This window comes from Paenarthrobacter sp. PPS72 (assembly GCF_048537125.1).
Lineage (GTDB): Bacteria > Actinomycetota > Actinomycetes > Actinomycetales > Micrococcaceae > Arthrobacter > Arthrobacter nitroguajacolicus_E.
On sequence record NZ_JBLYIE010000029.1, the window covers coordinates 1 to 89,944 of the forward strand.

Genomic DNA, 89,944 nt, shown 5'->3' on the forward strand with positions numbered 1-89,944 from the left:
TGAACCCGGGAGGGTGTGGGAGAGTAGGACACCGCCGGACAACCATTAAACCGGGGAGCCCCGACCACGAAGGTCGGGGCTCCCCGCATTTAACAACCAAAACCCGCCTGGCCCCTGAGAGCGGGACAGCCGCCGGCTACGGCGTGGGACTGCCACCATTAACGTTCAGCGTTTCCCCGATCACGTAGCTGGATTCCGGTGACGCAAGGAATACATACGCCGGAGCCAGTTCCGCAGGTTGGCCTGCGCGGCCCAGGGGAGTTGATTGCCCGAACTCCGGCAATTCTTCCTTGGGCTGGCCGCTGCTGACCTGCAGGGGCGTCCAGATAGGGCCGGGCGCTACAGCGTTAACGCGGATGCCCTTGGGCGCGAGCTGCTGTGCGAGCCCCTTGGTGAAGTTGTTGATGCTTGCCTTCGTGGTGGCATAGTCCACCAAGGTTGGCGACGGGTTGTAGGCCTGAATGGATGTGGTGTTGATGATCGTGGAGCCCGCAGGAAGATGGGGGAGGGCCGCTTTGGTCAGCCAGAACATTGCGTACACGTTGGTTTTCTGCGTGTGGTCGAATTGTTCATCGGTGATCTCGGTCAGTTCTTCCTGAGCCACCTGCTTGCCGGCGTTGTTGACCAGGATGTCCACTCCGCCCAGGACGGCTACGGCGGTGTCCACCACCTCCTGGCACATGGCGGAGTCCTTGAGGTCTCCGGGCACTTTGACCGCCTTTTGACCGGCGGCCTCGATGATGCCGGCAATCCGTGCTGCGTCTTCTTCCTCTTCGGGCAGGTAGGAAAGGACGACGTCTGCTCCCTCTCGGGCGAAGGCGATGGCTGTAGCGGCGCCGATGCCCGAGTCTGCGCCGGTAACGATTGCTTTGCGGCCTTCCAGCCGTCCCGTCCCCCGGTAGCTCTCCTCACCAAGGTCTGCCTTGGGAGTCAGCTCAGCATCGAGGCCGGGCTCGGGCTGGTGTTGTTTCGGCGGTGAGATCTGTTCGTAGGCAGTAACCGGGTTTCGGAACGTGTACTGATCAGTCATGGTGGTCCTCCTGTTGCCGAGGTCTGAAACACGGAAGGGCGCTGCCGGGATATGGCCCGGCCCACACCCGCCCCCTCAAAAGGTAAGGGGACTTAGTATTTACAGCGTAAAGGGCATGGCGACCATCTGCAAAGAACCATCTGCAAAGAGAGGTGCTGTGACTCCTAGCCCGAGAAAAACTCCGACAGCTCCGCGATCAGCTTGTCCGGTGCCTTGTTCGGCCCGTCATGCCCGAACCCGGGGAGGATGGTGTAGCTGGACCCGGACAGGACGCCGTGGATCTGGCCGCACGCAACACCGAAGTACGCCGGGCTCTTTTCGCCCACCACAATCAGGGTCTCCAAGGGCAACTCAAGGAATGGCTCGGGAGGCATGTCTGCGGCGATGACGGCTTTGATCTCGCGGACGCCGCAGGTCATCAGCTCGCGCATCTGCTTGCCCAATGGCGTGCCGGCGGCAAGCTTATTTGCCAGGGTCAACATGGATAGGGGCATTCGAGCGAAGGCGCCGCCGGTTTCCACTCCCTTGATGAGGATGGCGAGGGCGCGATCGTAGTCTCCCGCCGCCGTCGCCCGTTCGTAGTCCGGTGTCCAGTCGGCTTTAACGCTGTGGTTGACCGAGACGGCGGGATCGTAAACTGCGAGGCGCTCCACCGGCAGCGTCCGGGCGGCGTGCAGCGCGACCGCACCGCCGAAGCTGTGTCCGAACACGTCGGTGCTGGAGGTGTGCTTCATGACGGCGTCGAGGTCCCGAATGTCGGCTTCGAGCGTGTAATCCTCGGACTGCGGCGACGAATCACCGCGCCCGCGCCTGTTGAAAGTGTGGACGGGCCGGCCAAGGGCCTCACTGAGTTTCTGGGCGAAACGCATGTAGTCGGTGGCCGTCACCATGGAGGCAGGAACGACGACGACGCCGGAGCCTGCCGCTGCCAGCTCACCGCCCGTGGTGAGTAGTTCGAGGTGTCCGCCGTCGTGGGTCATGATGATGTCGCGCGTCATGACTTGAGCCTATCCGAGCCACCTGAATGCGGGCAGCATGCCGGCCCATATGTGGACAACTCAGAAGCGTGGACAAGTCAGTTGAGTGGAAAGTCAATTGAGTGGACTGTCAGCGGTGGAAGTAGTCCGTGACGTCGGAAACGAGTTCCTTGACCGCTGCCGGAACGGAACCATGGAAGCCTTTGGGGGAGACTTCCAACGTGCTGCCGGGGACGGCCCTGTTCAGGCGTGCGGCGGTGACCTTGTAGAAGCGGGGACTTTTCTTGCCCACCATGAAATGCGTGCCGGGAGGCAGGACCGAGAAGTCCTGAGGCGTGTCGGCGGCGTCGAAGGCCGCCTTCAGTTCACCGACGCCCGACGGCATGAGCTCACGGAAAAGCCTGTTGACTTTGGTCCCGGAGACCACTGCCATAAGCCCGGCCAATACCGGCTCCGGGACCCGGGCGAGGGCAGTTCCGGGGTGCATGCCACGCTTCATCCGGGCCAGCGCCCGCCCCACATCGCCCTGGTTGACGGACTCGGCGAAATCATCCAGCCAGGCAGTGTCCATGCTGCCGTCGATATTAACTGCTGCGTCGTACACCGCGAGCTTGTCCGGTTGGTGGCGCGTGCCTGCGAATGCTTGCGCTGCGTTGAGGGCAACGGCGCCGCCGAGGCTGTGGCCCATGATGTTGCGGGCACCCGTGGCGTCCATGATGGTGCGGACGTCGGCGATTTCGGTGGCCATGGAGTAGTTGTGGGGTTGCTCGCTGGATCTGCCCCGGCCACGGCGGTCGTACACGTCCACGGCCCAGCCTTCGCCGAGTCCCTTGGACAAAGCTATGGAGAAGGGTCGGTAAATCAGTGCTGTCAGGAATGCGCCACCGATAAGTACCACGCGGCGTTCACCGGGTGCGTCTTCGGTGCCGTAGCTGTACAAGGCGAGGTTGCCGCCGTCGTGCGTCTTGATGTCCTGTTCCTTCACCGGAACATCCTAGGTGGCACTGCCGGGTTCTTCCCCCACAGGGTTCCCCGACAGGAACCGGGCGATGCGCGAAGCGAGCCGTTTCCCGGGCCGAAGCGGACCTTCATGGAACTGCAGCGGCACGATCGCGAAGTCAATTGCGGGTACGGCCCCGGCCAGGATCCGGCCGGTTTCCGCGAAGTACGACGGACTCCACCCGCCGCTGAGCATGAGCGTGGGGGTGGAGAGTTTCATGAAGTCGTGAAGGTGGGCGTCGGCATCAAGGACAGCGCGCATTTCCGTCACTGCAGTTGGGAGTAGGGAGCGCATCTCCAGGCCCAGCCGTGTCCGGGCGGAGAGGACGCTGAGCGTGCGCAGGGCGCCCATGGGCAGGTAGGAAATCGGCCCCGCGGTTCCCAGCCCCTGCACCAGGTGGGCCCATGCATGATCGAGCTGGCCGGCAGTTACCGCTTCTTCCAGCTCGGGCCGCCACCGGCCGGTGAGGTTACCGGAAAGGGACACGGCGGCGTCGTAGGTGACCAACTTGTTGATCTTGGCCCGGCGGGCGGCCTGTAGGGCCACGAAGCCACCATAGCTGTGCGCCACAACGTCGTTGGAACCGCTCTTTTCCATGACCGCTTGAAGGTCCGCGATCTCGGTGTCCACTGAATAGCCGGGAGGCTGCGGTGCGGAATGGCCTCGCCCGCGCCGGTTGTAGCTGTGCACAGGGCGTCCCAGGATGACGCTCAGGGTTCGCGCGAACGGCCAGTAGAGCGAATCGGTCACCAGGGTGCCGTGAACAAGCACGACGCCGGCTGGTTCAGCAGGTGCCTTCGACCCTGGAATCGAAGCATTCGACGCAGGCCGGAAGGTGTGCACCTCAAGTTGCCCGCCGCCGTCGTTCGTTTCAACCGTCCACGTTTCCACAGCCCGAGTCTATGCGTTTACCGGATCTTGGGGCCCGGAAGTAAAGGCCCGTAATCACCGGTAAACTTAAGGACTGTGACTTCCGCAAACACCCCCGCCCCGAACACCTCCGCAGAGCCCATCGACGCCAGCGAGCAAATGCGCATCCGTATGGAGAAGCGCGCAAAGCTGATCGAACGCGGCACCGAGGCTTATCCGGTGGGTGTTGAACGGACCCATTCCCTCAGCGAGATCCGCGAAAAGTACGCGCACTTGGAAGCTGACGAAACCACCGGCGACGTGGTTGGCGTCACCGGCCGCGTCGTATTCGTCCGCAACACCGGAAAGCTGTGCTTCGCAACCCTTCAGGAGGGTGGCGTGGACGGCAAGGGCGTTCGCCTCCAGGCAATGCTGAGCCTTGCCAACGTGGGCGAAGAAGCGCTCGCAGATTGGAAGGCACTGGTTGACCTTGGGGACCTTGTCTTCATCAAAGGCGAGGTCATTTCTTCGCGCCGCGGTGAGTTGTCCGTCATGGCCGATTCCTGGTCCATGGCATCCAAGGCCCTGCGTCCACTGCCGGTCCTGCACGCGGAACTGAATGAGGAAACCCGCGTTCGCCAGCGCTACGTGGATCTCATGGTCCGCGACGAAGCCCGTGAAATGGTCTACAAGCGTGCTGCCATCACCCGCTCGGTCCGCGACACCCTTGACCGCCACGGCTACGTGGAGGTGGAAACCCCCATCCTGCAGCTGGTCCACGGCGGCGCTACGGCACGTCCGTTCGAGACGCACATGAACGCGTTCGACCAGAAGATGACCTTGCGCATTGCCACTGAGCTCTTCCTCAAGCGTGCCGTGGTTGGTGGCATTGACCGTGTGTACGATATGGGCCGGGTTTTCCGCAATGAAGGCGTGGACTCCACGCACAGCCCGGAATTTACCACCCTCGAATGCTACGAAGCCTGGGCGGACCAGTTCGTCATGGCCGAGCGCATGAAGGAAATCATCCTCAATGTGGCTGACGTGGTGGGCACCCGCACCATCCGGACAGACGCCGGCGAAATTAACCTCGACGGCGAATGGGCTTGGATTTCGGTGTACCCGGGTATTTCCGAAGCAGTGGGAATTGAAATTACCCCCGACACCACTGTGGATGAGTTGCTGGCAATTGCTGCCAAGCACGAGGTAAAGGTGGACCCCAAGTGGGACGCCGAGAAGATCGTGGTTGAACTGTTCGGCGAGATCGTGGAACCCACCCTGCTGAATCCCACGTTTGTCTACGACTACCCGCCCTCCGCCCAGCCGCTGGCGCGCCCGCACCGCGAGGACGGCCGCCTCATCGAGGCCTGGGACCTGATTATCGGCGGCATGGAACGCGGTACGGCATTCTCCGAGCTCATTGACCCGGTGATCCAGCGTGAACGCCTTACAGAGCAGTCCCGCCGCTTGGCTGCCGGTGATGAGGAAGCCATGCAGTTGGACGAGGACTTCCTTCGCGCCCTTGAATACGGCGCTCCGCCCATGGGCGGTATCGGCTTGGGCATTGACCGCTTGGTGATGCTGTTCACCGGTGCCGGAATCCGCGAAACCATTTTGTTCCCGTTGCTGAAGCCTGAAGGTCACTGATCATGGAGTACATCGCAGTCCTGGCGCCGTCCATTGTGGTCGGATTGATCTTCTGGTTTGCCATGAAGTCGATCTTCAATGCGGACAAATCAGAACGGCAGGCCGAAGCCGAAGCGCAGGCCGAAGCGAATTTGAAAAATTCAGGTCCTGCTTCCGAGGACCCCGCAGCTAAATAGCCGCCAATTGGGTTCCTCTTACTGAGGAGAATCCAATTACGCTTTGACGTGCGTGCTTGCCGTGAACGATAATCATCAAAGGAATCCGGGGAATTTCTGATTATCCAACCCTCCAAATGAGAGGCAACTCATGGCACAGAAAGTAAAAATCATCCTCGTCGATGACCTGGATGAGGGCGCTGCGGACGAAACTGTCCGCTTTGGCCTCGATGGCGTGAGCTACGAGATGGACCTGTCCACTGCCAATGCAGCCTCGCTGCGCAAGGCATTGGAGCCCTACGTCGCAAAGGCCAGGAAGACTTCTTCCGGCCGCGCGACCCGGGGCCGTGTTACAGCCGCACGTAACCAGGATTCCGCGCAAATCCGTCAGTGGGCCCGTGACAACGGTTACACCGTCAACAGCCGCGGACGTATTCAGGCTGAAATTCAGGAAGCGTACCAAAAGGCCAATTCCTGATTCACCGCTTCAATGCCCCGGCAGTCACTGCCGGGGCATTGGCGTTTAAGCGGGCAGTTTGTGGAGCCCCCTGGTCCCCGATACTTGGAATATCCTGTGAACCGCCGGGACCGGAAAGGTCCGAATGCGGGCTCTGGCGGGTTCAGACAATGCGGTGGACCATGGCGCCGGGAAAATATTCACGGGCCAGCTCTCAGGCAGCGCCCATGGGCCAGGCGGGAGGGTGCCACTCCGGGCTGGCGTCGGTCAAGGGCCGGAACCGGATTTATTCCGCAACCCCGTCATGTTTCCCCTGTGGCGAACACGCCCCAAAAGTGTTGCTCCGGCACGTAGCATCAAAGTACGTCGTAGCTAGGAGTGTGGCGAAATGTTTGAGAGATTTACGGACCGTGCCCGTCGCGTGGTCGTCCTTGCCCAAGAAGAGGCACGGATGCTCAACCACAATTACATCGGTACCGAGCACATCCTCTTGGGTCTGATCCACGAGGGTGAAGGCGTTGCTGCCAAGGCGCTCGAGTCCCTGAGCATTTCGCTCGATGGCGTTCGCGAACAGGTGCAGGAGATCATCGGCCAGGGCCAGCAAGCCCCGTCCGGTCACATCCCCTTCACCCCGCGCGCCAAGAAGGTGCTCGAGCTTTCCCTCCGCGAAGCTCTGCAGCTCGGCCATAACTACATCGGTACTGAGCACATCCTGCTCGGCCTCATTCGCGAAGGCGAAGGCGTAGCCGCCCAGGTGCTGGTCAAGCTTGGTGCGGACCTGAACAGGGTCCGTCAGCAGGTCATCCAGCTGCTCTCCGGCTACCAGGGCAAGGAGACCGCAGGCAGCGGCTCCGGCCAGGGCCAGCCGGAAGGTACTCCTGCCGGCTCGGTGGTGCTCGACCAGTTCGGACGCAACCTGACCCAGGCTGCCCGCGAGAACAAGCTTGATCCCGTGATCGGCCGCGAGCAGGAGATGGAACGCGTCATGCAGGTCCTCTCCCGCCGTACCAAGAACAACCCCGTCCTGATTGGTGAGCCCGGCGTTGGTAAGACTGCCGTCGTCGAAGGTCTCGCCCAGGCGATCGTCCGTGGCGATGTGCCGGAGACCATCAAGGACAAGCAGCTGTACACGCTTGACCTCGGTTCCTTGGTTGCTGGTTCCCGCTACCGCGGTGACTTCGAAGAGCGCCTGAAGAAGGTCCTCAAGGAAATCCGCACCCGCGGCGACATCATCCTCTTCATCGACGAGATCCACACCCTCGTTGGTGCCGGTGCTGCCGAAGGCGCCATCGATGCTGCGTCCATCCTCAAGCCGATGCTTGCCCGTGGTGAACTCCAGACCATCGGTGCCACCACGTTGGATGAGTACCGCAAGCACATTGAGAAGGACGCTGCCCTTGAGCGCCGCTTCCAGCCGATCCAGGTCAAGGAACCCTCCGTCGCTCACGCGATCGAGATCCTCAAGGGCCTGCGTGACCGTTACGAGGCACACCACCGCGTGACGATTACCGACGGCGCCCTCGCCTCAGCTGCGCAGCTGGCCGAACGCTACATCTCGGACCGGTTCCTGCCGGACAAGGCGATCGACCTCATCGATGAAGCCGGCGCACGGCTGCGCATCCGTCGCATGACGGCTCCGCCGGAGCTCAAGGCCATGGATGAGCGCATCGCCGACGTGAAGATGGAGAAGGAATCCGCCATCGACGCCCAGGACTTTGAGGGTGCTGCCTCGCTGCGTGACAAGGAGCAGAAGCTCATTGCCGAACGCGCGGAGAAGGAACGCACCTGGAAGTCCGGAGGAATGGACGATATCTCCGAGGTTGATGAAGACCTGATAGCTGAAGTCCTCGCGAACTCCACCGGTATCCCGGTCTTCAAGCTCACCGAGGAAGAGTCCTCGCGCCTGCTCAAGATGGAAGACGAGCTGCACAAGCGCGTCGTCGGCCAGAACGAGGCCATCAAGGCCTTGTCGCAGGCCATCCGCCGTACCCGTGCAGGCCTGAAGGATCCCAAGCGCCCCGGTGGCTCGTTCATCTTCGCCGGCCCCACGGGCGTCGGTAAGACCGAGCTTGCCAAGGCCCTTGCCGAGTTCCTGTTCGGTGAAGAGGACGCCCTCATCACACTGGACATGTCCGAGTACTCCGAGAAGCACACGGTTTCGCGTCTCTTCGGTGCACCTCCGGGCTACGTCGGCTACGAAGAAGGCGGCCAGCTGACCGAGAAGGTCCGCCGTCGTCCGTTCTCCGTGGTCCTGTTCGACGAAGTGGAAAAGGCCCACGCGGACCTCTTCAACTCGCTGCTGCAGATTCTGGAAGACGGCCGACTGACCGACTCCCAGGGCCGCGTAGTGGACTTCAAGAACACCGTGATCATCATGACCACCAACCTTGGTACCCGCGACATCTCGAAGAGCGTGGCCACGGGCTTCCAGTCCGGCACGGACACCCAGACCGGCTACAACCGTATGCGTGCCCGGGTCACGGAAGAGCTCAAGCAGCACTTCCGCCCCGAGTTCCTCAACCGTGTTGACGACGTCGTGGTGTTCCCGCAGCTGACGCAGGACGAGATCATCGAGATCGTGGACCTGTTCGTGACCCGCTTGGAGCGTCGCCTCAAGGACAAGGACATGGGCATCGAGCTCACCCCCGCTGCCAAGGTTCTCCTGGCGACGCGTGGTTACGATCCCGCCATGGGTGCCCGGCCGTTGCGCCGCACCATCCAGCGCGAGATCGAAGACCAGCTGTCCGAGAAGATCCTGTTCGGCGAACTCCACTCCGGCGACATCGTTGTGGTGGACGTTGACGGCGAAGGTGACGACGCCAAGTTCACGTTCGAAGGCAACGCCAAGCCGCGTATCCCGGAGATCGCTCCGACCGCGTAGGGCCCTGCAACACAAAGCCCCGCCCGCTCCAGCCAAGGAGCAGGCGGGGCTTTTGCTTTGCCCACCCCGGAGTTTTTGTACAGCTAAAGCCCTTAAGGTGGCTTCTAAAGGGCGTTAGCTGTACAAAAACTCCGAGGGAGAGGGAAGGGGAAGGGACTGCATGCGAGTACTCATGGTTGCTCCGGGGACGCGGGGAGACGTTGCGCCCATGGCGGGGTTGGGAAGCGCGTTGCAAGGCTTGGGCTACGAGGTAGCTGTCGCGGCCAACCCGGCCTACGCGTCTCTTGTTGTTGAATCAGGATGCGAGTTCAGGCCACTGCCCGGGGACCTGGAGGGACTGATCAGGCAACCGGCCCCCGGCGCGAAGGCGTCTTCCGGCTCCATGCTCACCTTCTGGCGGAAGCTCACCGAGTACATGGACAACGCTGCCACGGGCACACTGGCTGCAGCCCAGGCCGGTGCCGACGTGATTTTGGCGAATTCGGTGGCGCCCTATGCCTACGATATTGCGGAAGCTATGGGCATTCCGGCCATCGGCGCACATTTACAGCCCACGGAGCCCAGCGCAGCCTATCCGCCTGTTCTCATGAATTCGGCCCGAAGCCTTGGGGCTTGGGGAAACAAGTTCATTGGCCAGCGCGCAGCAGCGGGCCCGGCTCCCTACGATGCCCCCAGCGCACGCCTTCGCAAGGAGCTGGGGTTGGCCAAGCAGAGTCGCGCAACCGGTGAGCGCCGCCGTCGTAAAGCGTATGCCAGCATTCTTCACGGCATCAGCCCATCGGTCCTGCCACGGCCTGCTGATTGGCACGAGGGCCTGGTCATGGCTGGATATTGGTGGCCTGCGGTGAAGCCGGAGTGGCAGCCGCCAACGGACCTCGTGGACTTCCTCTCCGATGGCCCTCCGCCCGTATTCGTGGGCTTTGGAAGCAGCGCCCACATTGATGCAGCGTTCGTCCTTGAGGCCACGCGCCGCGCCGGAGTGCGGGCTGTAGTGCAGGGGGTAGAGGGAGTGCAGGGGGTGGAAGGAGCGCAGGGCGCCGAGGGTGTGCTGGGTGACGATGCAATCGGCGTTGGAAGCATTCCGCATGAGTGGCTGTTCCCGCAGATGGCTGCAGTGGTTCACCATGCGGGAGCGGGAACGACGGCGGCCGGCTTCCGGGCGGGCGTGCCAGCGATAGGGGTTCCCGTGTACACGGATCAACCGCTCTGGGCTTCCCGGATTGCGTCGCTCGGGGTGGGTCCTCAGCCGGTTCCCTACAAGAAGCTGACTCCGGAGCGCCTCGGTGACGCCATCGCGGAAACTGTTGGCACGGCGTCGTACGCGCAGAGGGCAGCGAAGATAGCGGCGGCCATCGCGACTGAAGACGGAACGGTGCCCGTGGTCGAAGCGCTGCGTAATCTCCCATCCAAGTATTAGCAGTGTTTGGGGCACTCAAAACGCGCACCAATGCGACCTAATTGGGTGAATATCTGAAAGTACTGTTTCACTCTGAGTGAACCGCTCTGTGATCGGCAGCACAATCCGTGTTGAATCGGACTATGGACTCTGCTGACACCCGGGCTAAGCAGCCCGAAACCCCGTTTCACGACATGGACCACTACCTCGCCATCCCGAGGGTTGGCGGCCTCAGCCTCAGCCCGGACGGCAAGCGCCTGGTCACCACCGTGACCACGCTGAACGGCAAGGGAACCGAGTTTGCCACGGCGCTGTGGGAACTCGACCCCAGCGGCCAAAAACATGCCCGCCGCATCACCCGCAGTTCCAAGGGGGAGGCAGGTGCTGTCTTCGCCGCCAACGGCGACCTCTACTTCACCTCGGCGCGTCCTGATCCGGACAGTCCTGACGCCGATCCCGTGAGCGCACTGTGGCTGCTGCCGGCCGACGGGGGAGAGGCCCGCGTAGTGCACTCACGTGCCGGCGGCATCGATTCGGTCATGGCGGCCAAAGATGCAGACGCCACCTTCGTCAACGCCGAGGTACTGGCCGGGTCCACCGACGAGGAGAACGACGACGAGCGCCGCAAGGCACGCAAGGACAACAAAGTTTCGGCCATCCTGCACAGCGGCTACCCCGTCCGCTATTGGGATGCCGACCTTGGCCCGGCCGAGCCGCGGATTTTCGCCGTGGAGAAGGGCGAAGCGGAAGAGCCCGGCAAGCCCTCCACTGTGGATGCATCAGCGCCGCTGCAACTCCGGAACCTGACGGCCGGCGTCGGCGGTTCGCTGCGTGAAGCCAAAACGGTGGTGAGCCCGGACGGCAGGACCATCTACACCAGCATGACCAAAGCGCTGGCGAAGGCTGACAGCCGCGAGGTGCTGGCCGCCGTCGACGTTGCCACCGGGACCATCAAGGTGCTGCTGGACCATGAAGGTATGAGCTACTTTCCCGGGCCCGTCAGCCCGGACGGCCGGACCCTCGTGGTCCAGAGCGAGAGCGACACTACGCCCACGCAGGCTCCCCTCGTGAAGTTGCACCTGTTAAATGTGGCCGACGGCGAAACCACAGACCTTGAGCCGCTCGCGCATCAGTGGGACCGTTGGGCTACGCCGCTTGTTTGGCTTCCGGACGGCACTGCGGTCCTGGCGACAGCGGACGACGACGGCGCCGCGCCGGTATTTCGGATCGGCGTCGCTGACGGTGCTGTCACCCGGGTGACGCAGGATGCCGCCGCCTATTCCGATGTCGTGGTTTCTCCTGAAGGGACCACGGCGTACGCGCTCCGAAGCTCTTACGAGTTCCCGGCCGAAGCCGTGCGGATTGACCTCGCCACCGGCGAGGTTCTCCGGTTGAAGGCGCCAGCGGAGCGTCCCGTATACAAGGGTCACCTTGAGCGCGTGGAAACCACGGCAGAAGACGGATCGCGTGTGCCCGCCTACCTTGCGCTTCCGGAGGGTGCCTCTGCGGACAAGCCGGCACCACTCTTGTTGTGGATTCATGGCGGGCCGCTGGGTTCGTGGAACGCGTGGACGTGGCGCTGGAATCCTTGGCTGATGGTGGCCAAGGGTTACGCCGTTCTCCTTCCGGATCCAGCTCTTTCCACCGGCTACGGCCAGGAGTTCATCCAGCGCGGTTGGGGCGAATGGGGGAAAAGGCCCTTTACTGACCTGATGGCCATCACCGACGCAGTGGTTGCCCGGCCGGACATCGACGAATCGCGGACCGCGGCCATGGGAGGCTCGTTCGGCGGCTACATGGCCAACTGGGTTGCCGGGCAAACGGATCGGTTCAAGGCAGTGGTCACCCACGCCAGCCTCTGGGCACTGGACCAATTCGGCCCCACCACCGACGCAGCGCAGTACTGGCTCAAGGAAATGACCGTGGAAATGGCGATGGAAAACTCGCCGCACCTGAACGTGGGCAACATCAAAACGCCCATGCTCGTCATCCATGGAGACAAGGACTACCGCGTGCCGATCGGCGAAGGACTGCGCCTCTGGTACGAACTCCTTTCCTCATCGCAGCTGCCCGCCGACGACAACGGCCAGAGCCCGCACCGCTTCCTGTACTTCCCGGATGAGAACCACTGGGTCCTGCAGCCGCAGCACGCGAAGGTTTGGTACGGAGTGGTGGAGCACTTCCTGGCAAAGCAAGTGCTGGGCGAGGACGTTTCGCTGCCTGAGGAGCTGGGGATTTAGCTGGGGCGGCGGCCCAGCAGGGACGGTGCACGTTACATAACGTACGCCAAGCCGCCCATAGCTAGGATGGGGGAGTGAATTCCACCTTTAGCCTTCGCCCTGCCCGCACCAGTGATGTGGCGGCGATTAAAAGGCTTGTGGCGCCCTTGGCTGAGGAGCGGATTCTCATGGCCAAGGAGACGGTGGCTTACTACGAGAGCCTGCAGGAATTCCGGATCGCCGAGTCTGATGACGGTGAAGTCATCGGCTGCGGGGCCCTCCACGTGATGTGGGAGGACCTGGCCGAGATCCGCACACTGGCAGCAGCTGACTCATGGCGTGGGCGGGGAGTGGGGCATGTCCTCGTGGAGAACCTGCTGGAGGAAGCCCGGGCGCTCGGCGTGAGCCGTGTGTTCTGCCTGACTTTTGAAGTGGACTTCTTCAAGCGCCATGGATTTGAAGTGATGGCTGACCAGTCGGCCGTGGATCCGCAGGTGTACTCCGAACTGCTGCGCTCGCATGACGAAGGCGTGGCAGAGTTCCTGGATCTTGCCCGCGTGAAGCCCAACACTTTGGGCAACACCCGTATGATCAAGCAGCTCTAGCGCCCCCCACGTAGCCCTTGCGCGCCGCCGATCCGCGTCCACCACGGCGCGGTAATCAACCCTGCCCGATTATGAGTGATTTATTAACTCTTCTCTTATATCCAGTTGATGGATAAACTGATCAAGGCTTGCTGGGGAAGCTTCCACCACATCGGTCAATTGAGAGAAGATCATGCAGTCCCACGCCTCCTTTCCAGATGTTTCAGAACTCCAACTCAGCGTGCGCGGTCCCGTGTTCACGCCTGCCGATCCGGGCTTCGCTCCCGAAGTAGCGGCCTTCAACCTCTCCACACAGCACCAACCTGATCTTGCCTTCGGCGCCCTCGACGCAGAGGACGTCTCCGCCGCTATCCGCTGGGCGGCCGAGCGGGGTATGCCCGTATCAGTGCAATCCACCGGACACGGTGCCACCAACGCCATTGAAGGCGGGCTGCTCATCAGCACCCGCCGGATGCTGGAGCTCAGTATCGACCCCGTGGAGAAGACGGCCCGCGTGGGTGCGGGCGTCCGCTGGAGGGCCGTGGTGGATCTCGCCGCGACCTTCGGCTTGATGGGGCTCTGCGGTTCCACCACCGACGTCGGCGTTGTGGGCTACACCTTGGGCGGTGGCCTGCCGATCCTGGGCCGCAAGTATGGCTTCGCTTCAGACCACGTCATCGCATTCGAACTCGTCACCGCCGATGGCACGCAGCGCCGGGTGACCAAGGACGAGAATTCGGAGCTGTTCTACCTTCTCCGCGGCGGCAAGGGGAACCTGGGCATCGTCACTGCCATGGAATTCCACCTCTTCCCTGGTTCGGACCTCTTTGCGGGCGGACTGTATTACGACGGCGAGCACGCGGCTACGGTTCTCCAGCAGTTCAGCCACTGGGTAACGTCGCTCCCGCAGGAGGCATCGGCGTCGTTGGCTTTCCTGAGGCTGCCGGATATGGACATCGTTCCCGAGCCGTTGCGCGGCAAGTTCGTGGTCCATCTGCGTTACGCCTACCAAGGTGACGCGGGGGTGGCCTCGCAACTATTGGAGCCCATGCGCCAAAGTGCGCCTTTCATGATGGACGGGACCGGTCCGCTGGACGCCACGCAGTTCGACATGATCCATCAGGACCCGGACCAGCCCGTTCCCGTACGCGAGCGGGGATTCCTGCTGGATCGCTTGGACAGCGGAGCGCAGGACGCCATCCTGCGGCACTTCGGCCCCGGCGTCGAAAGTCCCGTGTTGATGGCCGAGCTGCGGCTGCTCGGCGGTGCCCTGGCCAAGAGCGCCGAAGGCGATGACACTGTTGGCGCCCGCGACGCCGCGTTCAGTTTCTTCATGGCGGGCATGGCGGTCCCGCCGCTGGCGGAGTTGCTTCCGGTAGTGTTCGACGCCGTCCGTGAGGACCTGCGCGACGCCTCCAACGGCGGGACGTTCGTGAACCTGCACGGCCACTTTGTTGACGCTGAGGACCGGGAGCGGGCCTGGGGTCCGACAGTCCGCGAACGGCTCAGGAAGGCAAAAGCAGAGCTTGATCCGAAGAACATGTTCAGCTTCGGGCACGTTGTTGGGCTTCCGGTCATCGATCAGACCGTGCTGCTGGAGGATGTTGTTACTGCCGGCGGCGACGCCGTCCTGAACAGCTGAAGGGGATGCGGACCATGGACCAACGGGTCACATTCCCGGATTTCTCCGCTTTCCAGATCGACATTCCGCATGGGCCATGGCCGCACGAAGCAGCATGGCAGGACGCGGGACACTCGAATCCGGATCTGTACTCGGCCTTCTGGCCCGAGTACCACGCCGTAAGTGAGTCCGAGGCGGTGACGACACAGGCCGCCGAGGACTAGCGGATCCGGTGGAAGGGCGGAAGGGACAGTCATTGGGGGCTGTCCCTTCCGCTCTTAAGTCTTGTACCAAGGCGCCTAAGGCCTACCGTGGCCACAGCCGCCGGTAGTAGGGTCAGAGCACCAGCCACAGCACGCCCAGGAGCATCACATGAAAAAGCTCATCAATGATCCACGCGCCGTGGTGGACGAGTCCGTTGAAGGTTTCGGCATGGCCCATGCCGACATCGTGGACGTCCATCCCGAGCCAAAATACGTCATCCGAAAGGGCGCTCCGGTAGCGGGCAAGGTAGCCCTGGTCTCCGGTGGAGGCAGCGGACACGAGCCCCTGCACGCAGGTTTCGTCGGCCTCGGCATGTTGGACGCAGCGGTCCCCGGGGCAGTCTTCACCTCACCCACCCCCGACCAAATCATTCCGGCAACCGTGGCAGTGGACTCAGGCGCCGGCGTCGTCCATATCGTCAAGAACTACACCGGCGACGTCCTGAACTTTGAAACCGCAGCCGAGATGGCCCAAGCCGAAGGCGTGCACGTGCGTTCTGTGCTGGTGAACGATGACGTGGCGGTGGAGGACTCGCTGTACACGGCTGGCCGGCGAGGGGTTGGCGGAACTGTCCTCGTGGAAAAGATCGCAGGCGCATCCGCCCAGCGCGGTGACGATCTGGAGGCGGTCACAGCCATCGCCGAGCGTGTGGTGGCCAACGTGCGGACCATGGGCGTGGCCCTGTCCGGCTGCACCGTTCCCCATGCTGGGACACCGAGTTTTGAGCTCGCTGATGATGAGATCGAGATCGGCATCGGCATCCACGGTGAGCCCGGCCGCCACAAAATTGCCATGGAAAGTGCTGACGCCATCACAGACCGCCTCCTGGAGCCCGTGCTGGAGGATCTTGCCCTCGCATCCGGCGACAAGGTGCTCTTGTTCGTCAACGGCATGGGTGGCACCCCGCAGAGCGAGCTGTACATCGTGTATCGGCGCGCGGCCCAGGTTCTCGCCGAGCGCGGTGCCACCGTGGAGCGCTCGCTAGTGGGGAACTACGTGACGTCCTTGGAAATGCAGGGTTGCTCGGTGTCCGTGCTTCGCCTCGATGACGAAATGACCCGGCTATGGGACGCTCCTGTCCACACGGCGGCCCTGCGGTGGGGAGCCTGAGCATGGGGCTGGACGTCAATTGGGCGCTGGACTGGTTGAAGCTCGCCGCAAAAGCAATGGCCGAACACAGGGTGGAACTCATTGAGTTGGACCGGGCCATCGGCGACTCGGACCACGGCGAGAACATGGACCGCGGTTTCCAAGCCGTACTGCAGAAGCTTGACGAAACCCCGCCGGAGACCCCCGGAGCAGCATTGAAAGCGGCTGCGATGGCACTCATGTCCAAGGTGGGTGGCGCTGCCGGACCGCTCTATGGCACTGCGTATCTGCGGGCCGCAACGTCTTTGGGGGACACCGGCGATGTTGACGCAGTGGCGCTGGCTGCGGCCCTCGCAGCCGCCCGCGATGGGGTGGTAGCCCGGGGAAAAGCCGAGCTCGGTGACAAGACCATGATCGACGCATGGACGCCGGCGGTTGAAGCGGCCCAACAAGCCGCAGCGAGCGGATCGGACCCGGTTGGCGTGCTGGAAGCGGCTGCGGAAGCCGCCGAAACCGGCGCCATGGCCACCGATCCGTTGGTGGCACGAAAAGGCCGGGCCAGCTACTTGGGGGAGCGCAGCGCAGGGCATCGCGATCCTGGCGCCGCTTCAACAGCCCTTCTTCTGAGGGCGGCCGCAGCTGCTGCTGCCGGATCCACCGGTGACAAGGGAACCGACGCCGTATGACAGTGGGGATCGTGGTTGTATCGCACAGCAGCAAGATCGCTGAAGGGGCGGTGGAACTCGCCGCGCAGATGGCTCCCGACGTCGAACTCGTCGCTGCCGGGGGAACAGACGACGAGCGGATCGGAACCAGCCTGGAGAAGGTGCTGGCCGCCGTCGAGCAGTCCCTGGTTGATTCCGGTGGTGACGGCGTGGTGGTCCTGACGGATCTGGGTTCGGCCGTGATGACAGCCGAATCGGCGATGGAGTTCGCCAGCGATCCGGACGCTGTGCGGCTGGCCGATGCGCCGCTGGTTGAGGGCCTCGTGGCTGCGGCCGTAGCCGCCCAAGGAGGTGCCGGCGTCGAGGATGTCTGCAAGGCGGCAGAGGCTGTGGCGTTCGGCAACGTGCCCGCAGGAGTGGGGGGTCCGGAAATCCCTGACCTCAAGGATGAACCGGACGCAAGCGGCGATTTTGAGCTCATCAATCCCTTGGGCATGCATGCCCGGCCCGCGGCGAAGATCGCCGGGGGACTGTCCGGCCTGGACGCGGAAGTGACCGTCAATGGCGTGGATGGCATGTCCATCATGGCGCTCATGGCGCTCGCCGCGGGACAGGGTTCCACCCTTCACGTTGAGGCCCGGGGCAAGGATGCCTTGAAGGCCGTTGAGTACGTAGGGCGGCTCGTTGAGGAAGGGTTTGGGGAGCTCTAGCCCGACGATTTTCTCCCAAACATTGCTAAGTACACTGATTAGTGATGTTGTAGAGGTACAGGTTCACTACTAGGAAGAGGTGCGAAACATGGGTACTGACGACAAAATGGAGAACGCTGGCGAGAAGCTCGGTGGCAAGGCTAAGGAAGCTGCCGGAAAGCTGACTGACAACGAGCGCCTGGAAGCCGAAGGCAAGGGCGACCAGACGAAGGCCGACCTCAAGGGTGCCGGCGAGAAGCTGAAGGACGCTTTCAAGAAAGACTAAAAGTCCAGGCAGGGCCGCTGCAATGCAGCGGCCCTGCCTTGTCTTTGAGGCGATTGTTGTGTGAGGCGTCGCTGGACGGCGCGCTATCTGATGGAGGATGTTCGTGAACATACTGGTGAAACTTTTCGGCCTGGCAGTCAGCCTCGGAGCTGGCACGCTCGCAAACAAGACACTGGAAGGCCTCTGGGAGAAGAAGACCGGTAAGCCCGCCCCCAAGGACGGGACGGACCTCAACGACTCCCTGCCCGGCGTTCTTGTCTTCGCGGTTGTTTCCGCAGGTGTTGGCGCCATAGTTCACGTTCTTACCCAGCGGGGCACCAAGAGCGCCCTGGCCCGTATGAAGAAGACGGCTGACGAGGTTTAACAAATGGCTATTGCTAAGTTCCCGAGTGTTGTCATCGATTGTCCCGACGCAGCTGCATTGGCCGCCTTCTACGGCGAGCTTTTCGGCTGGGAGATCGAGGACAAAGGCGACTGGTTCGATATCCGTCCCAGCGACGGCAGCAACTGCATCTCCTTCCAGCAAGTAGAGGTGTACCAGCCGCCCAAGTGGCCCGGGCAGACCATCCCGCAGCAGATGCACCTGGACATGATCGTGGAGGACTTGGACAAGGGCGAAGAAGTTGCCCTCTCCCTTGGTGCCACCAAAGCCGATCACCAGCCAGGCGACACGTTCAGGGTGTTCCTTGACCCCGCCGGGCACCCGTTCTGCCTCTGCCTGAGCTAAAGCCCTCTTCTTAGCCCTGCTGTGCCGCCCACTCATCGACGCGGCGGTTGCTCTCTTCTTCGGAGAGGTCCTCCACCCGCGTCATGATGGACCAGCGAACACCAAACGGATCGCGGATGCTCGCGTAGCGGTCACCCGAGACGAACGTGGACAAAGGCTCACGGATGGTGGCTCCGGCTTGCTCTGCTTTCCTGACGAGTCCGTCCGCGTCCTGGCAGTAGAAGCCGAGGGAATAGCAGGCGTCCTCGCCGCTTGGGGCAGGGACCAGGTGGTATCCGGGGTTGGGCTCACCAAGCTGAAGGTGCCCGTTGCCGAAGTCGAGTTCGGCGTGGACCACCACCCCTCCCATCTCGGTCTCGCCTACCACCCGGGCTCCGAACACATCGCGATAAAAAGCGATTGCGTCCTTTGCATGGGGAATGGCGAGGAACGGCGTGAGGCTGGTCAAGCCGTTCGGGACGCCATGGGTGGTGTGTTCGCCGTGGGCTGCGGTGGTGGACCCGGTGCTTGTAGTATCTGTCATGGTTACGACGCTACGGGCCTTCTGCCGGGCAGCGCTTGGAGATTTGCGACAGCTTTGATCCGCTTCGGGAAAGGCTCCCCATGGAGGGTTCGTTCAAGGGCATCCTGTATCCGGCGCGGCTACCCACCTTCCACCGCTTCCCGGCCCCGGCATCAGTAGCCCACCTGGTGCAGTGGTTCTGGATTCCGGAATGGAACATCGGGCCCGGCCGGTCATCGCGGCAGCACGTGATTGCCTACCCAACCTCTAACCTGGTGGTGCAAGGCGGCGTGGTCGAGTTCTCCGGGCCCACAACCCGGGCCGCCTACCGTGACCTCACCGGCCAGGGCTGGGCAGTGGGCGCCCTCCTCCGCCCGGCGGCGGTGCCGCTCTTCACCGACAAACCGGGAGCCGTCCGCGACCAGGAAGTGGTGCTGGCGCTCGCAGACCTCCAGAGGACCGTATCAGCGGAGATGGCGACGCCTACCGCTGACAAGACGCCCTCCGCTGACAAGACGCACGACGGCGGCGCTCACCGCGAGCGGGCAGTGGAAGCCTTTGTGTCGTGGCTGGGTTCCCTGGAGTTCGTTGCTTCCGACGAGGCCTTGCTCGCCAACCGGATGATGGATGTCATTGCTTCCGAGCCGGACATTTCAAGGATTGAGGACGTGGCTGCTTCCTTGTCGGTCTCACCCAGAACCCTGCAGAGAATTGCCGGGAAGTACGTGGGGCTGAGTCCCTCAGCCCTGATCCGGCGTCGAAGGTTGCAGGATGCCGCCGAGCGTACCCGGTCCAACCCGACAGCGGACCTGGCCGTGATCGCCGTCGAACTTGGCTATGCAGACCATGCTCACCTGACGAACGACTTCCGGAAGTACCTGGGCTTTACGCCAAGTGGCTACCGGAAGTCGTTCGGTGAGGCGCCGTGATGGCCGGGGCGCCTGGTTAGGGATCCGTCAGCGGTCCTCTCCAGACTCCTCAGAGGTATTCAATAGTCCACGCTGTGCCAGGTCCGCCTCTTCGGAGGCCTCCGGAGGCAACGGCTCGGTGGCGTCGGGGACGTCGCTGGGAGCGTAATCGGCAAGGCCTGCGGCAACGCGTTCTTGCTCCGCGGCTTTCTCGTAAACGTCGTCATCGATGTCCTGGGGCATCTTGCCGTGGCCTGAACGGTCGGGATTGGGCAAGGCGTCGTCCTGCGGAACGATGACGTCCTCGACGGCTTCGCCAGCGGTGTTCTGTTCTTCATGGGGGTTCGACATGGCTACTCCTTCTGTTTTGGTTCCTACTTATCTTTTCCGGATCCCGGCTCACTCAATTTGCGGTTGAATGCAGCGCCCGCGGCGTCGGGCATGACGTTGCTGCCAAGGCCCATGGTGCGGGACTTCAGCGAGCCGCCCAGCACGTTGCCCTCACCTTCCATCAGGGCCTTGAATCCCTGCCTGGCAACCAACGCAGGGTCATCTTTCTCGTCTGCACCCACCTTGGTGTCCAGGAGATCGGCCCGCTCAAAGAAGTCCGTCTCTGTTGGTCCCGGGAGGAGGGTGGTGACGGTGACTCCGGTGTCCTTCAGTTCATTGCGCAGCGCTTGTCCAAAGGACTGCACAAAGGCTTTGGATGCCCCGTAGATGGCTTGGAAAGGTGCCGGCGCCCTGGAGATAACTGAGGAGGTGAACAGGATTTTGCCCTTGTTGCGCTGCACCATGTCCGAAGCGACCCATTTGGCGATGACCACCGTGGAGGTGACGTTCAGGTCGATCGTCTTGAGTTCGGCTTCGAGGTCGGTTTCCACGAAAGGCCCGCCCACTCCGATGCCTGCGTTGATGGCGGCGGCTTCCAGGGGCCGGCCTAAAGCGCTGACTGCCGTGTGCAAACGGGCCATGCCTTGCCTGCCGGTGAGGTCGATCTGTTCTGCATACACCTCACCGCCGAGGCCTTTCAGTTCCTCTGCGGCGGTATGGATCTTGTCGTTTTCAGCGACAATGACGGTGTCGAATCCATTGCTGAGGAACTGCCTCGCCAGCTCGAATCCGATGCCGCTTGAAGCGCCGGTGACCAAAGCAAGCCGCCGCTGATGAGTGGTCATGATCTTCCTTTCCTTAAAGGGGGTCGGTGGCCGGTCCGGAATCCAGCCGGGCCAAAAGCAGGGCCTCGGCAAGGATGGCATTCTGGAAGTCACCCAAATGGATGGATTCGTTGGTGCCGTGCGCGCGGGAATCAGGGTCCTCCGCCCCGGTGATAAGAATGGCTGCTTGCGGGCAAAGCTTGGACAAGGTGTCCACTACGGGGATGGATCCGCCCACGCCCATGCAGACAGCGGGTACACCCCAACTCTCGGTCATCGCATCCAGCATGGTCCGTGCGGCTGCCGATGATGCATCGCCGGCGAATCCCTCAGTCCGGCCCTCCGGGATGAGCCGCACGTCAGCACCGAAGGCGGCATGGTCTTCAATATGGCGCCTGACCGCCTCCATGGCTTCCACGGTGTTGGTGCCCGGCGCCAGGCTCAGGCTGAAACGCGCTCTCGCGATCGGCAACAAGGTGTCGGAGGACTCGGCAACCGCCGGTACATCCATCCCGATGATGGACAACGCAGGTTTGTTCCACAAGCGGGACGCCAAGCTGCCCTTACCTGCAAGCCGGGTCCGGGGCGGTACCCGGGCATCTGCGCGGAACAAGGCTTCGTCGAAATCCGGGACGCGCTCTGTGGAAGTTATGGGTTCATGGACGGGCAGGCCCCGCACGGCCACTGTGCCGTCGTCGTCGTGCAAGGTGGCGATCAGCCGCGACAGTACAGTCACCGCATCCAGCAGCGGACCGCCGTAAGTGCCCGAATGCAGGGCGTGTTCCAGGACCCGGACTTCGATTGTCCCCAAAATCAGTGCGCGGAGACTCGTGGTCAGGGCAGGAGTCCCCACTTGCCAGTTGCCGGAATCGGCCACCACCATGACATCGGCCTCCAGAAGCGTGGGGTGTTCCTGCAGCAGCAGGGGCAGGCTGGGTGACCCGGCTTCTTCCTCCCCGTCGATGAAAATGGTGATCCCCACGCCGAGCTCGTCGCCCAGCACGCGGAGCACGGATCGGAGGGCGGCCACATGCAGGAGCACGCCTGCCTTATTGTCCGCCACGCCCCTGCCCCATAAGCGTCCACCCCGCTCCACAGCTTGGAAAGGAGGGCTCTGCCAAAGTGCCAGGTCGCCCGCAGGCTGGACATCGTAGTGCGCGTACAACAGGATGGTGGGCTTGCCGGCCTTCGCCGGCCTGCGCCCCACCACCGCCGGGGATCCCGGCTTACCGTCCGGGCGCGGCGCCTGGAGACGCACGACGTCGGCCATCCCGGCTTTTCGGAGGAGACGGGCTACCTGCCCGGCAGCTTTGTCCAGCTGGTCGGGGTCATACGCGTCCCAGGCCAGTGCAGGTATCCGAACCAACTCCGAGAGCTGCTCAATGGTCTCCGGAAAGTCCCCCTTCACTGCCTGACGCAGCTCCTCCGTCACCGGCATCAGCCCGCACCATGGCTTTGGAGCCACATTTCCAGGAGCGCTACCTGCCACAGGACGTTGCTGTTCACCGGTGTCCGACGTTCGTTGGGGTTGGCCAACAGCCCCTCGATGAAGTCGGAGCGGAAAAGACCGCGCTGTTTGGCCTCGGGGGCGTGAAGGGGGTCGGCCACCATGGTGAGGAACGGTTCCTCCAAATGGGTCAGTGCGGGTACCGGGAAGTATCCCTTGGGACGGTCCACCACGTCGGTGGGGAGGAGCCGGCGCCCCAGGTCCTTGAGGATTCCCTTGCCGCCCTGCGACGCCTTTAGCTCCGGTGGGCAAGCGGCGGCCAACTCCACCAGGTTCTGGTCGAGGAAGGGAACGCGGGCCTCAATGCCCCAAGCCATGGACATGTTATCGAGCCGTTTGACGGGGTCATCCACCATCAAAAGGTGGGTGTCCAATCGCAGGACGGCATCCAAGGCGGTGTCGGCGCCGGGCTCTGCCAAGTGCGCAGCCAGGACATTGCGGCTGACATCCCTGCCCGTCAACCATTCCGGCTCCACCATGTGGGCAAGTTCCTGGTTGCTGTGGTCTACGAACGCTGCAGTGAAGGCATCCAGTGCTTGATGCCGTGCCACTGAAGCCAGCGGCTGGTGGTAGGCATAACCTGCAAAGACCTCGTCAGCCCCTTGGCCGCATTGGACCACTTTCAGGTGCCGGGACACGGCCTCGGACAGCAGGTGGAACGCAGTCACGTCATGGCTGGCCATGGGTTCGGACATTGCAGCGACGGCGGCCGGGATCGCTGGGGCGAAGTCTGCAGTGCTGATATGGAGCCGCTCATGTCTGGTCCCGAAGGTCCCGGCAATCCGGTCCGAGTAGGCGAACTCGTTGCCCGAATCCCCGCCGGCTCCGTCAAAACCAATGCTGAAGGTGGATAGCCCGTGCTGACCCTGCTCGGCGAGCAACGCCACGAGCAGGCTCGAATCAAGTCCTCCGGACAAAAGGACACCTACGGGCACGTCGGCCACCATCCGGCGTCGTACTGCTGTCCGAAGAGCCTCCGCAATGGCATCCTGCCAGTCGTCGGGGGACCAGCCTGCGTGCTGTTCCTGCCGCGTGTACTCGGGCTTCCAGTACTCCTGGTCCCGCCACGTGCCGTCCGCGCTGATGGTCCGGATAGTGGCGGCGGGAATCTTGGCCACACCATTGAGGATGGTCCGTGGGGCGGGGACAATCGAGTGCCAGCTCAAGTAGTGATGCAGAGCGATCTCGTCCAGGGACGTGTCCACACCGCCGGAGGCCAGGATCGCGGGCAATGTGGAGGCGAACCGCATTCGCCCCTGCAAGTGGGTCACATAGAGCGGCTTGATACCCAGCCGGTCGCGGACCAGCAGGACCTCATTGCGCCGCATATCGGCAACAGCGATCGCAAACATGCCCGTCAGGTGATGCACAAAGTCACGGCCCCACTTTTGGTAGGCCTTCAGGATCACCTCGGTGTCCGAGGTTGACCGGAACGTGAAGTCAGGCTCCAGTTCGCGGCGCAGCTCCTTGTAGTTATAGATGCAGCCATTGAAGGTGATGGCCAAGTGGTGGTCTTCCACCATGGGCTGCGCGCCGGCTTGGGAGAGGTCGATGATGCTGAGGCGCTGATGACCCAGTGCCACCCAACCCGCGTCCCAGGTTCCGTGCCCATCCGGCCCCCGGGAGGTCATGGCTCCCATCATGTCCAGGACTGAATCCGTGGACGCCCGTCTACCGCTAAAAGCTATTTCCCCTGCAATTCCGCACATGGTTGTTCCTTGGCAGAGCTGTGGGCTAACTGCTTAACCTCTGAAGTAACCCCAATAGTAAGCATGCTTACTTATTGAGGGCAAGGAAAATTACAGGGATGCAATGCGTTCCATCAGAGCGTGGGAAGATCCTCCGACGCCAGGGACGGGGTTCCGTCCAAGGCCTCACTGAGTTCAGCCGTAGAAGACGTCACGGGGACCAGGCGGGACAGGTACTTCCCGCGCGCAGCTTCAATGAAACCCCGGAACAGGCCGAACTCCTCCGGAAGCTCCTCAGGGTGCCACTGGACGCCCACGGTGAAGGTGTTTGCCGGGTACTCAATGGCTTCCACAATCTGGTCCTCGCTCCATGCTGCGGCCACTAGTCCCTCACCAAGCTTGTCCACCGCTTGGTGGTGCGAGACCGGGACAGCGTCCATGCTCAAGCCGGTCAGCCTGGCCAGCGTGGATTCCGGCCGCACCATAACGGGAATCAGGTTGAACTGATATCCGCCCAGCTGATACTTGCCGTCTCCCACCACTTCGGGGAGGTGCTGATGCAAAGTGCCGCCCAAGGTCACGTTCAGCAGCTGCTCGCCGCGGCAGATGCACAGCAAGGGGATATCCTGTCGGATGGCTTCACGGATAAGGGCCTGCTCCCAGGCATCCCGCTCCGGCCGAGGCTCGTCCGTCTTTTCGTGGCGCTCCTGCCCATATAGAGCAGGGTCAACGTCCCAACCGCCGGGAATGACCAAGCCGTCCAAACGGCTGATCAGGAGTTCCACCACACCTGCAGCAACTGGCTGCGGTGGCAGCAGGATGGGCACTCCTCCGGCCGCCGTAATGGGCGCAAGGTATGTTTCCGGAAGGAAAGCCGCATTGACTGTGCCGCAGCCGTCAGTACCTGCCTGTTCAAGGTAGGTGGTGAGTCCAATGACGGGTTTCATGGCGGTGTCTGTGGTTTCCATGGGGTCCTTCCGGGGCAAATCTTCCCTTAAATTCTAGGACGTGGGACGCAGCGGAATGTTTCGTTGCTGTCAAAATCACGTGTCAGTCCGATCACGCCAGGCCTGGTTCTCAAAGCTCCCTGGGGACCACCCTGAAGCGACGGTTCAGCAGGGAAGGAACCCGCACACGAACCTCCGCGATTCGCTCGGCAGCCAACTCGCAGAAAATGACGCCGGGGGATTCGCCGGCGTTTGCCACTACCACTCCAAACGGGTCCACCATGATGGAGTATGCGGTGGCAAGAGGCCCAGTTTGGTTGGCTGTAACCACATAAGCTGTGTTCTCGATTGCCCGTGCCCGGACCAGCGTGTTCCAGTGGTCCTCCTTGCCCGGCCCCACAATCCACATGGCCGGCAGAAGCAGGACGTCCGCGCCGGCGTCGAGCAGTAATCGGGAGCTCTCAGGGAACCTGAGGTCGTAGCAGGTGAGCATTCCGAAGTGCAGGCCCCCGACCATCAGCAACTCGGGCGGATCGACTGCGCCGGGAGAGATTCCAGAGCTTTCCCTGTAACCGAAAGCATCATACAAATGCACTTTCCGGTACGTAGCCTGCACGGCGCCGGACCCGTCAATAGCCACGAGGGTGTTGAATGGCAGGCCATCAGGATTTGCCTCGGTGGTCCCCACAACCACCGGCAACTGCAGGTCCCTGGCTGATGCTGCCACAGCGCTGATGAACGGGCCGTCCAATGGCTGGGCGACGCCGGGAAGGACGGACGCGGGCTCGTTGCTGGCGTAGAGGCTGGACTCAGGAAGTACCAGAAGCTCAGCATCACCGCGGGCGGCCGTCGTCATCAATTGCCTGACGTCCTGGAGATTACGTTGCGGATCGGTGCCCGCACTGAATTGCCCGGAAGCGATTCTCATAAGACAAGAGTGCCGCTTTGCTGCCGGTCAGTGAAGCCTTGCCGGTCAGTGAAAGGCTTGGGGCGTGATCATGCCCCAGACGTGATCAGACCCAGACATGATCAGACGGGCGCGTGATCGGTATAAAACGCGCACTGCCACTGCTGGGTCCGTAGAGCTTGTGGGTTGCTCACGTCCGACCATGGAGGATAGACGCGGAAGCCACGCTTTCCACCGGCGCCTTTTACGGACACGATCCCATGCTTGAGCAGCGCCGATACGGGAAAGGCGAAGTGGCCAGCCTTGGTCCCCTCCCGGACTGTCACTACCAGCAGGTCAGTACCGTCGTCGGAAGGAAAGGGCTCGGTGGACCCGCCCTGAGCACGCCGCCAGACGGCAACGAACAAGCCCACCTTTGTGGGGGTGAGCTTCCCGACGCGGAACCGGATCCGTTCCTGGCCGAGTCCGGCGACGGCGGCCCCGTACTCATGGTTATCGGCCTCCGGAACCGGCAGCGAGTAGTGCCCCGCGAATTGAGGCAGGGCTTTCAGTGCCTCGGTCACGTCGGGATGGATCTTGGGATCAGGCACGCTCCCATCCTACGGCGCAGCCCCAGCTCCAAAGGCTCAGTCCTACCGCTGCCGCAACCCTTCGTCGTCCAGCGTCAGGGCGGCCGAAATTACCCGTCCGCACTGCTCGCCGTACGGATAGTCGCCTTTCGGCGTGAAGGTCAGTGTCCGCACGGGCAGCGCCGTACCAGCGGGGGAAGTGCCGCTAACGGTCGCCTCGAGGGGGCTTTCGCTAAGCGCCGGGAGTTCGACGAAGCCCTGGAGAGTCCCGTCCGGCGACGACGTCGCGGAGCAAACACCATCCGGCGTGCAGCCCTGGTCCACGGCCGTCGTGCCGGGGTTCAGCATGAGATCCTTTTCGGTGCAGATACCGTCCTGGCACGCCTTCATCCGAAGTGAGGCAACGTCGTCTGCGTAGTTGGCAGCGACGGTCAGGGAAACTCCGGCTACATGTCCGATCGCCGGGCAGGCCACTGGTTCGGCGAAGCAGCCGGGAAGCAGCGCTGCGGTCCCGGCCAGGGTCAAGGCCAAACCGATTCTGCCCATGCTTCAGGGTAGGACCGCGCCCACGCCTTGTCGCGGGAATGCCGCCGCAGCAGGGCAAACGAACCCGCATCGTTACGGTGAGAACGTGCCCGTGGCCTAACCGTCACCGCGCCTGACGAGCGCTACGCCGGAAGCCGCAAGCCGCCGTCGTGCATTTCCGCCAAACCGTCCATCAGCAGGCCCTCAAGTGCCCGCTCCAGCTGCTCGGGCGCGGAGTTGAGCCGGTGCAGTGCGGCGAGCGGGATTCCGACGCCGGACGGCGCGAACCCCAGGTCCGCTGGCGCCTGCTCAAACATCTCGCGGGGGACGGGCGTGGCTGCTTCACGGAGGACAGCCATCACGGCACCGCGTACTTGGCGGTCCGTTCCGTGCCAGGACTGGCCCTTGGGGGTGTACGACGGCGGCGGCTCACCGGCCGCAAGCCAGGCGCAACTGGAGCGAACGGGACAGTCAGCGCACTTGGGACTGCGGGCGGTGCAGACCATGGCGCCGAGTTCCATGACGGACGCGTTCCATCGAACGGACAACTCCTGGTCCTTGGGCAGGAGGGAATCCGCCAGCCGCATCTCCCCGGCTGTCAGTGCGGGAGCGGGGAGTGCGCTTCCGGAAAACAGCCGTGCGTGGACGCGCCGGATGTTGGTGTCCACCACGGTTTCGCGGCGGCCGAAGGCAAAAGCTGCCACGGCGGCCGCTGTGTAGTTGCCGACACCCGGCAACCCCAGGAGCTCGGCGTAATTCTCAGGAACCCGGCCGTGGTGCTGATCGCGGATTGCGACGGCGGCCGCGTGCAGTCGCAGGGCCCGGCGCGGGTAGCCGAGGCGCCCCCAGTGGCGGACGGCTGCGCCCGACGATTCATCGGCAAGGTGGGCGGGGGTGGGCCAGCGTTCCATCCAGTCGAGCCATACCGGAAGCACGCGGACTACGGGTGTTTGCTGAAGCATCACTTCGCTCACCAGGATTCCCCAGGGGCTGCAATCGGCCTCACGCCATGGAAGGTCGCGGGCTGCCTCGGAGAACCACTGATCAAGGGCTCGGTGGAGGCTTGCCAGCTGGCCTGAATCGGGAAGTGTCATGCTGCCATCCACTGTAGTGGAATCCCGGGGGCGGCCGCCCCCTGCCGTGCTCATGGCCGACGTCACACAGGCCGGTATTGGGCCCCTGCGGCGTGGAGGTTAGGCGCCCGTGCGGCCGCGAGCCTAGCCTAGAACCATGGCCAACAAGGGTAAGCAGCAGTCGACCGGGCGCACATCAGCGCCGGCCGGGGGTGCTGCCCCCGTAAACAAGCGACGGCCGAGCCCTGCCGTGTACCGCCGTCGTCGGCAAGTGGTGTTTGGTGCGCTGCTGTTGGTCATCGCCCTGATCGTCGGCGGCGCCGTGGCGCTCACCGGTGCGCTGGCCGGGAACCCGGAACCGCAGACTGTCAGCACGCCGGACGCATCAACGGCACCCACGGCGGGGACTGCGCCGACAGGAACCGCGGCGCCTTCGCCGTCGGCCTCACCCACGCCTGTGTGCGATTTCAACCTGATGACCGTCGCAGCCAAGACCGATAAGCCCGCCTACGGCCCGGAGGAAAAACCACTGCTGACCATGACCATCACCAACGGCGGCACGGCCCCGTGCGAGGTCAACGTGGGCACCTCCCAAATGGAGTATCTGCTGATGAGCGGCTCGGACCGTATCTTCTCGTCAAAGGACTGCCAGGCGGGTGGCGAGGACCTGATCAAGACCATCCAACCCGGCAAGAGCGAGACCGCGAACTTCCCGTGGCAGCGCAACCGCACCCTGGAAGGCTGCGCAGCGATCACTGCGAAGCCGGGCGCCGGCGGTGCTTACTACACATTTGAAGCGCGCCTCGGGAACAAGTCGAGCCCCAAGGTTGCTTTCCAGCTGAATTAGCCCTTGTCCGGATTAACTTTTGTCCGAATTAACCTTTGTCCGGTCCCTTACCAGCGCCGCGGATACTCGCCACAACACGGCGTCCTTCCAGAACGATGCGTTTGACCCGGTAAAAGAGCTCCGGTGACAGTGAAACGAGTCCCTGCTTGACCGTTCTCTCCGCCGTGGTTTTCAGGCGATTGATCAGTGGCGGTGTGCCGTGGCTTTCGATGATCTGGACGTGGGTGGCGAACTCCCATTTGTAGGTCTCGGCGCCCTGCAGGAAATCGAAACTCTTATGTCCTGCATCAAAGCTGTGCTTCATTACACGCAAGAGCATTTCCTTGCCGATTCCGTGCTTTGCGAAGGCCGGGCTGTAGGCAGGAATGAGTGCCAGGTATTCGTCGTGCCAGATAAAGCCGGCGTGGAAGCCGACGTATTCATCAGCCACTTTCATGGTGGACAGGATCAGGTGGCGGTCCTCGAAGAGCCGCCGGAGCATGGCCACGGCTTCAGCGCTTTCCAGCGTTTCGTGTCCGCCCTTGTACTGCTGGATCTTCCATTCGATGCAGGTGTTGAAAGCGGTGATGTCCGTATTGTCGAAAACAAATTCAGGCTCGCCAAACTGTTCAGTTACCTTCCGGAGCCGCTGCCGTTGGGTTCTCAGCAAGCTCCTGCTGCGTTTCCGGATGAGGGCCTGATACGCCTCCCATGTTTCAAATTTTCCCCACATGACCAGCGGCGCCGGGTCCAAGGGGGTCTGGGGAACCACCGAGGTGGGATCCTCATCCGGCAGTTCGATGACTGACGTGACCAGTTTGGGCAGGTACTTTAGAGTTCCGTCCGGTGCGGTGGCAGGTCCGCCGTTGCCCAAGGGCTTCACGTAGTCATAGAAGGGTCCGGTATGGATCACTCTTTTTCCGTTGATCTCAGCAAGCCGGACGTGCGCGGTGCTCCCTTGGAGTGCGTACGTTTTTAGTTCGGTGCTTTTGGCTCGGTAGAAGTCGCGGGCCAGACCCGTGAGGAAAGCGTCGGAAGCGTAGAAGTCCATACTGATTTACCCCTGAAACTGCCCCGGAGGGCATGGCATGTGGGCCCAAACGAGTTTGGGCAGAGCTGTGTTCTGGGGATAAAACAAGTGAATCGGCTGAGTCCGACTCAGCCCATTCTAGAGGAAGCGGTCCAGCAGGCTTGCCTCGGCCATGCGGCTCAGGCCCTCGCGAACCGTGCGTGCACGTTGATCGCCGATGCCGTCCACAGTCATGAGATCGTCGATGGTGGCTGCCATGAGGTTTTGGAGCCCGCCGAAGTAGTCCACCAAACGGTCTGCCACGGCCTTCGGCACGGACTTCAAGCCGGACAGAAGCCGGTAGCCCCGCGGCTGTACCACTGCGTCCAACTGCTCCACTCCGCCGGCGAAGCCGATGATGTGAGCAATGCGGCTAAGGTCGATCAGTTCCGTGGGGCCAAGGTTGAGGAGGGCCTGGACGGCTTCCTCGATCTCCTCGGGCGTAGCGTTGGGGTCGGAGTAGTCGCGGATGATGACATCGCTGCCCGGGCCACGCCCCACGGTGAGCTCTTCAACCTGGAGGGACAGCAGCCGGCCATCTTCGCCGAGTTCCAGGACGTATTGGGCAATTTCCTCGGAGATGCGGCGGACCATTTCCTGGCGCTGGAGCGTTACTGCGACGTCCCGGACGGTGACAAGTGCCTCGATTTCGAGGGCCGAAAGCGAGCTGGTGACCTGGTCCAGGCGGGCGCTATACCGTTCCAAGGTTGCCAAGGCCTGGTTTGCGCGGGCGAGGACCTTCTCGGAGCCTTCAAGGACATGGCGGAGGCCGTTCACGTAAAGCGCGATGATTTGCATGGACTGGCTGACGGAAATCACGGGAACGCCGGTCTGGATTGCCACGCGCTCGGCGGTGCGGTGCCTGGTGCCGGATTCCTGGGTTTCAATGCTGGAATCGGGTACCAGTTGAACGGCCGCCCGGACAATATTGCTGGCGTCCTTGTCGCAAATGATGGCGCCGTCCATCTTGGCCAATTCACGCAGGCGCGTGGGGGAGAAATCGATGCCGATATCGAATCCGCCGGAACAGATGGAGTCGATGGTGCGGTCATAGCCCAGCACGATCAATGCGCCGGTGCGTCCACGGAGGATGCGTTCCAGGCCATCACGCAATGGAGTTCCGGGTGCAACTCTGGCCAAGGTCGCCTTGAGCGACTCTTCCGGACTCCGGGCCATAGGGTTTCCCTTCGAAGGTGCAAGCCACGGCTCACAGACAAGCTGAATCGGGCGTCAGTGCGCTCCAGCAAAAATGCCCACATGACGACAAGCACAATGATAGGGCTTCCGGGCAGCGTTAACCGCACCAGCAAGCCCCAAAGTGGGTCACTTCGTTATGTTCGGCGGTGCCTGGAAGGCGCAATCGCGGACCTGTTCTAAAGGTGCACTTTAGGAAAGTTTGCTGCTGACATTGGCGAATATAGCCAGTTGATGTAGTTACCGTACGCTCACTTTGCTGCCTGGTTGCTCCATGTGATGTTGCCGAGATCGGGAATGAAAAATGGAGATGTGGTTGCTTCTTCCGCCGCAGGCTCGCCGAGGCGATCTCGTGGTCGCGCTCCGCAGTAAATGGAGTGCTTCTATCCACTTCGGCTCGCTTCGTCAGCGTGCGCTTTACCCGACGGGGCGCGAATCCGCGCCTATCTTGGGAAAATCCCAATTTAGCGCTAAGGTGGGAGATCGGACTAGGCTAAATTATTAGCGTCAGCACCGAAAAATCGGAGGGGACATGGGGCCCGAAATTCAGCAATCCAGCGCGGGATCCCGCGCACTGCAGCGCATAGAAGCGTTACAAATGAAGCACTCAGAGGTGGCCACAAGCGTCGGCATGACTCCGGACGCCTTGTCCCGTTCTCTTAGCGGCCAACGGAACTTCAAGTTGGTGGAGATGGCAGCAATCGCTGACCTCCTGAACACGTCCATTCATTGGCTGGTCACCGGGGAGCGCGATCCATACGAGGTAAAACTTTCGGCCCGCCATGCGTGGGATCCGCAAGGAAGGACTGATCAGCCGCACGACTGGCGGACAGCCAAGCGCGTAAGCAACGACATTGCGGGTATCTACCATCAGGTTGGCCTCGGTGCGGCGGGTCAGCATGCCACTATTCCCGCAGCCGCGTCCCCCGTAGAGGCAGCCCGCTGGGCTCGCGGGCATCTTGAAGCCGCAATGGCGGAGGGCCAAGTCTTGGCCGATCACTTGGTGACATTGATCGAACGCGTTTTTGCCATCGATGTGTTTGTCATCGATTACGATGCAGTCTTTGACGCTTACTCAGCCGAAGCAAACGGTGCGAAGTTCATCGTGCAGAGAACGACTGGGGCATGGTGGCGCGCCACATTCAACGTCGCCCATGAGCTTGGACATATTCTTCACAATGATTTGGCCTATAGCGATGAGGAGCGCGCTGTTAGGTCGGATGAATGGTGGGCCAATAACTTCGCAGCAGAGCTTCTGCTTCCAGAGGCTGACATGGGTAGCTTTGATTGGCTGACCGAGGATGTTAAAGAAGTCGCCCAGTTTGCCGTGAGCCACGGTGTGTCTACTGCGGCGCTGGCTAATCGTGTCAACACCCTCGGAATTTGGCCCTCACGTGAGATTGTAAAAGCCTTGGCATGGAAGACGCCGCGATTGCTCCAGAACGCATACTCGCCATTTTGGGTAGCCCCGATTGAAGACGTTTATCGCGCACCCCGGTTCCCGGGGCGAGTCATTGCTGAGCATCAAAAGGCAGTTGCGGAAGGACGGATCAGCGGGCAGACTCTAGCCTGGATGTTGGGAGTCCCTACAGAAGACGTTGACCCCAACTGGGGCGCTGGCGCAACTATGACGGCCAAGCGCCTTCACGCCACGCTGTGAACAACGAGAACGGCCCCGTGGAATTTATCTTTCCGGATACGAGCCTTCTGACGAATTTTCGCGGCGGTGGATCGGATTGACTTGGTGCGACAGATCGTCGAAGACCGAGGTTCCTGGACCGAGGCAATTCATGATGAAGTCCAACGGTGGTGCCAGACGACTGAATACCAGCCTTTGACGGAAGTGTTTGACTTCATGCCCCAGGACCCCCATGTTGCCCGGGCTGAGGAGATGACAACTGGGGAGGCAATCCGCCGCCGACTTGCGAAGCCGGGCGATTCGCGGAGTCAGCATTGGGGGGGAGTGCGAGACTCTAGCTGTCATTCAGCACAGGTATGGGGGCAAGATGGTTCTGGTCCTCTCCGAGGACGCGGGAGTTCTCACGGAATGTCGAAAACTTGGCATTGAAACCGCCACAACCCGAATTCTTCTGGAGTTTGCCGCTATGCGTGGTTTGGTTACTTGGCTAGAAGCGGATGATATAGCACGCTTTCTCAAGGACATGGGAGAACCTGTACTAAACTATCCACCCACGCTGCGGCCGCTCATGCCGCAGGCGCTGAGGCCAGTGCCTAACGAGAATGTTCAGGTGCAACCCGCCCGAGCAGAGTAGGAAGCCAGTGCGATCTTTGGTGCGGTGAGCAAGCTGACTCCGCTGGAGTGCACGAGTCGCTGGTTTGCAAAGAAGACCGCCTAGTAATCCACCTGCCGCTTGAGCTTGTTCCCCAGCCACAGCATGGCCAGGCTCACCAGGAGGAATCCGACGGAAATGGCCACGGCAAACACCACTACGCCACCCCATCCACCTGCCCGGGCGGGATCGATGAACCAGTACGGGTACCAGTTCACGAAAGCTCCGCGGATGAGGCTGTAGACCAGGTAGCCAACCGGGTAGAGCAGCCAATACCAAATGTGCTTGGGGCGCAGGGTGGCCCTGGGCGGTTGGAACAGCCAGTCAGCCACCATCACCACGGGGATCAGATAGTGCACCACAAAGTTGACCCACGGGAGCAGCGAACCAAGGTCTTCACCGGCCAGCAGCGCACCAAACACCAGCCCCACCACGGCCATGGCAATGGTGGCAGTGCCTCGAGTGACGTCATCGATCTCGCTGGGGCGCTTCCGGATCAGCACCCGGTAGCCACTGATCAGCAGCACCAGTGCGGCGAAGATGTTGGACAGGTTGGTGAAGTAGCTGAAGAAGTTCCATAGGTCATAGCCCATGCCCAGATGAACCGTCAGCTGTGTTCCCACTGCCACCAAGGTCAGAAGACCAAAGAAAAAGCGTCCCCCGATAAGCACATTCCGTTTGGTCATGCCTCTTATCCTTGCCGACCACCCGGCGGAGGAGCCCGCGACACCCCGGAAGGGCTACGTGATCAGCAGTTCCAGTGCCTCTGCGAGGTGGCCAACTTCGCGCACTGAGAAGCCCTCCGGGATAACACCCGCCCCTGCCGGGCTTGCCGGGACAATAGCGTGCGTGAAGCCGAGCCGATGGGCCTCCTGGATGCGCTGGTTGATCCCGGGCACGGGACGTACTTCGCCCGCCAAGCCAACCTCGCCGAACGCAATGAGCCGCTGAGGGAGCGCCTTGCGGGACTTGGCCGATGCGACAGCCAGGGCAACAGCCAGGTCCGTTGCGGGTTCCGTCAGCTTCACGCCGCCCACGGTTGCCACGTACGAATCGTCCTTGTGGAGCATGCAGCCGGCACGCTGCTGAAGTACTGCGAGCAACATGGCAACCCTGGAACTTTCCAGCCCGCTGGTCGCCCGGCGTGGCTGGGAGTTCGCGCTCTCGGCAAGAAGGGACTGAACTTCGGCAAGGAGTGGCCTGCGACCCTCCATGGTCACCGTGATGCACGTTCCCGAGACAGGCTCGCGGGTCCGCGAAACAAACAGCCCGCTGGGATCCGCCAAGCCCTCGATCCCGGTCTCATTCAGATCAAAGCATCCGACGTCGTCAGTGGCACCGTAGCGGTTTTTCACGGCCCTCAACAGCCTCAGACGGGAATGGCGCTCGCCTTCAAACTGGCACACGACGTCCACCAGGTGTTCCAGTAAACGCGGTCCGGCGATGGTTCCTTCCTTGGTCACATGGCCCACCAGCAGGGTGGTCATGTTGCGTCGCTTGGCTGCGGAAATGATCGACGCCGCAACCTCGCGAACCTGGGACACGCCACCCGCGCTGCCTTCCACATCCGCACTGCTCAGGGTTTGCACGGAGTCAACGATCAGCAATTTGGGCTCAAGCTTCTCCACCTGGCCCAGCGCCTGGCCGAGGTCGGTTTCGGCGGACAGATAAAGAGTATGGGCGACGGCGTCGATTCGCTCTGCCCGCAGCTTCACCTGTGCGGCGGACTCCTCGCCCGTGATGTACAGGACGTCCTGCCCGGTGCGCGCGAACTTCGCCGCTACATCCAAGAGCAGTGTGGACTTTCCGACGCCGGGCTCCCCGGCCAGCAGGATGACGGCACCTGGGACGAGCCCTCCTCCGAGGACGCGGTCCAGTTCGTCCACGCCGGTGGGCAGGAAGGCCGCGGTGGTCCCATCCACCTCAGCGATCCGGCGGGCAGGCTCCAAAACTGTTGCCGCCGCCGTCGTACGCGCTACCGTGGCGCCGTACTCCTCAACGGTTCCCCAGGCCTGGCACTCACCGCAACGTCCCACCCACTTGATGGCGGTCCAGCCACATTCGGCGCACTTGTAAGCGGGTGTTTTGGATGCGCGGGAAGTCTTGGAAGCCATGGGTTCAAGCGTAGTGGCGGGGACTGACAGTATTAGCCGGCCCGCTTCACGGCCATATCGATGGGTTGCTGCGCATTCGACGGTAGGAACCATCTAATGCGCAGCGAGCCATCGAATTGGTGAATGCACCTACAGCGCAGCCCACCTACAGCGCAGGCAGCACCGCGCGGGCCTCGTCCGGTTCCATCCCGCTCGCTTCCAGCAGGTCCACCATGAGCGGCCGGAACAGCATCACCACGGTTTCGCCCTCGAGCCTCTGGACATCGAGCATCTTGGGGTGCAGCCGGGCGGCGATATCGGACAGCTCATTGCGGGCCCGGCGGAGGTGGACGCGCCGCGTGCCTTCACTTTGCTCGGATAAGCCAATGGTCATCTCGTCGATCGCATCAGCCGCTTCCTGAAGGACCTCGGAGATGCTCTCGATCGCTTCGTCGGATAACGCCGCATGGTTGATCGCGCTGGTGAGCCGCCGCGCGAACACACGGCTGTTACGCAACGCGAGGTCGATGTACTCCAGCGAATGCTCCAAGCTGGCGAGCTCGTCGCGGTGCCGTCGATGGGCTGGCGCAAGGGTGGCAACTTCACCGGAAGCGCGCAATGTCTGCCGCATTCGATCCACCAGCGGCTGGCAGTTCCGGCCCCGGATCAGGGCGTGCCAGGCGATAGTGGAGTCGCTTTCGGTCAGTGCTTTGCCACATTCACGCAGCACTTCCGCCAGCTCATGCAGGATCTTTTGGACATCCTTCCGCGGCTCCCGGCGCGGATCCTTGGGCACCAGGATGGTCACCAGCAAGGCAAACACGCCGCCCACCACAGCATCAAGGCTGCGCGTAAACGGTCCGCCGGCCGGTGCCGGCAGCAGCACCACCAGCAACGACTGCAGCCCCAACTGGGTGGTGAAGATGGTGCCGCTGTCCAGGAACCTGGCCAGGAGGATGGAGAAAAGAAGCACGACGGCGGCCTGCCAGATCCCGGCACCCAGAAAGTGAAGCAGCAGATCGCCAACCACGATGCCCAGCGTGCAGCCCAGGCCCACCTCGATCACGCGGCGCAACCGTGGATCACGGGAGAAGCCGAGGGCTATCAAGGAAGAAGTGGCGGCAAACAGCGGTCCTTGGTGGCCCAGCACGTATTCGGCGAAAGCGTAGGCCCCAACCGCGCACACCGTCATCTGGATGGCCGGAGTCAGGGAATTGCGGCTGCGGACCAGGCCCGTCCGGACTCTGGCGCGCAGGAACCTCTTGCTTGCAGAAAATCCCTTCGCGGCAGCCATGCCTTCCAGTCTATTTGCCCAACCCCTCCCAACTACCGCAAGCCAGGTGACGCTCAAGGTGGCACGCGCCACATAACCCAATGGTCCGCCGTCGTTCACCTTCCGTTCACCTTTCGCGGCAGATCCCGTTACCTGCACTCCTTACCTTCAGTAAAGGAACAAATTGGTCCACAGCTCGCGCACGCCGAAATCTCCGTTCGGCCCGCATCGAAGAATCCCTGGAAGGGGCACATCCAAGTGAAGGCAACTCACTTCGGCCGCAACGCGGCAATCGCGGTCATCGCAGCCGGCGCTCTCGCGCTCACTGCTTGCGGTTCAGACAACGCAACGGGCACCACCGCCGGCACCCAGTCGGCTGCCTCCGGCCCCAAGGTCACCGGCACCCTGACCGGCATTGGCGCCTCCTCCACCGGCGCAGCCATGGACGCCTGGAAGGCCGGCTTCTCCGCCGCGAACTCCGGCGCAACTGTTCAGTACTCCCCGGACGGTTCCGGCGCAGGCCGCAAGGCCATCATCGACGGCTCGGCACAGTTCGCCGGCTCCGACGCCTACCTGAAGGACGAAGAGCTCGAGAGCTCCAAGGCCACCTGCGGCCCCGAAGGCGCCATCAACATCCCGGTGTACATCTCCCCGATCGCTGTGGCCTTCAACGTTCCCGGCGTCACGGACCTGAAGCTCGACGCCGCCACCGTCGCCAAGATCTTCCGCGGCGAAATCGCCAACTGGAACGACCCCGCAATCGCCGCCCTCAACGAAGGCGTCACCCTGCCGGACCTCAAGGTCACACCGGTGAACCGCTCCGACGACTCCGGAACCACCACCAACTTCACCGACTACCTCGCAGCTGCTGCACCCGAGGTTTGGACTGACAAGGCTGCAGGCATCTGGCCCGCAACCCTTGCCGGCGAGAACGCCAAGGGCACCTCCGGCGTCGTCAAGACCGTCACCGACACCCCGGGTGCCGTGACCTACGCTGATGACTCCGCAGTTTCCGGCAAGCTGGGCACCGCCTCCATCAAGGTGGGCGAAGAGTTCGTCAAGATCTCCGCCGAAGCTGCTGCCAAGGCTGTCGAAGCCGGCAAGCCCGTTGACGGCCGCGCCGCCAACGATGTCGCCATCAAGCTGGACCGCAAGACCACCGAATCGGGCGCCTACCCCGTAGTCCTCGTCTCGTACCACGTTGTGTGCACAACGTACGAAACCAAGGAAGTTGCTGACCTGGTCAAGGGCTTCGAAAGCTACGTCGTTTCCGACGAAGGACAGAAGACCGCAGCTGACGCCGCCAAGTCCGCGCCGCTCTCCAAGACGCTGCAGGACAAGGCCAAGGCCGCTATCGAAACCATCAAGGCCAAGGCCTAAGGGTTTCCCGCGGGTTTACTGAACCCGGCTGAACATTGAAGTTCCCTGTCCCGCTCTCCGGTGGCCACCGCGGCACCGGACCGGGGCAGGGAACTTAGCCATGTAAGACCAGTTCACTCCAGACTGAAGGAACGTGAAGTGACCACCAACTCCCTGACAACCTCCCAAGGCGCAGGACGCGCCGGGGACAAGGTTTTCTCCGGGGCCGCCATGGCCGCAGGGTGCCTGATTCTCGCGGTCCTCTTCGGAGTCGCGCTGTTCCTTGTAGTGCAGGCAATTCCTGCCCTGACCGCCCCGGCTGAGGACATCCAGGGTGGAAACGGCTTCTTCGCCTACATCGCCCCGATCGTGGTGGGCACCTTGATTGCCGCCGTGATCGCCCTCGTCATTGCCACTCCCGTAGCAATCGGTGTGGCACTGTTCATTTCGCACTACGCCCCGCGCCGGCTCGCTTCGGGCCTCGGCTACGTGGTGGACCTGCTCGCAGCTATCCCCTCCGTTGTGTACGGCGCTTGGGGTGCGGCTTTCCTGGCCAAGGAAATCTCCCCGGCCTACGACTGGCTGGCCACCTACCTCGGCTGGATCCCCATCTTCGAAGGACCGGCATCCGCTACCGGCAAGACCATCCTCACCGCAGGCATCGTCCTGTCCGTCATGGTCCTTCCCATCATCACCTCCCTGTCCCGCGAAATCTTCCTGCAGACCCCCAAGCTGCACGAAGAAGCAGCGCTCGCACTTGGAGCTACCCGCTGGGAAATGATCAAGATGGCCGTGCTTCCCTTCGGCCGCCCGGGCATCATCAGCGCCATCATGCTGGGCCTCGGCCGGGCACTTGGCGAGACCATGGCCGTTGCCCTGGTGCTGTCCTCCGGTGTCCTGACTGCCAGCCTCATCCAGTCCGGCAACCAGACCATTGCCGCGGAAATCGCCCTGAACTTCCCCGAAGCCAGCGGTATCAAGGTCAACACCTTGATCGCAGCCGGCCTGGTGTTGTTCGTCATCACGCTGGGCGTGAACATGATCGCCCGCTGGATCATCACCCGGCACAAAGAATTCTCGGGAGCCAACTAAATGTCCGCCACAGTAGTCCGCAAGCGCTCAGCGCTCACCAAGGGCCAACTGCCCAAGTTCGCGCCCTACATTGTCCTGGCAGTCGCGCTTGTTGTAGGCGCGGCCATCCTGGCGCTCATCGGCTTCAACGCTTTCGGTTGGGGCATCGTCTCGGCCATCCTCTTCGCCGTCGGCCTGGTTTCCTGGAGCGGCGCTGTTGAAGGCGCCCGCAAAGCCAAGGACAAGCTCGCCACGTGCTTGGTGGTGGGCGCATTCCTGATTGCCTTGCTGCCGCTGATCTCGGTCATCGTCACAGTGTTGGTCAACGGCATCCCCGGGCTCATCACCCCCGGCTTCCTGGGTACGTCCATGAACGGTGTCACCGGCGCCTTCGATAACAAGGCAGCAGAGGAAGGCGCCCCGGTCCTGGGCGGTATCTACCACGCACTGCTGGGCACCATCCAGATCACGCTGCTCGCCACGGTCATCTCCGTCCCCGTGGGCCTCCTTACCTCCATCTACCTGGTGGAGTACGGCAACGACCGCCCGCTGGCCCGTGCCATCACGTTCTTCGTGGATGTCATGACCGGCATCCCGTCCATCGTGGCCGGTCTCTTCGCAGCAGCGTTCTTCTTCGCCATCGTGGGCCCAGGCACCAAAACCGGTGCGGTAGCCGCCGTCGCGCTTTCCGTCCTGATGATCCCTGTTGTGGTCCGTTCCAGCGAGGAAATGCTCAAGATCGTCCCGAACGAGCTCCGCGAGGCCTCCTACGCGCTGGGCGTGCGCAAGTGGCGCACCATCACCAAGGTGGTTATTCCGACGGCGATCTCAGGCATCGCGTCCGGCGTCACCTTGGCGATCGCCCGCGTTATCGGCGAAACCGCGCCGATCCTGGTGACCGCAGGCTTCGCCACCACCATCAACAACAACGTTTTTGGTGGCTGGATGGCATCGCTTCCCACGTTCATTTACACACAGATCCTCAACCCGACGTCGCCGTCCAACCCTGGCCCCTCGGACCAGCGTGCTTGGGGCGCCGCCCTGGTGCTGATCATCCTGGTGATGCTCCTGAACCTCGGAGCCCGCCTCATCGCCCGTCTGTTCGCACCCAAAACGGGACGCTAGCCGGGCCGGCCGCCGGAACCCGTCGGCGCTCACTTCAAACTTCCACACCCCCAAGGAACAAAGGAACACCATGTCTAAGCGCATCGACGTCAAAGACCTGAATGTCTACTACGGCAACTTCCTGGCCGTTGAGGACGTCAACATCAACATCCAGGCCAAGTCCGTGACGGCCTTCATCGGCCCCTCCGGTTGCGGCAAGTCCACCTTCCTCCGCACGCTGAACCGCATGCACGAGGTCCTCCCCGGCGCACGCGTTGAAGGCGAAGTCCTCCTGGACGGCGACAACCTCTACGGCCCCGGCGTGGACCCGGTGACCGTCCGCACCCAGGTGGGCATGGTCTTCCAGCGGCCCAACCCGTTCCCCACCATGTCCATCCGCGACAATGTGCTGGCCGGCGTGAAGCTGAACAACAAGAAGATCTCCAAGGGCGCAGCCGATGCCCTGGTGGAGAAGTCCCTGGTGGGCGCCAACCTGTGGAACGAGGTCAAGGACCGCCTGGACAAGCCCGGCTCCGGCCTTTCCGGTGGCCAGCAGCAGCGCCTGTGCATCGCCCGCGCCATTGCCGTTGAGCCCCAGGTGATCCTCATGGACGAGCCCTGCTCCGCCCTGGACCCCATCTCCACCCTGGCCGTTGAGGACCTCATCAACGAGCTCAAGGACCAGTACACCGTGGTGATCGTGACCCACAACATGCAGCAGGCTGCGCGTGTGTCGGACAAGACCGCGTTCTTCAACATCGCAGGCACGGGCAAGCCCGGCAAGCTGATCGAGTTCGCTGACACCACCAGCATCTTCAACAACCCCGGCCAGAAGGCAACGGAAGACTACGTCTCCGGCCGCTTCGGATAAGGGGTTCTGCAGGTTCCGGCTTCTATGGGGGGAGTCGGCACGGAACGACGGCGGCCGTCGCCTTGGGGGTACGGCCGCCGTCGTTTTTTCTTGCCCAACTGGGTCGCAGATCAGGTCGTTCCCAGCGCTGGGAACGACCTGATCTGCGACCTACTTGGGTGCGTGCGGGAGGGTTACAAGTCCGCGAGGGGCGAGAACGCCAGCTCAAGGATGAAGGCCGCTGCGGCCGTGATCAGCGGGGTGGCCACCCAGAACAGCAGGACCCTCCTGACCAAGCGCCGGTTGACGGCGTGGAAACGCTGATTCACGCCCGAACCGAGCACGGAGGCGGTCAACGTATGGGTGGTGGACAACGGCAGGTGAAAACCGATTGCGCCGATGAAAAGCATCACGGACGTCAAAGTTTGTGACACGAAACCGCGTAGCGGATCCACCCGAATGAGCTTGTGGCCGAGGGTGTGTGAGATCCGCCAACCGCCGAACATGGTGCCCGCGGTGAGCATGAGGGCCGTGAGGAGGAGAATCCAGAGCGGCACGTCGCTGCCGCTGGACAAGCCGGCAGCCACCATGGCCAACACCATGACAGCAGCCGTACGTTGACCATCCTGGAGCCCGTGGCCGAAGGCAACAGCGGCTGCCGAGATCGCCTGTGCGCGGCGGAACCTGCGGTTAACCACGTTGGGTTGCGTGTACCGGGCCGCCCACGTCACCGGCCATACCAGCAGATACGCGGCCACGAACGCGATGATGGGGGAGAGGACCAGCGGCAGCGCCACTTGGGTCAGCAGGACGTTGTCCATGCCGTCCACCGGATTACCGCCCACGAGGACGCTCGCTGCCCCCGCGCCGATCAGGCCACCAATCAGCGAGTTGGTGGACGACAGCGGGATGCCCCGCCACCATGCGTACACGCCCCACAAGATGGCTGCGGTTAGCGCGGACGCCAGCATGGTGAGGCCGCTGGTTCCCTCCGGCAACGTGATCCACGATTGCGTAAAGGCCAGGACGAAGGTGCCGGCGAGCATGGCACCCGCAAAGTTGAAGACGGCGGCGAGGAGCACCGCGATGGAAGGTGTGAGGGCACGGGTCCGCGTGGAAAGCGCGACGGCGTTGGAGACGTCGCGGAAGCCGTTGAGGAACGCGAACCCGGAGGCCAAAGCAACTACGAGGACCAGGAAGGCGATGATCACGTCATGATTCCTTGACGATGATGCTGCCTACCTGGGTGGCGACCTTCCGCATGTCCTTGGTAACTTCCACCAGCTGGTTGGCGATATCCCGGTGCCGCGCGTACTGCGTGGATTTCATATCCTTGAGCATCTCCGCCACCCAGATTCGGTGAGAGCGCTCGGCGCGTTTGGCCAACCTGAGGATCTCGATCCAGTAGTCCTCAAGTTCGTCCAGGTCTTCAAGCTTCCGCATGGCGTCCACGGTGAGTTCGGCCTGCCGGCTGATGATCTCCAACTGGTCCGCAGCGCGCTTGGGGAGGCGGTCAAGTTTGTAGAGCGCCACGAGCTCCCCTGCGGCGTCGAGCTTCTCCATGGCCTCGTTGAGGTGGCGGGAGAGCGTGTACATGTCCTCGCGGGGGAGGGGGTTCACGAAGCTGGTGCGCATGTGCGTCAGCAGCGCGAAGTGCAGGTCCAGGGATTTGGACTCGTGCTCGTGCAGTTCTTCGGCGAGGCGCTGGTGCTCAGTGGCCGGTGTGCCGAGTATTTCGGAGAGCGTTCCGGTAGCGGCAACAATGACGCCGGCCATCTGCGCGAGCAGTACGAGCCCGGCAGGTTCCTGGGGAAAAAGGCGCAGCTTCATTTCGCTTCCGGGCTGGGGACGGATGGGCACGAGTGGTTTGACTTGACGCCACCCGTTTCAACCCCAACTTTACCGGCACTGCTACCAGGTCAGGGAAGCGGTAGGCGCCGTGGCGGGGAGTAGTCCCCATCGCGGCCACCCCTTCACTGTGCAAGACTATGGACGCACCCGAATTAATCCACTCAATGGGGGAACTATGCGACTCAACAATGTAATGAAAATCACCGGCGTGGCCCTCGCCGGTCTGCTGGCCCTGACCGCCTGTGGCACCACCACGGCGGGCTCGACGACCGATGGTTCCGAATCGTCGTCGTCCTCGTCTGCGCCCGCCTCGCCGTCCTCGCCCGCCTCGCCGGCCTCCACGTCGTCAGGGGGTGCCGGCACCTCCTCGGGCTCGTACAAAGTAGCCGCTTGGGCTCTGCCCGTCTCGGAAGCGGGGGACAAGTTGGGCAGCCTCAAGGGCGACAGCTTCAGCGTAGACATCTACCAGGTGGCCACCGATGTCGCGTCCAAGGACAGTATGTTCGTGGACAAGGAAACCAAGGAGAACCTGCTGAAGAAGGGCGATCCGATCGTGTACCTGAACTACGTGGTCACCAACACCTCGTCGGCCGACATCCCCCTGAGTCACTCGCTCGTCACGCCCAAGGCAAAGTACACGGACTGGAAGTACATGGGTGGTATGCCGTCCGATTCCAGCAGCGATGGCTACAAGAAGCACGGGCTTTCCAGCTCCGGCGTGAAGCTGAAGGAGAAGGCCCCGTTTGTGCTGAAGCCGGGAGAGTCCTTCAATATTGCCGAGAACTTTGCCTACGCCGCGGGCAAGGAAACTGAGATCGAAGCGACCCTGACTCCTGCCGCAGCTGACGGCAAGCTGGACCACGACAAGAAGGAAAAGGCCGAAACCACGGTCTCGCTGAAGTAATTTGCGGCGCTTGCCCGGGTCTGCCTTAGTGCAGGCCCGGGCAAACTGCGTTCGGGCATAAAAATGGTGCCGAACCGGATACGCCTCTCGGCGGTAGGCCGCTCGAAGCGGCTGTAAGTTGAAGCCCGGGGGTTTCGCGGTTCGACACCAGCTTTAGTTTTCACCGTCGGGCGGGCTAAGTCAACATTGACAGGCCGGGCCCGACGTGGGTACGTTTCGCCTCTTTTGCTGCTTAGTCGAGCTCGCCCAAGCGCCACGCGTTGGCAGCATGCTCGAGGTCTTCGGCGGTCTTCACCAGCTGGTGCGAATTCCGTGTGAGCTTGCTGGCGTGGCCCTCGTTGCTGTGCTCCGCGCCGTCGGCCAGGGTCGCTTGGCCGAGTGCCACCACGCGGCAGAACGCGGCGGAACGCTCCAGCGCGACGTCGAACTCGCCGTCGAAAGCGCCGGACAAAATGGCGTCAGCCATGGTCTTCATTTCGTCGGCTCCCGGCGGCTCAGCTGCACCCGCCACGACGTTGGAAACCTGCGCGGTGTCGCGCCCGGCCCTGAAGTAAACCGAGATTTTCTCGGGATTTTGGATGGTGGCCGCGCGGAGGGCGTAGAGCCTCCAGAGTGCTCCCGGGAGGCTTCGGGCGGGGCTTTCTGCCCACATCTCGGCGATGGCTTCGAGCCCCTGCTCATCAGCCAGCTTTACCAGGCGTCGGGTGACCTTGGGGTCGTCGCTGTCACGGCCGCGCCTCACCAGCGCTTGGGCAGCGAGGTGGGCTGCCTCCGAAACCCGGGCAGGATCTGCCCCGCCGGCGAACGGTTCGAAATCGATGGGCGCGAAGGGCTTGGGCTTGTGGTGCCTGTTTGCTCCGCCGTACGCACGTGATCCTGGCTGTTCGCTCATGACTTCACCGTACTCCTGTGCCTTGGTGGGGTCGAGTAACGGTTGCCGGGGCTGCGCTTTTGCTGCGGTTGTTGCTGCGGTTGTTGCTTCGTGACCCTTTATGCCGCAGTCCCGGGCTCGACACGCCGCTGCCGCCGCGCGCCGCCGTCGTACCTTCCCCCAAAGCAGGTGACGACGGCGCACGTCACCTTGAGTTCCTCGTCTGCCGTGACGTTGGGGTACAGTATTCATGGCTGTTTCTACAGCTGGAGGGGCCTTTAGCTCAGTTGGTAGAGCATCGGACTTTTAATCCGTGGGTCGTGGGTTCGATCCCCACAGGGCCCACCCTCCAAGACAGGCCGGAGACTTTGAGTCTCCGGCCTGTTTTTTATTTGCCCCGGCATGGATCCCGCCCTTGTCCGCACTGCCCGCCGCACAACGGTGGGGCCGGCGAACAAGGTTGAGTGTCGGAGCCCGGTCGCCTTGACCCGCACCCAGGCCCGCACTCGTACGAATCTCCCGCCGCACAACGGTGTGCCCAGCGAACAAGAGCGGGACAAGGTGAGCCCGGCGAAGAAATCCCTTGACTCACACCCCTCATCGCAGTCAGCATAGTTTCTACAACGTTATAGAAATTCTGCAAGCCAAGAAACCCGAGAGATTAGGACCCACCCTTTGGGCAACAAAGAGACCGCCAAAATCACCATCGACCCCGCATACGTCGTAGGCCCCGTCAGGAGGAAGACCTTCGGCGCATTCGTGGAGCACCTCGGACGTTGCGTCTACACGGGCATCTACGAGCCGGAGCACCCCGAGGCTGACGACGACGGATTCCGCACCGACGTCCTGGACCTCACCAAGGAACTGGGCGTCTCCACGGTCCGGTACCCGGGCGGCAACTTCGTCTCGGGCTATCGCTGGGAAGACGGCGTGGGGCCCAAGGAAGACCGCCCCACCCGGCTCGATCTCGCCTGGCACTCCAGCGACCCCAACCTGGTGGGCGTCGACGAGTTCGCCAAGTGGTCCGGGAAAGCCGGTGTGGAGCCCATGATGGCCGTCAACCTGGGCACTCGGGGAACGCAGGAAGCCCTGGACTTGCTGGAGTACTCAAACATCAAGGGCGGAACGGCCCTGTCCGAACAGCGCAAGGCCAATGGCGCCGTCGAACCCCACAACATCAAGATGTGGTGCCTCGGAAACGAGATGGACGGTTTCTGGCAGATCGGCCACAAGAAAGCAGGCGAATACGCGCGGCTTGCCGCAGAAACGGCGCGGGCAATGCGCATGGTCAACCCGGACCTGGAACTGGTGGCGTGTGGAAGTTCCGGCCCCACCATGCCCACGTTTGGTGAATGGGAGCGCGTGGTCCTCCACGAGACGTACGAACTGGTGGACCTGATCTCGGCGCACCAGTACTTCGAGGACTTTGGCGACCTGCAGGAGCACCTGTCCGCCGGGCACCGGATGGAAGCATTCATCAGGGACCTGGTGTCCCATATCGACCACGTGAAGTCGGCCATCAAGTCGGAGAAGCAGGTAAACATTTCCTTTGACGAGTGGAATGTATGGCACATGTCCCGCGACGAATCCAAGGTGCCTACCGGTGATGATTGGCCGGTTGCGCCGGTGCTGCTCGAGGACCGCTACACGGTGGCGGATGCCGTGGTGGTGGGCGACCTCCTCATTACGCTGCTGCGCAACACGGATCGCGTCCACTCGGCGAGCCTCGCCCAGCTGGTCAACGTGATCGCACCGATCATGACTGAGCCGGGCGGCCGCGCCTGGAAGCAGACCACGTTCCACCCCTTCGCGCTCACATCGCAGCACGCCTCAGGCGCGGTGCTGAATCTCGCCGTCGAAGCCCCGCAGCTTTCCAGCGGAAAGACCTCGGGTTTCACCGCCCTGTCAGCCGTGGCCACGTACGACGCCGAAGCCAACCAGGCCGTGGTCTTCGCCGTGAACCGCTCGGTGACGGACGCGCTAACACTGGATGCCGCCGTCGGAAGCCTCAACGCAAGCAAAATCATCGAGGCTGTCACCTACACGAACAAGGACCCGTACTGGCAGGCGACGGCTGACGATTCCACGTCAGTCCTGCCGTCCGAAAACGTCAGTGTAAAGCTCGACGGCGGCCGCCTCACCGCGGACTTGCCCGCCGTGAGCTGGACCATGATCCGCCTGGCGCTCAGCGCCTAGGCAATAGCCTGCGAACCGTCCCGGAAGATCGGGTACGCCGAAATCGGTGTGACCGTGGCTGTCGGGGCCGGCTCCGGTGCCTGCGATGCAGGTGCCGGGGCCGTTGCAGGTGCCGACGCATCGCCCGTCACGATTTCCATCGACTCCATATCCAGCAAACGGCGGCTGCCCGTTTGGTCCTGGAGCCAAAAGAGGTCGGTACCGGCCACTGTTTTGACTACGGTGCCCCGGTGATAGAGGCGGCCGTTGTGCCATGCCTCGATGTACTCACCCGGTTTCAGCGCGTGCGGCTCATCCTTGCCGCCGGGCAACGTGCCGAAGGCCTGGGCCAAGCTGGCCTGTGTCTTCAGCGCTTGAAAAAGATCCCTGTTTGCAATGCTCATGTTTGCCACCCCTCAGCTGGCTGCGCGTCGTCTATGAACCCAGCTTTGCGCATGTATGTTGCGGGCGCGTTGCGGAAAAATGAGCGGGGTGTGACAGCTACGCAGAAGCGGGGCCGTCGTCCGGGGAATCGGTTTCCCGCGGAGCGTCCAGGGGGAACTCGTCAGAGTAAGGAGCGTGGGGGCCGGGACCGCTGTTGGACAGCTCGTTTGCCGCCATAGCCAGGAGGTCGCGTTCCAGTTCGGGGAGGGAGAGCATGCCCTGCAGATAAGCCTCAACCTCGTATTCGCCCACCGATCCGCCGATGCTGAAGTACTGCAGCCACAGAGTTCCTGTGGTGATACCCGCGCCTGAGAGTGCCGCATGGAGTCTGCGGCGTTGCTCGGGTTCGTTGTTATCGAAGCCCATTGTCCTGCGGCCTTAGTTCCGGTCTGCCGGAATCCCGGCTATTAGCTCCGCGCTGACTTCCTGCAGGCTACGGCTCTTGTCACGTGACTGAAGTATGAGTTGTTGGAGGGCTCGTTCATGAGTGAATTTGTGGCGCTCCATGAGGATTCCGCAGGCGCGGTTGACCAGGTCCCTGCTGTGCAAAGCCATCTGGAGGCCCTCGCTGATGCGCTTGGGCGTTTCGGCGCTCTGGATGTGAGAGAGAAGGGTGGCGGCGGGGGAAGCGAAGAGCTCCATGAGGGACGCGGCAGCACCTTCAAAAACCGAAGGCTCCGGAGAGTAGACCTTGATAGCGCCGATGCTGTGTCCGTTGGCCATGAGAGGGGCGCTGACCACGGATCGAATGGGTAGCGTGCTGACCGCGGCAGTCCACTCCGGCCAACGGGCATCGGTGCGGACATCGTTGATGATGACCGATTCCTCAGAAGCCCAAGCGGTAAGGCAAGGACCTTGGCCTAGTTCGTACTGCAGGTGGTCGGCTTGCTCCACGATGCTGTCCGTAAAACCTGTGCTGGTTCTGCGGGCTTGGGAATCGAGGATGGATACTCCCGCCCCGATGGTCCCCGGGACGGATTCCTTAATGGCCTGCGAAAGGTTCTGAACGGCTTGATCCACCTTTTCCTCAGTGAGGAGCAGGCCCAGTATCCTGCCGATGGCGCCAGAGAGCTCATCCAGAGGAAGTTGCTTCTTCGTCATGGTTGTCTCCCGGGTGGTTCTTGTCGGCAAGCCGGCACGTAAATTCTGTAGTTGCAGGACTCCCGCTTAGCAATTCCAGCCTAGTGCTTTTATAACCTCGTACCCCAACTGAAATGAGCTAAGCGCTACTCCTCGAATGCTGTGGAGATATTCCGGTCTCCCGCAACGTGGTTGATGACGCCCTCCGCTACAGTGCGAAGTTTGATGTTGCGGTGGCTGGAGGCGCTGACCAGAATCTGGAAGGCAGCGTCGCGGCTGCAGCGGTTTTGTGCCATGACAATTCCGACGGCGGTATCAATCGCCGTGCGCGACGCCAAGGCAGCTGCGAGGTTCTCGCGCGCGTCCCGCAGCTGGGCAATCTTTAGTGCCAAGTACAGCGCCTTCGCTCCTGTGGCGGTGATCCTCTCAGCAGCGACGATGTCCTCATGGGAGAAGCCGTGGGGGCGCGTTGAGTAGAGGTTCACCACAGCCTCCGCAGTGCTGTTCAGTTCCATGGGCACAGCGAGAATAGAGCCGACATCAGTGCAAGTGGCCGCCTGCATATAGTCCGCCCAGCGTGTTTCCTCGCGGACATCCGGGACATGGGTGATGGTGCGTGTCCGCAGGGCGGAAAGGCAGGGGCCGTCGCCGAAACTGTTCTGGATGTCGTCCAGTTTGCGGGCCAGGGGATCGCTGTCCGCCACGGCTACAGGCTTTTTTGCCGAATAACGGTCACGCCGCAAGCGATGGTGTTGCCATTCCGGCTGAGTCTTCCGGCAGTCATGTCTACGAGATCCTGAAGGAACTCCCGAATGTCGGCATTCTCTACGAGCAACTCCTGCAGGTGCGCCAGGAAGTCTGTCAGATCTACGTGGTCCTCGTCCGGGACAGGGACTGGGATGTGTTCCGAGGGCTGGGTTTCAGTCAATCTGTGTTTCCTCACTACTGCTCGCGGATTCCGTCCGATCGTCGGAGCTGAGCTCCTTCATGGCAGTGTCTACGAGTTCCATCTGACCCGGGGCGAGAGCCAGAAGTTCGTTAAGGTAGGCTTCCAAAGCTAATTCGTCGGCGTTTCCTCCAATCCCGAAATAGTACGTCCACAGTCTATTGAGGCCGATATCTTCAACCTGGAATCTGCAAGATGCTTGCAGGCGTTGATCAAACTCCACGGTGTTCCAGCCCCCCCAAGGTTCGGCATTCATCGAATCTACCTTCCCCTCTGGTCCATATAGCCGGCACGGTCCAGGATGTCTCCGGCAATTTCGTGAAGCCGTTTATTGCTGTTGCGCGAGGCCACCTGTATTAATCGGAGCGCTGATTCCCTGTTGCAATGGTTTTGCACCATGATCAGGGAGATAGCCGCATCCACGATTGCGCGGGATTTGAAAGCGGACCGCAGATGTTCAGGATAGGGGTCCTCGGCATGCATGCGTAGGGCCAACCGCAGAATACGGGACAGCGATTCGGCATGCCTTTCCACCCGGCTCACCGTGTCCGGACCGAAGGTCCCCAGCTCCGTGGAGTAGCAGTTCAGGGCACACTGTGACCCGTCATCCGTTGTGATCGGCACTGCCAGCACAGTCCGGACGCCCTCATTGGAAATTGCCTTTGCATAGTGTTGCCAGGAGTCGTCGGTCTGAAGGTCCGGAATCAACACCGTCCGTTGTTGCCGGAGGGCCGTGAGGCAAGGGCCGTCGTCGAACTCGTATTGCTTTTCATCCAGCCGGAGGGCAGCGTCACTGCTGCTGGCAACCGTGGAAGGGCCCCCATCGCGTTCGACGGTGATGGCGCACAGCATGGGAGAATCGCCGCCCAACAGGGACGCCGAAATTGTTGCCAGTCCAAGGAGGAATTCGGTGAAACCGGGGCTTTCCAAAAGCAGGTCCTGCAGCTGTTCAGCTGTGGGGACTGCGTCACTCTGGGCCATGCGGCCTCAATTCCAGCAACACCGGAGTCCACGCATCTCCAGCTGGGCGGCAGTGCGCTCGTGTTCGCGCAAAGCCCGGATATTCAACTCCGGACCAATAGTCGCTCCCGAAATCTCCTACTTCCGACACTACGCCGATGCCATCCAACATGACAGGGCAGACGCCCGTGATGGGATGTACCCAACCGAACAAAAGGACTTCCATGCCAAGCGCAGTCTCCCTCATTCGCTCCAAGCAGCTCAGTTCCGTCGCGGAATACGCCTACGCCGCCTCTGCTCGTGCAGGTGCCCGGCTAATCTTCCTGGCGGGATCCTGCCCGCTTAACGAGGACGGCTCCACAGCAGGAATGGGTGACTATAAAGCCCAGGCGGAGAAGGCAATCGAAAACATGCACCTGGCCTTGGAAGCTGCCGGAGCCGAAATCCAAGACGTCATTTCCACCCGCGTCCTGGTCGCCTCGACGCAGCAGGCCGACTTGGTTGCAGCATGGGAAGTGGTGCGCCAAGCTTTCGGAGATCACGATGTCCCCAGTACCCTCATGGGCGTCACAGTCCTCGGCTACGACCACCAGTTGGTTGAAATTGAGGCAGTCGCCGCCGTGATGGACGCCGTATAAAACCTCCCATCTGCAACGATGTATACAAACGTACTGAAAGAAGGAGCACCCGCATGGCCGTCACCATGAACGACGTCGCACGCGCGGCGGGAGTCTCGTTGAAGACGGTCTCCAACGTCATCAACAACTACGAGTTCATCCGGCCTGCCACCAAACAACGCGTCCTTGATGCGATCGACGAGCTCGGCTACGAAACCAACCTGACGGCCCGCAGCCTCCGATCCGGCAAGACCAGCATGCTCGGATTAGTGTTGTCCGATCTCTCCGTCCCGTACTACGCCGAGCTCGCGTCGGACATCATGAAGGCGGCGTGGGCACGCGGTTACCGTGTTCTGGTGGAGCAGTCCGGCAACGAGGCAGAACACGAGCAAGCTGCGCTTCAGGGGCAGTTCCGCAGCCTTACCGACGGTCTCCTCTTCATCCCGCTGGCGCTCGACGCCGACCAGATCATCGCTGCTGCCGGCAAGAAACCGCTGGTCCTCCTGGGCGAATTCGTCCAGGACCCGCGGCTGGACATGGTGCTTATCCAAAACCAGGAGGCCGCCGCTGCAGTTACCCGGCATCTGCTGGCGGGCGGCCGCCGTCGTATAGCCGTTCTGGGCGCGCACGACGGCGACGAAGCCGGCAGCAACGGCCTCCGCCTCCGCGGGTACCGGGCTGCGCTCGCCGCCGCCGGTGTTGAGCATGATCCGGCGCTGGTGGTCCCTTGCGATTGGCGTCGCGACGGCGGTGCTGAAGCGACCGCGAAGTTGCTGGACAGCGGAGTGGAATTCGACGCCATTTTCGGGCTCAATGACGCCCTCGCGCTGGGGGCGTTGCACGAACTCCTGGTCCGCGGCCGGAAAGTCCCGGAGGAGATAGCGGTGGCCGGCTTTGATGACATTGATGAGTCGCGGTTCGCATCGCCGTCGTTGACCACTGTGGCGCCGGGGCGTGCGGAAATTGCGGAGCGCGCCGTCGAACTCCTCATTCAGCGGATTGAGAGCAAAGACGCCGTGCGGACCGTCCAGCAGCCGAGGGCGGCGTTCGAGATGCGAGTCAGGCAGTCCGCGCCGTAGGATCCTTACTTTCCGGGGCTTGTGTCCCGGCCGTTAGTGTTTGAGGAATGAACGGAATCCCAAGCGCTGTCATCACCCCTGCCGTCCTGATCGACGTCGATGTCCTGGACCGGAACATCGAACGGATGGCGTCGAGCATGCGCGGGCGCGGGCTGGGGCTCCGTCCGCACGTCAAGACGCACAAGACGCTGGAAATTGCGCGCAAGCAGCTCGCGGCGGGAGCCGTCGGCATCACTGTGGCCACCATCGGGGAGGCGGAAGTCTTCGCGTCGGACGGCGTGAAGGATATCTTCATCGCCTACCCGCTCTGGGTCGAAGCGCCGCACGCGGAACGCCTACGCGCCCTCGCGGCACAGTGCCGCCTTGCCGTTGGCGTTGACTCGGTGGAAAGCGCGACGGCGATGGGTCGCCAACTCGGGGCGGATGCCGCAAGCATTGAGGTGCTGATCGAAGTGGACAGCGGGCACCACCGGAGCGGCGTACTTCCGGATGAGGTGGTGGATGTTGCCCGCGCGGCGGCTGAGGCCGGGTTGAACGTGGCGGGCGTCTTTACATTCCCTGGGCACAGCTACAAACCCGGCATGCCGACCGGCGCGGCGAACAATGAAAATGAGGCCCTTGGACTGGCCGCCGACGCCCTGGTCCGGGCCGGCTTTGAAGTGAAAACCATTAGCGGGGGATCCACGCCTACGGCCCTTCTCTCCGGTGACTCCGCGGCAACGGAACTGCGTCCTGGAGTCTATGTATTCGGGGACGCCCAACAGCTGGAACTGGAACGCTGCGGCTGGGAGGACATCGCCCTGACCGTAGCTGCCACGGTGGTCAGCAGGCACGAAACCCGTGGCGGGAACGTGCGCAGGGTTGTGGTGGATGCAGGCAGCAAAATCCTGGGCAGCGATCGCCCTGAGTGGGCCAGCGGATACGGACGGCTTCCCGAATACCCCGAAGCTCGCGTAGCGGCTTTGTCCGAGCACCACGCCACGGTGGTTTGGCCGGATTCCTCCGAACTGCCGCCGCTGGGAACCCGGCTCCGGGTGATCCCCAACCATGTGTGCCTCACCATGAACCTCGTGGATGAGGTCACTGTGCTGCGCGGCGGAGCTGTGGTGGCGCAGTGGGCTGTGGCGGCGCGGGGGCGGAACAACTAGACCGTCCGTCCTGGCCTTTCAATAGCATCTACCCACTCAGGACGTTTCGGCTCAACCGCCACACGTTATAGCCAACGTTCCGGCGCTCTGCATTTTGCGCCCGCTCTATATGCAGAATTGCCGACCAGGTATCCACCCTCGAAGGATTCATCCAGCCTCCGCCTCGTAGCTCGGAGCTCGTGAGTTAGCATGTGGTATTCACCAAATTCACCCTGCTGTCCAAATTCACCATATTCACCTGAACTCACCTGATCCGGGAGGGTGCTGAGTGACCAAGACCGAGAACCCCTTTAGACCCACGGCCGGGGCCACACCCCCGGAGGTCATCGGCCGCTCCGGGCTTCTTGATGAGTTCGAATATGGTTTGGAGCTTGGCTCGGGTGCGCCAGGTTTGCTGTCCACCCCGTAAAAGCTTTACCCAATATCTGCCCTGTGACAGAGTGTCATCAAACAGCCTTTTGGTCCGTTTAGCTTGACGACTGGAGCACCCCATGACGGCCTTTTCCGAGGAGCTCAAAAGCCACACATCCTCCGCCCACGAGCACGCCGAGCAGGCTGGATTTGTCACGGAACTGCTCGCCGGCCGGATGGAGGCGAGCCAAGTGGCAGCTCTGCTGCTGCAGAACTACGTCATCTACCGCGCCTTGGAGTCAGCCCTGGACGTCAACCCGGACCCTCGTCTCACGCCCTTCGCCGACCCCGCCCTCATGCGGGTTCCGGCACTGCAACATGACATGGCGGTGCATTACGGAAATGACTGGGAGTCAAGGCTGGCAACGGGCGAACTGCACGTGACGCCCGGTGCCCAGGCCTACGCCGATGAACTCGCTGCCCTGGGGCCGGTTTCAGCTACCTATCTCTTGGCCCACCATTACGTCCGCTATCTGGGTGATCTTTCCGGCGGGCAGATCATTTCCGCCCTGGTTCAACGGCACTACGGCATCAGCCCCGAAGGACTGAACTTCTACGCTTTTCACAGCATCGGGAAGATCAAGCCGTACAAGGACTCATACCGCGGTCACTTGGACGAGGCCGGTTTCTCTGACGCCGAGAAGCAGGAAATTCTCCACCATGCCGAAGTGGCTTTCGAAACCAACCGGCAGGTCTTCGTGGACCTGATGGACCAGTACCTTCAGCTAAGCCACGGCTGACACACTCTGGAATAACGTATGGAACTCCCGGTTGAGATAAACCAGCGGAGCTGAGCTGGACGGGTTGGACCGGATCTCCAGAACCTTCGCTGCCAGCAACACGGAGCCGCCCAGCGGTGCCCGGTGGATAATTTCGCACCGCAACGCACAGACGGCCTCCTTGAGCAGGGGCTCTCCTGTGGGCAGCACCTCCCAATCCATGGAGTCGGTGAAGCGAGGGGCTGATGGGTCCGCGAAGATCTGCGCGAGATCCAGCTGATCGGCGCCAATAAGGTGGACCACAATTGTCTGCGCGGCTGCGATGTGTGAAGCCGAACGGCCGCTGGTTACGGAGAACGCGAGGGTGGGCGGATCCACCGCAACCGATGCCACCGAGGACGCTGTCAGCCCCACCGCTCCGTCCGGTCCTGCTGCGGTGACAATGGAGACGCCAGCCGGATGAGCGCGGAACGCAGCCCTGAAAAGCTCGCCGACTGCTTCGGATGGCACTGGCTTGGGGTGGGTCATTCGTACACCTTCGTGGGGCTGGAACCGGGCGGTTGAGGATGGTGCCCTCACGGGGACACACCTGATTGATGCTAGGACCTCAACTTAAGTTGAGGTCAATTCGTGGGAAACCGACCCCCGACTGAGACGATTTGGAAACGTAGCCGAAACTTCCGCTCCCTACGCTGATCACAATCCGTCCAGGTGCCCGGCGTCCAAGGAGTAACCATGCATCTTTTGCCACGTGAGCAGGAGAAACTCATGATCGTGGTGGCTGCCGACCTCGCGCGGCGCCGCCAAGGACGAGGACTCAAGCTGAACTACCCGGAAGCCGTGGCGATTATCAGCTACGAACTCATTGAAGGCGCCCGCGACGGCCGAACTGTTGCCCAACTCATGAGCTACGGCACCACTGTCCTCCGACGCGAAGACGTGATGGAGGGCGTGCCGGAGATGATCCACGACGTCCAAATCGAAGCCACCTTCCCGGACGGCACCAAGCTCGTCACCGTCCACAACCCCATCCGCTAGGAGCCCCCATGATCCCCGGTGAATACAGGCTCCTGCCAGGTTCCATCGCATGCAACAGCGGCCGTGAGGGAATCGCCGTCGAGGTTGTGAACCGCGGCGACCGACCAATCCAGGTGGGTTCGCACTACCATTTTGCCGAGGCGAACAGTGCCCTCGAATTCGACCGCGAAGCCGCCTACGGCCGCCGTCTGGACATTCCCGCGGGCACCGCAGCGCGGTTCGAACCCGGTGACCGGAAAACGGTTCAGTTGATTGAGCTCGCGGGAGCGCGTGAAGTTTTCGGGCTCAGCAACGCTGTCAATGGAAAGCTCGACGGCGGAACCCGCCTGAGCGGGGAGGCCCGCCAGGGCACCGCAGCAGAAGGAGGCGCCAAGTGAGCTTCGAGATCCCACGCAAGCAGTACGCCGAGCTGTACGGTCCCACGACGGGTGACGCCATCCGCCTTGCCGACACCGAGCTGTTCCTCGAGATCGAGAAGGACCACACGGTCCACGGCGAAGAAGTAGTGTTTGGCGGCGGCAAGGTCATCCGCGACGGCATGGGCCAGAACGGCCAACTGACCAGCTCTGAAGACATCCCGGACACAGTGATCACCAACGTGATTGTCTTGGACTACAGCGGCATCTACAAAGCCGACATCGCTCTGAAAGACGGCCACATTTTCAGGATCGGCAAGGCCGGCAATCCACAGATCACAGACGGCGTGGACATCGTGATTGGTGCCAGCACCGAAATTATCGCCGGCGAGCGGAAAATCCTTACCGCCGGTGGCATCGATACCCACATCCACTTCATCTCCCCGGAACAAGTCCCCGCCGCCCTCTGCAACGGCATCACCACCATGGTGGGCGGCGGAACCGGCCCGGCCGAAGGAACCAAAGCCACCACCGTCACGCCCGGCGCTTGGCACATCTCCAGGATGCTCCAGGCCGCCGAAGGACTTCCTGTTAACATCGGCCTCTTCGGAAAAGGCCACGCATCCGCCGTCGAGCCCCTCGCCGAGCAGATCCGCGCCGGTGCCGTGGGGCTGAAAGTCCATGAGGATTGGGGCTCAACCACCTCGTCCATCGACATGTCCCTGCGGGTGGCCGATGAATACGACGTTCAAGTGGCCATCCACACCGACACCCTCAACGAGTGCGGTTTTGTGGAAGACACCATCCGGGCCATCGATGGGCGCGTGATCCACACCTTTCACACCGAAGGCGCAGGCGGCGGACACGCTCCGGACATCATCAAGATCTCCGGCCTTCCCAACGTCCTCCCCGCATCCACCAACCCCACGCTCCCGTATACCAAAAACACCATCGAAGAGCACCTGGACATGCTCATGGTCTGCCACCACCTCAACCCGGACATCCCGGAAGACGTGGCGTTCGCCGACTCGCGCATCCGGGCCGAAACCATCGCCGCCGAAGACGTCCTGCACGACCTCGGGATCTTCGCCATCACGTCCTCCGACTCCCAAGCCATGGGACGCGTGGGTGAAGTTGTGACCCGCACCTGGCAGGTTGCCGACGCCATGAAAAGGCAACGAGGGGTCCTGCAGGACCCCTCCGGCGCGGTGCATGGGTCCGCAGAATCCGACAACTTCCGACTCAAACGCTACATCGCGAAATACACCATCAACGCGGCCATCGCCCAAGGCATGGCAGACGTCATCGGCTCCGTGGAAGAAGGCAAATTCGCAGACCTCGTCCTATGGGATCCCGCGTTCTTCGGGGTGAAACCCGAACTCGTCATCAAAGGCGGACACATCGCCTACGCACTCATGGGCGACGCCAACGCCTCCATCCCCACGCCCCAACCCCGCACCATGCGGCCCATGTTCGCAACGTACGGCAAGGCACTTCAACAGACGGCCATCACGTTCCTGTCCAAAGCCGCCATCGACGCCGGAGTGCCCTCGCAGCTCGGCCTCGAACGCATCATCAAACCAGTCACCGGCATCCGCAACCTCACCAAAGCGGACCTCAAATACAACGGCGAAACCCCCGAAATCGCCGTCGACCCCGAAACCTACAAGGTTACGGTCGACGGCGTCGAAGCCACCTCCCAGCCCTCCGAGGTGCTGCCCATGGCGCAGCGCTACTTCCTCTTCTAGGAGCCCTCATGATCATCGAAAAAATCCTGGGCAACGTCCACGAACAACCCAACCACTACGCAGGGCATCACAAGGAAAAAGTAGTCCTGCCCAGCGCCCTGCTCGTCAAACGCATCCAACGCGTCACCACCGACCACGGTAAAGAACTCGGCATCCGCCTCCCCACCGGAACCGGCGACCTCCGCGACGGCGACGTCCTCGACATCAGCGACCACAACGTCATCATCATCTCCGTGCTGCCCACCGACGTCCTGGTCATCGCCCCGCGCAGCATCCACGAAATGGGCGTCGTGGCACATTCGCTCGGCAACCGGCACCTGCAGGCACAATTCTTCGACGCTGCGTCCGAGTACGGGGCCGAAGTCATGGTTTGCCAGTATGACCACACGGTCGAAGATTATCTGAAGAGCGTCGGCGCCCCCTACGAGAGGCAAGAACAGGTCATGCCGGTTGCCTTCCGCCATGCTGAGCATTCGCACTAATACCGCGGTTATGGTGGCGTCCGTGGGTGAACGTGGCTGGGGCGCCGGGTCGGGATTTGGGCCGTGCCCGCTTCGCGATGCCCTCCACACCGCGGCCCAAAATCCCGGCCCGGCTCCGGTCTGTCGTCGCACCTTCGGGGGCCTCTCATGACCTCCTATCAGCTTGCTCTTCAGCAACTGACCGACTCTGCGTTGCCTACGGGGGCGTTTGCTCATTCTTTGGGGTTTGAGAGCTACATACATCGTGAGCTTGTGGGGGATGCGAGGTCTTTTGGGGAGTGGTTGGGGGTTTTTGTGGGGCAGCAGTTGGCCTATTCCGATGGGTTGGCTTTGCGGTTCCTGTATGAGGGGGTGGATGTTGGCTTGTTGGATTCTGTCCTTTCTGCGCAGTTGTTGGCTCGGGAGGTTCGGGAGGCTTCTTTGAAAATGGGGGGCCGGCTGTTGGAGATTGGGGGCGAGGTGTTTCCTTCGGCGGAGTTGGAGGCGTATCGGGGGCTGGTTCGTGGTGGAAGTGCCGCGGGGCATCAGCCCTTGGCTTTTGGGGTCATTGCGCGGTCTTTGGGGGTTCCGCTTGGGGCGGCGCTTTCTGCCTATCTGTATGCTGCCGTTACTTCGTTGACCCAGAACGCCGTGCGCGCTATTCCGCTCGGACAGAACGCCGGACAACGGGTACTGCGCCAGGCGCACGACGCCGTAGCTGCCGCCGTCGATGAAATAGCACAGCTGTGCTGGGACGACTTCGGGGCCGTCAGCCCCGGCCTCGAAATTTCACAAATGCGGCACGAACGGCAACGTGCCCGCATGTTCATGAGCTAGCTAGTGCAAAGGACAGAAAACATGACAGAACCCATCAAAATCGGCGTCGGCGGACCCGTCGGAGCCGGCAAAACCCAACTCGTGGAACGCATCACCCGGCACATGAGCGGCGACATCTCCATGGCCGCCATCACCAACGACATCTACACCATCGAAGACGCCAAAATCCTCGCCGCCAACGGCATCCTCCCCGAGGATCGCATCATCGGCGTCGAAACCGGCGGCTGCCCCCACACCGCCATCCGCGAAGACACCTCCATGAACACCGCTGCCATAGAAGAACTCAAGGCCAGGCACCCCGACCTCCAAGTCATCTTCGTCGAATCCGGAGGCGACAACCTCTCCGCCACCTTCAGCCCCGAACTCGTCGACTTCTCCATCTACATCATCGACGTCGCCCAAGGCGAAAAAATCCCCCGCAAAGCCGGCCAAGGCATGATCAAATCCGACCTGTTCATCATCAACAAAACCGACCTGGCACCCCATGTAGGGGCGGACCTCGCCGTCATGGAGCGGGATTCCAAGGAGTTCCGCGGGAACAAGCCGTTCTGCTTTACCAACCTCAAGACCGACGACGGGTTGGACGCGGTCCTCAATTGGATCCGCCGCGATGTCCTGATGCTCGACTTGGCGTCATGAGCCCACTTACAACAGCGCCCACCACGGGTCCGGCGGCTACGCCGGGGATAAGGGGCCGTGCCCGCTTCGCGGTGCCCGCCACGCCGCGGCCCCTTATCCCCGGCTCCGCCGCCTCCGCTGTCGGGTCACTGCGGGGGCGGTTGGAGCTTGGCATCAGTGTGCGGGATGGGCGGTCCGTGGCTTCCCGGCAGTTTCATGAGGGCGCGTTGAGGGTGCTCCGGCCGCATTACTTGGATGAGTCCGGGCAGGTTTGTTATGTCATGGTCAATCCCGGTGGGGCGTATCTGGGGGCGGACCTGTTTGTTGTGGAGGTGGAGGTCGAGACGGGGGCGGATGTGTTGTTGACCACGCAGTCGGCTACCAAGATTTACCGGACCCCGGGGTCGTTTGCTGAGCAGCGGATGAACATCAAACTGGGGGAGGGCTCGCGGCTGGAACTGATGCCCGACCAACTGATTGCCTACCGGGAAGCGAGCTACCGGCAGAATTCGCGCATCAGTCTCCACCCGGCGTCGAGCCTTGTCATGGCCGAGGTCATCACGCCGGGGTGGTCCCCGGACGGCGCATCCTTCAAATACGAAGAGGTGCGGCTGCGGAATGAGATCTGGATGGAGACCGGGGACGGAGCGAAGCTCTTGGCCCTCGACAACCTCCTGATCCGGCCACCCCTTACCGATGTGAGCGGGATGGGCTTTATGGAGGGTTTCAGTCACTTGGGGTCGTTGGTGGTGGTGGATTCGCGGGTGGGTCAAGGGCTTGCTGATGAGCTTGACCTGATAGCCCGTGAATTTGAGGCTCACACCGGGGTGTCTTTGACGGCGACTATTGCCGGTAGTGCCGGGCTTGTGCTGCGATCGTTGTCCAACAGCACTGAGGAACTCAACAATTTACTGGGTGCCTGCACCGGCCTCCTGCGGGAGCGTTGGTACGGGCAGGCGCCCTTGAACCTGAGGAAGTACTGATGACTCCGCTGACCGGGTTCGCCACCATGTACCGGGAACGGGAGACGTTGTCCTTGCGTACCCGGCTGCTGTTCACGTTCGGCGCCGTGGCCGCGCTGCACCTTGCCGCCGTCGTGCTGTTGCTTGTTGGTACCACCGGTGGCGCGCAGCCGCTGGGACTTGGGCTGGTGATCACCGCCTATGCGGCCGGAATCAAGCACAGTTACGACTGGGACCACATCGCCGCGATCGATAATTCCACCCGCAAATTCGTGGCTCAGCACAAGGACCCTGTGAGCGTGGGTTTCGCCTTCAGCCTGGGCCACAGCTCCGTGGTGATCCTGACCGGGCTGCTGGTAGTGGCGGGTGCGACGCTCATCGGGCAGTTCATGGAAGACGGCACCACGGGAAACAAGGTGCTCGGCTTAATTGGTAGCGGAGTTTCCGGGCTGTTCCTGTTGGCGATGGGGCTGTTCAACGGCTCGGCATTCGTTCGCGCCTCGCAGGTTTACCGGTACGTGCAGCGCGGCGGCGAAGTGCGTCCGGAGGACCTCGAAGCGAAAGGCTTCGTCGCACGGCTGCTCGCCAAGCCTTTATCCAAGGTGGAGCGGCCACGGAACATTTACGTGATCGGCTTCCTGTTCGGCCTCGGGTTCGATACCGCCACAACCATCGGCCTGCTGGTTATCACCACGACGGCGTCACTCGCCGGGGTCTCGCCGCTTGCCTTGATGGCACTCCCGCTTGCGTTCACCGCTGCCATGACCCTGTGCGATTCCGTCAACGGCGTGACCATGATGAAAATGTACAAATCGGCCATCCATGACCCGAGACGCAAGCTCGGCTTCAATGCCGTGATCACTGGCATTTCAGCAGTCTCGGCGCTGTTCATTGCTGTCATCACCCTCGGTGGATTCATAAATTCCGCGTTTGAACTCGAGGACCCCCTGACCACATGGCTTGGCAGCATCGACCTTGGCGACGCCGGCCTGATCCTGGTGGGCCTGTTCGTGCTCGTGTGGGCGGTGTCCGCTAGGAGGCCGCCACAGCGTTGAAGAGTTCGTTCGTGTCCACGCCGAGGTCCGGGGCATCCAGCACGTTGGTCAGGAACACGACGCAGCGGTCCTGCTCCGGGAGCATCCACCACTCGGTGCCGGACCATCCCGGGTGGCCGTAGATCCCCTTCGCGAGGAGTTCGGACTCGTTGGCGGGCAACTGGAAGCCCAAGCCCGTGTGCCGCAGGGGAGCGGGCCGGTTGATGACGTGGGAAACCTCGGTGGTTCGGGGCCGACGCATGGCGGCAAGCGTCGCGGGCTTGACGGCTTTCCCGGAGTTCCGCAGGAGCTCGGAGCCCAGATTGAGCAGGTCGGCGGCCGTGCCGAGCAGCCCGGCTCCCGGATGCCTGTTCTTGTACATTGCCTGGACATTAAACCCAGCCGCATCGGTGCCGTGGACAGCGTGCGGGTTGCATTCCGTCTCAAAGGTGAAGCCTTGGGCTCCGGTGTCAGCTGCCAAGGCCAGCAGTTGCTCCTCGAACGGGCGTCCGTCGGCCCACTCAGCCATTGCTGCCGCACCTTCGAAGGCGATGTTGCAGTACTGGGCCAAGGAGCCAGCGTAAAAGGCTTGACCCGCGGAGGTGAGCGACTCTCTGAGGGGAGTCCCGTCGTCGAGCGCAGGATCCGCAATGCCGGAACGGTGGCTCAGTAGCTGCTCGAGGGTCACAGTGTCAGTGCGGCCGGCGCCGAAGTCCGGGAGAGCGTCACTCAGCGAAGCGCCGAGCGAGAGTTTCCCCAGCTCAACCTGCCGCATGACCGTGAGCGCAGTGATCGGTTTGGTCACCGAAAACAGTGCAAAATGGTCATCGGCTGTGGCTCGCCTGGCGTCGTCGGTCCCGAACGCCACGATGTCCTCGATGCCCTGGCTGGAGGCGATGCCCAGGACAGCGACGGGCACACGATTGAGGTCTACCTGCTTGCGGGCCCAGTCTGCTGCCGGTCCTGTTTTCATCATGTTGTTTCACGCCTTCGTTCGCGGTTGGTGCATCGAATCTACCGTGGCTCATTATTTCCCGAGCATGTTAAGTAGGGGTGCCTTTTATGACAAGTCAATGACCAAATGATCAATTGCATGACAAACGTGTAGATAGCTCTCCTGAATTCACGTACTCTGAACTCGTCGTTACGCAGTGAATGGGGTGCCTGGTCTCGATGCTTCCCAGCGTGCGGCCTCGGACCGGTCTCAAGCAAAAGGATTTGCATCATGAAAACCCCTTCCTCACGTACCAGGGCCATTGCGGCCTTCACAGCTGGGCCCATTGCAATACTCATCGCCGGAGCAATGGTCTGGCAGGGATCACAGGCCGCATTCACGGCGACCACCCGTAACTCCGGCAGCGCTTGGAGCACCGGCAGTGTCACGTTGACCGACGATGACCTTGGTGCCGCGGCATTCACCGTTGAAAACATTGTGCCGGGCCAGACCGGCCAGAAATGCATCGTGGTGACATCAAATGCCAATGTGGCCGGTGAAGTTCGTGCCTACACGCAGAATCTGATTGCGGACCGCGGCCTTGAAGACCGCATCTTCTTTGACCTGGAGCAGGGCACGGGCGGCTCATTCAATGACTGCACCGGTTTCACTCCCATCGCCAACACCGTTCCTGAGCTTCCCATTTCCACACTGGCAGCCCAGAACCGAGATTTCGCCACGGGCGGTTCCTCCTGGCAGACTGCGGGCGCGCCCGGAGAGACCCAGAGCTACCGCGGCACATGGCGTTTCGACACCACCGGATTGACCCAGGACCAAGTGAACGCTTTGCAGGGCGCCCGTGTGGGCATCGACCTCGTGTGGGAACTGCAGTCGGACACCGCGCCTACTCCGTAGGCTGATTGGACTCTTTGCTGCCACGTGGGATTGGACACCAAGGACAACGCCGGATCAGCCCTGTTCTCCGCTGAGGGATGGGTTCCTTTCGTCGTGGGCATTATCGCCAGGGTTTATCTCGGCATTTCGCTGAGCCTGGCGGTAATAGCCCTCTTCCCGGCGCTCTTGGGTTGGAGCGGGAGCGTGGTGCAAAGCGGTTCCATGGAGCCGCACATCAGCCCCGGTGATGTGGTCCTCACCTCTGAGCTTTCCGACGCCGAACCAGTCCCGGTGGGTGGCGTGGTGGCCTACCTCAGCCCAGCTGAGGCTGAACCCGACGGAACAGCAAAAACACGGCTTCATCGCGTGGTGGATGCCAACGACGACGGCACTTACGTGACGGCCGGCGACGCCAACATGGATGTGGACAGCACTCCGATGAAGCGTGAGCAGATCAGCGGCAGGGCCCGCATCCTGGTGCCCATGGTCGGCTTGCCGGGGCTCTGGATGACGCACGGGGCGTTACCGCAGCTTGCCATCTGGTCTGTGGGAACGCTTCTCGCTGTTGTTTGCGCCATCTATATAGGCGGCACTGGGGGCGAAACCCGGACGTCCCGCCCCCAGCGGGACAGCCCCCAGCGGGCGAGCCGCCAGCGGAGCAGTCCCCAGCCACCTTCCGCTGCCATTCCCGGCCTCTGGGACAGTCCGCGCGTCAAGGCCGCTGCGGCCTTCCTCCTCGCGGCGGTCATTGCCGTATTGGTCATCCTCGGTGCGACGGCTGGCACGTCCGCCGCTGCCTTCACCTCCGTGACGTCCACTCCCGGCAACAGTTGGGCGGCGTCTCCGGATTGGAATCCGCCCACTGTAACGCTCGCGGACCCCGGCGCCTCGGTCAAGGACACCGTTGCCATCCCGGCCGCAGCGCAGGATGCCGAGTCCGGTGTCCGGAGCATCGACGTCGAGTACCTCCGCGACGGTACAACCACCACCTGGACCAGCATCTGTTCAGGTTCCACCGCCACGATCACTTGCCAGTGGAATACCAAAGCAGTGCCCGACGGCGGCTACAGCCTCCGCGCGCGGGCTACGGACAACGCCGGGCTCACTTCCGTTACTGCCGTCCGGGCCACGACTGTCGCCAATAATCTCCTGGTGGTCCTGGCCAGCCCGGCTGAAGCAGTTCGCGGCAGCATTCCCTTGTCCACCACCCTGCTGGGTGCGGGCAACACGCTCTACAGCGTCAGGGTTGAGTACTCCTTGGCCGGGGCCAACAAGTGGAACACCCTGTGCCTTTACGTCACTGCTCCATATAACTGCACGTGGAATACGGCCTTCACCGCGAACGAAACCTACGACCTCCGGGCCGTGGCCGTCGCAGGCCTGACCACCACCTATTCGGCAGTGGTCACGGATATCACCGTGGACAACCTGGCTCCTGCAGTCACCATGACGGACCCGGGAACGCCGCTCAGCGGCGTGCGTACTTTGGGCGCCACGTCCATGGACGCCCACTCCGGGGTGGCGCAAGTCAGCCTTCAGTACGCCCGAACCGGGACGAGCACCTGGACCACTGTGTGCACCGTTACCGAGAGCCCCTACTCTTGCCGCTTCGACACCACCACCGTGGCCGACGGCAGCTACTCCTTCAGGGCCATCAGTGTGGATGCAGCTGGGAACAGTGCCACCTCCGCCACGCTCAGCAGAACCGTGGACAACACGGTGGCATCGGTCTCCTTGGAGGATCCCGGCGCTTACGTCACCGGCATCGTGCCTCTGACTGCTGCCGCGAACTCAACTGCCGGAGTGGCCTCTGTTCGCATTCAAGTTGCCCCTGCCGGGACAACTACCTGGAGCGCGCTCTGCACCGTTGCCACTGTTCCCTACAGCTGCAACTGGAACACCACCGGTTACGCAGACGGTACCTACGACCTCAGGGCGGTACTCACCGACCGCAACGGCAAGGAAACCGTCTCCGCAACGGTGGCTGCCAGGAGAGTGGACAACAGTCCGCTCCGGGTAGCCGACATCCGGACCTCCAATGCCGGGGCCGTTGAGGGAAGGCTCGAACCCGGCGACTCGATGAGCTTCGTCTACAGCCAGCAAGTCAACTTGGCAACTGTCACTCCGGGCTGGGCGGGGGCGTCCCTTCCTGTGACAGTTCGTTTGCGGGACGGAAACCTGTTGGGCCTGGGCAACGGCCAGGATGTCCTTGACGTGCAACGGGCCGGGAGCAGCGTGAACCTCGGCTCGGTCAACCTGAAGCAGAACTACGCCAAGAACCGCAAGACGGTAGTGTTCAACGCCACCATGACAGCTTCCACTGAAACGGTGGGCGGAATTCCCCGGACTGTTGTCACCGTGGTCCTGGGAAGCGTTGCCAGTGGTGGAGCTGGAATAAGGACCTCAGGCGCGGCGGCCAACATGGTCTGGACACCGACGTCGGCCGTCAGTTCTCCGGCGGGAGTCGCCTGCTCGCTGGCTCCGCTGACCGAAAACGGCATTTTGGACAGGGAGTTCTGACACTGGCTGTGCCTCTGCACTTCCGTGATCGAAAATGTTATGCAATTGCCCATAACCAGGCATGCGGGACTTGCATAGAGTTGAAGAGATCTGCTTCACATAACGCCCCCGATCTACCCAAGGATGAGTTTCAACGATGAAGAGCATCGCCCTCCTGCGCGAACGAGCCACCCGCGTCATGCCCACTGGTTCCCACTGCCCGGCATCAGGCCTGTGGAGCCCGGACGCCGACCCGGATGCTGTCCAGGTGTTCGCGGAAGGCCACATCCTGCCGGCGCACAACGGGGTTCCCACCGTATGGCGCCGGCGCCCTGCCGCTGAAGTGTCGGCATGACCAGCACCATCCTGAACAGGCCCGCCGACTACCGCCACGTACCGGCCGCGGAGTGGACTGAACTCAGCTCCGGCGACCCCGTGTGGATCTACGACGTCGCATGGGGCGCTGGAACCGGCCGCGTGGACGACGTTTCCAAGCATCAGGAACTGCTCTGGGTCATCCTTGAGCCGACCGGCCGCAGACTCATCTGCGGAACGGACGACGTCGAGGTCTGGACAGCCTGAAATAACTCGCCGAGATGGCAGTTAATACCAATGTCTGAGCGGATCATGGGTGTTAACTGCCGTCTCGGCGTCATTTAAGCGGCGGGAACCAGAACGCTCGGAGAGCCCATCTCAACCCGGCTCACAGGACCGTCCGGCAGGCCGGTCTTGGGGTCCAGCTTGAAGCTCACGACGTCGTCCGAACCTTCGTTGGCGACGTACAGCCAGCCTTCGCGGACCAAGTGGTGGCGAGGCCACTCGCCGCCACAGGGAACCTCCGCGAGGGGCTCCAGACCGGCCCCGCCGTGGGACACCTTCAACACACAAATACGGTTGGACCCCCGCACGCCCACATAAGCGAAGCGGCCATCGGGGGAGAGCGCAATCTCCGCGCCGGCGTCGCCGTCCTTGGCCCCCGTGGCGCTCGCCGGAACCATGGTCGACAGCTCATAGGTGCCGTCCGGTTCCATCCGAATCGCAGCTACTTCCACCGAATATTCGGTATCCACAAAGACAGTTCCGCTGTGATGGCGGGCCATGTGCCGTGGCCCCGAGCCCTTGGGCAAAACCACCTGATGGTCCAGCTGCAGGCCTTCGCCGGGCGAATACTGCCACACCCGGACCAGGTCATGCCCCAGGTCCGTGGTCATCACACGGCCATCCGGGAGCATCAGGCTGGAGTGCCCGCGGCTGGGACGCTGCTCGTCCGGGGACGTTGCAGTGTGGGGATCGACGGCGGCTGCCGCACTGGTGCGCGAGGTGATGGCGCCGTCGTCGTCCAGTTCGTACAGGATGACCTGGCCGTCGCCCCAGCAGGTGGCCACAATAAAGCGTCCTTGCGGATCGGCAGCTACGTGGCAGGTGGCTTCACCGGCCGGCCACGGTTCGCCGAAGGCCTCCAGCACGGCGTCACCTGTCCGCCGATACGCCCGCACGGTCTTTGCCTCCTCCGCAACCGCGTAGAGCACCGGAAGCGTCGGATGCAGCGCCAGGAACGACGGTGAATCGGCGGCAACTGCCAAGCCGAGGGGCGTCAGTTGACCGTCATCATCGGCCGAAAGCGCGGCGATGCCCTCGCCGTTGGCGTTCCTGTCCGCGGTATAGGAACCAACCCAGATCAGTGTTTTTGCGTTACCCATGGTCAGTGCCCCTGTACGTCCGAGTCCACACCGGCGTCCGGACCGGCGTCGAGGGTTTGCAGTCGAGTGAGGTCGTCGAGGTCCAGTTCGAAGTCAAAAATGTCCAGGTTCTCCTTCATTCGTTGCGGATTCGAGGTTTTAGGTATGGCCACCAGACCCTGCTGAATGTGCCAGCGCAGCACCACCTGGCCCGGCGTCTTCCCGTGCTTCTCGCCAATGCCGGCCAATACCGGGGCGTTCAAGAGGTCGCTGCCGGCACCCAACGGACTGTAGGACTCCGTGATGATGCCATTCCGCTCATTGAACGCCCGTGCGGCCGGGCGGGGTATGGAAGGGCTGACCTGGATCTGGTTGACCGCGGGCACAACGTCCGTTTCGCGGAAGAGCTGGTCCAGGTGGGCGGGCTTGAAGTTGGAAACGCCGATGGATCGTGCCTTTCCGGAGGCCTGGAGTTCCTCGAAGGTCTTCCAGGTAGAGACGAACTCGCCGCGGCGGGGGAGCGGCCAGTGGATCAGCAGCAGGTCCACGTACTCCAGCCCCAAGCGTTCCAAGGAGCCGTCCAGCCCGGCAGCGGCCTGGCCCGAGCCTTGGAATTCCCCGTCCAATTTTGTGGTGATGAAGAGTTCTTCGCGATTCACCCCGCAGGCACGGATGCCGTTGCCCACGCCTTTCTCATTGCCGTACTTTTTTGCCGTGTCCACGTGCCGGTAGCCGTGCGACACCGCCTCCACCACGGCATCGGCAACCTCGGCATCATTCAACGGCCAGGTGCCGAGTCCCAATTGAGGGATCTTATGGCCGTCGTTGAGTTCAATGAGCGGGGCAAATGTCATGGGCGCACATTCCTTTCATAAAGCCGATCGCTTAGCTCCATGTAGTCCTCTTGAACCACTTGTTGCTCAGGATGCTGATCATGCCATGCCACAATCTCCCGCGCACCGTCCGCGAAGGGAATCGTAGCCCGGTAATCAGGGACGAGTGCTTTGATTTTGGAATTGTCGAACACCACCGAATGCGAGCGGTCGCCCAACAGATTGGGGCCGAGCTCAGGGCTGTGGGCTGCGATGGTTTCCGAAGAAACATGAAAGAGTTCCGGTTCGTCCACCCCGGCCGCCCGCGCAAACAGGCGGTAGATCTGGTTCCAAGGAAGAAACTCATCAGAGGTAATGGTGTAGCTCTCACCAACGGCTTGGGGCCGTCCCAATAGACCAACAAACGCCTTGGCAAAATCCCGGCTGTGGGTCAGCGTCCAGAGGGACGTTCCATCACCGTGCACCATGACGGGCATCCCGGCGCGCATCCGGTGAATATCAGTCCAACCACCCACCATCGCGATCTTGGTCCGGTCATAGGTATGGGAGGGCCTCACTACCGTGAGCGGGAAGTCCAGCTCACGGTAGGCCTCGAACAGCAGCTCTTCACAGGCAATCTTGTCCCGCGAATACTGCCAAAACGGGTTCTTCAGAGGCGTCGATTCCCGGATTGGCAGCGTGGTGGGCGGCTTCTGGTACGCCGAAGCAGAACTGATGAAGACGTACTGTCCCGTCCGCCCGCGGAACAATTCCAAGCCGGCCCGCGCCTGCTCCGGTGTGTAGGAGATAAAGTCCGCAACGGCGTCGAACTCTCTTCCCTGCAGCACCTCACGCACGGCGGCTGCGTCACGGACATCCGCATGGAGGATTTCCGCACCCGCAGGAACCGGCCGCCCGGCCGACCTTCCCCTGTTGAGGATGGTCAGCCCGTGGCCCAGTGCGACGGCGCGTTCAGCCGCCGCCGCACTGATGACCCCGGTCCCGCCGATGAACAGGATGTTCCGCGGCGAGACGGTGTCCGCCTGCGGTAAGAGGGTACTCACCAGGCGTAGTCCTCCGGGGCGGTCCGGTGACCCGGGAAGATGCCGTCCAGCCGCTTGAGGGCGTCCTCGTCCAAGGCGACATCCAAGGCACGGATGGCCGCATCGAGTTGTTCCTGTGTGCGTGGTCCAACGATCGGAGCCGTCACGGCAGGCTGGTGAAGAAGCCAAGCCAGCGCTACATCTCCGGGTGCGTGGCCCAACTCATCCGCGAAATCCTCGTACTGGCGGATCTGCTCCCCATGCTTCTTGAGGGTCTCCAGCGCACGGCCCTCTGTGCGGCGGACGCCCTGCTCTTCCTTTTTCAGCACGCCGCCAAGCAGCCCGCCCTGCAGCGGCGACCAAGGGATCAGGCCCAGGCCGTACTGCTGCGCGGCCGGAATGACCTCAAGCTCCACTTCGCGCCGGAAAAGGTTGTAGATGGACTGCTCACTGACCAGCCCGGTGTAATGACGCCTCCGGGCGGCTTCCTGCGCCTGGGCGATGTGCCACCCCGCAAAGTTGCTGCTGCCCGAGTACAGGATCTTGCCCTGCTGAACGCCAACCTCGATTGCCTGCCAGATTTCATCCCACGGCGTATCACGATCGATGTGGTGGAACTGGTAGATATCGATGTAATCCGTCTGCAGCCGCTTCAGGCTCGCATCCAGTGCACGGCGAATGTTCAGCGCCGACAACTTGGATTCGTTCGGCCGGTCTGTCATGGTGCCGTACAACTTGGTGGCAAGGACGGTGCGCTCACGGCGCTCGCCGCCCTTCGCGAACCAGCGGCCAATGATTTCCTCGGTCCAGCCGCGGTGCCCGGTTCCGCCGTATACGTTGGCGGTGTCGAAGAAGTTGATGCCGGAATCCAATGCGGAGTCCATGATCGAGTGGGCTGTTGCTTCGTCTGTTTGCGGACCGAAGTTCATGGTGCCCAGGCAGAGGCGTGAAACCTTCAGGCCGGATCGGCCCAGATGCGTGTACTGCATGTTTGTCAGTCCTTCTTCCGGGGCTTAAAGCTGGGTGAAAGCGGCGACGGCGGGATCGGAACCGATGCGGGCGCCCGCTTCGAGTGCCGTAATGGCTGCCAGCTCGGATTCGGTGAGGGTGAGGTCTGCCGCGCCGAAATTTTCCCGCATCCTCTTCGAGTCAGCGGACTTGGGGATCACGATGGTCCCTTGAGCGAGGTGCCAGGCCAGGATCACCTGTGCAGGGGTAGTGCCGTGTGCCGCTGCCACGAGTGCTATTTGCTCGGCATTCAGGTCCTTGCCCTGGCCCAGTGGGCTGTAGGCCTCCACAGCGATGCTGAGATCGCGGCACTTGTTGGCCAGCTCGCCCTGCTGGTACGTGGGATGGACTTCGATCTGGTTGACGGCGGGAACTACTTCAGCTTCCTTGAGCAGTGCGTCTACATGGTCGGAGAGGAAGTTGGAGATTCCGATGGCCCGGATCTGCTTGTCCTGGTACAGCTTCTCCATCTCCTTCCAGGCCTGGGTGTAGAGGCCCTGCGAAGGGACCGGCCAGTGGATGAGGTACAGGTCGATAACTTCAAGACCCAAGGCATCGCGGCTGCGCTGGAAGGCGTCATAAGCCTCGCCCTGCTCGCCGTTACGGAGCTTGGTGGTGATGAAGAGCTCTTCCCGGGGAATGCCCGAGGCAGCAACGGCGGCCCCCACTCCGGCCTCGTTGCGGTAGGCAGCCGCGGTGTCGATGTGGCGGTAGCCGGCTTCCAGGGCGTCTTCCACTACCTTCTGCGTTTTCTCAGCAGGCACTTGGAACACACCGAATCCGAGCTGGGGAATGGTGACGCCGTTGTTCAATGTCAGCTCTGGCATGACGGTCTCCTTCGACGGGATGGTTATGGTGGTGACACTCCGCCTTCCTGTTTCCAGAAAGCGTTTTCGGAGGCTCTGTACCGAGCCTATTCACTTTTGGCGGCGGAGTCAGCAATCCAGCCTGATCCTGTTTTTCCTAGGTCTGGTAGTCCTACCCACAATGGTGGTCTTTCACACGCTCTGAACGGCAGAATGGACGGATGGGTCAAAGCGCCGAGTTCGGTAAATTCCTTAAAATCATGCGTGCCCGCCTCTCACCCGAGGATGCCGGAGCGCAGGAGTCCAGTGGTGCCCGCAGGGTGCCCGGACTCCGCCGCGAAGAGGTTGCCCGGCTCTCCGGAGTGAGCACCGACTACTACACACGCTTGGAACAGGGCCGCAACATCCATCCATCCAAGGCGGTCCTCGACTCCGTGGCCCGCGCACTGCGACTGGACGCGGGGGAACAGGCTCACATGATGGACCTGCTGGAGCACTGCGCGGGTTCGGCAAGCAACCCCGGCCCGGTTCAAAAGGTGAGGCCCGCACTCCGGCAGTTGCTCGATGCCGTTGGCGATGTTCCTGCCATGGTGCTTGGCAGGCGCGCGGACGTCCTGGCCGGAAACCGGATGGCCCATCTGCTGTTTACCGACTTCACGGCGCTGCCGGCCGCGGAGCGGAACCTGACCCGCTGGATCATCCTGGATCCGTTGGCAGGGCAGCTGTTCAGGGATTGGAAGTCGGTGGCGGCCGAAGCCGTGGGTGCTCTGCGCATGGACGTAGGCCGGCACCCGAACGATCCCCAGACCAACCAGCTGGTGGGTGAACTCGCCGTACACAGTGAGCATTTTCGGCAGTGGTGGGCCGGGCACAGGGTAGCATCGCGGTCCGCAGGAACTGTCCGGCTGCACCACCCGATCGTCGGCCACCTGGAACTGAACTTTGAAACGCTGAGCCTCCCGGACGACCCCGACCAGATGCTGAGGGTCTATTCCGCGAAAGCCGGCTCGCCGTCGTCGGACGCTTTGACGCTGCTGAGCTTCGGTGAGGTGGGTAGCCCGGCTGAGGTCCCGGAACCGGAACCCGCCCGCCGAGATGACAGTTAACGCCCATGTTTTCGGAAAACATGGGCGTTAACTGCCAACTCGCGGGAGGTCAGCGCTCGCGGGAGGTCAGCGCCTGAGGTAATCAGCGCTCCAGGCGGAAACCGAGCTTGATGGTGACCTGCCAGTCGGCCACTGCGCCGTCCTCAAGGTGGCCGCGGATTTCCTTGACCTCAAACCAATCGAGGTTCCGCAACGTTTCGGATGCGGTGGCAATCCCGTTCTTGATGGCGTCGTCAACGCCCTCGGTGGAAGTTCCTACAATTTCGGAAACGCTATATGTGTGGCCAGCCATGGTGCTCCTCATCAACGTCTTACGAATCTCTGGAAAATCGGGCCCGCCAGGCAGGCCGTCCATGCAGACTAGCCCACGGATCACCGTGCGGCCAGAGTCTGCAGTGGCTTAGCTTTCGCGCCAGTCGTTACTGGTGATGTGCGAACCTGCCTGCGGTCCCATCTGCAACATTCCGCCATCCACCGGCCACGAAGCGCCATTGACGTAGCTGGAATCCGGAGACGCCAGGAAGGCTATGACGGCAGCGATTTCCCGGGCATCGCCGGGGCGACCCACGGGAACTCCGGGCCGTTCTTTCTTGGTGGGATCCTCGTCCTCCTGGCCTGTCATGGGAGTAGCGATTTCGCCCGGTGCCACGTTGTTGGCAGTGATCCCGTGCTCAGCAAGTTCCAGGGCCATGGTCTTGATGAGGCCACCCAATCCGTGCTTGGAGGCGTCATAAGCTGAGGCTCCCACCCTCGGCTGGAACTCGTGGACGCTGGTGACTGCGATGATGCGCCCACCACGGCCGGCTTTCACCATGCGCTTTGCCGCTGTCTGCATCGCCACAAAAGCACCGTTGAGGTTGGTATCCAGGGTGGACATCCATGTGTCGTAATCCAGCTCAAGGAACTTGGTGCCGTCTCCGGTCCCGGAGTTGTTGACGAAGACGTCCACGCCGCCCAGTTCCTCAGCGAGCTTGTCGATGGCCGCGGCCGTTCCACGGACATCTGTGGTGTCCAGTTGGTGTACCACTGCTTTTCGGCCCAGGCCGCGGACTTCCTCGGCGGTTTCCTCCGCACCCTGCTGATCCGAGTGCCAGGTGATGCCAACATCCATGCCGGCCTTGGCCAACGCCACCGCCGTGGCCTTTCCGATCCCTGAATCCGATCCCGTGACGATGGCGGTCTGCGGGGAAAATTGTGCGTCGCTCATTGTCTTGCCTTTCGGTCGTGTGATCGTTCCGATGATTTATCCCTACCCAGTGACACCCGCCGTAAACACTCCCGACGCAAAAGGGTCAGCCCGGCAGGTGGTGATCGAGTGTAGATTTCTTTGCAGCAGCACCCAGTGAATCCCCACAACCAGGAGTACTCATGTCAGAAGTTATTGTGGTCGGCGTTGACAGCAGCGAGACGGCCAAGCGCGCAGCAGTGGCAGCAGCGAAGCTCGCCACCGCACTCGGTGCCGAACTGCACGTCATCAGCGGCTTCTCTGATGACCGGATCGAAGAATTCGGCAGCGGCAGCGACCGCATTACCGTCTCCTCGGCCGACTCAGCGGAGTACGTGGCCCGCAAGGTCTCCGAAGAGCTGGACGTTCCCGCAGGCAACATCAAGTACTTCGCAGCCCGCGGTACTCCGGCCAACGCCCTCATCAACTACGCCGAGACCAACAATGCCTCGCTGATCGTTGTGGGCAACAAGCGCATGAAGGGGCTCGGCCGCGTCCTGGGCAGCATCGCCAACAGCGTGGCGCACGGTGCCCCCTGCGACGTGTACATCGTGAACACGGACGTCGACGCGTAACCAACCCATGTAGGAAGCAGCAGATGCCGTTTTGGACGTCCAAAACGGCATCTGCTGCATATTGGCTTAAATTAGCGGCGGGATTTACCGGCGGCTTTCGTGATGCCCTTGAGAGCCAGGACGACGCCGGTACCCACCAGGAGCCACGGACCGGCGACGATGATGGGGTCCATCCACTGGTGTTTGGTGTCCGCCCGCTTCCTTCCCCATCGTGAAGACATGCCGTGGTTCTTGAACTCGCTCAGCACGCCGGTTTCGGTGATCGGATTATCCGGGCGCAGCGTGGCAAATGACTTCAGGTGGTTCTCCCAGGCGTCCACGCGGTCACCTGCGATCAGGAGCAGCCAGTGCGCGGCCCGTCCTTCGCTGTACTTGTAGGCGTACTTTCGAATGGCACCTGAAACGCCCTTTGGCGGGGTTGATGTCCCAAAAACCGGTGTCAGGAATTTGTGTTCAACAGAGCGTTCCCGTGGCCAGGTTTCCTCTTGGCGTTCCGGAAAGTCCCAATGAGCCCCGGTGGGAATCCCGCGCTGCTCACGGGGGAAAGCCGGGCGGTCCTTGGGGTCCAGATCGACGCCCCACCCCGGGATTTTGGCCCGCAGCTCCTCAGGCGTTGGCCGCGGTTGGGGCCTTTCTGCTGTGTAAGGCATGATGTTCTCCTTGCTTTGCCTGTTCAGGCCGTAAGCCTGGTCCGGCCGTCTAGGCTGTCGTGGTCACGATCGGCTTAATGCAGTCATCAAGCTTGGCCGAGAAGATGTGATATCCCTCAGCGATGTGTTCCAGCGGAATCCGATGGGTGATGATGTCGCTGGGCTTCAAGTAGCCGTTCTGCACATGCTCGAACAGTCGGGGCCACTGCCTCTTGACCGGGCACTGGTTCATCCGCAGCGTCAGCCCTTTGTTCATGGCATCGCCAAACTTCACTGCACTGAACATGGGGCCGTAGGCGCCCACCACGGACACTGTTCCGCCTTTACGGACGGAATCGATGGCCCAGTTCAACGCAACGGGCGAACCGCCTTGCAGCTTGAATTTGGACGACGTGATGTGCTGTGTCAGGTTGCCGTCCGCTTCAGCTCCGACGGCGTCAATCACCACGTCTGCGCCAAGATGGTCCGTGGCTTTCTTCATCTCCACCACAATGTCGTCGTACTCGGTGAAGTTGTACGTTTCCGCATGGGCAAACGTCCGGGCCTTCTCCAGCCGATACTCGAGGTGGTCAATCACGATCACCCGTCCCGCGCCCATCAACCACGACGACTTCGCCGCGTACAGCCCCACAGGTCCCGCGCCGAAAACCACAACAGTGTCGCCCTGCTCAATGTCTCCCAGTTGTGCCCCGAAGTAGCCGGTGGGGAGGGCATCGGTGAGCATCACCGCATCTTCCTGATCCATCCACTCGGGTATTTTTGTGGGTCCGACGTCGGCGAACGGCACGCGCACGAACTCCGCCTGGCCGCCGTCGTAACCGCCGGTGGTGTGGGAGTATCCGTAAATGCCGCCCACCGCCGTCGCGTTCGGGTTGACGTTGTGGCAGTTGGAATAGAGTCCGCGGGCACAGAAATAGCAGGACCCGCAGTAGATATTGAAGGGCACCATCACGCGGTCCCCGACGCTCAAGTTTTGAACCGACGAGCCAACCTCGTGGACCTCTCCCACGAATTCATGCCCGAAGGTCATCCCCACCCGCGTGTCCGGCATCATGCCGTGATACAGGTGCAGGTCTGAGCCGCAGATCGCGGCTCCGGTTACCCGGACTATAGCGTCATTGGGATGCTCGATCCGGGGGATATCTTTTTCTTCGACCCTGACTTTATAAGGGCCGCGGTACACCATCGCTCGCATTTTCGCCGCCTCCAACAGCTAGCTGTCGATACAGGTAAAAATGCTAAGGCTACTTATTAACGAAGTCCAGTTCTTTTTCAAGTAGCTGACAGTAGTGGTTGTTCCCGGAGCTGGGAACAACCACTACTGCGAGCTAGGTTGGGGCCGGGTAGCTAGTGGCCTTGGAACGCTTCGGCCAGCCACCACGAGCCACCATCGGACGCGATCTTTGCGTCGATCACCAGAGGCCGGTCTTGGGTTCCGGCTTGGTATGCCGCGATCCACGGGCGCACCGCTTCCAAGTCCGCCACGGTCCGCACGGTCACTCCTTCAGCGCCGAACCCGCGGGCGATCGCGGCGATGTCCGTCTCCGGGAACACGACGCTTGCAAGCTCAGCCTCCGTGTGTTCGGACGCGAAGTGATGCACCTCCGCCCCATAGGCGGCGTCGTTGTAGACGATGCACACCAAGGGCAGTTTGAGTCGCGCGGCGGTCTCCAACTCGCTGATGCCCATAAGGAATCCGCCATCGCCTGCGCCGAGGACCGGCAGGCGGTGCGGTTGTGCAAGGGCGGCGCCGATGGCCGTGTAGAGACCCAGCCCAATTGCCTGGAACGCCTGGGTGAAGCAGAACCCGAATTCGTCCGGCACGGCGAGGTATTGGCTGGGATAACCCATGAAGTTCCCCGAGTCCACGGCCACGATCCGCTCGGCGGGGAGCATTGAATCGAGTTCGCGGGTCAGAACGCGGGGATCGATGGACGTTGCCGTGGACAGGTCCTCCGTGTCCACGTCCCGCCACCGCGATGCCTGCTTGATGGCGAGGGCGTTGGCTTCCGTGCGGTACTTCTCAGCGGGCTCGGCCCGCACCTCCCGCAGCAGCGATAAAGCATCAACCGCGGTCAGCGCCGAATCACCCAGCACTCCCAGCGCGATAGCCCGGTTCGCGCCGAGTGCGGAATCTTCGACGTCGATCTGCACCACTTTGGTGCCGACGGAAATCAACCTCCCGTGCCGCATGGTCCACATGTTCAGCGCGCAGCCCCATCCCACGATCAGGTCGGCGCCGCTAATGAGTTCCGCCGTGGTCGGCGACGAGAAGCCACCCGAAATACCCAAGTTGTGGGAGTCGCCGTTGAACAGCCCGCTCGCCACAGCGGAGGTTGCCACCAGCGCACCCGCGTGCCGTGCCAGCTCCAGGATCTCGTCCCGGGCACCCCGTCCGCCGCGTCCGGCGACGAACACGGGCCGTTCCGCTGCCCCGATCAGCGCCACCAGTCGCTCAACTGCGGCAGCGTCCGGGCGGACCTTCAACGGCTCCGGCACGACGACGTCACTCACCTCGTCGGAGGCAGTGCCACTTTGGATGTCCAGCGGCAGGCTCAGGACCACTGTTCGGCGCTCGTTCACCGCGGTCCGGAAAGCCCTGACAGTGTCCGCGACAGCTGTGGCGGGGGAGTGGATGCGTTCGGCCACGGCGCCCACGCTGCGCGCCAATCCGTCCTGGTCAATCTTGAAGTTGGACCTGGTGGCTGCAGCCTGCGTGTCGGCAGTCAGGACGATCATGGGGGTGCGGCTTTTCGCAGCCTCACCGATTCCGGTGATGGCGTTGCTCAACCCGCACCCTTGATGGGTGGTGACCACGCCTACCTTTCCGGACATCCGCGAATATGCGTCGGCCATGGTGGCGGCGCCGCCCTCGTGCCTGGCAGCAGTGAAGGGGATGCCTTGGGCCATGAGGGTGCTGGTGACATCGAAGTTGCCGCTGCCCACCACGCCGAAAACGTGTCCGACACCGAGCTTCGCCAGCGTCCTGCCCACCAGCGTTGAGACCCGAACTCGGACGTTCATGCTGTTTCAGCCCCGTCCTTTTCAGCCGCGCCCTTTTCAGCCGCGTCTTTTTCAATCAGCGCGTACACGCGGCTGGGGCTGCCCGTGCCGCCCACGATCGGCAATGGCGCCACTATCAACGTGGCGCCTGTGACGGGGAGCCGGTCTACATTCCGCAGCGAGGTCACGCCGTACTTGTCTGCTCCCAGAAGGAACGAGTGGACAGGGAACATCGGATCCAAGCCTCCGGCCTGGCCGGCGTCAATGCCTACGGTCTCAACGCCGAAACCGCTGATCGAGGAATTGCCGGCTAGCCATTTGGCACCTGCGGAAGAGACGCCCGGAGTGTGGGGACCGGCGTCGTCCGCGTTGACGAAAGCCGCGGCGTCAGCGCCACGGGCCGCCCAGCCAGTCCGGAAAATGACCCAGCAGTTCTCCGGGAAAGCTCCGTGTTCCTCCTGCCACTGCTCAAAGTGTTCCGGTTCCAACAGAAAATCAGGGTTGGCAGAAACCTCGGCAGTCTTGTCGATCACCGCGATGGGACCCACCAGGCGCTGTGGTTCGATCTGGTCCACGGACTTTCCGTCCTTGCCCGTGATCCAGTGGACCGGAGCGTCCAGATGTGTCCCGGCGTGTTCACCCACTGTGACATCGTTCCAAGCCCAAGCGGGGCCGGCGTCGTCGAATTTACTCACCGGCGAGACCGACAACCCCACCGTATTCGCGAATGGCTGCGGAAGGTTCAGGATCGGCGTCTCGGAGCTCAGGGGCGTGGTGAGGTCGATGATTTCCACCGAACCGCTTGAGAGGGCTGCTGTGAGCCCGGCCAGAACAGACATTGTTCTCCTATCGCTTGCTTGGTTTCAGTGCTTCTTGAAATGCAGTGCTGCTTGAAGACGGGAAAGTGGTGAGGGCGGTGCGGTAAGTTTTTGGGCCACCAGGTGTCCGGAACCGCCGGAAAGGCCGGGACCGGGATGCGTTGATGCGCCGATGTGCCAGAGACCTTCGACGGCGGTTTGGTGGCCGGCCGCCGCCGGGAAGGGCCGCCACAGAAGGTTCTGGAAGAGCTCGGCTGAGCCCCCATAGGGGTCGCCGCTTACCGCGTTGGGATTCGAGGCCATTAGATCCGTAGGAGCCAGAATGTCTGAAGCAAGTACATTGGCCCGGGTTCCGGGAGCGAACTGCTCAAGCCGTGCCAGAACCCGCTCCAAGTAGCCCTGTTTCAGCTCCTCGGTCCAGCCTTCCGCAACGGACAGTTCGCCGGCTGCATCGCCTACTGGAGTGAACGGCACTTCCTGGAGTTGCAGCCATAGTGTGGCCTTGCCTTCCGGAGCGCGGGACGGGTCCAGGACGCATTGCTGCCCCACCACCACCGTGGGTTCGCTGGGAAGCAGCCCGGCTTCGGCTTGGGCGCAGGCAATTCCCGTGCTGTCCGAGCCGTTGCTGATGTGAACCAGGGGAACATCGTTCAGCCGTGGATCAAGCCACTCCACAGCTTTGTCCAAGGCCAGATGTACTTGCATGGCTCCGCGGCCGTTTTGGTAGCGTCCGGCTGCCTCGGCAGTTCCGTCAGGTGGCTGGCGAAGGAGCTGTGTGTAGAGAGCCTGGGGTGAGACGTTTGCCAGGACAGAATGAGCGGCGACCACGCCCTGTGAAGTCCGGACGCCGGAGACTGAGTGTCCCTTGCCGGAGGCGTCGGAGCCCACCAAAATCTCCTCGGCCTCCACGCCCAGCATGATCCGAACCCCGTTGTCGCGCAGCAACGACTCAAACGCCGCGATGAACCTGGAGGCCCCGCCCTTCACCACGGGAAGTCCGAAGCTGTGCATGCTCATCGCCATCACAGGCAACATGACACCGCCGGTGGCTTGGTCCGGGCCCAGACCTGCGTGCAGGAGCCAAGGTGACCACAACTGGTCCGCCTCCCAACCGTCGAATCGGCTGCGGACGTAGTTCCGGCCGCTCATCACCGAATCCCGGACGAAGGCCTCCGTTCCCGGGAAACGGCCGCGCCGGACAGCCCCGAACGCGATCTTCGCGACCTCTCGGAACGACCGGAGTTCCGCCCCGAAAGCCCCGAAAACCGTGCCGGCGTTGCGCCCAAGATCATCCAACATGGCCAGATACGCGGCATGATCGCCAGGGGCCTTGAAGGCAGCCGCCGTCTCAGCCGGATCCCGCTGCGCGATGACCACGCGGTGAGCACCCGTGGCCGGATCGGCTGCAACGCTCGCTGTGACCGGGCCGGAGGTGTTGCAGTACTCCAAGCCCCTGGCGTGCAGTTCCTTGCCCAACGCCGAGTAAGCGCCGCCGGAGACGAACAATGGGTGCCAGGAGGAGAAGGTGTCGTGGATAAAGCCCGGCAGGGTCCGCTCGGCGGAATGAATGAATCCACCCAGCCGGTCCGAGCGCTCGATGATGCACACGCGCTTTCCGGCCAAGGCCAACTCAGCTGCCGCGACAAGGGAGTTAATGCCTGAGCCGATGATCGCGACGTCAACGGAATCGTCCATGTCCGCACCTTTCAAGGGGGAAGTGCCGGGTCGAAAGGAGGGTGCCTAGAAATCCGGATGGCTGGCGGTGGCGTGGTACTTGCCGCCATGGAACACCAGGGGAGCTCCGCCGTCGTGCTTGTAGCTTTCCACTTCACCGACGTAGATGACATGGTCCCCCGCGTCATGTCGCGAAACCGTGCGGCACTGGAAGGTCGCCACAGCGCCTTCGAGCAGCGGTATGCCGGCGATGCCCTCAGTAGTTTCCGCGCCGGCGAACTTGTCCGTGGCGGGAGTCGCGAACTGACGGGACAGGACGTGCTGGTCACTGGCCAGGATGTTGATGGCAAAGTGCGTTGCGTCCTCGAAATCACCCAAGCTGGGCGCCCGTTTGCTGGGGCACCAGAGCACCAGGGGCGGATCCATGGACACCGACGTGAACGAATTGGCGGTCATGCCCACTTTTCGGCCATCCGCCGACACTGTGGTGACAACGGTGACGCCGGTGGCAAATTGACCCAAGGCGCTCCGGAAGTCACGGACATCGAAAACCGATGTGTCTTCTTCCTTGCGGGCCTGCATGAAGTCCGCGGCAGCTGCGGAGTCAAACCACCATGGGTACGAGGTCCGTGGATCATCAAAGCCGCTCACGATGCTTGCCGCCAGTGCCGGATGCTCGGCGGCTTCACTGAGGAGCGTTTTCTGGTGATCCCGGCGCGGCTTCAGGAGATCATTGGTCCATTCCACCGCCCACTGCCCCCAACCGCGCCAGAACTCGTCGAAGGTCCGCTCCATCCGTGCGCGGTCAAAAGGTTGCTGGCCGCGGCGAAGGATCGCGTCAAGGTAGTACTTCGCGGCAAGTGTTGCGTTGTTGGAACCTTGCCCGGTGAGGGGATCGTTGAGGACCACGGCGTCACCGAGACCGAACACCAACTTCCCGTTGCCGAGCTCCCCGACGGCGGATCTCACCGTTGGGGTGATGCGCCCCAGGAGCGTGGCGCCGGTGTCAGTGAGTTCCGCGCCGGCGAAGTTTTCGGCCTCGTGCGGGAAATGCTCACGCAGCATCTCCAGCGAACGCTCAAGCTGCTCTTCGGGGGTCCCGACGTCGGTCCAACGGTCCATGGGTCCGCCCACCACGCCTTCGAACACCATCATGCGGCAGGGCCCTGACACGGTCAGGCCGGGGAAGGTAAAGAACTCGCCGACGCCGGGGGCCATGGACATGCGGATGGCGTCGCCGCTGCTGGAGGTGCTGCCGGGTGACGGGTCGATCGCTCCGCTGGCGGGAGCGACGCCGTCGGGCTTGACGTAGTTCAAAGCCAGCACCCGCTGCGGGCGGTCGAAGGGTGACTTTGCCTTGTCGCGGGGGAAGATCTGGCCGATCTCGCCTTTGCCGGTGCTGACAATCACGAGCTCGTAGTCATGCGCCAGTTCTTCGAGCATGCGCGGGGTGACCTTCTCAATCCGGAAATCACCACCGGCTGCAACAAACGTTTCGATCCAGAGGGCGCTCTTGATGCGCTGATCGATGGATCGGGCGGGGCCATCCAAGGGGGCTTCCCACTCGATGGGGTCATCAGCGTCCACGCGCAGGCGGATGGAGGTGATGCCGGGGACGGAACCGGATTGGTAGAACTCGGTGAGCGCTGTCCCCATCTGGGCTTCGGCATCCAAGGCAGTGGAGAACATGCACTGGCTGGACATGACCTTGCCGGTGCGGATCTGGGCTGCTGAACGATCGGATAGGAGTGTTACCGCGTAGCCGTCCCGTTGCAGGCCAAGGGCCAGTTGGGCGCCGGATTCACCGGCCCCGATGATTGCTATTTTTCGCATGGATAAGTCCTTATTAGCAGGGGCGTGCTAGGAAACTTTGGCGGCCGATAGGTCCGCAAGGTAGCTCGCGGCTTTCTCGGGATACATGAACCACTCCTGGAATTCCGGAGGGTGGTTGAAGCCGTTGGCGAAGCGGCGCGCGATGTCCGGCTGGTTGTTCGCTGCCCCCAGGAGTTCAAGGACGTGGGGCGGCGGCGGAGCCAGGAGGGCATTTGTCCAGTGTGCAACGTGCTGGGCGTAATCCCAATAGCGCTCAAACGTGGCCTGCATGAAGCCTGCATCGAAAGTGCCATTTCCGTGCTGGATGATGCTGTCCAAGTACGACGCCGCGCATTTGCTCGCGTTGTTGGAGCCCTGCCCGGTGATCGGATCGTTCAAGACCACGACGTCGGCCAGGCCCAGTACCTGCCTGCCGCTGGGCAGGGTGGCAATCGGGTGGCGGACGGTAGGGGCAAAGCGCCCCTGCAGTACGCCGTTGGGGTCGGTAAGTTCCACATCCGTGGCCCGTTCCGCTTCCCAAGGCAGGAAGGTGTTGAGGATGTTCTTGGAGTTTTGCAAGTGCTCCTCGGGGGACAGGCCCTTCCAAGTGTCCATGGGTCCGCCAGGAACCCCCTCGAAGACCATGATTTCGCAAGGTCCGGTGGTGGTGAGCGCAGGGAAGACGAAGTATTCGCCCACGCCCGGGATGAGGTTGAAGGAAACCGCGGAGTACTCCTCGCGGGGTTTCAGGCCCTTGACATAGGTCAGGGCAAGGGCGCGCTGCGGTGCGTCGTAGGTGCTGCGTTCGGCGTCGCGGGCGAAGAGCTGGGCGATTTCACCCTTGCCCGCTGCCACTATCACCAAATCAGAATCCTGCGTGTACTTCTCCAGCTCAGCCATGCCGGCGTCTTCGAAGACCAGCTCGCCGCCGCGGGCGGTGAACTCCTCCATGAACTTGGGAAACTTGACCCGCTGATCGATGGACTTGGCGTGGTGGTCCAGGCGGGAAGCCCAGCCAATGGCCTTCTCACCCGGCAGTTCGGGGTGCGGGATGGTGAAGGAAATGCCGTCCACGGTGGGGGCGTCCGGCCAGAAATCCAGTCCCAGCGCCCGCTCGTGCTCCAAGGCGTTGTGGAAGATGCACTGGCTGGAGGCGACTTTGCCTTCAGCGATTTCCTCCGGCGTCCGATTGGAAATTGTGGTGACCTGGTAACCGGCGTCGAGCAGGCCGATGCCCAGTTGGAGTCCGGACTGGCCGGCTCCAACGATGGTGATGTGGCGTTGCGTCATGGTTTTGCCTTTTCTCTTGGTCTATTTGCAGTCTGTGTCTGGTTTGTCAGTTTGCGGCGAGCAGGGGGATGGTTTCTTCGGCGCGTTCCGGTCCCAAGGCGGAGTAACCGCCGTCGACAGCCCAATCAGCGCCGGTCACGAAGCTTGCTTGGTCGCTGGCAAGAAACGCGACGACGTCACCCACCTCGTGCGGGCGGCCGACGCGTTTGAGTGCGTGGAACGGTGCCGCCACGGAATCTGTCTTGTCGAGGTTCCCGCTGCTGAGGGAGTCCATGATGTTGCTCCACACCCAGCCCGGGCTGACTGAGTTGACCCGGATCCCGTCCAGTGCGAAGTCCACCGCCATGCTGCGGGTGACCTGGACCAAGGCAGCCTTGCTGGCCGGATAAAGCCAGCGGCCTGTTTGGGCCACCGAGCTGGAGATTGAGGTGAAGTTGATGATGGCGCCATGCCCGGAAGCCTTCAGGTAAGGGCGGGCACTGTTGCTTGCTACTACGGCGCTGACCAGGTTGACGTTGAGTGCGTCGAGCCAGTCGGCGCGTCCCGAAGCCGCGCCGTCGTCCTTGTAGGTGCAGGCCAGATTGACCAGAATGTCCAAGCTGCCATGCGCAGCAACCGTCTCGCTGACCATCCGGTCCACAGCATCGTCATCAGTGATGTCGGTGTGGGAGTAGGTGATCCTCTCACCCAATGCGGCGGTGAGGGAAGCGCCGTCGGGGTCTATGTCAGCGACCACCACCGTGGCCCCGGCGTCCCGCAGCGAGGTGACCACTCCCTGGCCTACCTTGGTGGCCCCACCGGTGACTATGGCTGTCCTGCCTTGGAGTGCTGACATGTGCCGACCCTTTCGTGCAACGCTGATGTTACGGAAATATGACGTACGTCATACTCATGTTCCAACTGACTCTAGGCCGCTGCCGGGGCCCGGAATATCCACTTGGCGCGAGGACTATCCACAAAGCGAAACCGGCGCCTGCTTCACTTGCTTGGCTGCGGAGCGGGCTTCGGATGGTTCCGATCCCATTCATCCCGGCGGTCATGCACGAGCTTGATGTTCTTCACTTGTCCTCACCTCGCTTCCGTCACTGTTATGGTTCTGTGAGCTGCGTCATACTTGTCTTAAAAACGACTCTAGACAGCCGCTGCACTCCGGAATATCCGCCCGGCGCGGGGATCATCCGAAAAGCGAAAGCTGCAAAATACCCGTGCGAACTGTGAATACCCGTGAAGTAGGTGGCGGATGGTGAGGATTCTGGCCCGTGACGTTCTGCGGGGACAGCCGACGACGGCCACAACGGACGTGGACGAAGCACACGCCAAGATCGCGGAACTGTTCTGCAGCCACGAGCTTGCGCCGCGGACGCGTGCATCCTTGATGGACATGAAGCTGCGCTCATTGCACCGTGGCGACGTGGGGATCGAGTTCCTGGATTACGGCGCGGACGTTCGGATTGAGCCGGAGGGCCTCCAGGACTTCCACTTGGTGCAGATTCCGTTGTCTGGGCACGCGTCCATGCAGGTGGGTGCGGACACAGTGGAGTCCGGTCCGCGCCTGGCCACGGTGCCGCCGGTCGACCGGCCATTCTCGATGAGTTGGGACGGCGGTAGTCCACACCTGATTGTTTACGTGCGGCGCACTGCCCTTGAGCGGGTGGCCGGGCAGCTGTACGGCGAAAGTTCTGTGGAGCTGGGCTACGGCATGGACCTCTCAGGTGCCGCCGGTCGCGCATTCTTGAGGGCCGTCGTCGAACTTCATGACGACTTGATCAGCCAACCGCAGTCCGCGGCTCCTGCCTTTGTCCAGGGGTTATTGGCGGACAGCATGATGTCCCGCCTGCTGATGGCGATGGAGCAGCCCGGCGAGGAGACCCGGAGCGCAGACGCGGAAAGCCGGCTTGTCCGTGAATGCCGTGAACTACTGGAAAGGCACGCTTTCGAAGAACTGACCGTCCCGGACATCGCCGAGTGCCTGGAGGTGTCGGTTCGCACCCTGCAAACGGCGCTTCGGGCGGAAACGGGAGCCACGCCGTCGGACATGCTACGCAGTATCAGGCTGGATCGGGCGCGGGAGATGCTCCTGGAGGCCAGTCCCCGGGAGCAGAGCGTCACTGCGGTGGCGGAGTTGTGCGGATTTACTCACCAGGGGCGCTTCTCCGCCCTGTACCTCAAGGCCTTCGGGGAACTGCCGTCGGAGAGCCTGCGCCGCTAGCTACGCCTCCAGCACGTAAGTTTTCAGGTCGTCCAGGGTCTGCTGCATGTGCGCATCCATGGCCAGGCGCGCTTCATGCGGATTGCGGGATTCCAAAGCGGCGGCAATCTTCCGGTGATGGCCGATTGCATGTTCCTGGATCTCAGGGAAAGCCGAAGTTTCAGCCCGCCGCGCCTCGAGGACCCGGTGTAGCGGCTCGAAGAGAACAGCAACAAAGACGTTGCCGGAAGCATGAAGTATAACGTCGTGGAAACCGAGGTCCGCTTCCACGAAAGAGGCGAGGTCATTGACCTCGTGGGCGGCCTGCATCTTCTCAACGTGCTCTTTGAGTGTCTCCAACTCATCATCGGAGATGCGCTCGGCGGCCAATTCGCATGCGCCGGTTTCAAGCATGCGGCGGAGCTCGATCAGATGGATAGCGGCTGCCGCATCCTTGGTTCCCTCAGAGGCTGCGCGCAGCACGGCTTCCAGCGACGCCCACTGGTTGAGCGGGTTGACGAAGGTTCCGCGGCCGCGTTCGACACTAAGAATCTTCTGCGCCTCAAGGGTTTTCATGGCCTCGCGCACAGTCATCCGGCTCACCTCATGTTTGGCGCTGAGCTCCAGCTCTCCCGGAACCACTGTTCCTGGCGGGAACTCGCCCGCGATGATCCGGTCCAGCAGCTCATCAGCCACGACGCCCACCAGCGACTTGCGTGCCATGTATCCCCATTTCTTGTACTTCAGGCTGCCCGGCTCCCCGCGGATTTCCCCCGGGACGGGCAGTTGTCAGACATCTTACGCTGGCAGCGGCCAGCTTGTTTTCCAAAACCCGGTCAACGCGTCGGCGCATACTCCGGGCTGTTCCCAGTGGACGTTATGGCCGGCGCCGGGGATGGCACACAGCTGCCGATCCGGGCTTTCGGCCACGAATTCGCGCATCTGTTCCACGGGCCGCACCCGGTCGCCGGTTCCGGCAATCACCAGCAGTGGCGCGTGGACGCGCCCGGGCACCGAGGGCTCGACGCCGGTCATCGCCGCCAAGGCGCTGGCGGACAGAACCGGGAAGGGTACATTAAATCCTGCGCTGAGCCTCTCCATGTCGGCTGCGGACAGCTGCCCGTACCAGGCCTCCATGAGCTGGGCAACTGTCCCGGAATCGAAGAATCCCTGCTCCAGCTGCGAGCTCAGCAGCGCCTTGAAGCCCTGGTTCTGCGGCACGGGCGCCATGCCCACCAAAGTTACGGTGGCCACCAATTCGGGGTGGGCTGCCGCAAGCGCCAGCGACACACTGCCACCCATGGAATGCCCCACTAAATGCACGGGGCCGTTGCTGCGGAGCTCAATTGCGGCAGCTACCGAGGCAGCCGCTGAGTCCAGCGTCCACACGAAATCCGGCGGCAACTCTTCGCCCGGATGGTAGCCGGGGAGGTCGGGAATCCACACCGTCCGGCCGGCGTCGAGCAGTTTCTTCGCGAGTGGTTCCCAGTACACGGAACCGGACGCCCAGCCGTGGACCAGTACTGCGGGAACGGGCTGACCTGCGGGAATGTCGGGCGTGAGGACGTTCACGAACGGGAGCGGAACAGCACTGTCGGCCATGTGCCCAGCCTAGTGATGTGGGGCACCTTGCGCGGTGAAGAGCCGTGTGTCACACTAATTCAAATGTTAGATGTCTGACATCTTACATTCACCAAACCGCTACACAGATTTCCCACGATGGAGTGCACAGTGACCCTTGAAGCCGACGTTCTGGCCGCTTTCCCGGCGGAAGTCCAGATTCCTGCTCAGTTGGTTGCCGACGCCGTTGCGACGTCCTCAACAACGTCTCCCCGCGTTCTGGTAGTCCTCGACGACGACCCCACGGGAACGCAGTCCGTTGCGGACCTCGCTGTGCTCACCCGGTGGGAGGTGGCCGACTTCACGTGGGCCTTCACCCATATCCGCGAGAACCAGACCAAGCCTGCTGTCTACGTCCTCACCAATACCCGGAGCCTGGACCCGGCCGAGGCCGCAGCACGCAATGAGGAGATCGTCCGAAACGCACTCGCGGCAGCTGCCGGCACCCGTGTTGGTCCTCGGCTGCGACTTGGTTTCGTCAGCCGCAGCGACTCCACCCTCCGCGGCCACTACCCGCTGGAGCCGGATGTCATCGCTGCCACCGTGGCCGCCGAGACCGGCGAAGCCACCGACGGCGTGGTCATCGTCCCGGCGTTCCCCGACGCCGGTCGCGTCACCATCGGCGGTGTGCACTACATGCGAGGCACCGGAGAAGACGCTGGCAAACTCACCCCCGTGGCCGAGACGGAATTTGCAAAGGACGCCAGCTTCGGCTTCCGGAATTCCGAGATGGGCAAGTATGTGGAGGAGAAGTCCCAGGGCAGGTTCGCCGCCGGTGACGTGATCGTCCTGGACCTCAACATCATCCGGGCAGGCGCTTCCGCCCAAGACCCCACCATCTCCGCAAAGGCCATTGCAGATGCCCTGGAGTCCGCCACCAACTCCACCCCGATCGTGGCCGACATCGTCACGGAGAACGATTTCCGGGCCCTGGCCCTGGGCCTCGAAGAAGCCGAGCGTCGCGGCAAGAAGCTTCTCTACCGTGTGGGTCCGCCGTTCGTTCGCGGACGCATCGGCCAGGAGATCCGTGCCGCTTTGACCTCCGGGGAAGCCTACGCGGGCAACACTCCCTCCACAGCAGGCGGACTCATCGTGGTCGGCTCGCACGTGGGCGTCACCACCCGCCAGCTCAACCACCTGACCTCACAGCACAGTTCGGCAAGGACCATCGAAATCGACGTCGAGAAACTGCTGGAGACCGAAGCCGACGCGTACATCGGAGCCGTGGTTTCCGACGTCGTCGACGCCCTGCACCAAGGCGACGTCATCGTGCACACCAGCCGCCTGCTCATCAAGACCGACGACGCCGCAGCGAGCCTGAAGATCGCACGCACCGTTTCCGCCGCCGTCGTCGCCGTGGTGAACCGGACCCTGAAAACCTTCCCGCCGCGGTTCGTCATTGCCAAGGGCGGCATCACGTCCTCCGACGTCGCAGCCCACGGCTTGGAAATCCGCCACGCCATTGTCCGCGGCCCCATGCTGCCGGGCATCGTTTCGCTGTGGGAGCCGGTGGACGGGCCCGCGAAGGGCATCCCTTACATCGTGTTCGCCGGAAACGTGGGCGATGACCAATCCCTGACCGACGTCACCCGCAAGCTCAGCGCCACTTTCTAGAACCCAGCCGCAGAAAAATTTCACTGGAGAACACCATGACCAGCAGCAACTACACCGTCACCGTCCTGGGCCTCGGCGCCATGGGCCTTCCCATGGCAACCCGCCTCGCATCCGAGCTGACAGTCCACGGTTTCGACATCGCCGAGCCGCGCCTGGAACTCGCCGCAACAGCCGGCATCAAGACTTTCGCTTCCGCCCGCGAAGCTTCGGACGGTGCTGATGCGCTGCTCCTGGCCGTACGCAACGGCGAGCAGCTCAACGATGTCCTCTTCGGCGAGAACGGCGTCGCTCCGGTGCTGAAGCCGGGCGCCGTCGTGATCCTCGGCAGCACCGTCGGCACCGAAGCCATTCCCGCCACGGTGGAAAAGCTTGCCGAATACGGCGTCTCGCTCGTGGACGCGCCGCTGTCCGGAGGCCCGAAACGCGCGGGCGAAGGTGACCTGCTGATCGTGGTCGGCGCTGAGCCTGAGGCCCTTGAGAAGGCACGGCCAGCGCTTGAGCTCCTTGCGTCCACCCTGAGCATCGTTGGCGACAAGCCCGGCGACGGCCAGGCACTCAAGACCGTCAACCAGCTGCTCTGCGGCGTCCACATCGCCGCCGCTGCCGAGGCCATGGCCCTCGCAGATGCCCTTGGCCTCGACCAGGCAAAAACCCTGGCCGCCCTCGAAGCCGGAGCCGCAGGTTCGTTCATGCTCTCCAACCGTGGCCCGCGCATCCTCGAGGCCTACACCGAAGACGGGGCCGAAGTCCTCAGCCGCCTGGACATTTTCGTCAAGGACATGGGGATCGTGGGTAAGGCAACCCGGGCCGCCGGCCTCGCCGCACCCGTTGCCGCAGCTGCTGAACAGCTCTACCTTCTCGGCCAGGCCCAAGGCCTCGCCGCCGCCGACGACTCCGCCGTCATCAAGGTTGTTGCGCCCTCAAAGCGCACCGCCTAAGCACCCCACCAGAACGCGCGACGACGGCGGTCCCCCCTTCGCCGTCGTCGC

General features: G+C 62.5%; 94 protein-coding genes and 1 tRNA gene. 47 read left to right on the forward strand and 48 right to left on the reverse strand.

The features are described from left to right. Nucleotides 1-136: 136 nt before the first annotated feature. The 4 genes from ACLRGI_RS13930 to ACLRGI_RS13945 all read right to left on the reverse strand — a co-directional run bounded on the left by ACLRGI_RS13930 (nucleotide 137) and on the right by ACLRGI_RS13945 (nucleotide 3,898). A complete protein-coding gene (locus ACLRGI_RS13930; protein WP_419202232.1) occupies nucleotides 137-1,030 on the reverse strand; it encodes a glucose 1-dehydrogenase in 894 nt (297 codons plus the stop codon). 164 nt (nucleotides 1,031-1,194) lie between these two features. Beyond that, nucleotides 1,195-2,028, reverse strand: a complete 834-nt coding sequence (locus ACLRGI_RS13935) for an alpha/beta fold hydrolase (protein ID WP_419202233.1) — start codon at nucleotides 2,026-2,028, stop codon at nucleotides 1,195-1,197. Between the two features lie 109 nt (nucleotides 2,029-2,137). Next, on the reverse strand, nucleotides 2,138-2,992 hold the full coding sequence (locus ACLRGI_RS13940; protein ID WP_419202234.1) for an alpha/beta fold hydrolase: 855 nt from the start codon (nucleotides 2,990-2,992) through the stop codon (nucleotides 2,138-2,140). Nucleotides 2,993-3,001: 9 nt separating this feature from the next. Continuing rightward, nucleotides 3,002-3,898, reverse strand: coding sequence for an alpha/beta fold hydrolase (locus ACLRGI_RS13945; RefSeq protein WP_419202235.1), 897 nt, complete (start codon nucleotides 3,896-3,898; stop codon nucleotides 3,002-3,004). 75 nt (nucleotides 3,899-3,973) lie between these two features. Here ACLRGI_RS13945 and lysS point away from each other — a divergent pair, with 75 nt between their 5' ends. The 15 genes from lysS to ACLRGI_RS14020 all read left to right on the forward strand — a co-directional run bounded on the left by lysS (nucleotide 3,974) and on the right by ACLRGI_RS14020 (nucleotide 18,536). Beyond that, nucleotides 3,974-5,503, forward strand: a complete 1,530-nt coding sequence (lysS, locus tag ACLRGI_RS13950) for a lysine--tRNA ligase (RefSeq protein WP_419202236.1) — start codon at nucleotides 3,974-3,976, stop codon at nucleotides 5,501-5,503. Between the two features lie 2 nt (nucleotides 5,504-5,505). Then, nucleotides 5,506-5,679 (forward strand): hypothetical protein, encoded by a 174-nt coding sequence (locus ACLRGI_RS13955; RefSeq protein WP_419202237.1) that lies wholly within the window; start codon nucleotides 5,506-5,508, stop codon nucleotides 5,677-5,679. A gap of 130 nt (nucleotides 5,680-5,809) precedes the next feature. After that, on the forward strand, nucleotides 5,810-6,136 hold the full coding sequence (locus ACLRGI_RS13960; protein ID WP_419202238.1) for a histone-like nucleoid-structuring protein Lsr2: 327 nt from the start codon (nucleotides 5,810-5,812) through the stop codon (nucleotides 6,134-6,136). 367 nt (nucleotides 6,137-6,503) lie between these two features. Then, complete coding sequence (locus tag ACLRGI_RS13965; protein WP_017196999.1) at nucleotides 6,504-8,996, forward strand: ATP-dependent Clp protease ATP-binding subunit; 2,493 nt, start codon at nucleotides 6,504-6,506, stop codon at nucleotides 8,994-8,996. 160 nt (nucleotides 8,997-9,156) lie between these two features. Continuing rightward, on the forward strand, nucleotides 9,157-10,413 hold the full coding sequence (locus tag ACLRGI_RS13970; RefSeq protein ID WP_419202239.1) for a glycosyltransferase: 1,257 nt from the start codon (nucleotides 9,157-9,159) through the stop codon (nucleotides 10,411-10,413). 122 nt (nucleotides 10,414-10,535) lie between these two features. Further along, on the forward strand, nucleotides 10,536-12,632 hold the full coding sequence (locus tag ACLRGI_RS13975) for a S9 family peptidase (RefSeq protein WP_419202240.1): 2,097 nt from the start codon (nucleotides 10,536-10,538) through the stop codon (nucleotides 12,630-12,632). Nucleotides 12,633-12,706: 74 nt separating this feature from the next. After that, a complete protein-coding gene (locus ACLRGI_RS13980) occupies nucleotides 12,707-13,216 on the forward strand; it encodes an amino-acid N-acetyltransferase (RefSeq protein ID WP_207595750.1) in 510 nt (169 codons plus the stop codon). A 172-nt stretch (nucleotides 13,217-13,388) separates the two neighbouring features. Further along, a complete protein-coding gene (locus ACLRGI_RS13985) occupies nucleotides 13,389-14,837 on the forward strand; it encodes an FAD-binding oxidoreductase (protein WP_419202241.1) in 1,449 nt (482 codons plus the stop codon). 14 nt (nucleotides 14,838-14,851) lie between these two features. Next, entirely contained in the window at nucleotides 14,852-15,040 is a 189-nt protein-coding gene (locus ACLRGI_RS13990) for a hypothetical protein (RefSeq protein ID WP_419202242.1), read from the forward strand. A 148-nt stretch (nucleotides 15,041-15,188) separates the two neighbouring features. Beyond that, entirely contained in the window at nucleotides 15,189-16,190 is a 1,002-nt protein-coding gene (gene dhaK / locus ACLRGI_RS13995) for a dihydroxyacetone kinase subunit DhaK (protein ID WP_419202243.1), read from the forward strand. Between the two features lie 2 nt (nucleotides 16,191-16,192). Next, nucleotides 16,193-16,855 carry a dihydroxyacetone kinase subunit DhaL gene (gene dhaL, locus ACLRGI_RS14000; protein WP_419202244.1) on the forward strand — a complete coding sequence of 221 codons (663 nt, stop codon included), beginning with the start codon at nucleotides 16,193-16,195 and terminating at the stop codon, nucleotides 16,853-16,855. Beyond that, nucleotides 16,852-17,544, forward strand: a complete 693-nt coding sequence (gene dhaM, locus ACLRGI_RS14005) for a dihydroxyacetone kinase phosphoryl donor subunit DhaM (RefSeq protein WP_419202245.1) — start codon at nucleotides 16,852-16,854, stop codon at nucleotides 17,542-17,544. The genes dhaL and dhaM overlap by 4 nt, the downstream gene beginning before the upstream one ends. 88 nt (nucleotides 17,545-17,632) lie before the next feature. Next, a complete protein-coding gene (locus ACLRGI_RS14010) occupies nucleotides 17,633-17,809 on the forward strand; it encodes a CsbD family protein (RefSeq protein ID WP_419202246.1) in 177 nt (58 codons plus the stop codon). Between the two features lie 97 nt (nucleotides 17,810-17,906). Beyond that, nucleotides 17,907-18,173, forward strand: a complete 267-nt coding sequence (locus ACLRGI_RS14015) for a DUF4235 domain-containing protein (RefSeq protein WP_419202247.1) — start codon at nucleotides 17,907-17,909, stop codon at nucleotides 18,171-18,173. Between the two features lie 3 nt (nucleotides 18,174-18,176). Further along, on the forward strand, nucleotides 18,177-18,536 hold the full coding sequence (locus ACLRGI_RS14020; protein WP_402940440.1) for a VOC family protein: 360 nt from the start codon (nucleotides 18,177-18,179) through the stop codon (nucleotides 18,534-18,536). 10 nt (nucleotides 18,537-18,546) lie between these two features. Here ACLRGI_RS14020 and ACLRGI_RS14025 read toward each other — a convergent pair whose 3' ends face one another. Continuing rightward, nucleotides 18,547-19,059 (reverse strand): VOC family protein, encoded by a 513-nt coding sequence (locus tag ACLRGI_RS14025; protein WP_419202248.1) that lies wholly within the window; start codon nucleotides 19,057-19,059, stop codon nucleotides 18,547-18,549. 80 nt (nucleotides 19,060-19,139) lie between these two features. Here ACLRGI_RS14025 and ACLRGI_RS14030 point away from each other — a divergent pair, with 80 nt between their 5' ends. Further along, nucleotides 19,140-19,967, forward strand: coding sequence for a helix-turn-helix domain-containing protein (locus ACLRGI_RS14030; protein ID WP_419202249.1), 828 nt, complete (start codon nucleotides 19,140-19,142; stop codon nucleotides 19,965-19,967). 27 nt (nucleotides 19,968-19,994) lie between these two features. On the opposite strand, the gene ACLRGI_RS14035 is transcribed toward ACLRGI_RS14030, so the two are convergent. The 9 genes from ACLRGI_RS14035 to ACLRGI_RS14075 all read right to left on the reverse strand — a co-directional run bounded on the left by ACLRGI_RS14035 (nucleotide 19,995) and on the right by ACLRGI_RS14075 (nucleotide 28,337). Further along, nucleotides 19,995-20,297, reverse strand: coding sequence for a hypothetical protein (locus tag ACLRGI_RS14035; RefSeq protein ID WP_419202250.1), 303 nt, complete (start codon nucleotides 20,295-20,297; stop codon nucleotides 19,995-19,997). A 23-nt stretch (nucleotides 20,298-20,320) separates the two neighbouring features. Beyond that, nucleotides 20,321-21,121, reverse strand: a complete 801-nt coding sequence (locus ACLRGI_RS14040) for an SDR family NAD(P)-dependent oxidoreductase (RefSeq protein WP_419202251.1) — start codon at nucleotides 21,119-21,121, stop codon at nucleotides 20,321-20,323. Between the two features lie 13 nt (nucleotides 21,122-21,134). Beyond that, nucleotides 21,135-22,538, reverse strand: a complete 1,404-nt coding sequence (locus ACLRGI_RS14045; RefSeq protein WP_419202252.1) for a M20/M25/M40 family metallo-hydrolase — start codon at nucleotides 22,536-22,538, stop codon at nucleotides 21,135-21,137. Next, on the reverse strand, nucleotides 22,538-24,316 hold the full coding sequence (locus ACLRGI_RS14050) for an N-acetylglutaminylglutamine amidotransferase (RefSeq protein WP_419202253.1): 1,779 nt from the start codon (nucleotides 24,314-24,316) through the stop codon (nucleotides 22,538-22,540). Before ACLRGI_RS14050 ends, ACLRGI_RS14045 begins: the two co-directional genes overlap by 1 nt. Before the next feature lie 113 nt (nucleotides 24,317-24,429). After that, nucleotides 24,430-25,263, reverse strand: a complete 834-nt coding sequence (locus tag ACLRGI_RS14055; RefSeq protein WP_419202254.1) for a gamma-glutamyl-gamma-aminobutyrate hydrolase family protein — start codon at nucleotides 25,261-25,263, stop codon at nucleotides 24,430-24,432. Between the two features lie 109 nt (nucleotides 25,264-25,372). Further along, nucleotides 25,373-26,170, reverse strand: coding sequence for a carbon-nitrogen hydrolase family protein (locus ACLRGI_RS14060; protein ID WP_419202255.1), 798 nt, complete (start codon nucleotides 26,168-26,170; stop codon nucleotides 25,373-25,375). Nucleotides 26,171-26,271: 101 nt separating this feature from the next. Next, the gene (locus ACLRGI_RS14065; RefSeq protein WP_419202256.1) at nucleotides 26,272-26,739 is read right to left on the reverse strand and encodes a MepB family protein; all 468 of its coding nucleotides are present in this window, start codon (nucleotides 26,737-26,739) and stop codon (nucleotides 26,272-26,274) included. 42 nt (nucleotides 26,740-26,781) lie between these two features. Continuing rightward, on the reverse strand, nucleotides 26,782-27,264 hold the full coding sequence (locus tag ACLRGI_RS14070; RefSeq protein ID WP_419202257.1) for a hypothetical protein: 483 nt from the start codon (nucleotides 27,262-27,264) through the stop codon (nucleotides 26,782-26,784). Between the two features lie 122 nt (nucleotides 27,265-27,386). Continuing rightward, complete coding sequence (locus tag ACLRGI_RS14075) at nucleotides 27,387-28,337, reverse strand: iron-sulfur binding domain-containing protein (protein WP_419202258.1); 951 nt, start codon at nucleotides 28,335-28,337, stop codon at nucleotides 27,387-27,389. 136 nt (nucleotides 28,338-28,473) lie between these two features. Here ACLRGI_RS14075 and ACLRGI_RS14080 point away from each other — a divergent pair, with 136 nt between their 5' ends. Next, nucleotides 28,474-29,163, forward strand: a complete 690-nt coding sequence (locus ACLRGI_RS14080; RefSeq protein ID WP_419202259.1) for a hypothetical protein — start codon at nucleotides 28,474-28,476, stop codon at nucleotides 29,161-29,163. Between the two features lie 28 nt (nucleotides 29,164-29,191). On the opposite strand, the gene ACLRGI_RS14085 is transcribed toward ACLRGI_RS14080, so the two are convergent. Both ACLRGI_RS14085 and disA read right to left on the reverse strand, forming a co-directional pair. Next, nucleotides 29,192-30,193 carry a GNAT family N-acetyltransferase gene (locus tag ACLRGI_RS14085; protein ID WP_419202260.1) on the reverse strand — a complete coding sequence of 334 codons (1,002 nt, stop codon included), beginning with the start codon at nucleotides 30,191-30,193 and terminating at the stop codon, nucleotides 29,192-29,194. A 117-nt stretch (nucleotides 30,194-30,310) separates the two neighbouring features. Continuing rightward, the gene (gene disA / locus ACLRGI_RS14090) at nucleotides 30,311-31,387 is read right to left on the reverse strand and encodes a DNA integrity scanning diadenylate cyclase DisA (RefSeq protein ID WP_017197017.1); all 1,077 of its coding nucleotides are present in this window, start codon (nucleotides 31,385-31,387) and stop codon (nucleotides 30,311-30,313) included. Nucleotides 31,388-32,096: 709 nt separating this feature from the next. Between disA and ACLRGI_RS14095 the strand changes: the two genes are divergently transcribed. Then, on the forward strand, nucleotides 32,097-33,065 hold the full coding sequence (locus tag ACLRGI_RS14095; RefSeq protein WP_419202261.1) for an ImmA/IrrE family metallo-endopeptidase: 969 nt from the start codon (nucleotides 32,097-32,099) through the stop codon (nucleotides 33,063-33,065). A gap of 693 nt (nucleotides 33,066-33,758) precedes the next feature. Here the strand turns inward: ACLRGI_RS14095 and ACLRGI_RS14100 are convergent. The 3 genes from ACLRGI_RS14100 to ACLRGI_RS14110 form a co-directional block, all read right to left on the reverse strand. Beyond that, complete coding sequence (locus ACLRGI_RS14100; protein ID WP_419202262.1) at nucleotides 33,759-34,382, reverse strand: Pr6Pr family membrane protein; 624 nt, start codon at nucleotides 34,380-34,382, stop codon at nucleotides 33,759-33,761. Nucleotides 34,383-34,436: 54 nt separating this feature from the next. Further along, complete coding sequence (gene radA / locus ACLRGI_RS14105; protein WP_419202263.1) at nucleotides 34,437-35,810, reverse strand: DNA repair protein RadA; 1,374 nt, start codon at nucleotides 35,808-35,810, stop codon at nucleotides 34,437-34,439. A gap of 145 nt (nucleotides 35,811-35,955) precedes the next feature. Beyond that, the gene (locus ACLRGI_RS14110; protein WP_419202264.1) at nucleotides 35,956-37,083 is read right to left on the reverse strand and encodes an FUSC family protein; all 1,128 of its coding nucleotides are present in this window, start codon (nucleotides 37,081-37,083) and stop codon (nucleotides 35,956-35,958) included. Nucleotides 37,084-37,320: 237 nt separating this feature from the next. On the opposite strand from ACLRGI_RS14110, the gene pstS reads away from it, so the two are divergent. The 4 genes from pstS (at nucleotide 37,321) to pstB (ending at nucleotide 41,467) form a co-directional block, all read left to right on the forward strand. Further along, the gene (gene pstS, locus ACLRGI_RS14115) at nucleotides 37,321-38,442 is read left to right on the forward strand and encodes a phosphate ABC transporter substrate-binding protein PstS (protein WP_419202265.1); all 1,122 of its coding nucleotides are present in this window, start codon (nucleotides 37,321-37,323) and stop codon (nucleotides 38,440-38,442) included. Nucleotides 38,443-38,580: 138 nt separating this feature from the next. After that, a complete protein-coding gene (pstC, locus tag ACLRGI_RS14120; RefSeq protein WP_017197022.1) occupies nucleotides 38,581-39,513 on the forward strand; it encodes a phosphate ABC transporter permease subunit PstC in 933 nt (310 codons plus the stop codon). After that, nucleotides 39,514-40,617 carry a phosphate ABC transporter permease PstA gene (pstA, locus tag ACLRGI_RS14125; protein ID WP_419202266.1) on the forward strand — a complete coding sequence of 368 codons (1,104 nt, stop codon included), beginning with the start codon at nucleotides 39,514-39,516 and terminating at the stop codon, nucleotides 40,615-40,617. Between the two features lie 70 nt (nucleotides 40,618-40,687). Further along, complete coding sequence (gene pstB / locus ACLRGI_RS14130; protein ID WP_011772968.1) at nucleotides 40,688-41,467, forward strand: phosphate ABC transporter ATP-binding protein PstB; 780 nt, start codon at nucleotides 40,688-40,690, stop codon at nucleotides 41,465-41,467. Between the two features lie 173 nt (nucleotides 41,468-41,640). Here pstB and ACLRGI_RS14135 read toward each other — a convergent pair whose 3' ends face one another. Together ACLRGI_RS14135 and ACLRGI_RS14140 are read right to left on the reverse strand one after the other, a co-directional pair. After that, nucleotides 41,641-42,657 carry an inorganic phosphate transporter gene (locus ACLRGI_RS14135; RefSeq protein ID WP_419202267.1) on the reverse strand — a complete coding sequence of 339 codons (1,017 nt, stop codon included), beginning with the start codon at nucleotides 42,655-42,657 and terminating at the stop codon, nucleotides 41,641-41,643. 1 nt (nucleotide 42,658) lies between these two features. Beyond that, a complete protein-coding gene (locus ACLRGI_RS14140) occupies nucleotides 42,659-43,276 on the reverse strand; it encodes a DUF47 domain-containing protein (protein ID WP_419202268.1) in 618 nt (205 codons plus the stop codon). A gap of 214 nt (nucleotides 43,277-43,490) precedes the next feature. Between ACLRGI_RS14140 and ACLRGI_RS14145 the strand changes: the two genes are divergently transcribed. Then, on the forward strand, nucleotides 43,491-44,201 hold the full coding sequence (locus ACLRGI_RS14145) for a hypothetical protein (RefSeq protein ID WP_419202269.1): 711 nt from the start codon (nucleotides 43,491-43,493) through the stop codon (nucleotides 44,199-44,201). 232 nt (nucleotides 44,202-44,433) lie between these two features. Here ACLRGI_RS14145 and ACLRGI_RS14150 read toward each other — a convergent pair whose 3' ends face one another. Next, the gene (locus tag ACLRGI_RS14150; protein ID WP_011772972.1) at nucleotides 44,434-45,093 is read right to left on the reverse strand and encodes a hypothetical protein; all 660 of its coding nucleotides are present in this window, start codon (nucleotides 45,091-45,093) and stop codon (nucleotides 44,434-44,436) included. 251 nt (nucleotides 45,094-45,344) lie between these two features. On the opposite strand from ACLRGI_RS14150, the gene ACLRGI_RS14155 reads away from it, so the two are divergent. Both ACLRGI_RS14155 and arfA read left to right on the forward strand, forming a co-directional pair. Next, nucleotides 45,345-45,417 (forward strand) — tRNA-Lys (locus ACLRGI_RS14155). Nucleotides 45,418-45,747: 330 nt separating this feature from the next. Beyond that, nucleotides 45,748-47,268 (forward strand): arabinosylfuranosidase ArfA, encoded by a 1,521-nt coding sequence (gene arfA / locus ACLRGI_RS14160; RefSeq protein ID WP_419202270.1) that lies wholly within the window; start codon nucleotides 45,748-45,750, stop codon nucleotides 47,266-47,268. On the opposite strand, the gene ACLRGI_RS14165 is transcribed toward arfA, so the two are convergent. The 7 genes from ACLRGI_RS14165 to ACLRGI_RS14195 form a co-directional block, all read right to left on the reverse strand. Further along, nucleotides 47,265-47,651: a hypothetical protein gene (locus tag ACLRGI_RS14165; RefSeq protein ID WP_419202271.1), complete on the reverse strand. Its 387-nt coding sequence runs from the start codon at nucleotides 47,649-47,651 to the stop codon at nucleotides 47,265-47,267. The two genes, arfA and ACLRGI_RS14165, sit on opposite strands and share 4 nt — an antisense overlap. Nucleotides 47,652-47,748: 97 nt before the next feature. Further along, on the reverse strand, nucleotides 47,749-48,057 hold the full coding sequence (locus ACLRGI_RS14170) for a hypothetical protein (protein ID WP_419202272.1): 309 nt from the start codon (nucleotides 48,055-48,057) through the stop codon (nucleotides 47,749-47,751). A 12-nt stretch (nucleotides 48,058-48,069) separates the two neighbouring features. Then, nucleotides 48,070-48,792 carry a GAF and ANTAR domain-containing protein gene (locus tag ACLRGI_RS14175; protein WP_419202273.1) on the reverse strand — a complete coding sequence of 241 codons (723 nt, stop codon included), beginning with the start codon at nucleotides 48,790-48,792 and terminating at the stop codon, nucleotides 48,070-48,072. Nucleotides 48,793-48,917: 125 nt separating this feature from the next. Next, the gene (locus ACLRGI_RS14180; protein ID WP_419202274.1) at nucleotides 48,918-49,475 is read right to left on the reverse strand and encodes a GAF and ANTAR domain-containing protein; all 558 of its coding nucleotides are present in this window, start codon (nucleotides 49,473-49,475) and stop codon (nucleotides 48,918-48,920) included. Between the two features lie 2 nt (nucleotides 49,476-49,477). Then, the gene (locus ACLRGI_RS14185; protein ID WP_419202275.1) at nucleotides 49,478-49,699 is read right to left on the reverse strand and encodes a hypothetical protein; all 222 of its coding nucleotides are present in this window, start codon (nucleotides 49,697-49,699) and stop codon (nucleotides 49,478-49,480) included. Then, the gene (locus tag ACLRGI_RS14190) at nucleotides 49,692-49,973 is read right to left on the reverse strand and encodes a hypothetical protein (RefSeq protein WP_419202276.1); all 282 of its coding nucleotides are present in this window, start codon (nucleotides 49,971-49,973) and stop codon (nucleotides 49,692-49,694) included. The genes ACLRGI_RS14185 and ACLRGI_RS14190 overlap by 8 nt, the downstream gene beginning before the upstream one ends. Nucleotides 49,974-49,978: 5 nt before the next feature. Next, complete coding sequence (locus ACLRGI_RS14195) at nucleotides 49,979-50,698, reverse strand: GAF and ANTAR domain-containing protein (protein WP_419202277.1); 720 nt, start codon at nucleotides 50,696-50,698, stop codon at nucleotides 49,979-49,981. A gap of 203 nt (nucleotides 50,699-50,901) precedes the next feature. Here ACLRGI_RS14195 and ACLRGI_RS14200 point away from each other — a divergent pair, with 203 nt between their 5' ends. The 5 genes from ACLRGI_RS14200 to ACLRGI_RS14220 all read left to right on the forward strand — a co-directional run bounded on the left by ACLRGI_RS14200 (nucleotide 50,902) and on the right by ACLRGI_RS14220 (nucleotide 54,672). Continuing rightward, nucleotides 50,902-51,315: a RidA family protein gene (locus ACLRGI_RS14200; RefSeq protein ID WP_419202278.1), complete on the forward strand. Its 414-nt coding sequence runs from the start codon at nucleotides 50,902-50,904 to the stop codon at nucleotides 51,313-51,315. Between the two features lie 53 nt (nucleotides 51,316-51,368). Next, on the forward strand, nucleotides 51,369-52,373 hold the full coding sequence (locus ACLRGI_RS14205) for a LacI family DNA-binding transcriptional regulator (RefSeq protein WP_419202279.1): 1,005 nt from the start codon (nucleotides 51,369-51,371) through the stop codon (nucleotides 52,371-52,373). A gap of 47 nt (nucleotides 52,374-52,420) precedes the next feature. Further along, nucleotides 52,421-53,521: a D-TA family PLP-dependent enzyme gene (locus ACLRGI_RS14210; protein ID WP_419202280.1), complete on the forward strand. Its 1,101-nt coding sequence runs from the start codon at nucleotides 52,421-52,423 to the stop codon at nucleotides 53,519-53,521. A 268-nt stretch (nucleotides 53,522-53,789) separates the two neighbouring features. After that, on the forward strand, nucleotides 53,790-53,930 hold the full coding sequence (locus ACLRGI_RS14215) for a hypothetical protein (RefSeq protein WP_419202281.1): 141 nt from the start codon (nucleotides 53,790-53,792) through the stop codon (nucleotides 53,928-53,930). An 82-nt stretch (nucleotides 53,931-54,012) separates the two neighbouring features. After that, on the forward strand, nucleotides 54,013-54,672 hold the full coding sequence (locus ACLRGI_RS14220) for a biliverdin-producing heme oxygenase (RefSeq protein ID WP_419202282.1): 660 nt from the start codon (nucleotides 54,013-54,015) through the stop codon (nucleotides 54,670-54,672). Here the strand turns inward: ACLRGI_RS14220 and ACLRGI_RS14225 are convergent. Further along, a complete protein-coding gene (locus ACLRGI_RS14225) occupies nucleotides 54,658-55,179 on the reverse strand; it encodes a flavin reductase family protein (protein ID WP_419202283.1) in 522 nt (173 codons plus the stop codon). The two genes, ACLRGI_RS14220 and ACLRGI_RS14225, sit on opposite strands and share 15 nt — an antisense overlap. 207 nt (nucleotides 55,180-55,386) lie before the next feature. Between ACLRGI_RS14225 and ACLRGI_RS14230 the strand changes: the two genes are divergently transcribed. From ACLRGI_RS14230 to ACLRGI_RS14265, 8 genes are all read left to right on the forward strand, one after another. Further along, the gene (locus ACLRGI_RS14230; RefSeq protein WP_091464608.1) at nucleotides 55,387-55,689 is read left to right on the forward strand and encodes an urease subunit gamma; all 303 of its coding nucleotides are present in this window, start codon (nucleotides 55,387-55,389) and stop codon (nucleotides 55,687-55,689) included. An 8-nt stretch (nucleotides 55,690-55,697) separates the two neighbouring features. Further along, a complete protein-coding gene (locus ACLRGI_RS14235; protein WP_419202284.1) occupies nucleotides 55,698-56,066 on the forward strand; it encodes an urease subunit beta in 369 nt (122 codons plus the stop codon). Further along, nucleotides 56,063-57,793, forward strand: a complete 1,731-nt coding sequence (ureC, locus tag ACLRGI_RS14240; protein WP_419202285.1) for an urease subunit alpha — start codon at nucleotides 56,063-56,065, stop codon at nucleotides 57,791-57,793. The genes ACLRGI_RS14235 and ureC overlap by 4 nt, the downstream gene beginning before the upstream one ends. Nucleotides 57,794-57,801: 8 nt before the next feature. Further along, nucleotides 57,802-58,275 (forward strand): urease accessory protein UreE, encoded by a 474-nt coding sequence (ureE, locus tag ACLRGI_RS14245; RefSeq protein WP_419202286.1) that lies wholly within the window; start codon nucleotides 57,802-57,804, stop codon nucleotides 58,273-58,275. Between the two features lie 147 nt (nucleotides 58,276-58,422). Continuing rightward, nucleotides 58,423-59,091 (forward strand): urease accessory protein UreF, encoded by a 669-nt coding sequence (locus ACLRGI_RS14250; RefSeq protein ID WP_419202287.1) that lies wholly within the window; start codon nucleotides 58,423-58,425, stop codon nucleotides 59,089-59,091. Nucleotides 59,092-59,112: 21 nt separating this feature from the next. Further along, nucleotides 59,113-59,730: an urease accessory protein UreG gene (gene ureG / locus ACLRGI_RS14255; RefSeq protein WP_419202288.1), complete on the forward strand. Its 618-nt coding sequence runs from the start codon at nucleotides 59,113-59,115 to the stop codon at nucleotides 59,728-59,730. Further along, a complete protein-coding gene (locus ACLRGI_RS14260) occupies nucleotides 59,727-60,692 on the forward strand; it encodes an urease accessory protein UreD (RefSeq protein ID WP_419202289.1) in 966 nt (321 codons plus the stop codon). The genes ureG and ACLRGI_RS14260 overlap by 4 nt, the downstream gene beginning before the upstream one ends. Then, nucleotides 60,692-61,726, forward strand: coding sequence for a HoxN/HupN/NixA family nickel/cobalt transporter (locus ACLRGI_RS14265; protein WP_419202290.1), 1,035 nt, complete (start codon nucleotides 60,692-60,694; stop codon nucleotides 61,724-61,726). Before ACLRGI_RS14260 ends, ACLRGI_RS14265 begins: the two co-directional genes overlap by 1 nt. Here ACLRGI_RS14265 and ACLRGI_RS14270 read toward each other — a convergent pair. Continuing rightward, complete coding sequence (locus tag ACLRGI_RS14270; RefSeq protein ID WP_419202291.1) at nucleotides 61,704-62,681, reverse strand: serine hydrolase domain-containing protein; 978 nt, start codon at nucleotides 62,679-62,681, stop codon at nucleotides 61,704-61,706. The genes ACLRGI_RS14265 and ACLRGI_RS14270 overlap by 23 nt on opposite strands. Nucleotides 62,682-62,930: 249 nt before the next feature. On the opposite strand from ACLRGI_RS14270, the gene ACLRGI_RS14275 reads away from it, so the two are divergent. The 4 genes from ACLRGI_RS14275 (at nucleotide 62,931) to ACLRGI_RS14290 (ending at nucleotide 66,614) form a co-directional block, all read left to right on the forward strand. Further along, entirely contained in the window at nucleotides 62,931-63,554 is a 624-nt protein-coding gene (locus tag ACLRGI_RS14275; protein ID WP_419202292.1) for a hypothetical protein, read from the forward strand. Nucleotides 63,555-63,578: 24 nt separating this feature from the next. Continuing rightward, nucleotides 63,579-66,053: a signal peptidase I gene (locus tag ACLRGI_RS14280; protein WP_419202293.1), complete on the forward strand. Its 2,475-nt coding sequence runs from the start codon at nucleotides 63,579-63,581 to the stop codon at nucleotides 66,051-66,053. Nucleotides 66,054-66,189: 136 nt separating this feature from the next. Further along, nucleotides 66,190-66,387 carry a hypothetical protein gene (locus ACLRGI_RS14285; protein WP_419202294.1) on the forward strand — a complete coding sequence of 66 codons (198 nt, stop codon included), beginning with the start codon at nucleotides 66,190-66,192 and terminating at the stop codon, nucleotides 66,385-66,387. Further along, on the forward strand, nucleotides 66,384-66,614 hold the full coding sequence (locus ACLRGI_RS14290; protein WP_017197047.1) for a hypothetical protein: 231 nt from the start codon (nucleotides 66,384-66,386) through the stop codon (nucleotides 66,612-66,614). The genes ACLRGI_RS14285 and ACLRGI_RS14290 overlap by 4 nt, the downstream gene beginning before the upstream one ends. A 74-nt stretch (nucleotides 66,615-66,688) precedes the next feature. On the opposite strand, the gene ACLRGI_RS14295 is transcribed toward ACLRGI_RS14290, so the two are convergent. The 5 genes from ACLRGI_RS14295 to ACLRGI_RS14315 are packed head-to-tail and all read right to left on the reverse strand — an operon-like array spanning nucleotide 66,689 to nucleotide 71,401. Further along, entirely contained in the window at nucleotides 66,689-67,732 is a 1,044-nt protein-coding gene (locus ACLRGI_RS14295; protein ID WP_419202295.1) for a lactonase family protein, read from the reverse strand. A gap of 2 nt (nucleotides 67,733-67,734) precedes the next feature. After that, nucleotides 67,735-68,565, reverse strand: coding sequence for an aldo/keto reductase (locus tag ACLRGI_RS14300; protein WP_419202296.1), 831 nt, complete (start codon nucleotides 68,563-68,565; stop codon nucleotides 67,735-67,737). Further along, on the reverse strand, nucleotides 68,562-69,587 hold the full coding sequence (locus ACLRGI_RS14305) for an NAD-dependent epimerase/dehydratase family protein (RefSeq protein WP_419202297.1): 1,026 nt from the start codon (nucleotides 69,585-69,587) through the stop codon (nucleotides 68,562-68,564). The genes ACLRGI_RS14300 and ACLRGI_RS14305 overlap by 4 nt, the downstream gene beginning before the upstream one ends. Beyond that, nucleotides 69,584-70,555, reverse strand: coding sequence for an aldo/keto reductase (locus tag ACLRGI_RS14310; protein ID WP_419202298.1), 972 nt, complete (start codon nucleotides 70,553-70,555; stop codon nucleotides 69,584-69,586). Before ACLRGI_RS14310 ends, ACLRGI_RS14305 begins: the two co-directional genes overlap by 4 nt. A 24-nt stretch (nucleotides 70,556-70,579) precedes the next feature. Continuing rightward, the gene (locus ACLRGI_RS14315; protein ID WP_419202299.1) at nucleotides 70,580-71,401 is read right to left on the reverse strand and encodes an aldo/keto reductase; all 822 of its coding nucleotides are present in this window, start codon (nucleotides 71,399-71,401) and stop codon (nucleotides 70,580-70,582) included. A gap of 200 nt (nucleotides 71,402-71,601) precedes the next feature. Between ACLRGI_RS14315 and ACLRGI_RS14320 the strand changes: the two genes are divergently transcribed. Further along, a complete protein-coding gene (locus ACLRGI_RS14320) occupies nucleotides 71,602-72,486 on the forward strand; it encodes a helix-turn-helix transcriptional regulator (protein ID WP_419202301.1) in 885 nt (294 codons plus the stop codon). An 82-nt stretch (nucleotides 72,487-72,568) separates the two neighbouring features. On the opposite strand, the gene ACLRGI_RS14325 is transcribed toward ACLRGI_RS14320, so the two are convergent. Together ACLRGI_RS14325 and ACLRGI_RS14330 are read right to left on the reverse strand one after the other, a co-directional pair. Next, nucleotides 72,569-72,778, reverse strand: coding sequence for a dodecin (locus ACLRGI_RS14325; RefSeq protein WP_026541717.1), 210 nt, complete (start codon nucleotides 72,776-72,778; stop codon nucleotides 72,569-72,571). A gap of 108 nt (nucleotides 72,779-72,886) precedes the next feature. Then, entirely contained in the window at nucleotides 72,887-73,693 is an 807-nt protein-coding gene (locus ACLRGI_RS14330) for an SDR family oxidoreductase (protein ID WP_419202302.1), read from the reverse strand. 161 nt (nucleotides 73,694-73,854) lie between these two features. Here ACLRGI_RS14330 and ACLRGI_RS14335 point away from each other — a divergent pair, with 161 nt between their 5' ends. Then, entirely contained in the window at nucleotides 73,855-74,286 is a 432-nt protein-coding gene (locus ACLRGI_RS14335) for a universal stress protein (protein WP_054808808.1), read from the forward strand. 71 nt (nucleotides 74,287-74,357) lie between these two features. Here the strand turns inward: ACLRGI_RS14335 and ACLRGI_RS14340 are convergent, their stop codons facing one another. The 8 genes from ACLRGI_RS14340 to ACLRGI_RS14375 form a co-directional block, all read right to left on the reverse strand. Continuing rightward, on the reverse strand, nucleotides 74,358-74,936 hold the full coding sequence (locus ACLRGI_RS14340) for a hypothetical protein (RefSeq protein WP_419202303.1): 579 nt from the start codon (nucleotides 74,934-74,936) through the stop codon (nucleotides 74,358-74,360). A 49-nt stretch (nucleotides 74,937-74,985) separates the two neighbouring features. Then, on the reverse strand, nucleotides 74,986-76,131 hold the full coding sequence (locus tag ACLRGI_RS14345) for a zinc-dependent alcohol dehydrogenase (protein ID WP_419202304.1): 1,146 nt from the start codon (nucleotides 76,129-76,131) through the stop codon (nucleotides 74,986-74,988). Between the two features lie 152 nt (nucleotides 76,132-76,283). Further along, the gene (locus ACLRGI_RS14350; RefSeq protein WP_419202305.1) at nucleotides 76,284-77,960 is read right to left on the reverse strand and encodes a thiamine pyrophosphate-binding protein; all 1,677 of its coding nucleotides are present in this window, start codon (nucleotides 77,958-77,960) and stop codon (nucleotides 76,284-76,286) included. Continuing rightward, nucleotides 77,957-78,778, reverse strand: coding sequence for a cyclase family protein (locus ACLRGI_RS14355; protein ID WP_419202306.1), 822 nt, complete (start codon nucleotides 78,776-78,778; stop codon nucleotides 77,957-77,959). Before ACLRGI_RS14355 ends, ACLRGI_RS14350 begins: the two co-directional genes overlap by 4 nt. 24 nt (nucleotides 78,779-78,802) lie before the next feature. Then, nucleotides 78,803-80,452, reverse strand: coding sequence for a phytoene desaturase family protein (locus ACLRGI_RS14360; RefSeq protein ID WP_419202307.1), 1,650 nt, complete (start codon nucleotides 80,450-80,452; stop codon nucleotides 78,803-78,805). A 45-nt stretch (nucleotides 80,453-80,497) separates the two neighbouring features. Then, a complete protein-coding gene (locus tag ACLRGI_RS14365) occupies nucleotides 80,498-82,264 on the reverse strand; it encodes a flavin reductase (RefSeq protein ID WP_419202308.1) in 1,767 nt (588 codons plus the stop codon). Nucleotides 82,265-82,291: 27 nt separating this feature from the next. Then, a complete protein-coding gene (locus ACLRGI_RS14370) occupies nucleotides 82,292-83,533 on the reverse strand; it encodes a styrene monooxygenase/indole monooxygenase family protein (RefSeq protein WP_419202309.1) in 1,242 nt (413 codons plus the stop codon). Between the two features lie 46 nt (nucleotides 83,534-83,579). Beyond that, on the reverse strand, nucleotides 83,580-84,368 hold the full coding sequence (locus ACLRGI_RS14375; protein WP_419202310.1) for an SDR family oxidoreductase: 789 nt from the start codon (nucleotides 84,366-84,368) through the stop codon (nucleotides 83,580-83,582). Between the two features lie 405 nt (nucleotides 84,369-84,773). Here ACLRGI_RS14375 and ACLRGI_RS14380 point away from each other — a divergent pair, with 405 nt between their 5' ends. Next, a complete protein-coding gene (locus tag ACLRGI_RS14380) occupies nucleotides 84,774-85,742 on the forward strand; it encodes an AraC family transcriptional regulator (protein ID WP_419202311.1) in 969 nt (322 codons plus the stop codon). Here ACLRGI_RS14380 and ACLRGI_RS14385 read toward each other — a convergent pair whose 3' ends face one another. Both ACLRGI_RS14385 and ACLRGI_RS14390 read right to left on the reverse strand, forming a co-directional pair. Next, nucleotides 85,743-86,444: a FadR/GntR family transcriptional regulator gene (locus ACLRGI_RS14385; protein WP_419202312.1), complete on the reverse strand. Its 702-nt coding sequence runs from the start codon at nucleotides 86,442-86,444 to the stop codon at nucleotides 85,743-85,745. A gap of 75 nt (nucleotides 86,445-86,519) precedes the next feature. Further along, the gene (locus ACLRGI_RS14390) at nucleotides 86,520-87,323 is read right to left on the reverse strand and encodes an alpha/beta fold hydrolase (RefSeq protein WP_419202313.1); all 804 of its coding nucleotides are present in this window, start codon (nucleotides 87,321-87,323) and stop codon (nucleotides 86,520-86,522) included. Between the two features lie 129 nt (nucleotides 87,324-87,452). Here ACLRGI_RS14390 and ACLRGI_RS14395 point away from each other — a divergent pair, with 129 nt between their 5' ends. Next, nucleotides 87,453-88,955, forward strand: a complete 1,503-nt coding sequence (locus tag ACLRGI_RS14395; RefSeq protein ID WP_419202314.1) for a four-carbon acid sugar kinase family protein — start codon at nucleotides 87,453-87,455, stop codon at nucleotides 88,953-88,955. Between the two features lie 35 nt (nucleotides 88,956-88,990). Further along, nucleotides 88,991-89,893, forward strand: a complete 903-nt coding sequence (locus tag ACLRGI_RS14400; protein ID WP_419202315.1) for an NAD(P)-dependent oxidoreductase — start codon at nucleotides 88,991-88,993, stop codon at nucleotides 89,891-89,893. The last annotated feature ends 51 nt before the right edge of the window (nucleotides 89,894-89,944 follow it).

Bases quoted from the DNA above. Each gene is read 5' to 3' on its own strand.
- ACLRGI_RS14260 (WP_419202289.1), top strand. From the start codon at position 59,727: ATGAGCCCACTTACAACAGCGCCCACCACGGGTCCGGCGGCTACGCCG.
- ACLRGI_RS14025 (WP_419202248.1), bottom strand. From the start codon at position 19,059: ATGACAGATACTACAAGCACCGGGTCCACCACCGCAGCCCACGGCGAA.
- ACLRGI_RS13960 (WP_419202238.1), top strand. From the start codon at position 5,810: ATGGCACAGAAAGTAAAAATCATCCTCGTCGATGACCTGGATGAGGGC.
- ureE (WP_419202286.1), top strand. From the start codon at position 57,802: ATGATCATCGAAAAAATCCTGGGCAACGTCCACGAACAACCCAACCAC.
- ACLRGI_RS14365 (WP_419202308.1), bottom strand. From the start codon at position 82,264: ATGCGAAAAATAGCAATCATCGGGGCCGGTGAATCCGGCGCCCAACTG.
- ACLRGI_RS14095 (WP_419202261.1), top strand. From the start codon at position 32,097: ATGGCAGCAATCGCTGACCTCCTGAACACGTCCATTCATTGGCTGGTC.
- ACLRGI_RS14100 (WP_419202262.1), bottom strand. From the start codon at position 34,382: ATGACCAAACGGAATGTGCTTATCGGGGGACGCTTTTTCTTTGGTCTT.
- ACLRGI_RS13955 (WP_419202237.1), top strand. From the start codon at position 5,506: ATGGAGTACATCGCAGTCCTGGCGCCGTCCATTGTGGTCGGATTGATC.
- ACLRGI_RS14285 (WP_419202294.1), top strand. From the start codon at position 66,190: ATGAAGAGCATCGCCCTCCTGCGCGAACGAGCCACCCGCGTCATGCCC.
- dhaM (WP_419202245.1), top strand. From the start codon at position 16,852: ATGACAGTGGGGATCGTGGTTGTATCGCACAGCAGCAAGATCGCTGAA.
- ACLRGI_RS13935 (WP_419202233.1), bottom strand. From the start codon at position 2,028: ATGACGCGCGACATCATCATGACCCACGACGGCGGACACCTCGAACTA.
- ACLRGI_RS14035 (WP_419202250.1), bottom strand. From the start codon at position 20,297: ATGTCGAACCCCCATGAAGAACAGAACACCGCTGGCGAAGCCGTCGAG.
- ACLRGI_RS14070 (WP_419202257.1), bottom strand. From the start codon at position 27,264: ATGGGCAGAATCGGTTTGGCCTTGACCCTGGCCGGGACCGCAGCGCTG.
- dhaK (WP_419202243.1), top strand. From the start codon at position 15,189: ATGAAAAAGCTCATCAATGATCCACGCGCCGTGGTGGACGAGTCCGTT.
- ACLRGI_RS14335 (WP_054808808.1), top strand. From the start codon at position 73,855: ATGTCAGAAGTTATTGTGGTCGGCGTTGACAGCAGCGAGACGGCCAAG.
- ACLRGI_RS14145 (WP_419202269.1), top strand. From the start codon at position 43,491: ATGAAAATCACCGGCGTGGCCCTCGCCGGTCTGCTGGCCCTGACCGCC.
- ACLRGI_RS14250 (WP_419202287.1), top strand. From the start codon at position 58,423: ATGACCTCCTATCAGCTTGCTCTTCAGCAACTGACCGACTCTGCGTTG.
- ACLRGI_RS14370 (WP_419202309.1), bottom strand. From the start codon at position 83,533: ATGACGCAACGCCACATCACCATCGTTGGAGCCGGCCAGTCCGGACTC.
- ACLRGI_RS13965 (WP_017196999.1), top strand. From the start codon at position 6,504: ATGTTTGAGAGATTTACGGACCGTGCCCGTCGCGTGGTCGTCCTTGCC.
- ACLRGI_RS14225 (WP_419202283.1), bottom strand. From the start codon at position 55,179: ATGACCCACCCCAAGCCAGTGCCATCCGAAGCAGTCGGCGAGCTTTTC.
- ACLRGI_RS14330 (WP_419202302.1), bottom strand. From the start codon at position 73,693: ATGAGCGACGCACAATTTTCCCCGCAGACCGCCATCGTCACGGGATCG.
- ACLRGI_RS14350 (WP_419202305.1), bottom strand. From the start codon at position 77,960: ATGAACGTCCGAGTTCGGGTCTCAACGCTGGTGGGCAGGACGCTGGCG.
- ACLRGI_RS14045 (WP_419202252.1), bottom strand. From the start codon at position 22,538: ATGCCGGTGACGGAGGAGCTGCGTCAGGCAGTGAAGGGGGACTTTCCG.
- ACLRGI_RS14270 (WP_419202291.1), bottom strand. From the start codon at position 62,681: ATGATGAAAACAGGACCGGCAGCAGACTGGGCCCGCAAGCAGGTAGAC.
- ACLRGI_RS14060 (WP_419202255.1), bottom strand. From the start codon at position 26,170: ATGAGAATCGCTTCCGGGCAATTCAGTGCGGGCACCGATCCGCAACGT.
- ACLRGI_RS14190 (WP_419202276.1), bottom strand. From the start codon at position 49,973: ATGAATGCCGAACCTTGGGGGGGCTGGAACACCGTGGAGTTTGATCAA.
- ACLRGI_RS14015 (WP_419202247.1), top strand. From the start codon at position 17,907: ATGTTCGTGAACATACTGGTGAAACTTTTCGGCCTGGCAGTCAGCCTC.
- ACLRGI_RS14020 (WP_402940440.1), top strand. From the start codon at position 18,177: ATGGCTATTGCTAAGTTCCCGAGTGTTGTCATCGATTGTCCCGACGCA.
- ACLRGI_RS13975 (WP_419202240.1), top strand. From the start codon at position 10,536: ATGGACTCTGCTGACACCCGGGCTAAGCAGCCCGAAACCCCGTTTCAC.
- ACLRGI_RS14360 (WP_419202307.1), bottom strand. From the start codon at position 80,452: ATGGACGATTCCGTTGACGTCGCGATCATCGGCTCAGGCATTAACTCC.
- ACLRGI_RS13985 (WP_419202241.1), top strand. From the start codon at position 13,389: ATGCAGTCCCACGCCTCCTTTCCAGATGTTTCAGAACTCCAACTCAGC.
- ACLRGI_RS14375 (WP_419202310.1), bottom strand. From the start codon at position 84,368: ATGTCAGCACTCCAAGGCAGGACAGCCATAGTCACCGGTGGGGCCACC.
- ACLRGI_RS14315 (WP_419202299.1), bottom strand. From the start codon at position 71,401: ATGCCAGAGCTGACATTGAACAACGGCGTCACCATTCCCCAGCTCGGA.
- ACLRGI_RS14210 (WP_419202280.1), top strand. From the start codon at position 52,421: ATGAACGGAATCCCAAGCGCTGTCATCACCCCTGCCGTCCTGATCGAC.
- ACLRGI_RS14320 (WP_419202301.1), top strand. From the start codon at position 71,602: ATGGGTCAAAGCGCCGAGTTCGGTAAATTCCTTAAAATCATGCGTGCC.
- ACLRGI_RS14165 (WP_419202271.1), bottom strand. From the start codon at position 47,651: ATGAGCATTGCAAACAGGGATCTTTTTCAAGCGCTGAAGACACAGGCC.
- ACLRGI_RS14170 (WP_419202272.1), bottom strand. From the start codon at position 48,057: ATGGGCTTCGATAACAACGAACCCGAGCAACGCCGCAGACTCCATGCG.
- ACLRGI_RS14030 (WP_419202249.1), top strand. From the start codon at position 19,140: ATGGAGGGTTCGTTCAAGGGCATCCTGTATCCGGCGCGGCTACCCACC.
- ACLRGI_RS14290 (WP_017197047.1), top strand. From the start codon at position 66,384: ATGACCAGCACCATCCTGAACAGGCCCGCCGACTACCGCCACGTACCG.
- ACLRGI_RS14200 (WP_419202278.1), top strand. From the start codon at position 50,902: ATGCCAAGCGCAGTCTCCCTCATTCGCTCCAAGCAGCTCAGTTCCGTC.
- ureG (WP_419202288.1), top strand. From the start codon at position 59,113: ATGACAGAACCCATCAAAATCGGCGTCGGCGGACCCGTCGGAGCCGGC.
- ACLRGI_RS14050 (WP_419202253.1), bottom strand. From the start codon at position 24,316: ATGTGCGGAATTGCAGGGGAAATAGCTTTTAGCGGTAGACGGGCGTCC.
- pstB (WP_011772968.1), top strand. From the start codon at position 40,688: ATGTCTAAGCGCATCGACGTCAAAGACCTGAATGTCTACTACGGCAAC.
- ACLRGI_RS14380 (WP_419202311.1), top strand. From the start codon at position 84,774: ATGGTGAGGATTCTGGCCCGTGACGTTCTGCGGGGACAGCCGACGACG.
- ACLRGI_RS14355 (WP_419202306.1), bottom strand. From the start codon at position 78,778: ATGTCTGTTCTGGCCGGGCTCACAGCAGCCCTCTCAAGCGGTTCGGTG.
- ACLRGI_RS14345 (WP_419202304.1), bottom strand. From the start codon at position 76,131: ATGCGAGCGATGGTGTACCGCGGCCCTTATAAAGTCAGGGTCGAAGAA.
- ACLRGI_RS14085 (WP_419202260.1), bottom strand. From the start codon at position 30,193: ATGGACTTCTACGCTTCCGACGCTTTCCTCACGGGTCTGGCCCGCGAC.
- ACLRGI_RS14110 (WP_419202264.1), bottom strand. From the start codon at position 37,083: ATGGCTGCCGCGAAGGGATTTTCTGCAAGCAAGAGGTTCCTGCGCGCC.
- ACLRGI_RS14080 (WP_419202259.1), top strand. From the start codon at position 28,474: ATGGCCAACAAGGGTAAGCAGCAGTCGACCGGGCGCACATCAGCGCCG.
- ACLRGI_RS14195 (WP_419202277.1), bottom strand. From the start codon at position 50,698: ATGGCCCAGAGTGACGCAGTCCCCACAGCTGAACAGCTGCAGGACCTG.
- ACLRGI_RS14400 (WP_419202315.1), top strand. From the start codon at position 88,991: ATGACCAGCAGCAACTACACCGTCACCGTCCTGGGCCTCGGCGCCATG.
- ACLRGI_RS14220 (WP_419202282.1), top strand. From the start codon at position 54,013: ATGACGGCCTTTTCCGAGGAGCTCAAAAGCCACACATCCTCCGCCCAC.
- dhaL (WP_419202244.1), top strand. From the start codon at position 16,193: ATGGGGCTGGACGTCAATTGGGCGCTGGACTGGTTGAAGCTCGCCGCA.
- ACLRGI_RS14325 (WP_026541717.1), bottom strand. From the start codon at position 72,778: ATGGCTGGCCACACATATAGCGTTTCCGAAATTGTAGGAACTTCCACC.
- ACLRGI_RS14300 (WP_419202296.1), bottom strand. From the start codon at position 68,565: ATGACATTTGCCCCGCTCATTGAACTCAACGACGGCCATAAGATCCCT.
- ACLRGI_RS14055 (WP_419202254.1), bottom strand. From the start codon at position 25,263: ATGGAAACCACAGACACCGCCATGAAACCCGTCATTGGACTCACCACC.
- ACLRGI_RS13990 (WP_419202242.1), top strand. From the start codon at position 14,852: ATGGACCAACGGGTCACATTCCCGGATTTCTCCGCTTTCCAGATCGAC.
- ACLRGI_RS14150 (WP_011772972.1), bottom strand. From the start codon at position 45,093: ATGAGCGAACAGCCAGGATCACGTGCGTACGGCGGAGCAAACAGGCAC.
- ACLRGI_RS14265 (WP_419202290.1), top strand. From the start codon at position 60,692: ATGACTCCGCTGACCGGGTTCGCCACCATGTACCGGGAACGGGAGACG.
- ACLRGI_RS14040 (WP_419202251.1), bottom strand. From the start codon at position 21,121: ATGACCACTCATCAGCGGCGGCTTGCTTTGGTCACCGGCGCTTCAAGC.
- ACLRGI_RS14010 (WP_419202246.1), top strand. From the start codon at position 17,633: ATGGGTACTGACGACAAAATGGAGAACGCTGGCGAGAAGCTCGGTGGC.
- ACLRGI_RS14205 (WP_419202279.1), top strand. From the start codon at position 51,369: ATGGCCGTCACCATGAACGACGTCGCACGCGCGGCGGGAGTCTCGTTG.
- ACLRGI_RS14230 (WP_091464608.1), top strand. From the start codon at position 55,387: ATGCATCTTTTGCCACGTGAGCAGGAGAAACTCATGATCGTGGTGGCT.
- pstA (WP_419202266.1), top strand. From the start codon at position 39,514: ATGTCCGCCACAGTAGTCCGCAAGCGCTCAGCGCTCACCAAGGGCCAA.
- ACLRGI_RS13970 (WP_419202239.1), top strand. From the start codon at position 9,157: ATGCGAGTACTCATGGTTGCTCCGGGGACGCGGGGAGACGTTGCGCCC.
- ACLRGI_RS14140 (WP_419202268.1), bottom strand. From the start codon at position 43,276: ATGAAGCTGCGCCTTTTTCCCCAGGAACCTGCCGGGCTCGTACTGCTC.
- radA (WP_419202263.1), bottom strand. From the start codon at position 35,810: ATGGCTTCCAAGACTTCCCGCGCATCCAAAACACCCGCTTACAAGTGC.
- ACLRGI_RS13930 (WP_419202232.1), bottom strand. From the start codon at position 1,030: ATGACTGATCAGTACACGTTCCGAAACCCGGTTACTGCCTACGAACAG.
- ACLRGI_RS14235 (WP_419202284.1), top strand. From the start codon at position 55,698: ATGATCCCCGGTGAATACAGGCTCCTGCCAGGTTCCATCGCATGCAAC.
- ACLRGI_RS14175 (WP_419202273.1), bottom strand. From the start codon at position 48,792: ATGACGAAGAAGCAACTTCCTCTGGATGAGCTCTCTGGCGCCATCGGC.
- ACLRGI_RS14295 (WP_419202295.1), bottom strand. From the start codon at position 67,732: ATGGGTAACGCAAAAACACTGATCTGGGTTGGTTCCTATACCGCGGAC.
- ACLRGI_RS14385 (WP_419202312.1), bottom strand. From the start codon at position 86,444: ATGGCACGCAAGTCGCTGGTGGGCGTCGTGGCTGATGAGCTGCTGGAC.
- ACLRGI_RS14390 (WP_419202313.1), bottom strand. From the start codon at position 87,323: ATGGCCGACAGTGCTGTTCCGCTCCCGTTCGTGAACGTCCTCACGCCC.
- ACLRGI_RS14275 (WP_419202292.1), top strand. From the start codon at position 62,931: ATGAAAACCCCTTCCTCACGTACCAGGGCCATTGCGGCCTTCACAGCT.
- ACLRGI_RS14310 (WP_419202298.1), bottom strand. From the start codon at position 70,555: ATGCAGTACACGCATCTGGGCCGATCCGGCCTGAAGGTTTCACGCCTC.
- disA (WP_017197017.1), bottom strand. From the start codon at position 31,387: ATGGCCCGGAGTCCGGAAGAGTCGCTCAAGGCGACCTTGGCCAGAGTT.
- ACLRGI_RS14340 (WP_419202303.1), bottom strand. From the start codon at position 74,936: ATGCCTTACACAGCAGAAAGGCCCCAACCGCGGCCAACGCCTGAGGAG.
- ACLRGI_RS14075 (WP_419202258.1), bottom strand. From the start codon at position 28,337: ATGACACTTCCCGATTCAGGCCAGCTGGCAAGCCTCCACCGAGCCCTT.